Genomic DNA, 115,343 nt, shown 5'->3' with positions numbered 1-115,343 from the left:
AAGCCCAAACACTCGCAGCATCAGCTAAAGATCGCGCTGAAAATGTAATGATTGTTGATTTACTACGTAACGACTTAGGCAAAGTAGCAAAACCAGGCAGCGTTCATGTCCCTTCCCTTTTTGCTATTGAAAGCTTTCCGGCAGTGCATCATTTAGTAAGCACGGTCACCTCAGAACTTGATGAAGGTAAAACAGCGGTCGATCAGCTAAAAGCGGCTTTTCCGGGTGGCTCAATCACCGGTGCGCCAAAAATTAGAGCGATGGAAATAATTGAAGAACTAGAGCCGCATCGCCGCAGCATTTATTGTGGCTCAATTGGTTATTTAAGTGCGTGTGGAAATATGGACACCAGTATCACTATTCGCACCTTGGTGTGCCACAAAGCGCAAATTTACTGCTGGGCAGGCGGCGGAATAGTAGCTGATTCTAAAGTCGAATTGGAATATCAAGAAACTTACGATAAAGTAAATAAAATCCTCCCTTTATTAAAACAGTAGGTCGCTTTGAATAGTGAACACATTATGGCGCGGTTTCTGTTAAGTCCTACAGCTGCGCCAAACCAGTTAAAAGACACGCGTAAAAAACGCGCTAGCGCTGTTATGCTGCCAATTATTGATATAGATAACCATGCACATATTTTACTGTGTAAACGCCCTACTTATTTACACCATCACCCTGGGGAAATTTGTTTACCTGGAGGAAAGTTTGAAGTGAGCGATATAACTCTTCGCACCACAGCACTTCGCGAATTAAGAGAAGAGCTAAATATTACTCCGAGTAACGTAAACGTATTAGGCCACTTACCTGAGTATTCAACCTTAACGGGTTTTAGTATTAGCCCGTATGTGGGGTTACTTAGTAAAGATACCACCTGGAAAAATGACTACAATGAAGTACAAGCAAGTTTTTTGCTTTCTGTTACCGAGCTAAATAACGAAGCTAACTGGCAACCTTTGCCTTTTCAACGATTTGGAAAAACAGTTATTTTGCAAGGTTTTAAAACCCCACACGGTTTACTTTGGGGTGCGACTGCAAGCATTATAAAAAACTTTACAAAACAACTCGCCTTACCAGTTTAAATCTTCATTATTAGTAGTTACACAATCTTAATTCCACGTTATCATGCTCGACCGTTCAAAGAGCAGCTTAGTGCTGGTAAAACAAAGTAGAGACACACACATTATGATCAGTGCATTTGATATGTTTAGCATTGGTATTGGCCCTTCGTCATCACACACCGTTGGCCCAATGCGCGCATCACGCTTATTTGTTAATGACCTACAAGAACAACAATTATTAGCAAATGTTACCGATATTAAAGTAGAGCTTTACGGCTCACTTGGTCAAACAGGCGTTGGCCATGGTTCTGGGAAAGCAGTAATTTTAGGCTTAGCCGGTTACGATCCTGAAACAATAGATGCCGATTTAGTCGATGATATTTTGGCGACTATCGAAAATGACCAAGTTATTTATTTAAACAAGACACATAAAGCTAAGTTTCCAAAACAAGGTGCAATTGTTTTTCATCGTCGCAAAACGCTGCCTAAGCACTCTAATGCAATGGAAATTATCGCTTCAAACAACGGCGAAAAAGTTTACAGCAAAGTTTATTACTCTATCGGCGGTGGCTTTATTGTGACTGACGAAGAGTTTGAAAACGAAAAACAAGCAGCCCTTGATATTAGAGAAAAAAACCCAGCTCCTTTCCCTTTCAGTAGCGCAAAAGAGCTACTAGAAATGTGTAAAGAGTCAGGTTTGAGTGTATCTAGCTTGATGATGAAAAACGAAAAAACACTGCGCACTGAAGATGAAATAAAAGACACGTTGTTTCATATCTGGAAAGTAATGATGGCCTGTATTGAGCGTGGTATGCGTACAGAAGGTATTTTACCTGGCGGCTTAAAAGTAAAACGCCGTGCGCCCAGCTTATACTTAAAACTAAATATAGAGGTCAGTAACGATCCACTTCGTGCAATGGACTGGGTTGATTTATTTGCCCTTGCCGTAAACGAAGAAAATGCTGCCGGTGGCCGTGTAGTTACCGCACCAACTAATGGTGCTGCGGGTATTTTACCTGCTGTGCTTATGTACTATCACACATTTGTGAAAGAAGTAGACCGCGATATAGCCACGCGTTATTTATTAACGGCTGCTGCTATTGGTATTTTATATAAAAAGAATGCCTCTATATCGGGTGCTGAAGTGGGTTGCCAAGGTGAAGTTGGCGTTGCCTGCTCTATGGCTGCAGGCGCATTAACAGAAATTGTTGGTGGCAATGTTGTACAGGTAGAAAACGCAGCAGAAATTGGTATGGAGCATAATTTAGGCCTCACGTGCGACCCTGTTGGTGGCTTAGTACAAGTGCCGTGTATTGAACGAAATGCAATGGGCGCGATTAAAGCAATTAATGCCTCACGTTTAGCTATTCGTGGCAGTGGCGAGCAAAAGGTATCACTTGATAAAGTGATTAAAACCATGCTTGAAACCGGCAACGATATGAAAACCAAATACAAAGAAACCGCTCGCGGTGGATTAGCAGTTAATATTATCGAATGTTAATCAGCTCGCTATAAAAAGAAAAAGCTGCCTATTTTAAAATAGGCAGCTTTTTTATTGTTCGTGAAATGTAGCTCAGGTTAATTCAGAGCTATTTAACGGGTAACTCTATATCTGCAAATAACTTATCTACGTCATCTTGGTTACGTAACAAGCTTGCTCGCTCTACGCGCTCTTTAGTTAAGTGCGGGGCAAAACGTTCGATAAAATCATACATGTAAGTACGTAAAAAGCTGCCCTTTCTAAAGCCAATTTTAGTCGTACTTGCTTCAAACAAGTGACTAGCATCTATACACACTAAATCTGTATCGCTTAACTGATCAATAGCCATAGACGCAACAACGCCTACGCCGAGCCCTAGCCGTACATAGGTTTTAATAACATCTGCATCGGTTGCGGTAAATACAATGTGTGGTTCAAGACCATGAGCACTAAATGCCTTATCAAGTTCCGAACGACCCGTAAAACCAAATACATAAGTAATTAGAGGGTATTGAGCAATATCAGAAACAGTTAAATTATCTGCTTTTTTAGCAAGTGGGTGATCTTTAGCCACCACTATACTGCGATTCCAATGATAACAAGGCAACATAACTAAATCTGAATACAAATGCAGCGCTTCTGTAGCAATAGCAAAATCTGCATCACCACGTGCTGCAGCATCAGAGATTTGCTGAGGTGTGCCTTGATGCATATGCAGTGATACCGCAGGGTACTTTTTCATAAACCCTTGAATAACATTTGGTAAAGCATAACGAGCTTGGGTATGTGTAGTTGCTATATTTAGCTTACCCTGATCAGGTAACGTATGTTCATTAGCAACTGCTTTAATACCTTCTACTTTAGAGAGTATTTCGCGAGAAATATTAATAATATCTTCGCCAGCACCCGTTACATGCGTTAAATGCTTACCACTGCGGCCAAAAATTTGTACACCCAACTCATCTTCTAGCATGCGTACTTGTTTAGAAATTCCTGGCTGCGAGGTAAATAAACTCTCAGCAGTCGCTGAAACATTTAATTTATGATTTTGTACTTCTACTATGTATCTGAGTTGTTGTAATTTCATGGCTGCAAATTTTAACGTTATTATTCATATTATTTATAAAGGCAATACCACTTAAAACCAAGTGTTATTTACATAAAATAGTACTTTAAGGCTTTAGGTATGCAATTATCTGATTAGAGCTCAAGGCTAGCATAATAAATATGCTTGAGGTAGCGATGATTATTCAGCTTAAATTTATAAGCCCTTAGGCTTACTACCGTTTATAAAGGGCTGAACCTATCAATTTTTGGTATATTTTTAAGTTAATCGGCGCAAAGCTACCCTGTCAGCACATATTTAATGTAAGATTATAAAATTAGCTTATATATCCGAGAATTACACCATGATCGTTTCTATTATAATAGTGCTTATAGTTGCATTGATTGTGATTGCACTTTGGGTAAGTGCTGTACAACAACACAAAGAAAAACAAGAAGCAGAACGACGTAAAGAGCTTACAAAACAAAAAGCTATAATAGAAGAAACAGAAGAAGCGCTAATGAATAGTGCCAATATACCTCTTTCTGAAAATATAATCCGTGTATTGCAACGCCGTATTTACGAAGCATTAAATACGATGGTTACTAATTCGCCAACATCTAAAGCACTTAAAAGCCGCTTAGGTGAGGCTAAAACGCACCTCTCCAATGCAGTTTTAGACAACAGCAGTGAAGCCCTAGCGTTACCCAATAATGACAAACAACTTGTTGGCCTAATTCAAGGCATCAAAAAATTGCGCTCAATTTTACGCTCTGAACATAATAAAGGTCGTATTAATAGCCAAGTTTTTGTTTTAGAAGATAAACGCCTCGAAAAACTACAACTACGTATTAATATTGAAAGCCAAATAAAGCGTGGTTTGTCTGCCCGTTCAGCCAGTATGGTTGGCTCTGCAAGACAGTACTTTGAAAAAGCGCAAGCAACACTCAGTGCAGTCACCTATTCTGACGAATATGTAACAGCAAAACGCCTGGAAGTTGAAGGTTACTTAGAAGCCATAAGTGTAGAACTAAGAGCTTCTAACGCAAGCGCACTTAAAAAGAAAACAGAAGCTGAGCAAGATGATTTAGACATATTGTTTGCTCCGAAAAAGAAATGGTAGTTTTTTATAAAAGCATTAAAAAGCCTGCACAAATTAAATTTTTGCAGGCTTTTTTTATTTTTCGTTAGCCATTAAGACAAAAATGCAAACTTAAAAACAAACAAGGCTGTTAATATCCAAACACTAATACTGACTTGATCTTTTTTACCACACAATACTTTAACCGCGGTGTAAGATATAAAGCCAAGTGCAATACCGTGAGCAATCGAAAACGTTAATGGTGTCATTAGTAATACCACAGTAACAGGAATTGCATCGGTCATATCATCCCAATTTACAAACTTTAAATTTTGTAGCATCAGTACAGCTACGTACAAAATAGCACCTGCCGTAGCATAAGCCGGTACCATTTGGGCAAGTGGTGCAAAAAACATCATTAGTAAAAAGCAAATACCTACAACTACAGCCGTTAAACCAGTACGTCCGCCAACAGATACACCAGCAACCGATTCTATATAAGATGTAGTAGTCGATGTACCTAGCATTGCACCTGCGATAGTTGCTGAGCTGTCAGCACTTAATGCGCGTCCTAAACGAGGCATATTGCCCTTTTCATCCGCTAAACCCGCTTTTTGGGTTACAGCAACTAACGTACCTGAAGTATCAAAAAGATCGACAAATAAGAAGGCAAAAATAACACTCATCATTGATATATCAAAAGCGGCTGCAAAATCTAGCTGCATAAATGTAGGCATTATTGATGGTGGCATAGCTATAACACCGTGATATTCAACAAGCCCAAAACTTAGAGCAATACCGGTCACTAATAAAATACTAATAAGTACGCCACTTTTAAAATCGCGGTATAAAAGCGCTGCGATTACAAAGAAGCTTAATATAGCTAATAGCGGTCCAGGAGATGTAATGTCACCCAACTGCACCAATGTTGCAGGGCTTGAGACAATAATGCCTGCATTTTTAAGCGCAATTAATGCTAAAAAAGCACCTATACCCGTCGCGATAGCTCGCTTGAGCACAAGAGGTATGGCATTAATAATCCACTCTCTGACTTTAAATAAACTTAAAAATAAAAATATACAACCCGACATAAATACAGCCCCTAACGCGGCTTGCCAAGTATAACCCATGCCGAATACGACACCATAAGTAAAAAAAGCATTTAGTCCCATACCTGGTGCTAATGCTAATGGATAATTTGCCCACAAACCCATTATGAAACAGCCTATTGCAGCTGCTATACATGTTGCTGCAAATGCAGCCCCTTGATCCATCCCTGTTTCAGCAAGCATAGCCGGGTTTACAAATACAATGTATACCATAGTTATAAAGGTAGTTAGGCCAGCAACGCACTCGCGTTTAACTGTTGAATTATTTTCGCTCAGTTTAAATAAGGCTTCAAACATAATAAACTTGTGATAGTAAAAAGTGGCGGGATTTTAACATAAAAATTATCTTTTACAGGACATTTTACCTTGCTATATACTAAACTATTAAAGTAATTAAAATAATAAATTAACCAATATGCTTAAAACAACACCTTGCGAGCAAGACTTAGAGCAACAGCTAGATAATATTTTAGGTTTTGTGACTCAGCCTGAAAATACTTCTGTGCCTATTGATAATAAAAAAAATGAGCAAAATACTTTAAATAAAGCCCTATACTATTTAAAAAATAATCAAGCTCCATTGGCTGTAAAATGGATGCGCCTTGCTGCAATGGCCGGAAACCATAGAGCACAGTTTTATTTGGGCTTATTTTTTGTAAAAGGTGAAGGCGTGCCACAAAGTGTGTTTCATGCTGCAGCTTGGTTAAGCTTAGCAAGTAGTCAGGGATACGCCCCCGCCACTGCAGCGGTTACAGATATACGTAAGCATATTGAAACTAAGCGATTTAAAGATGCCCAATGTTATGCAGCAAGTTTGTACGAACAAATCCATCAACTCCAGTTTTCTCATATGATCCCTCGCACGAGTGAAAACACATAGACTAACTATGGAAAAAGTACTGTATACAGTGTTTGAAAGTACTGTATATGGTCGTAGCAATAGGCCTATACAGTATAAAACCCGAAAATTAAGACACTACTTAAAAATTTATTTTTAGAACACCTTCTCAAAAATAACCGCATAACAAGCTGATTAATAAAGAATTATAAATTAAAAAAATAAAAACAATGATCAAAGGCTGAATAACTGTACAAATAAATAGCATAAAAGGCTTGCACGAAAGCACTGTATAAACTACTGTATATAAATACTGTATAAAAACCCAGTGAGTGAAATTATGTTACAGACTATTACCGTAAGAACAGTTAAAAGTTACCAACAAGATGAGCAAAGCGATTGCGTAAATTTGATTCAGATTGAAGATGAAATTTCAGCGACCTTTGAGCTTTTAAAAGTATTACACCAATACAATAGCTCTAATGCTTGGACGTTACTAATTGCTCCAGATCATGTACCGAGTAAAGCTTTACTTGATTCATGCTCAATTGATACAAGTAAACTCTTAGTAATTAGGCAAAAACACCTAGTAAATTTAGAGTATGTATTAAATTCTGCATTACATAACGGGAATTTTGCAGCCGTAATTACCTGGACCGATATAGTTAATAACCAATTACTTACTAATCTATCGTTCGATTTGAGTAAAACGAATACAAAACTATACTGTTTTACTAAAAATGCTCAAACAACAGAGATACCACTCGCCCAACAAGCTTGTTAAACTAATGTTTTAGACTATGTATTATTATTATGACCTCACTCAATACCACATTATGTTTTTGCAGCAGTGGGTACGATTATGCCAATTGCTGCGAGCCGCTTCACTTATCTGTTAAGCAAGCTGACACTCCAGAACAACTTATGCGCTCACGATTTAGTGCCTATGTTATTAAAAATGCAAAATATGTTTATCAGACCTACGCTGAAGAAAAACAAGCGGAAAACCCTGTTAAAGAAATCAATGATTTTGCTAACAGTTGTCGGTTTATCAATCTTGATGTAATTAGTTCAAGCTATGATGAAGACATTGGCAATGTAGAATTTAAAGCCCAATATTTTTATCAAAACTTATTTTGTGAACTTCACGAAAAATCGCAGTTTATTAAAGAAAATTCCAAATGGCGTTATTTAGATGGTGCTATATACCCAGTTGAAGATATTAAAGTGGGCAGAAATGATGATTGCCCGTGCGGTAGTAATAAAAAATATAAAAAATGTCATAGCTTGTAATAATTTATTTGATTACCTATAAAGTGTGTTTAAGTATCACTAGCTTTATTAGCTAGCTCAGCTTAAAAGCACACTTTGTTACGCCCTTGCATTTTAGACTCATACATTTTTTCGTCTGCGATCTGTAACGTATTTTTATTACTTTCGTAAGGTTGTAATGTTGAACCGCCAATACTAATGGTAACAAAGCCGTACTCTGAATATTTATGAGGGATTTTTAAGTCGATTATATTTTTTTTGATTTTATCGGCAACGCAAATTGCACCTTCAGTGCTTGTATGAGGTAAAACAACTACAAATTCTTCGCCGCCATAACGCGCAACAAAATCAGTCGGCCTTTGTAAACTATTAGTAATGGTTTGTGCAACAAGGTTTAAGACCGTATCACCTTGTACATGTCCATAAAGATCGTTGTATTGCTTAAAGTAATCTATATCGATAAGTAGTAGTGCATAATCGACTTTTTCTCGTAAAGCACTTCGCTCCATTTTACTAAAGTGCGCATCAAAATAACGCCGATTAAACACTTTAGTTAAATCATCTAAAAATACTTTTTGATTGAGTAAGTCGTGCTGTATTTTTAACGTTATATGGGCACGAACTCTTCTAAATAATGTTTCTGTATTAATTGGCTTTTTAATAAAATCAACAGCTCCGGCTTCCCAGCACTCCCTCTCTTCGTTTTCAAAGGATGTAACAAAAATAACCGGGATATCTTGTGTTTCAGTATTATTTTTTAATTTTAAGCATGTTTCAATACCGCTCATTCCCCCCATATTAATATCGAGTAGAATTATGTCGGGTACCTCTGCATTACAAATTTCAATTGCCTCTTCACCACTTCCAGCTGTTGTTACATGAAAATGCTCTGATAATATTTTTTTCAATACTATGAGGCTCAATAGCTGATCGTCAACTACAAGCACTTTAGAGTTATTTAAGCTTAATTTTAATTGATGATCAGAGTAATTTATCGGCATGGTACAACTATTTTATTTTTTTAATTAAATACACCCTATATCACGATGTTTTGTTATGCAAATGCTAACAGGTAATAGAGCTAGTTAATTGCCAGTGAAAATGACTTATCGAAAATATTTAAGACATGAAAACAAAAAATGAGCCACTTGGGCTCACTTTTATAACTTAGAATACTTAATTAAATTAAGTATTATTCGTCATCATCTAAATCTAACTGTTGACGCTGAGCAGGTCGAGCTAAAATCTCTACATAGAAAGAGGTCAAACCTTGCTTTTCAATTTCGCCTATTTGGTTACTTAATTCAGCAACGTGCACAACTTGCGCATCTTCAGCTGTATTACCAAACTTACAGTCAAATGCCCAATAGTCAGCATCTTCAGGTAGCGTTTTATTACGCTCTCTTTTCAAATATTTTTTCACTTCGTGCTTTGCAGCATCAACCATACGAGGGTATTTGATTTTCTCGTGATTTAGCGTGAATGTTTTCTTCATTACGTTCCTAATTACCTTGGTTTAATGATAATGGCATTTCATGTCATACCATTTGACGCCATTATAGCAATTGCATTTAATTTTTGGATGCTTTTTTTTCATTAAATCAATTATTAGCAAATATATAAAGCAGACCCGTTATAAAGCATATATTAACTGATGATTATTACAATCATATATCACACCGCAATAAGATGAAGTGGTTGATGTATTGCATCATTATTAAGGCTGTCGTAAAAAGCAGCTGCATTTATAGGGGGATTCGCTAGTTGTGTTTGTTCGCTTTTAATTCTTCTTCTGACAGCAAGTTCACAGTTATCTATTATATGAAATGGAATATGCTTATCATCATTTCTAATCGCAAGCGGTTCAGGGTTTAAGCATTGTATTAGCTTGATGCTCGTCATGCCGCTACGCTCTCCTTCTTGAGATATTAATGCAGCATTGAATTGTCCAACCACCATATTATATTCATCAGGGGCTAAAAGTTGCTTTGGACCTGCGCCAAATTGCTTTCTTAATGCCTCTTCTTCTACAACTAAATTATTTATTTCAGTTTTTGGTAAATGAAATTGACTAAAATCGAGTGCGTCATGTGACAACATTGCTAATAATAGTGAAAATTCGCCACGACGATTTTCATGCACACTATTATTGAGTCTATTGTTTAACTGACTCTCTGTGATTAACAAATCATCTATTTGCATAGTCTTTAGTCGATTGTGGTAACTGATAGATATTTATCGGCTTTATTTCAATTTTCTTTAGCTTTTTTCTTTACTTAAATACGCAATTTGCTATTATCAGCGCCGTTGCATTGGAGGGGTTCCCGAGCGGCCAAAGGGATCAGACTGTAAATCTGACGGCTCAGCCTTCGCTGGTTCGAATCCAGCTCCCTCCACCACTTTTCTAACCGCTAAGTTAAGTGGGGCCAAATGCAATAAAATTAGTGTGGAGGGGTTCCCGAGCGGCCAAAGGGATCAGACTGTAAATCTGACGGCTCAGCCTTCGCTGGTTCGAATCCAGCTCCCTCCACCACTTCTCTACTATTCCTATATTCCTATATTCCTATATTCCTATATTCCTATATTCCTATATTCAGGTTAACTTCAAAATACCCACTGTAAACTCATACCGTTTTTCTTTAGCCATGTTGATGATGCTTTATAATTAGAAAAAAAACGCTCAACGTGCTGCCAAAAAGCTTTACTGTGGTTTAAGTGACGTAAATGCGCTAACTCATGGACAATCACATAATCAATAGCATGATAAGGCGCTCCGATTAAATGCAAATTAAATGTTAGCTCTCGCTTACTATTACAGCTCCCCCACTTTCTCTTATAAATAGCTACTTTTAGACTCGTAGGTAATTCTTCACCCATTTGTGCGCAGAAGTACGCTAAACGCATTTCTATATATGCAGTTAGTTGCTCTTTTAAATATTCTTCAAGAAGTTGCTGATATTTTTGCGAAGTATTTTTAACGCGCGAAGAGTGCGTAATAAGCAAGCTGTCGACACAGTTTAGTACTTCGGACTTAGTACCTTTCTTAAATTCTATGTTCACAATGCTATCAAAGATTAAAATTTGTTTGTCTTTGAGCGGGTTCTGTCTGCTATCAGCAATATTGTGCTGTTTAGTTAATTGAGCATTTACCCACACCTGCTTATCAAAAAGCCATTCTTGGATGTGTTTATTACTAACAAACTGAGGGGCATATACAGTCACCTTCTTGTTATGTACTTTAATGGCAACTGTTTTACGTTTTATACTTTTCTTTAACTGATATTCAAACACTTTCATACTCATTAATAATATTGCTACGAGAAAATTCACCAGCAATTAATAAAACCAAATAAAGTGTACTTTTCGCTTAGTTAAGCCAATTCATTATTTTTATTAAGGTTACTCGATAGAAACTAAAATATGACCATATAAATCTAACTTAGTCCTGTGACAGGCAATACATTAGAATAAAAAACACCAACTAAAAAACTAATCCCTGATAAATAAAAGAAAATGAAAAGTAATAAATTCGTTATTTTAATCACTTCACTGAATTAACAGTTTATTTATTAATTAATTAGATTAAACTTGATAAATAAAGATTATATTTTGAGCCATTATGTTATCAGCTTTTTTTATCACAGACCAAGATCCTAGCTTAATCATTAATGGCGTTTACGATCCTCTATTAGTTTCAATGTCATTGCTAATTGCTATTTTTGCAGCCTTTTTCACCATTCGACTTATAGATCTCGCAAAAGAAACTCAATTTCCTAGCTACCAACGTTTGGCAAATGTGACCGCTGCTACTGTTTTTTCAGCTGGTATTTGGAGTATGCACTTTATTGGTATGCTTGCCTTTTCACTGTGTACTAATATTGATTATGATCCAACAATTACTTTACTTTCTTTTATACCAGCATTTATAGCATGTCAGTACGCTGTATCAATGCTAGTAAATAGTAAAGGGAATCTAAAAGTATTGTCGATTTGCTCCGTGTTACTAGGAGCCGGTATTGGCACTATGCATTATAGCGGCATGGCTGCAATGGAGCTTGCTCCTTTACTTAGATATGATCCAATGATATTTGCGTTATCAATCATTGTCGCTGTAGCGCTGTCCTTTATAGCCCTTTACAGTCGCTTTAATCTTGAGCGTTTTTTACCCTCTTTATCACCTCTTCAAAATAACTCAATTAGCGCTGTTATTTTAGGGTGTGCTGTTGCTGGTATGCACTATATGGGTATGGCCGCTACGCGTTTTGTAGCTACATCGCCACTAATCTATGATGATGCTAATGCAACCGCAGGACTAACTTTTATCGCCATTGCAGTCGCCACAGCAACTATCGCGATTACAAGCGTGGTTGGTGTAATAAATGGTATGGTTCGCTATCGCATGTTACTTGAGGATAAGTCGGCAAAAGAATCCCGTCTAAATGCTATTTTAGGCACCGCTATAGATGGCATTGTTACCATTGACCACGCTGGTATTATTTTAAGTTTTAATGAAGCCGCAAGTAAAATTTTTGGCTGGCAAGAAAGCCAAGTTCAAGGAAAAAACGTAAAAATGCTGATGGACGATGACATTGCCAAGCATCACGACAAATACCTCTTAAACGCTCACAATGTTGATCTAGGTAAAATAATAGGCATAAACCGTGATGTATATGCAAAACACATGGACGGACATGTTTTTCCTATTCGCTTAGGTATAGGCGAAGTAAATCAGCCGGGCCATAACCCTTTATATGTTGGCTTTATTACCGACTTGACTGAACAACGCGCTTTGCAACAAAGTTTAGAAGAGAAAGAACAAAAATACCGCTCTCTTATCGATAACATGCCCGGAGTAGCGTTTAGATGCAAATTTGATGACAACTGGACGATGTTATTTATTAGTCCAAATATAAGTGAGCTTACAGGGTATAACCCAAATGAGTTTACAGAGCATTGTATCGAGTTTAATGACTTGGTCTTGAAAACAGACCAAAAACAAATAGTTGATGAAGTCTCTAAAGCTGTTGATGCAAAGTCTCAATATTCTATTGAATACCGAATTAGACACAGAAATGGCAAAATTTTGTGGCTGTTAGATAAAGGGAGTATCGACTTTGATGCTCAAGGCAACCCAAAGTGGATTGATGGCGTTTTAGTTGATATTACAGAACGCAAAGAATATGAAGAAAAACTAGAGCAGGCTAAATTTAAAGCTGAAGAAGCCGCTCATGCAAAGCAATCTTTTATGGCTAATATGAGCCATGAAATACGAACCCCAATGAATTCTATAATAGGTTTTAGCGATCTATTAATGGATACCCCACTTGATCAAGAACAACAAAAGCACTTGGTTACGGTAAATAATGCAGCTCGTTCATTGCTAAGATTGTTAAATGAAATTCTTGATTCTGCAAAACTAGAACGCGGTAAACTCACTATTGAGCCAGTCCACTTTAGCTTAAAAACAGTGATAGACAGTATTATTTCTACTTTTTGGCTAGAAGCTAAAAAGAAAGATTTAGAACTTAAACTTCATATTAAAGAATCAGTAAGTGCGACGTACTACGGCGACCCAGATCGACTCAGGCAAGTACTTACTAATTTAATTGGTAACGCTATTAAGTTTACCGAAAAAGGCTCTGTTACCGTAACCGTTGGCGTGACACACAATCAGCATCTGTTTTTTGAAGTACAAGATACCGGTATTGGCATTGCAAAAGATCGTATTCAAGCTGTATTTCAACCTTTTGAACAAGCCGATGGCACTACTACGCGCCGCTTTGGTGGTACAGGCCTTGGTACAACCATAAGTAAACAACTTGTAGAGCTTATGGGCGGAACAATAAACTTAGTAAGTGAACTAGGTAAAGGCACCTGCTTTTACTTTTCATTGCCGCTTACTTTAGGTGACGAAACTAAAATAGATCATTTTGATGGCCTACACACTCAATTACCCGCTCTTAGAGTGCTAGTCGTTGACGATATTGAGCAAAATACAGAACTGCTTTCTTTACTCCTGTCACGCGATCAACATGCAGTTACCAAGGCATCAAACGGACTTGAAGCGATTAAAATATTTGAAGAACAAGACTTTGACGTCATTTTAATGGATATCCATATGCCACTGTGTGATGGCATACAAGCAACACAAAAAATAAGAGCAATAGAAAACCAAAGACAAATTAAATACACGCCAATTATTGCGCTTACAGCCAGTGTATTACAGCAAGATAAACTCACGGCTAAAAAAGCAGGCATGAATGGCTTTGCAAATAAACCCATTGATATAAATCAGTTAAACCAAGAAATAGCACAAGTACTTGGCCTTGGTATTGCAAAAGAAATGGTTATATCGCAAAGCGATCCTAAAGCACAGCACATAGATTTTGAAAAAGGGCTCGCACTCTGGGGCTCTAAATGTAAGCAGCTTACCGAGATTACTAAATTTATTAGTGATAGTAATAAGCGGTTCGAGACACTCTTTAATGATAAATTATCAAATATAAAAGATGCCGATAGTCTCATTCACACACTCAAAGGTGTTGCTGGTAATTTAGGTCTAATAACATTAATGAAGTTATTAACGGATTTAGAGCAAAAGCAAAGTGATGCTAAAGTTATTAGTACTTTAGACGATATAAAAAGCGAGTTACTTGTCATCTCACAACTGCTGTCATCAAATACCTGCGATAAGCCAAGTAGTAACTCTGAAGGTAATAGTTCAGACACGCTATCAATCGATGAAGTTAAGTCATTGTGTGAAATACTTTATCAAGATGCACAAAATGCAGAATTAAATGATGAACTACTAGCAAAACTGCAACGCGGCACACCTTCTATTTATAAAAATGAAGTTGATGATATAGCCGAGGCCTTTGATGAATTTGATTTTGATAAAGCACACGTAATACTAGAAATCTTACTTGAAAAACTAACTAATTATGAGTATTAATTAATGGACTTTACGTCAGATAGACCACGAGTATTAATTGTTGACGATGAGCCTGCAAACCTAAAAGTAATGCGCGAAGTGTTAGGTAATCAATACAGAATGTCGTTTGCTAAATCGGGTGACGCTGCACTGGCATTACTTGAAAAAGAATTACCAAAGCTAATCTTGCTCGACATAATGATGCCAGATATGAATGGTTTTGAAGTCTGTCAAATAGTTAAAGCTAACCCTAAAACATCACATATACCCATTATATTTGTTACTGCGCTTGGCGATGAAAGCGATGAATATAAAGGTTTTGAGTTAGGTGCCGTAGATTATATTACTAAGCCAATAAGCCCCGCTATTGTAAGAGCAAGAGTTAAAACACACTTATCGCTGGTGCAGGCAGAGCAATTAAAACAAGCTCATGTAGATTTAGTACAACGCTTAGGCCGTGCTGCTGAATATAAAGATACCGATACTGGCGAGCATATAGTCCGTATGAGCCAATACAGTAAGGTATTAGCGTTAGCACTAGGTATGGATGAGCAACGAGCAGAATTACTACGCCAAGCTGCCCCAATGCACGATGTAGGAAAAATAGGTATCCCAGATGCCATTTTACTCAAGCCTGGAAAGTTAACTTCTGAAGAATTTGATCATATGAAACAGCACGCCATAATTGGCGCGAAAATATTAGCAAACTCCTCTTCACCATTATTACAACTCGCTCATACACTTGCTATTGAGCACCATGAAAAATGGAATGGCACAGGCTACCCTAATGGAATTAAAGGCGAAGATATATCAATTGAAGGTAGAATTGTAGCTATAGCTGACGTATTTGATGCACTTACTTCGAAACGTCCTTACAAAGAAGCTTGGAGTGTTGAAAAAACAATTCAACATATACAATCACAAGCCGGTGAACACTTTGACCCTAAATTAGTTGAATTATTTATAGAAAAAATTGACGATATTATTGCGATTAAAGAAGCGCACCAAGAACAACACTAAGCAATTAATGCCTAGTGTTCATTTAACCCGTACGTTTTTTACTAGCGTGCGACCCAAGCTTCACATCGTTATAAATACACTTAATATAGCTGTAGTCATGTGAGGTAATTTCATGGCTATTACCGCTTTCATCTTTAAAGTACATAGAAAACGTTACAGCATGATCCGCTAGCACTGCTTTTATGTTTAAACTCTCAAGATGATTTAGCCACTGTATAAATTGCTCCCCCGTGGCTAAAAATGCAATTCCTTTGCTGCGCCCTTCGCCTTCAAACAATGCTAGACGCGTTGTCGAACTAGCGTCTTCAAGGGTTAGAGGGCCTCGACCCTCCTCACCCCAAAATGCAAGTTCGGGCACTACACTAAAACCTAAAACACGTTCATACCACTTTACGGCATCCGATAAGTTATCAACGTTTAAATGACAATGATCAATCCCCGATAATTTAGGTATGTTTGTATTATTCACGTTACTCACCAATTTCTGACTTTAATTGCTCTAAAAACTCACGCATATATGTTGTACGTCTATTTGCCTCTGCTTTAGCTGATGGGGTATTCATACTATCGGCAATATGTAGTAATTTTATAAAAAAGTGATCAAGTGTGTATGTTTTATCATCAGCTTCGCGTTCAATACAAAAAGGGTCTTCTGGGTTATACAGTGACCGTCCGATTGAGCCGCCTACTTTCATACAGCGGCTCACGCCAATAGCGCCCAAAGCATCCATTCTGTCGGCATCTTGTACTATTTGTGCTTCAACTGTTTTAATTTTTATATTTGCGCTGAAGCTGTGTGCTGCAATAGCATGATGAATATCATCAAAAAGTGACTCGTCATAATTAATCGATTTTAAAAAACCCAATGCTTTATCTGCCGCCATAGACGAGGCTTTTGCGCGATCGGGGTGGTTTTTAGCGACTGCCACACAGTCGTGCATCCACGCTGCGGGTAATACTACCGATATGTTTGCCTGCTCTGCATTACATAGCTGTATTGCAACGCGTACCACCCGTTCTATGTGGGTAATATCATGAGCTACATCGGCACACACTAAAGAGGCTATAAATTCTCTACATCGTGAATTAAGTATTTCTAAATCGGGGCTTAAAACGGCGTCAGGCACTATTAGGTTCCAAAATCTAATGAATGGATGAATTATCCGTACTTTACCGTGCTTTATGCCAACCTTGCAAAACATTCGTTGTATGTTGCTCCTTGCTTGACTAAAATACAGCGCTTATTTATTACTACTGAGAAGCCTTATGTCATCTGCCGTTTACCTACAAGCTGGTCGCGATAAATCATTAAAAAGAAAACACCCTTGGTTATTTTCAAAAGCCATCAAAAAAATTAAAGGTAAACCTGGATTAGGCGACACAGTAACGATTCACGACAGCGAAGGTAAGTTTTTAGCAACTGCTGCGTATAGCCCTCACTCACAAATTCGTGCACGTGTTTGGAGCTTTGACGAAAAAGAAGTCATCGATCAACACTTTTTTGAACGCCGTTTACGTCGCTCATTAGAAGCCCGTAGCCAAGTTATTGAAGAAGGCGGATTAACAGGGTTCCGCTTATGTGCTGCTGAATCTGATTACTTACCAGGCGTTACAATCGATAAATTTGATAATGTATTAGTGTGCCAGCTATTAAGTGCCGGTGCCGAGCGCCATAAAGGAGAGATTGTAGGCGCGTTGATGTCTATTTTCCCCGGTTCTAGCATATATGAGCGCTCTGACGTAGATGTACGTACTAAAGAAGGCTTAGAGCCAATTAAAGGCGCTCTTTGGGGCAATGAACCAACACAGCCGGTACTTATTGAGGAAAACGGCTTAAAAATCGAAGTTGATATAATTGAAGGTCACAAAACAGGATTTTACTTAGATCAGCGTGACAGCCGCGCCGCACTTGAGCGTTTTTCAAAAGGCAAAACTGTACTTAACTGTTTTAGTTATACAGGTACGTTCTCGTTGTACGCCCTACGTGGTGGATGTGAGCATGTAACTAACGTAGATGTATCGCAACCGGCTTTAGATACAGCAAAACGTAATGTTGAGCACAACAACTTAGATTTAGATAAAGTAAGCTTTGTTAAGCAGGATGTATTTAAGTTACTACGTCAGTACCGCGACGAAGGCAGACAGTTCGATACCATCGTAATGGATCCACCAAAGTTTGCTGACAATAAAGCTCAGCTAACAGGTGCGTGCCGTGGTTATAAAGATATCAACATGATTGCTATGCAAATACTAAAGCCAGGTGGAACACTACTAACATTCTCATGCTCTGGTTTAATGGAACAAAACTTGTTTCAAAAAGTAGTCGCCGATGCAGCACTTGATGCAGGTAAAGATCTACTTATAATGGAGCGATTAAACCAGGCAGCCGATCACCCAATTGCTGGCAGCTACCCTGAAGGCTTTTACTTAAAAGGCTTAATCTGTAAGGTTTTTTAATATCTAATCATTGAGTTTAACTGGATTCGACTTAGTTAAACTGAATGATTTCAAGACCTGCGGTTACCGTGCCATCATCTTCTTTGCTGGCACGTATTACTTTTGCTGTTGCATTTAAAGGCGCAATACTTGGATGAGTCGAATCAATGTTCACCGTCAGTAAGGTATTAGGTTCAAGCAATTCATCTAAATGAATTGATAAGCCTGTTGCACTTAAATCCACGCACTCTGCGGCAAAATTTAAACCCGCTATTGGTTCTATCGTTGTTAAATTTGCAGGAGTGTTAATCTGCATGCGTCTAAAATTTCGCTTATCATCAGTAAACATATGTTACCTCTAAACAACCGTGTTAATTTTTCCCAACAAAGCACCCACTGAAAATGGCTTTACAACATACGCATTACAACCAGCATCAAACCCTGCTTGTTTTTCAGATGGGGACTCTAGGCCCGATACCATAACAACAGGAATATTTTTTGTTTCAGGTGTGTGCTTTAGCATTCGGCATGTATCATAACCATCAAGACCAGGCATACAAACATCAAGCAAAATTATATCTGGCGGACTTGCTATTGCTGATGCAAGGCAGCTTTGCCCTGAATCTGCGTAACTAACATCAAATTTCGACGCTAGTGCGGCTTTAAGCATTTCAAAATTAAAATACTCGTCATCTACCACTAAAAGTCGCTTTGTTTTATGTTCAATCGATGAGGACATAGCTATGTCGCTTCCTTTTCAAAACAAAAATAAATCCTTCTATTAAGGTACTAAGCTTAATAGAAAATGCAAGTTTTATTCTATCTCTTTTATCGCATTAAGAACCCGCTTGGCCGAAATTGGGTAAGGCGTGCCTAGTGTTTGAGCAAATAGCGACACTCTAAGCTCCTGTTGCATCCAAAAAATAGCGGTTACTTCTTGTGGTATAGGCAACCCTTTAGGCGTTTTATTAACTACTTTTTTATACTCTTGCGCAACTTTATCTAGCTCAAGTACGCATAACCTATCACGATTTGGATCCACAGGCAGCTTTTCTAAACGTTTTTGAATCGCTTTTAAATAACGAATTAAATCCGCTATTTTATCTGCGCCATGCGCGCTCACAAAACCTTTAAATATAAGCGACTCAAGCTGTGATTTTATATCGCCATGTGCAGTGATCATGGTTAAATCTACTCGCCCTTTCATTTTTTTATGAAGTGCGTGAGCAATACTTAATACTTGCTCAACTTGCGTTGCAATAGATACAACCGCATCACCGAGCTCACCACGTATTTGCTCTTTTACTATTTCAAATGCTTTTTCGTCGCGTATATCGCCGTGTTTCACTAATAAGCTATCAACGCCTGCGGCTATACAGTCATCAATTAAATCGGCTATTTTACCAAATGGGTTAAAGTACAAGCCCAGCTTTGCTTTATTCGGTAAATTTTGTTGTAAGTACTTAATTGGCGATGGCACATTTAATAGTACTAAACGGCGTAAACCTTGTTGATGTGCTTGCTGCGCTTTTGCTTCACTATCAAAAAGCTCCACTGCAGCAGCTGATTTTTTATCCACCAGCGCAGGGTATGCTTTTATTTCGTATTGACCTTGTTTTTTCACATAAGAAGCTGGTAACTCACCGAAGTCCCATTGTGTTAGATCTGACTTTTCAATGCCTTTATCGGCTACTTTAGACAGTGTTTCGGTGACTTCACCTTGCAGCTCTGCTTTGAGCTTGGCTAAATCAAGTCCTCGTGCAAGTAACTTATCGCTCTCATCACGTACTTCAAACTGTAATCGTAAATGCGGGGCTAATGCACTTAAGTCCCATGCCTCTGGATCAACCCTCACACCTGTCATTCTTAATAAACGCGTGGCTAAAGCATCAATTAAGCCACCTTGCATTGGCTCAATCGCTGCCAGCACTGCATCAGCATAGTTTGGTGCTGGCACAAAATTACGACGCAGCGATTTAGGCAATGACTTTATAAGCCCACTTATTAACTCATGCCTGAATGCAGGTATATGCCAGTCAAAACCACTTTCTTGGACTTGATTTAAAAGCGCTACCGGTATCTGTACCGCAACGCCATCAACTGCTTGGCCTGGGTCGAAATGATAAGCAAGCGGCAATATAATATTGTCTTGCTGCCATGTATCTGGGTAGTCAAACTCAGTGATATTACTTGCACCATGCTGCATTAGCTCTTCACGAGTCATGTGTAAGTAATACTTATTTTGTTGTTTTTGTGTTTTATACCATTTTAAAAATGCAGCACGGTTATTAATTTCTTTGGGTATTTTTTTATCGTAAAACTCAAATAACGTTTGCTCATCAACTAAAATATCACGACGACGTGACTTATTTTCCAGCACTTGAATATCTTCAATTAGCTCACGGTTAAATGCTAAAAAGCTCTCGTTTAAGCCCAGCTCTTGCTCAACTAATGCAGTGCGTACAAAAAGCTCTCGGCTCACTTTAGGGTCAATATTGCTATAAACACAGCGGCGTTTATTTACAACAAGTAAGCCGTATAAAGTTTGCTGCTCAAACGCGATTACCGCACCTGGTTTTTTCTCCCAGTGTGGCTCGGTGTAGCTACGTTTTACTAGATGCAGTGCTAGTGGCTCGACCCAATTAATGTCTATTTTTGCATTTGTACGGGCATATAACTTACTGGTTTCTACCAGCTCTGCCGACATAATCCATTTAGGGCTCTTTTTAAATAAACTTGAACCCGGAAAAATATGAAACTGGCTATTACGTGCGCCTTTGTATATTTGTTTCTCATCTTTAAAGCCAATATGGCTTAGCATTCCGCTTAATAACGCTTTATGCACTAACTCGGCATCAGCCGCTTGGCTGGTTGCTTTCATACCCATTTCGTTACATACAGTGCTAATTTGATAAACAATGTCTTGCCATTCACGAAGACGCATATAGGCTAAAAAGTCTTTTTGACACAGCTTTCTAAACTGGCCGTTGGTTAGCTCGCTTTGCTGCTCCTCTAGGTAATTCCATAAGTTTAAAAAAGCGATAAAATCTGAATCTGGGTCATCAAAGCGCCCATGCTTTTCATTTGCTGCGGCACGTTTTTCTTGTGGGCGTTCGCGCGGATCCTGAATCGACAGCGCCGCCACAATAATAATCACTTCGCGAAGTGCACCGAGTTTATGTGCTGTCAGCACCATTTTGGCTAAACGTGGATCAACCGGTAATCGACTAAGCTCTCTGCCCGATTGAGTTAAACTGGTTTTGCTATCGCGTTTAGCTGGTTTGACCGCTTGTAGCTCTTCAAGCAATGTTAGGCCATCATTAATATTACGGCTATCTGGCGCTTGCACAAACGGAAATTGCGCCATATCGCCAAGCCCTAACGCTAACATTTGCAAAATAACAGACGCTAGATTAGTACGCAGTATTTCTGGATCGGTAAACTCTGGGCGCGATAAAAAATCATCCTCAGAGTACAAACGAATACAAATACCGGCTTCAACGCGTCCACAACGGCCCATACGCTGATTAGCACTCGCTTGCGATATAGGCTCTATTGGCAGGCGCTGTACTTTTGTACGATAGCTGTAGCGACTTATACGCGCAGTACCTGGGTCTATTACATAACGAATACCCGGCACGGTGAGTGATGTTTCGGCTACGTTAGTCGATAAAATAATATGACGACGAGAATGCGGCGCAAATATACGGTTTTGCTCTGCGTTAGATAAACGCGAGTAAAGTGGCAATACATCGGTGTGTTTTAAATTACGCTTGCTAAGTGCATCTGCGGTATCCCGTATTTCACGCTCACCATTTAAAAATATGAGAATATCGCCAGGGCCTTCAGCGCACAGCTCATCAACGGCATCAAAAATACCTTGTAGCTGATCGCCCTCCGCTTCCATATCATCTTTATTAATATCAGTAATAGGGTTGTAGCGCACATCAACTGGGAAAGTACGACCCGATACTTCTATAATGGGCGCATCATTAAAGTGCTTTGAAAAGCGCTCCGGGTCGATGGTTGCCGAAGTAATAATAACTTTTAAATCAGGGCGTTTTGGAAGTAGGTTTTTTAAGTAACCTAAAATAAAGTCGATGTTTAAACTACGCTCATGCGCTTCATCTATAATGATGGTGTCGTATTGATTTAAAAAACGGTCTTGTTGTATTTCAGCAAGCAAAATACCGTCGGTCATTAATTTAATATACGTATTATTAGATACCTGGTCGCTAAAACGAATTTTAAAGCCAACTTGCTGACCAAGTTCACATTTCATTTCTTCAGCAATACGGTTAGCCACCGTACGCGCTGCTAATCGGCGTGGTTGCGTATGACCTATTAAACCATCAACCCCACGGCCAAGCTCTAAACACATTTTAGGTATTTGCGTTGTTTTACCTGAGCCCGTCTCACCGGCAATAATAACCACTTGGTTGTTTGCAATGGCGTCTTTAATTACATCCTTTTTTTGACTTACTGGCAATTGCTCAGGATAAGTCACTTTAGGAAGACCCGCTAAGCGTTTGTCACGTAATTCTTGGCTACGGGTTATATCAGCCGCTATTTTTTCAAGCGCGTTGGCATGCTTGTTTTCATCGGTTATTTTTTTTACGCCATGTAAGCGTTTTTTAAAAATAAATTGATCTTTTTTCAAGCACGTTTTTAGCTCGCCAAACAACTGACCTAGGTTAACCACCCGCATACCTTATAAAATTAATAATAGAGCATTAATTGTATCAAACTAAATGCTCAGGGTTAATCCTACAAAGCGCATATCTGCCCAGATATATGTACTTATGAGCTATTCGTCGTTAAATATACCTACATAGGTCGCTTGTGTGTTCGATTTACTCGCACGATACATACCCGAGGTATTAAACGGCAAGCTAATATTCCCCTTCGTATCAACAATAATTACACCACCCGTACCGCCAATCGGCGCAAGTACTTGGTTAATAACTTCATCGCCTGCTTGTGCAATGGTTTTATTTTGATATTTAACCCGCGCACAAATATCACTTGCTACGTTATAGCGAATAAAATACTCGCCATGCCCGGTTGCCGATACAGCACACGATTCGTTTTCAGCAAATGTTCCTGCACCAATTACCGGCGCATCACCCACACGGCCATAACGTTTTGCGGTCATACCGCCTGTTGATGTACCCGCTGCTAAATTACCGTTTTTATCAAGTGCCACGGCACCCACAGTGCCCATTTTATAGTTATTAGGTAATGCTTTGTGCGCTGCTTGATACTCTTTGCTAGTTGCTTTGGCCTTATCTAATTTTTGTTTTGCTTTTAAAAGCGCTTTATAACGAGGCTCTGTATCAAATAAGTTATTTTCGATAAGCTCAACGCCCTGCTCTTTAGCAAACTCCTCAGCGCCTTGCCCGCTAAGCATTACATGTACAGAGTTATCCATTACCAAGCGCGCTAACTTAATTGGGCTCTCAATATGCTTTACACCCGCAACTGCGCCTGCTTCACGGTTTCGACCATCCATTATGGATGCATCAAGCTCATGCCCGCCATCGTAAGTGTATACCGCCCCACGCCCTGCATTAAAATAAGGCGATTGCTCTAATACTGTAATGGCCGCTGTCACCGCATCTAAGCTTTCACCACCTTGTTGCAATACTTTATAACCTGTCTCTACAGCTTGCGTTAATTTAGCGCGGTACTGCTTTTCTTGAGCCGGTGTGAATCGTGCTTTTTCGATTGTCCCTGCCCCACCATGAATCGCAATGGCAAAAGGAGTCTCTGCAGCTAATGCACTATTGCTTAAAGCAACAAGGCTGCTCGCAAAAATGGCTAATAATGGTGTTTTCATAATGAGTTCTTTTATGGGAAAGTTGTAAACTAATGTGAATGGTTGCGGGCTTAATTTCAACTAAAGTGAGTTTAATGGCATAAAAAAAGCGCCTTAAAGCGCTTTTTTAAATTTTACGTGTTTGTAATTAAGCTTGTTTAGCTTTTAAACGCGCTAAACGTGCTACTTGATGCGTAGACGTTAAGAAAGAATAAATTGGTGCTAGGTAACCGCGTTTACGAAGCTCAAGGAAATCAGCATCGCTTAACTCGTTTAGCTTTTTCTCATCGATAAGGTAAATACCGTTGATGTCTTTTTTCTCGCCTTTAATGTCTACTGTTAGCGTTTGTGCAATTAGTAGCTCTTTATCAGCAAGGAATTTAGTGAACGCTTCAGTTACTTGAGAAAACTCAATGAAAGATACAAGCGCTTCTTTACGACGTTTTAAGTAATCTGTTTCTTCGCCGTTTTCAAATAATGCATTACCTTCGTCTTCACCAACAAGCGCACTTGCTTCGTCAATTACGATACCGTATTGATCTTGATCTGGGTGTTTAACTAAGCCCAGTGGGTAGCGAGTCGTTGCCATAGGTGCAAATGCTGCAGTCCATTTACCATCTTCTACAAAAAGGTTTTCGCCTGGCTCTAAGCCAAACATAGCAACAGCTTGAAAAGTGCCGCTTTCGTTATTTTTAACGAATGACATTGGAAACTCGTTTGCTACGCGTGCAAACTCATGTGCAACTACTGGCACTAAATGTTGAGTTTTCATGAATTCTACATTGATGCCGTTTTGAATTTTAGTGTTGGCATGTTTTTCGTTGTGTAAAGGCTGTACTTGTTGCTCCGCCATGTTACTGCTCCGTTTATTTTAATTTATATGTTTCATTGTTAATACCTTTAGGCTAATGCTTTTGAGCTAAAAAAGGAAGGGAAACTTTTATGACAACGACCATGAAAAAATAAAATTTAACTAAATCTGAACGTTGCTAAAAAACATACAGCTCAAACTCATAAATTTTGTGCAAAAACAACACACTTCATGGTTATTTTTAATACAAACTAAAGTTATGCATTAACATTGGTTAACAGTTCAGGGCTATTTTTTGAAGTGTTTAGACTTAAATTTGAACAAATAAAAAAAGCCGCTTATATAAGCGGCCTTTAAAAGTTAGATTAGTACCTAAATCAAGGTGCCCAATATACTTCAATATTTATACTTGGGTGGTTAAGTACAGCACGTAGTGGCATGTCATTAACATCGCCGCCCGCTTTTGCTTGCTTATAAACAGCGAGTTTTTCTTCACCGCTAATTAAAAGCTTAACCACTTTAGATTGCGCAATGGCATTTAACGTAAGCGTCATTCGCTCAGTAATACTACCCGTCACATCACTTTGTATCGCATTAATTGCACATACTGTTTGCGCAGTTGTTAAACCGTACTCTAAACCTTCCGCATGCGGGAATAACGACGCAGTATGGCCATCTGGGCCCATACCTAAAATAGTTACATCATATGGGCTTTTTAGCTCGCTATAAGCGGCTTCACACACTTCACTGCCTTGCAGCGCGGTTGCAGCATCATTTTTCATAGTTATGAAGTTTGCAGCACTACCATAGTTTTGTAATAACGTGCTTTTAATAAATGCTTCGTTACTTTTTTCATGGCTTGGCTCTACCCAGCGCTCATCAACCATAGCAACATCAACATGTTGCCAATCTAAATCAAGCGTTGATAAATGTTTATACGCAGGCGCAGGAGACGAGCCTCCCGATACCATTAATACAGCACGGCCATCATTTTTAATGCCATCACGTAGTGATTGCTCAAGCGTTGCAGAAAGCTCAGCTGTTAGCGCGTCTTTATCATCAAAAAACTTTTCAACTAGTGTTGCCATGCTTATACCTTATCGCCTGTGTTAAACCATACGTGGCTCTTTTCTGCCAATAGTTCATCAGCGTCATCCGGACCCCAGCTACCAGCACGATAAAGCGCAGGTTTGCCTTTGTCTTGCCAGCGGTCAATGATTGGATCAATCCATTTCCACGCTTGACGAACTTCATCACGGTGAATAAATAACGATGGATTATTTGCAGCAGCATCAAGCATTAAACGCTTGTACGCATCTGAGTGAAAACCGTTGCTGTAAGCTTGCGAAAGCTCAATGTTCATTGTTACCGGTTCAAGTTGCATTTGAAGATTATCAAGACGCTTAGACATAAGCGTTAATTGAATTGTTTCCTCTGGCTGCAAACGAATAACAAGACGATTTGGCTCGATGTTACCCACGTTATCTTCGTAAATATTGTGAGATACCTTTTTATATTCAACTACAATTTCAGCACAGCGTTTAGCCATACGTTTACCCGTACGAAGGTAAAATGGAACACCTGCCCAGCGCCAGTTATCAATATGCGCGCGAATAGCTACAAACGTTTCTGTTTTACTAGAACCTTCATTTAGCTCTTCTAAGTAACCCGGTACAATTTTACCGTTTAAGTCACCTGGTACATATTGACCACGCACAATATTTTCATCAACATCACCATCTACCAGCGGGCGAAGTGCTTCTAATACTTTTAGTTTTTCGTTACGAATACTGTTAGCGTTAAGCTTATTAGGCGACTCCATTGCAACTAAACAAAGTAGTTGTAATAAGTGGTTTTGAACCATGTCACGAAGTGCACCAGCTTTATCATAAAAACCCGCACGGCTTTCAAGGCCAACCGTTTCTGATAAGCTAATTTGAATGTTATCAATAGATTTAGCATCCCACATATTTTCAAACAATGAGTTTGAAAAACGCAGCGCCATTAAGTTTTGTACTGTTTCTTTACCTAAGTAATGGTCAATACGGAAAATTTGTTCTTCATTAAAAAACTCTGCAATTTTTCCATTAATTGCTTCAGCAGAAGCACCGCAATAACCAATTGGCTTTTCAACAACAACGCGTGATGTAGGTGTGATTAAACCTTTAGTCGATAATATTTCACAACATGTGCCATAAACAGCAGGCGGAAGCGATAAGTAAAACACGCGAGACTTAGTGCTTTCGTGCTCATCTAAAATGCCTTTTAGCACATCCCAGTTGTCGTCTGCTTCTGTAACATTACTTACCACTGGCACTAAAAAAGTAGAAAACGCTTTCCAATCTTTAGCGTTAAACTCACCTTTGCTTAAAAATTCTTGTAATGCTTTATGCGTTGTTTCTATGTATTCAGCACGTTTCGATTCTTCGCGCACTGTTGGTAGGATACGTGAGCCTTCAGGTAAGTTACCTTCTTGATATGCTCTGTACATTGCAGGTAGCAATTTGCGTAACGCAAGATCACCACCGCCCCCAAAAATTATAATATCAAAAGGATTAAGCATAGTTACTCTCTACGTTGTGATACCCAGTACATTTTATCAATGCGCGGGTATGCCTATTTATTGCTAGATTAGATGGCTTTTATAGCTGTATGTAAATAAAAGCCTGCTGAATTGTTCTGTATCGATGATTTATTATTATTGTTTATCATTGCACTTATTAAATGAGCCTTAGGGGCCCTGTATCTCCTCTCACAAAAATACAGACCCTAAGCACTCCAGCGCTACCCGTTCAAAGGTACTCGGTTTACTTACTTGCGTAAGCGAATTTTTTACTGCGTACGGTTTTGTTTGTAATACGCCATTAAGCCGTTTGTAGAACTATCATGAGCGTGTTTCACGCTATCATCAGTGAGTTCACTCTCAATTTTAGATGCTAAACCTTTACCCAGCTCTACACCCCATTGGTCAAACGAGCATATTTCTAAAATAATGCCTTGGCAAAATATCTTATGCTCATACAGTGCAATTAAACGGCCCACTGTTTTAGCATCTACTGTATCTAATAGCATAGACGTTGTAGGACGATTGCCTTGATGAATTTTATGATTTAATAACTCATCAATCTCTGCTTGCGATTTACCCTTAGCGGTTAAATCAGCTGTAACTTGCGCTGCATCTACACCACTCATCATCGCTTCTGTTTGAGCAAAGAAGTTTGATAATAAAATATCGTGATGCTTATCAACATTCACTTGTGGCTTAACTGATGCAATAAAATCTGCAGGTACAATTACATTACCTTGGTGTAAACACTGATAAAATGCGTGCTGGCCATTAATACCCGTCATGCCCCAAATAATTGGAACCGTAGTATAAGGTACCGTTTCGCCTGCAAAGTTAACGTGTTTACCGTTACTTTCCATTTCGCCTTGCTGTAAATACGCAGGCAACATATGCAGTGCTTGATCGTACGGTAATATAGCTTGCGCTGTATAGCCCAAAAAGCTCGTATTCCATACGCTAAGCAATGCCATAATTAATGGTATATTTTGCTCAAACGGCGCAGATTTAAAGTGCTCGTCTATTTCAAACGCACCTTCTAAAATTGCTTCAAAGGCGTCGTAGCCTAAATATAAAGCAATTGGTAAGCCTATCGCACTCCAAAGTGAAAAGCGACCACCAACCCAATCCCACATAGTGAATACGTTTTCGTCGCTGATACCAAAGGCTGCCGTTTTTTCTAAATTTGTACTTACTGCAACAAAATGCTTTGCAATTGTACTTTCATCTTTTGTTGTTTGTAAAAACCAGTCAACCGCCGTTTTTGCGTTTGTCATGGTTTCTGACGTAGTAAATGTTTTTGACGAAATAACAAATAATGTTGTTTCAGGGTCAATGGCTTTCAATATAGACGAAATTTGTACACCGTCAGCATTAGATACGTAGTGAACATTTAACGTATCATCAGCAAGTGCTTTTAATGCTTCAGTTGCCATTTGTGGACCAAGGTTAGAGCCTCCAACACCAATACTTACAACATCTTTTACCGTTTTGCCGGTATAGCCTAACCATTTACCGCTACGAACTTTTTCTACAAACACTTTAATTTTAGCTAATTCGTTGTCTACGGCTTGTGTCACGTTTTCGCCATCAACAATTAATGGGGTGTGAGCACGATTACGAAGTGCCGTATGCAAAACTGAGCGATCCTCGGTGATATTTATTTTTTCACCGCTAAACATTTTATCGCGCCACGATGCAATATCGCATTCTTTAGCAAGCGACATTAAGTTAGCAAAAACATCGTTATCAATAAGTTGCTTAGAATAGTCGAATAATACGCCTGGTACTTGAGTTGAAAACTGAGAAAAGCGCGTGTCATCTTGTGCAAATAACGTTTTTAGATGTGTTTGTTTCATCTTAGCTGCACTTTGTTCTAGTGCTTGCCAACTTGCTAGTTGCGTTCGGTTAGACATGGAAATATCCTCTATTTTTTTCAATCAATTGATTTAAAAATGTTTTTTATAAAAGCAAAACTCTTAAGACTACTTATTCACACTAAATTAAAGCGCAAATAGTATAACTAAAAATGCAAAAAAAGTGCTGTTTTTATAATTTTATGTGCAGATGATAACGCAATTTTTAGCTTTTGACACCGGTATCATAAAAATTTTATAAATTAATTTACCTGTAATTTTAAAGGCAGCGGCATAGCTTAATCAATCAAAATGAAATATTAATGAATTTTTATAAGCGCTGCTAATTACTTTTCATAGTTATTCACTAATTACTGTAATTGCTTGCCTTGCAAACAAATAAACCTTAAAAACAAAAAATCGGCTCTAAAGCCGATTTTGTACTAATTACAATCTTTGTTTAATTACTAAGCGCTAAACCGCCATTTAGGTTATAAACGGTTTTATATCCTAGTTGTATTAAGTTAGTTGCAGCAATTTTTGAGCGGTTACCACTACGGCATAATAAAATATATTTGTTATTTTTACTTAACTGCCCTTCAAACACCGCATTTGCCATTCTGCTAAGCGGTATATTTAATGTTTTTTCATCAAGTGTATTAAATAACTGAGCAACATTATTTGCTCCATGCTCATACGGCTCCCGAGTATCTATTAAATATACATCGCTGGTGTTTAACATTGCTTTAGCGTCATCAAAATTTAATTGCTGTGTATCAATCTCAGGCAATGCATTTACATAACCACACAATTGCGTGTTATTTACTTGCTTTGAAGCGTCGTACTGCTGCTTTTGTATTGTAAATTCATCAACTGAAATACTGCCGCTTACTAACGCATTGAGTAATGGCGTTTGGTTTTGTTGTACAGCCCAGTTCATGGCAAAGCATTGTTGGTAGTCGTGCCCTGAGCAAATAATACTGGTGCTATTTAGTTGCTCGCTTATTGCTAAAATAGAGCGTGCCATTGATTTTGCATCCCCACCTATAAGCGATGTATTGCCAAGCCCTGCAGGCAGTATTAAATCACCACAAAAACAGTAACGCGTTTCACCATTACTATTTTTTAATAAATAACTTACGCTATCTTTGCTGTGCCCAGGTGTCGCTACTTTTTCAAGCACGTCGTTTGCCAAGTTAATACTTGCTGTATTTAGCGGCCAACCAAGCGAATCAACCTCACCTTTTACAACACGCGATGCAAGAACGCTGGTTAGTAAATTAGTCGCTGACTCTCGCTCTTGATGTAGATGAGTATTAAGCACCGCTGATATAGTTAAGTTTTGTGTGTTCGCTATTTTTTCAAAACGCGGAATAAGCTCAATAATAGGGTCTATTATAACTGCGTGCTTATCATCGCTTACATAAAGCCAACTACATGCTCCTTGGTGCCTAAACTGAGTAAGGCCAAGTGCGCACACTTCTTGTGGTGGCGTAGTGCTATCAGATACAATTAAACAGTTAGCCTGTAGTATTGCTTTAAGAGCGCGAATACGCACACAAGCATCATCAATATCGTGTTGTGTTGCAGCAGGTCCAAACGATAACCTAATCGCATTTTCACTTTGCCACTTACTTGCACCCATTGCATCTAAAACAAAACTTGTAGATGCCCCCGTACTACAAGCCGAACCACCACTTACGCGAATGCCCGCAGCATCAAATAAATCAATCACTTCTTTGCTCGTTAAATCGTTAACAGCAAAGTTAAGTGTGGTTGGCACGCTATAAGCAAAATCATGATTAAATGTAATATCGCCAAAGGTATCTTTTATCGCGCTTTGTAACTGGATTCGGTAAGCGTTAAGTATGCTAATTGGTTTAAATGTATCGTCTGATTTATCAAGCAACATACTAAATAGCTTATTTAACCCTGCAATACCGGGTAGATTTTCGGTGCCAGAACGCATTCCACTTTCTTGACCGCCACCCGCTATAAAAGGTGTGTACGCACTGCCACTGCGAATATATAAAAAGCCAATACCTTTAGGTGCGTATAGCTTATGCCCCGAAAAAGGAGCGTAATCAATAGTTGTATTACTCAGTGCGAGCGCTTGTTTACCGAGTGCTTGAACGCAATCAACCATCCACGATACATTTTTGTTACGGCTACGAATTACCTGCTCTATAGCGGATAAATCTTGATATACGCCGGTTTCGTTATTAACGGCCATGGTGCAAATCATCAATGCGTTATCTATATGCTGTGCTATAAAATCTAAATCTAAAATACCGTTACTATCAACCGGAATAGCAAGCTCTTCGGCGTTAACGTCAAGTACGCTATTCCAGTGCTTGAGTGTATTTGGCACCGCTTTATGCTCAGTTGCACCATATAACAATACAGGGTTTTTAATAGGCTGATTTTTAGCATTAATTAATGTAGAAACCACCGCAGTTTGAATACCCTCCGTTGCACCAGAGGTAAATAGGATATCGCCATTAGTTGCGCCAATAACCGTGCGTGCCTTTTGGCGTGTTTGTTCTAATAAATGCTTGGCCTGAATACCTGTGATGTGCGGGCTTGAAGGATTACCAAAACATATTTGCATGGTATGAGAAACAACATCAGCAATACAAGGCAACACAGGGGTCGTTGCGTTTGCATCAAGGTAAACTTGTTTTACTGGCTCATCGTGCAATAAAAACTCAGACATTAAAAAACACACCTTATTACTAAAAAATATATCTTATTACCAATAGTACATAATTTTACAGGTAATGAGTAATAATCAATTAGCACTAGAGGTGCGTTTACTATGCTTTTTTAAACTAAAAGTCTGTTTACGCTTTTACTCAGCAGTTTCTTTACTTATCTCTTCATGAGTAGACGACCACGCTGTTATTAGTGCTTTTACAAGAGAGGCCAACGGGATGGCAAAAAATACGCCCCAAAATCCCCATAAACCACCAAAAAATAACACTGCAACAATTATAAACACAGGGTTTAAGTCAACAGCTTCTGAAAACAATAAAGGTACAAGTACGTTGCCATCAAGCGCCTGAATAATTCCGTAAATAATTAAGATGGTCCAAAACTGGGTTTCTAATCCAAATTGAAATAGCGCAACTGCCGCTACCGGAATCGTTACCAGTGCCGCACCAATAAATGGAATTAACACCGAAAAACCAACCAGTACACCAAGCAATGCAGCATAACGTAAATCCAAAACCGTAAATGCAATAAACGACACACCACCAACAATTAAAATTTCAAACACTTTACCGCGAATGTAGTTCATTATTTGTTGGTTCATTTCGTGCCATACTTGCAAAATTAAACGTCGTTGCTGAGGGATCAGCTTAGCGACACTACTCGTTAATTCTAGCTTGTCTTTAAGCATAAAAAATACCAGTAACGGCACAAGTACCAAATATATAAGCCAAGCAACAACATCTTTTAAAGACGTAAGTGAAAACGATAATACCGCTTGCCCAAACTCAATAATTTTAGCTTCTACTGTTGCAACAATAGCTTGTACTTGTTCTATATTAATTAAACTTGGGTATTGTTCAGGTAAAGCCATTAAATAAGACTTCCCCTGCTCTAGCATATGCGGTGTTTCTTGCACTAAGTTACTGGTTTGCTTCCAAAGCACTGGGCCAATGACTAAAATAAGGGTGAGCATAATGCTAATAAATATCAACATTACAATAATTGTTGCAGTAAAACGCCTTAATCCAACACGCTCTAAATGAACAACCGGCCAATCTAGTAAATAAGCGATAACCAGCGCAACGAGCACAGGAACAATTAACGCGCCAAAAAAGTAAAGTAAGGCAACTGATACCAATAATAAAAATAATAAGGTAGACGAATGAGGATCCGAGAACTTCCTTTCGTACCATGTTTTTACGTATTCAAACATGTAATGGCTCCACTAATAACAACCCACGTTGTTTATCAAAATTGTAACTATAAGCATTTTTTTGCAAAAACCGTTCAATGTCGTTCGCACTTTCACCTTTATTAAAACTAAAAGTGATGCGTTGTTTTGATGACTGTGCACTTCGAAGCGCAAGCTTAAACTGCACAAATTGCTGAGGACACTTAAACTCTTTTAAATCGCGCTCCACCATAACTACTTTATCCGTATAGTAAATGAATAATAAGTCGCATATTTACGGTCTACGTATCTATATGCTCAAACCGTTGTAACTTTTTGTTAAAACAATTCCTGCAATAGTTTATCCTTATAACATAACTAGCAGTAAGGATAAGTTAATGCCTGGCACGCATAATAAAGCGCAACTACCAAGTAATCCAACACTCAAAGAGATTAATTGGTTTAAAAAGCAGATTAATTGGGGCGAACTACCTCCTTTTTATCACCTTGTTGCCTCATCAATAAGCGAATCAGAAGGAATTTTAGATCATGGGTTCGACAATGCAGTTAAACAACTTTTAGATAAACGCAATTGGAACTTAGATTTACTAGAAGGCTATGAAGATAACCTAGGTGAAATACATACCAAACATAAGCCACGTATTGCGCTGCACCAAGTATTTACAGACAGAGGCTTTGAGTTATGGGCACAGCCTTATGCTAAAGATGTTATTGTTGATCAATACATAAAAAACAATCGCTTTATGGAATTTAGAGTGTGGGACCCACATTCAATGAAAAACTTGATCAGAATAAATCAGTTACATAAGTTTATTGGCTTTTATTTTGAACGAGGCGACAAAGCAGATAAAGCCATTATTTTACATGCTCACAAGGTAGTACATAAAATTATTACTTTTTTGCAGCGAGAATTGAACGTTGTAAAGCTTGATGGAGTCACAATAAAAGAACTATACCAATTGTGCGAAAAAGACAGCCGTGCAAGCAGTGACGAAATAGACATAGCCAAAATTGCAATTGGCGAACAAATTAACAAGGAATAAAATGCAGCTAAAATCAGCATTTATCACTTTATGCAGTGCTGCGCTTACGTTTAGCTTATTAATAAGCGAACCTTTAAAAGCGCAAACCAACTTTACGCTTCCTGATTTAGGAACTTCTGCATTACAAGCACTGCCACTCGAAAAAGAACAAGCCATTGGCGAAGTAATGATGATGCAAATACGAGGCTCATCACCAGTAATAAACGACCCAGTGCTTGATGAATACCTCACAACTATTGGTCGTAAACTCGTTGCTAATGCTAATGACGTGCGCTTTCCGTTTTCGTTTTTTTGGATAAACAACTCAGAAATAAACGCGTTTGCCTTTTATGGCGGACACGTTGGCGTGCACACAGGGTTAATAGCTCAAGCCGATAACGAGAGCCAGTTTGCCTCGGTACTTGGTCACGAAATTGCTCACGTAACACAGCGCCACTTAGCACGAAGAATACAGCAACAACAAGATAACAGCGCGCTGACGATTGCCGGTATGATTGCCGGAATATTAGCAACCGTTGTTGCACCAGATGCGGGTATTGCCATTATATCTGCCAGCCAAACACAATCTGCTTTTAGTCAGTTAACGCATAGTCGCTCAGCCGAGCAAGAAGCTGACCGCATAGGCATGCAAACGCTTAACAATGCAGGCTTTGATGCTCGTGCATCGAGCGAGTTTTTAACTAAACTTGCCGCGCAAATTCGTTATAAATATAAACCACCTGCGTTTTTACTTACTCACCCATTACCAGAGAGCCGAGTATCTGATGTACGTTTGCGTGCAGAGCAATTTCCTGTGCGTCATATGAGTGCCAGTCTTGAGTTTAATTTAGCTAAAAGCCGCGTGCTTGCGCGCTACGACAACAAGCCAGAAAACGCCGAAGACCTATTTAGAAAACGACTTCGCGAAAATAGCTACGATAACACCGCTTTAAAGTACGGTTTAGCTATTAGCTTACTGGATCAAAAAAAGCTTGATGAAGCAGCCCCAATATTAGACGAGCTTTTAAAAAACGATCCTAAAAACCTATTTTATATAGACACCCATACCGATTTACTCATCGCGCAAAAAAAGGCAGATGAAGCCGTAAAATTTTTAGCTGATTTAAATCAGTATCGCCCTAATAATCAGGTGATTACGCTCAACTATGCCAACGCAGCACTAGAAGCTGAGCAATATGAACTAGCCGAAAATATTTTGAAGAGTTTTTTACTCGAAAAGCCCGACCACAACTTAGGCAAACAACTCCTTGCTGATGCGTATAAAAAACAAGATAAATTAGCCTCTTATCACGAAGCGAACGCCGATGTATTAGCACAATACGGCGCTTATTTAAAAGCCGCAGACGAAGTACAAAAAGCACTTAACTTTGTAGAGCCTACCCAACTTGTAAAGCAACAACGTTTAAAAGCACTACTTACCCAGTATCGACTTTTACAAAAAGAGCTTGCAAGACTTTAAGTCTGCAAGCGCTTACCCTAAAATAGACGCAATTCACACTTTGGAATCATTTTATGTCTGTTACTATTTACCACAACCCACGTTGTTCTAAATCACGCGAAACGCTAGCGCTACTACAAAGTAAAGCGATAGAGCCAAGTGTTGTAGAGTATTTAAAAACCCCTCTTACTTATGATCAAATTTCAACACTTGTAATCCAACTTGGTTTTTCATCCGTACGTGAAATGATGCGCACAAAAGAAGATGACTACAAAGCGCTTAATTTGAAAGATGAAACAAATGAGGACGCACTTATTAACACTATGGTTAAATACCCAAAATTGATTGAGCGCCCTATCGTAGTTAATAACAATAAAGCAGCGATTGGTCGTCCACCAGAAAACGTACTAAGCGTTTTATAATGAGTGCAACCATAGTGGTGCTTTATCACTCAAGCCATGGCTCAGTTGAAGCAATGGCTCATGAGATAGCAGAGTCGATAGAGCAACAAGGTGCAACCGCCCTGCTGCGTACTTTTGTAGCTAAAAATGCGCACGATATCGTGATCACCAAAGATGATTTAATAAATTGCGATGGTTTAGCATTTGGTACACCAACTCGATTTGGCATGATGGCCTCTCAAGCAAAAAGCTTTTGGGAAACCACCAGCGACCTGTGGTTAAAAGGCCAATTAATCGATAAGCCAGCGTGTGTATTTTCGTCATCAAGTAGTATGCATGGTGGAAATGAAGCAACCTTACTTAACTTATCTTTGCCACTATTACACCACGGCATGATGCTTATGGGCGTGCCATACGATGTGCCCGAACTACTTGCAACACAAACCGGTGGAACACCATACGGTGCAACACACGTCGCTGGCAGCGCTAATAGTGCACAGCTAAGTAAAGACGAAATTAAAATATGCCAAAGCGTTGGTAAACGCCTTACTCACATTGCGAGAAAACTTAAATGAATACAGCTGACAGTCCAGCTAAAAAGCCGATTACGGTAAAATTTCAACGTGCAGCACTATTTGGCTATGTTGGTTTACTTATTCTGATCCCTTTGTGGATGTATTTTGTACCCCCTCTAGACGGTAATACTAGTTGGGTGTCATTGTTTTTTCCTATCATTCCTTTACTGCTGCCGCTAAGAGGCATAATTCAAGACAACACATACACCTATGCGTGGGCTAACTTTATTGTAATGCTTTATTTTATCCACGGTCTTACCATGCTGTGGGCTGCGCCAGATGAGTTAATTTGGGTGTTGTTAGAGCTGGTATTTGCATCATTTATGTTTATTGGCTGTACTTACTACGCAAGACATCGCGGACAAGAACAAGGTTTAAAAATCCGTAAGCTTAAAGAAGAGTTAGCTGAAGAAAAAGCAGCAAATGAGCACGGTAAATAAGGTTTAAACATAAACGCTATATACAAAAAAACGCGCTTAAATTACTTTAAGCGCGTTTTTTATTAACTGTTTAAAAGTGACTAAACTAAATCGCTCAAGGCAGCTAGCACCACAATACTCGCCAATCCTATTTGAGCAATTAAGCTAATAAACGAAAAGCCCCTAAGCACAAATAAACCCCAAGGGTGTTTAATATGTGGATATAGCGCACAGCGTTTTAAAGTGGTCGCAAAGAAAAAACAAATCACTGCAGTCATAGTTAAACCCAGCGTCAGCTCACTTTTAATAGAGAGTGTTTCATCAAAAAAGAAGAACAACTGCAAAGGCAACAATATAGTAACGATAGCGTGCAGCACATGTACTTTTTTAATACGATCGAACTGCCCTTCCGGCGAAAGCTCTTTAATACCAAAGTCACGCTCTAAACATTTAACCAAGTTATTAGCTTTAATACTAACCGCTAAACGGTAACAACTTAAACCTTCTTTATTGCGCGCTCTAAAGTTATAGCCCGCTTTAATAAGCAGCACCATTAACGATTCATTTTTAGCAAATACAGCGTAATGAAGTGCTGTGTTACCTAAATTATCAACCGCTTTTTTGTCTTGCTTTGCAAGTAGCGTTTCAACCACATTTACAAAGCCTTTTTCGGCGGCCCACATAAAGGCTGTTTTATTATTTTCATCAGCAAGCACACCAGTAGCGCCTTGCTCAATAAAGCGCATAGCCATTGTTTGCTTAGCTGTTTTTTTACGTAAATGAGTAAGCAAAGCTTTTTCTAAAAGAACAACAGAGTCAACATCAGGAGAAACCTGCGTAAGCAACGTAAAGTAGTCTTTACCCGCTGCTACTTTTTCGCTGGCAAGCTCACAAAGAGTATCCAAGTCAGCAATAGACTCTGGAATAAACGCACTTAGGCGCTCTCTAAAATCAACTTCTTTCCATAGAGCTAATGTGTCCTTTGCCGAGAGTTTACTTTTATTATTTAACGCATGCTCAATTAAGGTGAAGTAGCGTTTACTAAAAAATAAATCAACTAAAGACAGTGGCGTATCTATGGTATTTTGTGCAGCCACACTTGCGTATTTTTCAAGGCGCTGGCATAGCATAAGCACTAAGCTTTCAGGGGTGTATTCATTATCGTAGTAATGGCTTTTAACCGCACTAATGTACGCTTGTGCGTCTTCGTCATATTCAGAGATATGTTGAAAATAACATTCTTCAAATGGCTCCAGCGGGGTTAGCCATGCCAAATAATAAATAGGTGGCAGCACGGTGGTGCATACACCATCGTCTTCATTTGTAGAACGACAAGCAGGCCAAGCTTCCAAAGCATCTAAAATAAAGGCACCGTTTTGTTCTACCAGTCCTTTAATAAGTAATGGGTATTCCTTTGGCCAAATCAGTACATTTTCCATTAAAACAACACAACTCCAGTGTGGCTTGGGGGTGGTAAGTTATATCAGTTTTAAGCTGACACCACGCTTAATCAAAGTGCCGATATTCTAGCACACCTTTGTTTTGCTGCTAGCGCAAAATTACGCAATAACAACAATCCTTTAGGATTATATCAATTCGCTTAATTAAGTGATTTATTTTGAGGTAGAAAACCGTGTGATAGCAAGGCAAAAATTTTGTTATTTAGTTGTTCTAAATGATTAAGTATTACTGCGGATTGGTATTGTCCTTCGCAAAAATATAAAAACGGCCAAGTACATAAGTAGTTGGCCGTTTTTGAGGTTGGAGTTGGGCTTAATCAGAGCCAGACAAATAGTCTATTTACTTTTAAGCTCGCTAATAACTTGCTCTAAACCCACATCAGAAATACGTTGAATAATCTCTTTTTGTTTAGCGCTTAATAGTGAAATGCCTTCAGCAACTATATCGTATACTTTCCACTCATTATTTTTACCTAAACGAAGCTTAAAGCTTAAGTCGATAGTAGGCGCATTTGGTTCAATAATTTGCGTATTAACTGTTGCGTACTCAGAGTCACTTTTTGCGTTATTACGCTCAAATACTACTTTTTGACCTGTGTACTTCATTAGTGCACCAGCGTATGTGCCTGTTAAGTAGTGCTCTACTGCATCTATAAACTGCACTGCTTGTTCGCGCTCTATGCCTTTAATGTGTTTACCTAATAATTTAAACGACACAAACTTAACATCAATATGTGGCATTAAACGTTTTTCAACAATGGCAGCCATCGCTTCTTTGCTGGCTGTCCCTTTTGAGTTTACTTGACCAATATCTGCAAATAACTTGTCAGCTACCGACTCAAGTAACTGATCTGGTGATTGCTGAGCTTGTGCAAATAACGAACTGCTAAAAAAAGCAGTGGCTAAAACGAATAGTTTAAAGAGTTTCATAATTGTATATGTCTGTGTGATTAAGATGGCTGTAATTTACGCGAACCATACGCAATAAAAAAGGCACAAATAAGCAACTTATTAATGCCCAAACGGCACCAATAGAATAACTGAAATAAATTCAACCAGTTAGAAACCTCCATTAACAGCTCATATACAACCGGCATTTTGTCCTCATTGTAATTGTTAATAGGTCGCCCTTATCATTTAGTTATCAACTTAAATCAAACAAGCATTTGGCACCTATGAAAACGTCACTGAAAACACTTATTATCTCTTTTGTATTAGTAGTTTCACTTTTTGGCAAACTTGCTTTTGCTCAATCGAGCCACGGTTATGCCGTTGACCTTCTCAAAGGCGAAGGTAACGTAAACGGCGTTAAGCTTGCGTATCAGTATCATGCACCTAGCATGCAAAATATAATTGGTGATGCACGCTTTTACTTTGAAACCAGCGTAAACATGTGGGAATACCGCCACGGCGATGAAACACAATCAAACCTAGTACTTGCTATGTCACCTGTGCTGCAATTTCCTGCCTTTAGTTTTAACAACACCCCATTTTATGTAGAAGCAGGTATTGGTATATCACTGATTGATGAAACGCAGTTTGCCGGTAAAAACATAAGTACTCACTACCAATTTGAAGACCGCATAGGGCTTGTAGCCGATTTTGGCCACACCAATGTTGCCCTTCGCGTTATTCACTATTCAAACGCTGGCTTTAAAGAGCCAAACCCTGGGCTTAACTTTTTAACGCTTTCGGTAGCGAGACGTTTTTAACGTTATTGATTGTGTTTAAAGTTATTGATTGTATTTTGAGTAATTTAATTGCTGTTATAGCGCAAAGCGGTCACACTTAAACGTACTAAAGATTAGGTGATACTGCGATGCAAATTTGGCATATTGTAATTATTGTCGCTGTTGTTTTTGCCATTATCATTGGTAATATTGCGCTGATTAGACTCTCTGCAAAACAGGAGTTTATAAAACCCAACGCCAATATAAAAAATACAACAGACACAAAAAAGCCCTGATCAATCAGGGCTTTTTCAATAATACCAATTCGCTTAATTATATTTTCGTTAATTTAGCCTACGAGCCAATGCGCCATTAGCGCAATAACAGGTAAAGTAATTAGCGTTCGCAAAATAAATATAATAAACAACTCTAAAATGTTTACCGGTATTTTACTGCCAAGTAAAAGTGCACCCACCTCAGACATATAAATAAGCTGAGTTACACTCATTGCCGCAATAATAAAGCGCGTTACATCACTTTCAATAGTCCCTGCTGCTAATATTGACGGAATAAACATATCAGCAAAACCAACCATAATAGTCTGCGACGCTGCGGCTGCTTCGGGTACTTGTAATAACTCTAAAAATGGCACAAACGGCATACCTAAATACTGAAATATAGGTGTATGCTCAGCAATGATCAGTGCAAATGTACCTACCGCCATAACCACAGGCAATACACCAAACACCATATCAAGCGCATTATGTACGCCCTCTTTTATAGTGCCTTTAACACCCGTTGAGTTATCAGCTTTTGCTAATGCAACATCTAACGAATGCCCAAATAAAGTTTTATGACCCGGAATTGTTTCAGCGTCTCTATCTGGCTCAGTACCATCAATCAGTAAGTCTTTTTTAAAGCGCAATGGCGGTAATCGCGGCACAATAATAGCGGCAACAATACCAGCTAAACATACCGTCGCGTAAAACGGTGCAAATAGGTATTCAAGTTTAACTTGCCCAAGCACCACTAAACTAAATGTAATTGAAACCGCCGAAAACGTAGTACCAATAATAGCCGCTTCACGTTGTGTATAGTGCTTTTGATCGTACTGCCTTGCAGTCATTAAAATACCCACACTGCCATCACCTAACCACGACGCAGTACAGTCAACCGCGCTTCTACCTGGTACACCAAATACAGGACGCATTACTTTAGTCATTAACGTACCAGCAAGCTCTAGTAGACCAAAGTTAATTAGTAGCGGCAGTAATAAGCCCGCTAAAATAAATACCGAAAACAACACTGGCAATAAGTCATTTAATACCAGCGCGCCAGTATTGGCCGAGGTAATCATCTCGCTGCCTAGGCTTAAGTACGTCATTAAACCAAACGCCATACCAAATAAGCGCACCACCAGCCATGTCCAGCTCACATCAAATAAATGCTTTAACAAAGGTGAGTTACATATAGCGGCGGGTTTAAACACTTTAGTAATTACAGAAATAAMCCCTGTAATACAAATAATGAGGGTAATAATTGCTTGAGCAGAGCCAAGCATCATTGCTTGAACCGCTTTTGCCATAACGGCAATAGGAATGGTCATCCCTTGCGAAGTACTTATGGGTGTCATAAATAAAAACACACCAATTAACGAAGGAACCAAAAAAGTAAACCAAGTGCGCCACGTATAGTGTGAACGTTCAGGTAGCTGAGACATGTTGTTTAACCTATAAAAACCACAAAAAGAGCATAGCGCTCTTTTTGTGGTAAAACTTATTATTATTTAAATTTTAATGCCGCGCTGAATGAGTGCTGCTTCTAATGCTTGTTGTAAACCATTCATAGTACCTGGCTCAAGCGTTTCGCCTTTATCATCCATCCACGTTAAGCTAGTACCGCCTTCTTTAGTTTTACTTACTAAAATTTGATATTGGCCTTCATCAATAGGTAATTGAGCTACGTCATCACCCCAAATTGAATCCCAAACGCTTGTTTCTGGTTTAGTGTAATCTGCAGTAATTAAGCCCGTATCTGGGTTAATTTCAACAATAGAGAACGACAAGCGCTCTAAAAACCCAGAGAAACGGTCAAACACAGCTTCGTAAGATTGCTCAGTTACAAGTGCTGCATTACCTTTATTATCAAAGCCCATTTCAAGAGAAATAATACCTTGGCGTTTACGCATATCAACTTCAAGTTGACGGTAACGGTAATCAAATTCGCTCACTACTTGGTTAAGCGCACGTACTTCTAGCTGCTGCTTGAGTAAGTCTGTTAGCGTTTTATCACCTTTAAAATCAATCAGCTCCACACGTAAAGACGCAGTGCGTTGATGAGACTTTTCTTCAATAGTGAATCTAAACTTTTCTAAATCATCGTTAACTTCATCGCCCCACCACCAAAAACTTTCTTCGGTTTTAATGATTGAGTACCAATCAGTTTCAATAATACCAAGTAGTTTATCTTCTTTAGTAGTTGCCGCATTATTATCAGCTAGGACAGATTTAATCGTATCCCAAAGAAACTCATCTAAATCAGCAATGCCATCGTTTTTATCAAAATAAATACGCGCTTGTTTATCTGTCTCTTCTACCCAACTGCCTTTAGCAATTGTTAATACTTGTGCCGGTGGGCGGTAATTTGTAGCTTCAGGATTATTGTCGTATTGACCTACATCCATTTTATAAACTGGGTCTTGAGCTGGTTGAGATAACGACGCTGGTGCTTTTACAGGCTCATGCGTACGATAATTACGCTCGTCATGTGCCTTATTAATAAATACACTACACCCTGATAAACTTACCAATACACTTACTGCAAGTGCTTTTGGGATCCAATACTGCACAGATATTTCTCCTTAGCATACCCTTTAATTGTTTTAACAAATATATGAGTGGGTAATGCCGATTTGGTTCAGTGTAAAATCAATATTAACTTTACATTTATTATTTGGCTGCCTAAATGCAATAAAGTTCAGCACTTCAACTTAGCAATAAAACTAAGCGCAAATAAGCAAATTTTAGCTATGGTACTTTCCCGTGCCAGTAAAAACAAGAAACACCGCATTTTAAAAGCGCTTAATTAACGCGTGCTGTAGTTTAGAGCCCTTTTTGTGTTAAACTTCGCCGCCGTGCAACTTCTTGTGTGTATTTTTGGTGTTGCCAACTCGGTTGATATAATCCAAGTAACAAGGTATTTGAACTCATGACTGCATTTTCAAATCATCAAATTGTTTTAACAGCGATTGGCGAAGACAGACCCGGTATAGTAAGTGAACTAACCCAATTGGTTAGCGATTGCCACTGCAACATTATTGACAGCCGTATTGCTATTTTAGGCTGCGAATTTACCTTCATAATGCTACTTAGCGGCGACATGTCGGCAATAAGCCGCATAGAGCACGTACTGCCTACTAAAGCCATGGAACTTGGCCTGCTAACCATGATGAAGCGTACCGCGAGTCATACTCCTGAGGAGTTTTGTGCAGGTTACACACTAGAATATACAGGCATAGACACCCCAGGCACATTGAGCAAAGTAACGCGCTTTTTTGCCGACAATAATATTAGTATTTGCTCACTTAAGTCAGACACTTATTCCCAAGAAGACAACATTAAAATGCGTTGTGAACTTGAATTCAACATACCTGTTGATGTAGATATAGATCAATTTAAAATTAGTTTTGAGAGCCTTTCTCACACACTAAACGTAGATTATATTTTTAAACGAATTCGTTAAGGATGCTAAACATGAACACAATTAGTCCATTACAAGCTGGCGATACTGCACCCGCTTTTAGCCTACAAAACCAAAACGACGAAACAGTAACATTAAGCGAGCTGTTAAAAGAGCAACAAGTGCTTGTGTACTTTTACCCTAAAGCGTCAACGCCGGGCTGTACTGTACAAGCCGAAAACCTACGCGATGAGCAAGCACAGCTTGCTAAATTTAACACCCGCGTTGTAGGTATTAGCCCAGATCCAATTAAGCGCCTTAAAAACTTTGAAACTAAAAAAGAGCTTAATTTTGACCTATTAGCCGATGAAGACCACGCCATTGCTGAAGCATTTGGTGTATGGGGCTACAAAAAGTTTATGGGTAAAGAGTACGATGGTATTCACCGCTTGACGTTTTTAGTAGGCCAAGACGGTAAAATAAAACACCTATTTAATAAGTTTAAAACTAAAGATCACCATCAAGTAGTGTTGGACTATTTAGCTGCAGAATAAGTTTGTGGCAGAATAAGCTAGCGGCACAGTAAGTTAGCTACCAGCTATTAAGTATATACAGAAAAGCGTTGCTCAAGGGCAACGCTTTTTTATGCCTATACATTTTCGCTATGTAAAAACTTAATTAGTAATTGAGTAAATAATTTGTTAAAACTGACAAAGCACTTATTATTAGCACCTTGCCAATTGGATATTTAAACCTTGAATAAAAGCCTAAAATTTAAACTTTATTTAACTGCCTTAATCATCTGTATTATCGGTTTTAATTTTTCAGAGCCAAGTATGCAATTTTACTCAAACCCGTTTTATATCGGTAGTTTCGTTTTTGCCATTGCGCTTATAATCTCTGCAATTAATTACGCCTGCCCTGCCTGTAAGAAAAACCAAGTAATGCGCTCTATTTCTAGTTATAAGCTTCCCAATGATTATTGTTATAGCTGTGGGAAAGAAATTGATGAGAAAAGTTATTAAATAGACAGAGTTATTTCTGGAGAGTCTGGTATTCGGGTTATTTATAAAGCCACTTGATATATATTAAGTTGTTGTCGTGTATTACCAACCGATACAAAGTTTGGAATAGTACCAACTAAACTTGCACCTGATTTTAAAGCAATTTTAATGCTAGCTGCATTTTGTTCTAAGCATCTAAACTCAATTACTTTAGCGCTTGTATTTTTGAGTATGATTGGCACTCTCGTAATTACTTGACTGATAATACTATTTCCTTGTGCCTCACTACTTAACCAGTAACCAAGCTCCGCTACATCCAACTCAGGGCAAATAGACTTAACTGCAAAAATACCACTCAGATTATCTTTATAATAAATTTTAAACCACCGTGAACCATTAAGCCCGCTGTTTACTCTGTCGAGTATGTACTTTTTAGCTGATTCAATATTGCTTACCCCTTCTACCCAGGGCAAAAATTTACCTAAACTTGCCCGACTTAAATTAACAGCCTTTAGAATGTCCGCAGCATCGCTTTCCACTAAAGGAGCTAGTTTAATATTTTCTGCAATTTGGATATGCAAGTGCTCTTCCTTGTGAGTATTGATTTTATAATTATAAGTTTACAACTAAAGATCGCTATTAAATAGCCCCAAACTTATTTAACGGCTGAATAGCCTTTGAGCTATTAAAAAGATATAGAAAGGCATTACTCTAGAGCAACGCTTTTATGTTACTCACTCAAACTTTGATTAAGTAAAAGCATGATCAAGGTATGAATATGCAGTCGATAGTTTTGATGTATGAAGTCAAGATTTGACCCTAGGGCAGTCTTTAGGTAAGTTTGTATGATCATAACCAGCCCTTGGTGTTTTGGTTTATTTTGAATATAGTAGTCTAAAAATAAACTCCAGTGGGCCTGATATGGAAACGACTAATAGGGTTTTAAAGTGGCTTAGTGAGTGCTTTAAAGTAGAAGAAGACAAAGCTCTGCACGAGAACAAACTATTCTGGATGGTAGTTCTCATCCCTTTATTTTTCATCATCTGGATTTCTTGGATTTTGACCACGGACTTAATAACAAAAAGTCTTTACAACCCTCATATTAGTGCAGAGTCATTAGCTGGGTTTGTAAGTTACTACGCTTTCCCTATTGCGTTATTAACTGTTCCGCTAACATTGGCGGTGATGATAAATAGATTTCATTCCTCAAAGCAAAAAGCGAAAAGTAATCGATTGGTTGAACAGAACAACACAGCTAATAATTTTTTTAATCATTACAAATATTTCAAAGATCATTGTATAGGTTTAGAAAATAGGTTTTCATGGGTAAATTTACGAATAACCGCTGAACTTTTGTATAAAAAGCTATTTCCAATATCATCGGTGAGTAATTTTACGACTGAATTAGATAAAGTATTTGTTGAGAGCGTATTTGATTATTATGAAAATATGATTTTAGATTATCAAAATCATATTAAAATTAATGGTATAAAAACTATTGCTCAAACACACAATCAAGGCGAAATATACGAGGAAACTGTTGAATGTCATTTTTTAAGTGAGCCATATGAACTTGATTTCGATTTATGTGGTATCAGCTTTGTTAAGAGCTTAAAAGTCGAAGAAGACTTTAAGGGTACTCTATATTTAACTTTTGAAATAATTGGAGGATTATTCTGCTTTAGTGGAGTATCTAATTTTGACGAAATTAATGGCTATTATTATAATAAATTTAATATTATGATTGATAAAAACATATAATCATATCTCTATCTTAAATTAATACGTAACTCCTTTCCCAACAATCTACATTTATACTAACTCATAAGCCAAGTGCCAATTAATTATTTTTGGTACTTGGGAATCAGAGGGATTAAATCTTGATTTCACACATCATAATTAATTAGCTGTTTATATTCGCCGAAACTCAAATAAGTTACTGTGTCGGATGGCGCTTCGCTTATCCGACCTACGTATTTAAATATTATGAAAGGTTATTAGAAAATTGTGCGGGAGTGGAGATTTGTTGGGTTTAGCTTCGCTCTACCCAACATACGTAATATAACCTTAAGCGGGCTTTAACTAATTCCTAAATACTTATGTACTTGTATTGATAGGCGCCAATTTTTGGCAATACAGGTGTCGATTGCAAGTTTGGTTGCTGATACTTTTTGGCTAATTGGCTGTAAATAAACAAGCTTAGGATTAACGCCTGTTTTAGCAAATAATTCTTCTAACTCTTCAACATGCTTTTGCATGGCAACGGGGTGTTTAATTTCGTTGGCGCGCTTCATTGCGCTGGTAAGAGGACTATAGGGGTCAGAGGACTATAGGGGTCAGAGGACTATAGGGGTCAAATCTTGACTTCATACATCATAATTAATTAGCTGTTTATATTAGCCGAAACTCAAATAAGTTACTGTGTCGGATGGCGCTTCGATTATCCGACCTGTGTATTTAAATATTATAGAGAGTTGTTATAAAACGGTGTGGAAGTAGAGGTTCGTTGGGTTTAGCTTCGCTCTACCCAACATACGTACTATAACTTTAAGCGGGCTTTAACTAATTCCCAAATACTTATGTACTTGTATTGATAAGCGCCAGTTTTTGGCAATACAGGTGTCGATTGCTAATTTTGTTGCTGATACTTTTTGGCTAATTGGCTGTAAATAAACAAGCTTAGGATTAACGCCTGTTTTAGCAAATAATTCTTCTAGCTCTTCTACGTGCTTTTGCATGGCAACGGGGTGTTTAATTTCGTTGGCACGCTTCATAGCGCTGGTAAGTACTTCATAACCGCCGCGCATATTGATTTTTGGCGATACCGTTACCCATGTTTGCTCTGGTGCGAGTATTTCAAACGTGCCGCTGGTTTCTATTTGTGTGCTAAAACCGTGTTCGTGTAATAAATTACATACTGGATTTAAATCAAACATGCATGGCTCGCCGCCAGTAATTACTACGTGCTTTGCGGTATAACCACGTGATTGAAACAAAGCTAAAATTTGCTCTGCACTGGCGTTAGCCCAATGATCTGAGTCGGCTTTTTTTTCTACGGTTTCATCCAGCGATACTTTATATACATTATCAACATCCCACGTTTGCTTAGTGTCGCACCAAGAGCAACCTACTGGGCAGCCTTGCAGACGTAAAAAAATTGAGGGTGTGCCAGTAAAGCTAGCTTCACCTTGAATGGTTTCAAACACTTCATTAATTTTGTACAAAAGAGATCTCACTTACTACCTAGCAGCCAAATTGCTACTATTAAAAAACCAAAAAGCGCTGTGCAAAAATTGTTATTTAAGCTGCGGCCGTGTAGTATATCGCGCCCTGATATAAACCTCTATTAAAACTAAGAGCAAAACAGATATGACGCAAAAAGTAGTTGTTATTTATTCCGGCGGTATGGACTCATTTACCGTATTAAATAAAGCCCTGCAACAAGGCCATGATGTATATGCCCTTTCATTTGACTATGGTCAGCGTCATGTAAAAGAGCTTAAAGTAGCGGCAAGTGTGTGTGAAAAATTAAACGTTCCACATAAAATTGTTGATATTTCGGCGATTAACCAACTTATTGGTGGCTCATCACTTACTGATGATATTGACGTACCTGAAGGCCATTACGAAGAAGAAAGCATGAAAAGTACGATTGTACCTAATCGTAATATGATTTTGCTCTCGCTTGCTGTTGGTTACGCGGTATCACTTAAAGCTAGCCAAGTTTATTACGGCGCTCATTCTGGGGATCATGCTATTTACCCTGACTGCCGTCCTGAATTTGTGCAAAAAATGGATGATGTGTGTCGTATTGCTAACTACGACGCGGTAGAAATTTTTAGCCCGTATTTAAATAATACTAAAATTGGTATTTTAACCGACGGTATTGAAATGGGTTTAGATTACAGCCAAACGTGGACCTGTTATAACGGCCGTGAAAAGGCCTGTGGTAAATGTGGCGCGTGCCAAGAACGCCTTGAAGCATTTGCACTAAATAACATTACAGACCCGTTAGAATACGAATAAGCCGCAATTAATTAGTAATACAATTGCTGAAAACAAAAAAAGGCTATCATCGATAGCCTTTTTTGTTTCTCAGGTTTTAAGTCAATGGTATTGATTACAGCCAGCGCTTTACGCGCGCTTTATAGGCGGTAAACTCTTCGCCAAATAATTTAGTGAGCGCACGCTCCTCGGGTATTATTTGAAAAAATGTTAAATAGGCAATAAACCCGATAATACATAAAAGCGCCCACAAGGAACTTAACCAAACACCCCACCCTGCTAAAATAAATGCAAAACCCACATACATTGGGTTACGCGAAATTTTATAAATGCCGCTCGTAATAAGTTTTGACGCTTGCTCTGGTTTATTAGGGTTTACTGTGGTGTTTGCTATTTTAAAGCTCGCTACCCCCGCAATACAAAAAATACACCCAATAATGACCAAACTTGCTGCTAAGTAGGTAATAAAGGCGGTGAAATCAATAACACTGTAATGCGCAATAAGCGCCATTATGCCTGCAAAAAAAAGCACAACGATAACCGGTGGAATTTTATTATTTAACATGGCAACTCACTGTATTGACTAATTATGTTTATTATATGGTGGCTATGCAGCCATTAAACAATATCTAAAGTGTATAAATGATGAACACGCTCAAAGCTGAACTTATACCAACCTGCATAAATCTTTGATCAATTTAACGAATTAAATTGCACTATAACGTCGTTAAAAATTTTTTATTTAGAACACTAGATACAAAAACTTTTGCCTAGTTCTAGCGTAATTTTCTTAACGTTAAATAGACCCCGTATATAAGCAGATTGGTATTAAATAAAGTATACAAATTAAGTTACAATTGTCAGCTTTATCAAAAGCACTTAAAGGTTATACTTTAGCCATAAACGAATAATAAAAAGAGAAGGAATGAGGTTATGTCTGGAACTACGATGATTGTACTTATTGTGCTAATTTCGGTTGGCTCAGGAGTAGTTTACGATATGTATAAAAAGCATCTTGAGTTTAAGCATAAAATGCAAAGCAACAACAGCGATGCCCATAAACAATTAGCTGAAACAAACGCGCAAGTGCTTGCATTAAAAGAGCGAGTACAAACACTTGAGGCTATTGTTACTGATTCAAGCTTTAACGTTAAAGATGAAATTAATAAACTTTAAGTTGTTATAGGTAATTTGGATATAAATGTGCATTTTCTGGCTGCTCAATGCCGTGAGCAGCTAAAAACCCACCAATAGCTTGCCCGCAGCCCTGTGGTGCTCGCCCACTGTCTATCTCAAAGTTTAACTGATTAGCATGTTGCTTACCCATAGAGCAAAGCCCTACGGTGCTTGGCGAGCGCATAGCGATACTTAAGTTACCTATTTGTTCAACTGCAACGTGCTTACTAAAGCGGGCAAAACCTTTGTATTTAAACTGCTCGTTTACGTAGTCATTACTTGTGGCCACCAATGCCGCAATTAAGCCGTGTAAAAAACTATTAGCGGATGAGTCTGCTGTTAAAAACGCGATTGTTTTTTTATTAAACTCGCTAAGCTGGCAATCCTCACACAACAGCTCAACAGTATATAAATGTTGCTCGGCTACTTGCTGCTGGCTCTTAAGCTCAATACTTTTTCCTGCAAATACAATACGTTTAAGCACTTTATCAACGTTACTTGTAACCGTTTCGCTTTTAACAAGTTCAGGGTTTTGCGCCATTACAGGTAAATCGTGATGGTTATTAAATGGCGTGCTTGTTGCACCACTTTGCATTAACTGAAAAAGCTCTCTTACTTCATGTTCACGCGCTACTTTTAACGCTAAAAATGCAGTTTGAATAAGTTCTGAAGTAGGTAAGTTTTCCTCTACAATCCAGCGTCTGCCAAATAATAGTTTTTTAGCTTTGGCTTCATTAGTAGATGCGCTTTTTTGGTAGTTATCAGGGCTCAGCACTGCTACTTGCAAATAGATTTCTTCACCTTTTTGTGCAGCGAGCACTCTAAAGTGAGCCGAAAACTCAATACTCTCAAGTACTTCGTTTACACTTTGAAGCGTGTGCTTGTAACGTAAAAAATGCTGTGGCACCACCCAGCTACTATTAGCTAATTGCACAAGGGGTGCATAAGAAATAGGTTGCTCGTAACTGTGTTGCCATTTTTGCTCATTACTAAGCAAATGATTAATGTGACTCTTGTTATCTGACATAAATAAACCAAATAAACTCGCGTTGTGCGATATAAACTATGAACACATTACGTCGTCAATGTCGTAATTAGATCACATGTACGCCCTACTTTTGGGCTTTTTTAACTATCGATGAGTTCTTGATAGTCTGTTATAACTTTTTGATAGTATGGCTTATCTTTATTGAGCATTTTATTATAATGATTTATGAGTTGTCGTTGGTACATAGCGTGCTCTGTACTAGCAAAGTCCCACATTTTGTTGCCTGTATGGCTAATTTCATTATTAGTATTAAAGCTCACTTCAATCACTTCATAAAAACGTTTGTTGTCGTAAACTATTTGTTCACTTATAAGCCCTAAACCGAGTTGTTTTAAACCCACTCGCAACTTATAAGTGTGATGCACTGGGCATAAAATAAACCGAACATTATTTAAATGTTCCACTGCGTTATTAGCAATAATTTGTTGTACTAAACTTAACAACAGCTCACCACCAACACCCGCTATTACAACTACTTGGCTTTTACTTAGAGCAATTTCAATTTTGCCTACATCCTGACATAAGACCTGCCACTGCGGATTTTTATCACAGGTTTTTTGTAATTTATTAATAGATGATAATTGCGCTTCTAAGTCGTTCATTAAAGTGGCGACTATATCTACAAAAATAACCTGGTTTGCAGCTGCGCGTTTTAATAGCGCCATGCCTAAATAACCATGGTCACAACAACAATCCCAAATAATATCGTGACGCTGCGAAATTAATGTATCAATGGCAGTTAGGCGTTTACTGAGCTTCATTTAAGCAGGTATTTGTGACGCTTTATAGACAAGCGCTTTTAAACTTTTGTCCTTGTCTACTTCAATAAAACGCTCGGTGGGGGCTAGGCGCTGTACAAATTCAATTGCGCCTTGGGTGTGCTCGTTTATTAATGCTTTAAACGCCTCTTCGCTAAGCTCTGGACTATTAGCACACAATAATAATTGTGTGCTATCGCAAAGTAGCTCTGGCAACCTGCGCAGCACTTTTTGATAATCTTTAGTTAATATAAAGCTGCCTTTTTGAAAGCTTGGCGGATCAACTATTATTAAATCAAACGGGGCTGCTTTTTTTAGTTTTCCAAACGATTTTAAAATATCATGAGGTAAAAAACTTACGCCGCGCTCAAAGCCGTTTAGTTGATGGTTTTGCTTGCCGACTTTAAGTACACCTTTGCTCATATCCATGTTCATCACATGATCTGCCCCACCTTGCATGGCTGCAAGCGAAAACCCACATGTATACGAAAACAAATTAAGCACTTTGCCATGCTTGCTATTAGCCATTACAAATTCACGGCCGCTGCGCATATCGGGAAATATTCCGGTATTTTGACGGCTCTGTAAATCAACCAAAAAACGAATGCCGTTTTCGGTTACAACATGTGGGTTAGGTAATTGCCCATAAACCACGGTATTTTGGCTTTGCACGCCAGCGCGTTGCTGATACACAAGTGAAGTAATAAGCTCAGGCTGATTTTGTTGCGCCCATTGCCACACAACATTAGTGAGCTCGCTTAGTGTTTGCTCGTCAATTTCGTCGTACGAAACCAAAAATAAACTTGGCGGGTAAAAGTCTAAATTAATATGACTTAATGCTTCGACGCTGTGGCCTCGGCCATGAAAAACACGACATAGTTCATTTTTTAAAATTGGCGCGTCTTCAAGCGCAGTAATAAGAGGTGTAAAGTTTGCTGTCATTTTTAATTAATCAACTGTTGTTGTAGTTCATGTATTTCATCGCGAACAGAGCCCGCCTTTTCAAATTCTAGGTCGCTGGCGTATGCATGCATTTTGGTTTCAAGCTGCTTAATTTGCACGGCAATTTCTTTCGCACTAAGTACCTTTTTAGACTCTTTACGAATAAGTTTAAGGTTGTCTTTAGGGGCCGCTTCTTCGCCTACATCCATTACATCAAGTATTTTTTTAGCCAGAGCATGAGGCTCTATGCCGTGCTCAACGTTGTATGCATGCTGAATTTCGCGCCTGCGTGCTGTTTCGTCCATGGCTTTTGCCATTGATTTTGTAATTCTGTCGCCATATAAAATAGCGCGGCCATCTAAGTGACGCGCAGCACGGCCAATGGTTTGTATCAGCGAGCGAGCTGAGCGTAAAAAGCCCTCTTTGTCAGCATCAAGTATGGCAACAAGTGCCACCTCTGGCATATCAAGGCCTTCTCGCAGTAAGTTAATGCCCACTAACACGTCAAACACTCCAGCTCGTAAGTCACGAATTATTTCTACGCGCTCAACGGTGTCTATGTCTGAGTGAAGGTAACGTACTTTTACGTTATGCTCGCTTAGGTAGTCTGTCAAATCCTCAGACATACGTTTAGTAAGTGTAGTTACCAGAACGCGTTCGCCTTTCTCCACACTTTTGTATATTTCTGAGAGTAAATCATCAACCTGATCGCCCACAGGACGTACTTCTATAAGTGGGTCGAGCAGCCCTGTTGGGCGAATTACTTGCTCTGCTACTTCGCCTGCGCTGCGCTCAAGTTCAAAGTCGCCAGGCGTTGCCGATACATAAATAGTTTGTGGTGCTATAGCTTCAAATTCTTCAAAACGCAGTGGCCTATTATCCATTGCTGAGGGCATTCTAAAACCGTACTCAACAAGGTTTTCTTTACGGCTTCTGTCGCCTTTATACATTGCGCCAATTTGCGATACGGTTACATGCGATTCATCAATAATCATTAATGCGTCGTCAGGTAGGTAATCAAGTAGTGTTGGCGGCGGATCGCCTGGCGTACGCCCAGATAAATAGCGGCTGTAGTTTTCTATACCCGAGCAATAACCAAGCTCGGTCATCATTTCAATATCGTATTGCGTACGCTGTGCTACACGTTGCTCTTCTACTAGCTTATTTGCACTGAGTAACTGTGCGCGTCGCTCTTTTAGTTCTTCTTTTATTTTTTCGATGGCGCCAAGTATTTTTTCACGCGGGGTCACGTAGTGTGTTTTTGGGTAAATAGTGGCGCGTACTATGTGTTTTTCAATTGCACCTGTAAGGGGGTCAAAAATACTTAGGCGTTCTATTTCGTCATCAAACATTTCTACGCGTACAGCAAATGTATCTGATTCAGCGGGGAATATATCAACGACTTCACCGCGCACGCGATACGTACCACGGCTAAAATCTATATCATTACGAGTATACTGAATCTCTGCAAGGCGGCGGAGCATATCGCGTTGGTCTACTTTTTCGCCCACCTTTAAAAGAAGCATCATTTTCATGTATGACTGCGGGTCGCCCAAGCCATAAATAGCCGAAACCGAGGCAACAATAATAGTATCGCGTCGTTCAAGCAGTGCTTTAGTTGCACTTAAACGCATTTGTTCTATGTGCTCATTTATTGAGGCATCTTTTTCAATAAACGTGTCACTTGATACAACATAAGCTTCTGGTTGGTAGTAATCGTAATACGATACAAAATACTCAACAGCATTATTAGGAAAAAACTCTTTCATTTCTCCGTACAGCTGCGCAGCGAGTGTTTTGTTATGTGCCATTATTATTGTTGGGCGATTTAAATCGCTAATAATATTGGCCATAGTAAAGGTTTTACCAGTACCCGTAGCGCCTAATAGTGTTTGATGCGCAAGCCCTGCTTCTAAACCTTCTTCAAGTTGTTTAATAGCCGTAGGTTGGTCCCCTGCGGGCTTAAACTGTGATACTAGTTGAAAATGATCGCTCAATTGTCGCACTCCTGTAACGATTCGCCGCTTAGCGTTTCTAGCTCTTTCATAAACCATTTATACGCCACTATTGCTGTAAATAAATTACCTAATGCAGCGCCAATAAATAACCCTAATAATCCGGCTATTTCGTTGCCGATATAAGCAAATGGTACATAAAATATAAATAAACGAATGACACTTAATACCAACGCATTCATTGGCTTGTGTAATGCATTAAACGATGAGTTTGATAATATGATCACCCCTTGTAAGCCATAACTTAGCGGGATGGTATAAATAAAGAGCTTAATAACATCTATTACGGCTTGTTCTTTGCCAAACAATTGACTTATAACACCTGAAAATACAATTAGTAATACGTAAATGGCAAACTGCCATATCATCACAAACTTTAGTGTGCCTGTGTACGCTTCTTTAACGCGGCACAGTTTACCTGCCCCAAAGTTTTGACTTACAAAAGGCGGTAATGTCATAGATAGCGCAAGGACTAATATGCTCGCGATAGATTCTATACGGCTACCTACTCCAAATGCAGCTACGGCCTCTGGTCCGTGGTGTGCAACCATAGCGGTCATTACTGCCATTGCAACGGGTGTTAGCATGTTCGCACCTGCAGCAGGTAAGCCTATTTTTAAAATTTTACGAATAGCGCCAGTTACAGTTTGCTTGCCCGCTTTTAGACTCAACAAACGTTTTTTAACCACTAATATATATAAAATAATAACCACAGCGACCGACCATGCAACAACACTTGCTATGGCTGCACCTTGAATTCCTAACGCTGGTACTGGCCCAAAGCCAAATATCAGTATTGGGTCAAGTACGGCGTTTATCAGCCCGGCTCCGCCCATTACTATACTTGGCGTTTTGGTATCACCGCTGGCACGCAGTACCGAGTTACCAATCATTGGGGTTATTAAAAATACGCTACCAATAAACCATACATTCATGTATTCGTGTATTAACGGCAATACTTGTGCGCCCGCTCCTAGCAAAGTAAATATGGGGTCAATCAGAAAATATCCAACAGATGACAACACAATAACCAAAACCACGCCAACCATTAAAGAAATACTGGCATCAAAACGTGCTTCATCAATTTTATTACTACCGAGCGCTTTCGCTATTACTGCTGATGTACCGATCCCCAACCCTATTGCTAAGCTGATAACGGTAAAAGTAACCGGAAATGTGAAGCTTACGGCAGCTAGTGGTTCGGTACCAAGTAAGCTTATAAAAAAGGTGTCTACAATATTGAACATCATTAGTGTGATCATGCCGAATATCATCGGGATGGTCATCGTCTTTAATGTAGGCAAAATGGGATCGTTTAGTAAATCTGGGCGAGTCTGAGATTTTGAAATTACGCGCATGAAATAAATAGGCCTCTTTTACTGAGCGAATCATTTTAAAGCATCAAGGCAGTTCAAGCCACGGATTTATCACTACAATTGATGTAATTACGGAAGTAAATATTCTAAAAAATAGTAAAACTCCGTTTTCGCATCTTTTTGTTAAAATAGAGCCTAAACACTCCAAAAAACAATTAAAACACATTTTTATAACTATTATTACAAACACTCTGTGTTATATGGTGCTTTTTTACACAAAGGCATGACTTGATTTATCGTTACGAAAAAATTCACTCATCGAGTTACACCCTTTAGCCATAAAAACATAACTTACTGTTTTTTAATAAATTAAAAATAATGATTTAAAAGCTTGAAATCGTTGTAGCGCCCTAGGCCATTGGTGCCAATGATGTTCTTAAAGTTTCATAAACAGAGTTATCCACAGAAACCGTGGATAACTCATTCAAAGCCGCATTTATAAAGGCTTTGAGAGGCTCGCAATTTTCGATGAGGTCCAACCAATTAATCATTTGCTAATTGTGGCATTTTTATAAACTCACACTAAAAATCGTAGCTCACCGGTTTTTCTTCTTAACATAGTTGCACGTTGGTAAACAAAAAACGTTTAAGACAAAGTTAAGTTATTGATTGTTCTATTTTTGAACGCAGAAAATAAATACCCTATTTATAAATAATGATTAGATCACAATCAAGGGTAAAAAATACTTCTGTGAGTATTCACAAAAGTATTTTTTTAGAAAATTAAAGCAAAAAAGTAAATAAATGCGAAGAATACCCACCAGGAAAAAATGAGTTTTTATGTTTTTGGGCTGATTTTTAATCACAAGTGACTTTAATAGCGTCTTTAATTTAACTAATTTAAAGACTCAACAATAATAAAAGTCACATTGGTGTTCTTAAATTCTCATAAAAATAACTTTAATAGAGCTACAAAACACGCAGATCGAACACAAAAACAACGAATAAACCTCTTTTTTCAATTTATGACTTTTATATGTTGACACTTTGCGGCTCCATCATTAATATTTCGCCCCGTTGAAAGGCAAGACGCTTCCCCCTTAGCTCAGTTGGTTAGAGCGACGGACTGTTAATCCGCAGGTCCCCCGTTCGAGTCGGGGAGGGGGAGCCAAGTTTTTCAACCATAAACGATTCCCCCTTAGCTCAGTTGGTTAGAGCGACGGACTGTTAATCCGCAGGTCCCCCGTTCGAGTCGGGGAGGGGGAGCCAAGTTTATGTATATGATGTAGTTCCCCCTTAGCTCAGTTGGTTAGAGCGACGGACTGTTAATCCGCAGGTCCCCCGTTCGAGTCGGGGAGGGGGAGCCAAATCATCATCATAATATCACTACTTTAGTTCCCCCTTAGCTCAGTTGGTTAGAGCGACGGACTGTTAATCCGCAGGTCCCCCGTTCGAGTCGGGGAGGGGGAGCCAATTCTAAGAATTTCATAGACATCTCAAGCTAATTCCACTACTCTTCCTTATATAACTAAAGCATTAGTTTATTCCTTGATGCGCTGTACTTAGTTTATTAATCAAGGACTTGATTCCTTCCCTTTTGAATTATTAAAAGACTGAAAACATGGCTGGATTTAAAAAACTTATTTTTATACAAATTATCTCTTGGTTATTGTGTGTGGCAGCAGGAAGCTACTTCATATCTATAAACTTTGATACTGCGGTGAGTGATGCGCAAAAAAGTGCGCAAACTACTGTTACTAAGTATATTAATGACCTTTCTTTAGACGATATTTCTGCTCAAAATCTAAAACAATCAATTGCAGATGGTAAAACGTTTACAAGCTTTACTCTAAGAGACTACCAAGGGGCTGAAATATTTAGCGTTAACCCCCCTACCCAATTACCAATGTTTGCTGATTTTGTACTATCAAAATTGAACTCTGTACGTCCTCAATTTGCTGTAAACGATGCAGCAGATATAAAAGTTGAATTTGTACTTAACATTGCGCATTTAGCTACTCAGCTGCAAACATCCCTTTTTATCGTTATTTTAATTTCTGCTATTTTGGTTATTATTCCAATAATCCTAATGCAATCTATTTTTTACCGTTTGAACAAAAACATAAGTACGACGGTAGCTGACATTATCGATATTTATATCAACCAAAACCAAGTTGATAATGATTTAGAAACAGCATTAGATGGCACTCGATTAAAAAAACTAGGTAAAGATTTAGTTCCTAGCTTTAACCGTTTATCTCACTTTTTGAAAAGTAAAAACGAAGATATACAAAGTGCAGCTATGACTATTAAGCATGAAGCGTATAAAGATGTAATTACTTCGCTTGGCAACCGTAATATGTTTGTTGAGTACTACGAAAAAAATATTGAAAACAGTGAACAAAGTACATTTGGCTCTTTGGCTATGGTTCGTTGTAGCGAGCTGCAAGCAATAAATCAAAGCCGTGGTTATCAAAAAGGTGACGAATACGTTAAAGGCGTTGCCGATATTATCAAGCACATAAGCGGCACTTACACGGGTAGCCAAGTGTTTAGATTAAACAGCTCTGACTTTGCTGTAGTACTGCCCAACACTCCATTGAAAGAAGCAGAGCGCTTTGGTGAAAACCTGCAATCGCGCTTCACACAGTACCAACAAAACCAAGAGTTAAGTTCGGTAGCTAATACAGGTATTGTAGGTTACGAAAAAGGTAAGCCGTTAGGCGAACTACTTTCTGTTGTTGATAACGCGATGAGTATGGCGCAATCAAAACAAGTAAACGCATGGCACGTACAACGTGAAACTGATTTAGTTAATAATGTGAGTGCAGGTTTTGGTAATCAAAACTGGCGTAAGGTTATTAACGAAGTAATTGAATCTAAGCGTGTACATTTAGTTATGCAAAACATTATGCCGCTTGGTAAAAGTATTAAAGCCTATGCTGAAATACAAGTGCGATTTAAAACAGAAGACAATCAAGTACTCCCTACGGCCTCTTTTTTAGCTATGGCTGAAAAGCTTGATATGGCAATAGAAATTGACCGCCTGATAATCGACTCTTCCCTTGAAAAAGTGAAAAGCCGTAATTTATCTGAAAAGTTTTTTGGTTTAAACGTTACAGCCTCAAGTGCGCACAACGATCAGTTTGTTATTTGGCTAGAACGCCGCTTGTTAAAAGACACGCATATTGCATCAAAGCTTATTTTTGAAGTAAGTGAATTTGGCTTACAACAAAATATTAAAGCCAGTAAGCGCTTTATTGATATGGTGCACCGCGTAGGCGCCCGCGTAACTGTTGAACGTTTTGGTGTTGGTTTAACCTCATTTAAGTTTTTCCGCGATTTAAAACCTGATTTTATTAAAATGGATGCAAGTTACACTCGCGGCCTTGAAGACGATAAAAACAATCAGTACTTTATGCGCTTAATGGTTGATTTAGCCCACCGTATTGGTGTTAGCGTATTTGCTGAAGGCGTTGAGAGCCAAGAAGAAAAGCACATTATAGAAACTTTATGTTTAGATGGTGTGCAAGGTTATTACATAGAAAAACCTAAAGACATCTAATCAGGTTTTCAATTAATACAAAAAAGAGCATTCGTTGCTCTTTTTTTGTTTCTACTATTTTATCCTTACATCAAGATCACATTAATTTTACAGCCTTGTGATCAATATGTTTGTCCTGACGTTTATTTAACTGATAACAGCTCGCAAATGTTGTTTATCGGGGCAGAAAAAAGGATAATACGCAGGACTTTAATAGCGTGAGGCACACATGACAGAATATGTCTTGTTATTGATTGGAACCGTTCTGGTCAATAACTTTGTATTAGTACAATTTTTAGGCTTATGTCCGTTTATGGGCGTATCAGGTAAGCTTGATACAGCGATTGGTATGTCTTTGGCAACCACGTTTGTGCTTACGCTTGCCTCTGTAACTAGCTATTTAGTTAATCAATATATTTTAATCCCTCTGGATATCGAATTTTTGCGTACCATGAGCTTTATTTTAGTAATTGCTGTTGTAGTGCAATTTACCGAAATGGTTGTGCGTAAAACCAGCCCTACCCTATATCGCTTACTTGGCATATTTTTACCGCTGATCACCACTAACTGTGCGGTATTAGGTGTGGCTTTATTAAATATCAAAGAAGATCATTCGTTTTTACAATCTGCAGTATATGGTTTTGGTGCTGCTGTTGGTTTTTCTTTAGTGCTTGTATTGTTTGCAGCACTACGCGAACGCTTAGCTGCTGCTGACGTTCCTACGCCTTTTAAAGGCGCCTCCATTGCAATGATCACCGCAGGCTTAATGTCGATGGCGTTTATGGGTTTTACTGGATTAGTGAAGTTTTAATATGACCTTGTTTTATGCCTTGATAGCGATTGGTTCGCTAGCACTCGTTTTTGGACTTATTTTAGGGTTTGCAGCAATTCGCTTTCGTGTTGAAGGCAACCCTATTGTTGAACAAATTGATACTATTTTGCCACAAACACAATGCGGACAATGTGGCTACCCTGGTTGTCGCCCTTACGCCGAAGCCATAGCTAATGGCGATGAAATAAATAAATGTCCACCGGGCGGCGAATCAACCATGAAAAAGCTTGCCGGCTTAATGGGTGTTGATGAAAAACCACTTGCTGGCGGCGAGCAAGCAGAACCTATAAAAACAGTGGCTTATATTCGCGAAGACGAATGTATTGGTTGTACCAAATGCATTCAAGCCTGCCCAGTTGACGCTATTTTAGGCGCAACCCGTCAAATGCATACTGTATTAATTGATGAATGCACTGGCTGTGATTTATGTGTTGAGCCTTGCCCTGTAGATTGCATTGATATGCTACCTGTAGCCGAAACTAAACAAAACTGGAAATGGCAGCTAGACGCTATTCCTGTTACACAAATAGATTAGAGGTTTGAGTGGACAAGTTACTTGAACAAATAAAAAAAGGCACCGTGTGGGCATTTCCTGGCGGCATACACCCACCACAACAAAAATCACTCTCCAATAGTGCGAGTATCACTCGCCTACCTTTGCCCGATAAACTCATTGTTGCGCTTAAGCAACACATAGGTGCAAACGGTAGGTTACTTGTAGAAAAAGGCCAACACGTATTAAAAGGCCAACCACTAACAGCGCCTGCTGCTAACTGGTCGATACCTGTGCATGCGCCAAGCTCTGGTGTGGTTACTGATATTGCACCTATGCCATCAGCACATCCATCGGCCCTGCCTGAACTAAGTGTTATTATTGAACCAGACGGCAAAGACGAGTGGGTAGCACTTAATAAAAATAAAAACCCTGCTGAGCTTAGTCATGACGAGCTGATAAATATTATTCATCAAGCCGGTATTAGCGGTATGGGTGGTGCTGGTTTTCCTACTTATGTAAAAGCAGATACCAAGCAACCTATTGAATTTTTGATTGTAAATGCTGTTGAGTGCGAACCTTATATTACTGCCGATGACGTTTTAATGCGCGAACACGCTAAAGAAGTTATCCAAGGCATTGAAATAATGCAGCAACTTTTAAACCCAACACTGTGCATTGTGGGTATAGAGGACAACAAGCCTGAAGCTATTGCAGCAATGAAGCAAGCAGCTGAGCATAACTCAAAAATTATTATTCAAACGGTGCCAACTATTTATCCATCTGGCGGTGAAAAGCAATTAATTAAATTACTTACTAACCGTGAAGTTCCTAGCATTGGTATTCCTGCCGATATTGGTATTTTAGTGCATAACACGGGTACTTTGTTTGCCGTACAACAGGCCGTTTATGAAGGCAAACCGCTAATTGAGCGTATAGTTACAGTAACAGGTAACACTATTCATAAGCCTGGAAATGTATGGGCACTACTTGGCACTGAAATAAAGCATTTACTTGATTGCCAAGGTTTCTCGCCTGTACCGCAGCAAAGTGTTGTGATGGGCGGCCCAATGATGGGCTTTACGCTACCCACAGTACGTATTGGCATAGTTAAAACAACTAACTGTATTTTAGCGCCTGATCATAAAGAGCTTGCGGAGCCCGGCCCCGAAAAAGCCTGTATACGTTGTAGCGCCTGTGCCGATGCCTGCCCTGCTTCTTTATTACCACAACAACTACAATGGTTTGCTAAATCAAAAGAGTACGACAAACTACAAGAACACAATTTATTTGACTGTATTGAATGTGGTGCCTGTGCATATGTGTGCCCAAGTGAAATCCCTCTTGTGCAGTACTACCGTATAGCCAAAGTTGAAATTAAAGAACAACAAGCTRAAAAAATTAAAGCCGACAGAGCAAAAGAGCGTTTTGATGCTCGAAAAGAACGTTTAGAGCGTGAGCAAGAAGAACGCCAAAACCGCCATAAACGTAAACCTGCGGCTAAATCTGCTGACGAAAAACAAAAAGTAGCTGAGGCACTAGCTCGTGTTAAAAATAAATCAGATAACGGCGATGAAAAATCAGCTGTTGCTGCCGCTATTGCACGCGCTAAAGCTAAAAAGCAACAAGACGAAGCACTAGAGCCAGACAACAGCGAAGTAGCAAAAGAGCGAGCACTACGTAAAGAACAAGCGCGTAAATATAAAGAACAAAAATCGCAAACAGATGAATCGGCCGAAACTGCGCCCGTTGATGATAAAAAATCAGCAGTTGCTGCAGCCATTGCTCGCGCTAAAGCCAAAAAGGCAGCACAAGCAAGTGAAGAGCCACAAAACGATGCCCTTGTTAATGACAAAAAAGCAGCTGTAGCGGCAGCCATTGCACGCGCTAAAGCTAAAAAAGCGGCACAAGCAAGTGAAGCTGTTGGGCAACCCGTGAGTGAAGAGCCACAAAGCGATGCCCCTGTTGATGATAAAAAAGCAGCGGTAGCGGCGGCTATTGCTCGTGCTAAAGCTAAAAAAGCAGCTAAAGCACTAGAAGATGCTGAGCAACCCGTGAGTGAAGCGCCACAAAGTGATGCCCCAGTTGATGATAAAAAGGCAGCGGTAGCGGCGGCCATAGCTCGCGCTAAAGCTAAAAAAGCGGCTAAAGCACTAGAAGATGCTGAGCAAACCGTGAGTGAAGAGCCACAAACTGATGCCCCTGTTGATGATAAAAAGACAGCGGTAGCGGCGGCCATAGCTCGTGCTAAAGCTAAAAAAGCAGCTAAAGCATTAGAAGATACCGAACAAACTCAGACCCAAGAGCTACAAGTTGATAGCGCAGCACCTAAAAGTGCAGAAAGTAACACCGATGACTCATTCAATTCTACTGAAGCAGATAAACCTAAATCAGCCGACGATAAGAAAAAAGCCGCCGTGGCTGCTGCAATTGCGAGAGCAAAAGCTAAAAAGTTACAAAAAGAAGGAAATAATCAGTCATGAAATTAACCATGGCCAGTTCACCGCATAATCACAGCCACAAATCGTTAACGCGATTAATGCTTAGCGTTATTGCTGCGTGTATTCCTGGGCTAATTGCTCAAGTTTTCTTTTTTGGTACAGGTGTGCTTATTCAACTAGTACTAGCGCTTGTTGCTGTAAGCATATTCGAAGCAGCAATAATGCTAATACGAAAGCGTCCTGTTTGGCCTGCATTAAGTGATGGCAGTGCGTGGCTTACTGCAGTACTGTTGGCATTGAGTATCCCTCCACTTGCCCCTTGGTGGATAATCGTGATTGGCTGTTTATTTTCTATTGTTATAGTCAAACAGCTTTATGGCGGCCTCGGGTTTAACTTATTCAATCCAGCAATGGCGGCTTATGTACTGCTTTTAGTTTCGTTTCCGGTACAAATGACCGCATGGTTGCCTATTACCGATTTAATAAATACGCCAATAGGCTTTGCTGATCAGTTAAGGTTAATATTTACCGATTTTACGGCCTCTGGGTTTAGCCTTGATCAAGTGCGTGCAGGGGTTGATGGCCTAACAATGGCAACACCGCTGGATACTGTTAAGACAGACATAGCACACGGTTTAACCGTTACCGAAAGCATGCAAAAGCCAATATTTAACGAATGGGCTGGCCTTGGTTGGATGTGGGTTAACTTAGGCTTTTTAGCCGGTGGTTTGTACTTATTAAAAGCAAAAATAATTAACTGGCATATTCCTGTTAGTTTTATCGCAAGTTTAGCTGTATGTAGTGCTATTGGTTATATCGCATCACCTGGTACAGAGCCGGGCACCCTATTTCACTTATTAAGTGGTGCCACTATGATGGGTGCCTTTTTCATAGCAACCGATCCGGTATCTGCAGCAACAACTAACAAAGGGCGCTTAATTTATGGCGCGCTAATTGGTTTACTAATTTATTTAATTCGTACCTTTGGTGGTTTTCCTGATGCTATCGCATTTAGCGTATTACTGATTAATATTGCAGTGCCGCTAATAGACTACTACACACAGCCGCGTACTTATGGCCATGGAGCAGTAAAATGATCATTTCGTCAATGGCTAAAAATGGTGCTATTTTAACTGCGTTTGCGTTAGCAACGACGGGCTTAGTTTCCTCTATCAATGCGCTTACTGCCGATAAAATTGCAGAGCAAGAACAACTGCAACTCACTGCGCAGTTACAAGAAGTGCTCGACCCAAAATCGTACGACAATCAATTATCACAAGATTGCGTAATTATTACTGACGAAAAACTAGGCCCACACGCAAATCAAGTAATTTACCGTGCTCGTAAAAACAATAAACCAGTCGCTGTTGTTATTAGGCATGTTACGCCAAACGGCTACAGTGGCGATATTAACTTATTAACAGCGGTATTGAGCGATGGCACTATTGCTGGCGTCCGTACGACTAAACACGAAGAAACCCCTGGTTTAGGTGACAAAGTCGAAGTTAAAAAATCACTTTGGATCACAACATTTAAAAGCTTAACGGTTGAAGGCGAAGAAGACGCTCGCTGGGCTGTTAAAAAAGATGGCGGCCAATTTGATCAATTTACAGGCGCGACCATAACGCCACGTGCTGTTGTGGGCTCTGTTAAAAATGCCGTATTGTTCGCACAAACTAATTTTGATGATATTTTTGCAGCACCTAATGCCGAATGTGTAGAGGTAACTAAATGAGTGAGTTAAAAACATTATACAAAGAAGGCGTATGGGTAAATAACCCTGCCCTTGTACAGCTTTTAGGTTTATGTCCACTACTTGCGGTTACCTCAACTGTAACAAATGCCTTAGGCTTAGGTTTAGCAACCTTACTCGTACTAATAGGCTCTAATGTTACCGTATCAATTGTGCGTAACTGGGTGCCAAAAGATATTCGTATACCTGTATTTGTAATGATCATCGCGGGCTTTGTAACAATAGTTCAATTACTTATGAACGCTTATACCTTTGATTTATATCAATCATTGGGAATTTTTATTCCGTTGATTGTAACTAACTGCGCCATTATTGGCCGAGCCGAAGCATACGCCTCTAAAAATCCTGTTCATTTATCAGCGTTTGACGGCTTAATGATGGGCTTAGGCTTTATGATTGTGCTCGTTGTTTTAGGCGCAATGCGTGAATTAATTGGCCAAGGTACGCTGTTTGACGGAGCCGACTTATTACTTGGCCCATGGGCACAGAGCTTGCGCATAGAAGTATTTAATTTTGATAACCAATTTTTACTGGCAATTTTACCACCGGGTGCCTTTTTAGGGCTTGGGCTGCTTATTGCTGCAAAAAACGTAATTGACGCACAAATAAAATCAAAACAAGTTGCACCGCCAGAGGCTGAAAAAGGCCCTCGAGCACGTGTTACTAGCTTAACTTAAGGGGAAAACGTATTAGAGCAACAATTAGCACTAATACGTTTTAAGTTGCATGAATAAAGAAAAACGTCACCAAATACTGTCGCGCCTGCGCGACGATAATCCACATCCAGTTACAGAGCTTGAATATTCAAGCCCATTTGAGTTACTCGTAGCAGTAACTCTTTCAGCACAAGCAACCGATGTAGGCGTTAATAAAGCCACTCGAAAGTTGTTCCCTGTTGCTAATACACCACAAGCCATTTTAGACTTAGGTCACGACACACTGCGTGATTATATAAAAACCATTGGCTTATTTAATTCTAAAGCTGCCAACGTGTACAAAATGTGCCAAATTTTGGTGGATGAACACAACAGCATCGTGCCAGAAAATCGTGAAGCCCTAGAAGCCCTACCTGGCGTTGGCCGTAAAACCGCTAATGTTGTACTCAACACAGCCTTTGGCTGGCCTGTAATAGCCGTAGATACACATATATTTCGTGTATCTAATCGTACAAAGCTTGCTATGGGTAAAGATGTTGTCGCTGTAGAACAAAAACTTGAAAAAGTAGTACCAAAAGAATTTAAAGTAGACGTTCACCATTGGCTAATACTACACGGGCGCTATACCTGTGTAGCGCGTAAACCTAAATGTGGCAGCTGTATTATTGAAGACTTGTGTGAGTTTAAAGATAAAACTGATTAGCCCCAAAAGCGGCGCAAGTAGTCGCGAGTTTATCTCGCGCAAAACCCAAAAACGCGGCACAAAGCCGCGCCTACAAATACAACACCAAAATATTTCTCGACTTTCATCTTTTTCCCCAACTCACTAGAACGTGTAAGACTGACAGGTGAAAATTTTCAAAGTATTAATTTCACAAGTCCCACTCCTTTAGTTATGCTGTTGAGCATTATAAAATTATATTGCGAAACCCTCTATGCTACCTCTACTTCGTATCTTGATAATTGAACAAGACTCAACCACTTTACAAGGGCTTTCAACTAATCTGTCAAAGACTATTCCTAACTTTGAGCGAGACGATATTCATATCGATATTATTGAATGCCTTGAGCTTAAACGCGCGTTGGGACATGTAGAGGAAGATGGTGATATTCAAGCTGTGGTTCTAAGCTGGGATATGCAAAACAAAGTCGGTGAGCGAATGTATAGCCGCTTTATCGAGGATTTAAAGGCAATTCGTCTTGAGTTACCGGTTTATGTTATTGGCGACGACACTAAAGGGCTGGAAATCGTTAACGAGTCAGAAGAAATCGAATCATTCTTTTTTAAAGATGAAGTAATTTCTGACCCTGAAGCAATTTTAGGTTATATGATCAACGATTTTGACGACCGTTCGGAAACACCATTTTGGACGGCGTATCGTCGTTACGTCGGTGAAGCAAACGACTCTTGGCATACACCGGGTCATAGCGGGGGTTCTAGCTTTAGAAACTCACCTTACATCAAAGATTTTTATCAGTTTTACGGCCGCAATGTATTTGTTGGTGACCTGTCGGTTTCGGTAGACTCGCTAGGCTCATTATCAGACAGCACCAATACCATTGGTCGCGCACAAGAATCAGCAGCGGCGACATTTGAAGTTAAGCACACCTACTTTGTTACAAATGGTTCATCTACTTCAAATAAAATCATTTTGCAGACACTGCTGCGCAAGGGCGATAAAGTAATTGTCGACCGTAATTGCCATAAATCAGTACACTATGGCATCTTGCAATCAGCCAGTTACCCCATTTATTTGGCGAGTATCTTAAATCCAAAATATGGCATTTTCGCGCCACCGTCGTTGGCCGACATCAAGTTAGCAATTGAAAACAATACTGATGCCAAATTACTAGTGCTTACCGGTTGTACTTACGATGGCCTACTTAGCGACCTGAAACAAGTCGTCGATTATGCTCATCAATATGGTATTAAGGTATTTATAGATGAAGCCTGGTTTGCATACTCTTTGTTTCATCCTAGCTTTCGTCATTATTCTGCAATACATGCAGGGGCTGACTACATTACCCATTCTGCGCATAAAGTGGTATCGGCATTTTCTCAAGCGTCTTATATTCATATTAACGATCCCGATTTTGATGCCGATTTTTTTCGAGATATTTACAGTATCTACGCGAGTACATCCCCCAAATATCAGCTTATTGCATCGCTTGACGTGTGCCAAAAGCAATTAGAGATGGAAGGCTATAAGCTGCTCAATGCGCTGCTCAATCATGTTGAAGAGTTTAAACAACAGATGGCCTCGCTTAAGCAAATTAAAGTGTTAGCTAAGCAAGACTTTATGGAAATATTCCCGCACTTTAGTGGTGATAACATGGGTCACGATCCATTAAAGATCCTTATTGATATTAGTGAGCTACCTTACTCATTAAAAGATATTCATAAATATCTATTGGATGAGATTGGCCTAGAGATAGAAAAATACACACACAGCACCATTTTGGTTTTACTGACGCTTGGTGGCACGCGTTCAAAGATCATTCGTTTGTACAATGCGTTGAAAAAGCTAGACAGCGGTAAGGTAAAACTGTCGAAATCGACACGTAGAGCCCGCTTACCTGAAAATTTACCAGCCATAGACTTGGCGTGTATTCCAAGTGATGCCTTTTATGGCGACCGCGAATCTGTGCCTATCAGTAAAAGCAACAACCGCATCTGCGCCGGTTTAGTTACTCCATATCCACCAGGTATCCCACTTTTAGTACCGGGCCAGCATATCACTGAAGATCATATCGAATATTTGCAAGAGTTGGCGAGCCAGGGACTGACGATTCAAGGCAGTTTCGATGGTGAAATTTATGTTCTTAAGGGTAAGGTTAATAAGTAAAGTATTCACTTAATACTATCTCAATAATGATAACTGGCGGTAGTATCGCAAGATATTGCCGCTGTATTACAGCTTCATTAAATCGACTAATCAAGTAACCCCCTGTTAAATTAAATATTCACTTTCATTTTAATGTCCCTAATTGTCTTAGGGTGGTCAACTAAATTTGGGCATGGATAAATGTATAGAGGTCGTTGAGCAAAAGCTTGATACCAAAAGCATTTAATAAATATGCATCATTGGCTAATACTACACTGACGCTATATCTGATTGACACGTAAAACAAAGTATGGAAATTGTATTATCGAAGATTTTGTAAGCTTAAAGATAGAACTGATTAAGCGTCATTTGAAAACTCGATAATATGCCACTTCACATAAATGTGTTTTAAATAAAAATAGAGATGGAGTGAAAAATTGTTTGGAGTCAGTGGTTTTATATGCAAAAAGAAGACTGGCTCTTAAAATAAAAACGCCTAATAAATTATTTCAGACGTTTTTATTCAATTATTTCCCCTATACTCAGACAGGGTAATAGAAATTAAGCAGGTAGTTTTTCTAGCCATACTTTCAACCAAGGCTCGGTTACTGGCCATGGTTCAAAATCTTCACATGCATCTATTTCTAGGCGGTTGCCCACAGGCTTTGCTTGTAAATCGCGTAGTAACTCGTCAAAGCTACGCCCTGCGCCACAAAATGTATCGCCGTAACATCTGTCACCCATTGCAATTACACCAAACGGTTTATCGGTAAGCATTGGGAAAGTGCTATTCATTGCATAGTACAATCCGGCCAAATTACTCGGTACATCACCTTGGCCTGTTGTGGAGGTAACAATTAAAATATGCGATGCATTTTTTATATCATCAAGTGATGCTTCAGTAATTACTGTAGCAGTATGACCCGCTTGCTCTATTGTGGTTGCAACTTCATCGCTTAAACGCTCTGCACCCCCACTAACGCTGCCTACAAAAATACTAATATGTGCCATTAATAATCCTTTTCTTGCTCTGGCCAACCTAGCTGCTTACATATTTCAAGCATGTCTTCACCTAGTGGCGCTTTAATTGTTATTGATTCATTACTATAAGGGTGCACAAAACTAAGCTCTGTTGCAAATAACATTAAGCGTCTTAGCTCAAAATGATCCCTAAAAAATTGATTATGCTGGTTATCACCGTGATTTACATCACCAATGATAGGCAGTGATAAGTGTTTTAAGTGTCTGCGAATTTGATGCTTGCGCCCTGTTTTTGGAAAACACTCAACCAACGAGTAACGCACTGTTGGGTACTTACCTATAGGAATAGGCAATGCAACTTGGTGCAAGCAATTAAACTGAGTTTGCGCTTCTTGCGGTGCTTTGTCTTGATCTGCAAACTTATCTGCTATTTTATCAAGTTCTTCTTTAAGCGGTTTATCTAGAAATACTGACTCTGGTGCAAAGCCGCGTACTAAGGCCAAATAGCGCTTAGCAATAGTACCTTCAATAAATAGCTGGTTCATATCACGAGCTGCTTCTGAGCTCAATGCAAACAGTAATACGCCCGACGTAGGTCTATCGAGCCTATGTACTGGAAATACATGTTGCCCTAGCTGATCGCGCAACATTTGCATAGCAAACTGGGTTTCGTGTTTATCTAAAAACGAGCGATGCACTAATAAGCCTGAAGGCTTATTTATAGCCACATAGTTTTCATCTTGATACAAAATAGTCAGCTCGCCATATTCAATAGGCACCGGACGCTCACTCATTTGGTTCTCCTAAAAAGGTATCAAGGGCTGTTAGTAATTCAATAATTTCATCGCTTCCGGCTTTATTAATAAGTGTCATTTGCGCCATAGGGGCAATAGCAAAGTTACGCGGCAGTGGTTGCCTATGTGTTATTAATTGCTGTATTTTTTCAATAAATACAAACTGTAGCCACTGCTCAAATGCCATTGTATCGTGACAAAAAGGAGTATTTGAAAGCAGTGCATCAGCGTCTATTGGCTCACTTTGCCAAAGCGCGTGTTTTTGTAAAAGTGCCGTTAGCTGCACTAAATAAGTTTGGGTTTGCTGGTACATAACCACCCTCTTTTATATATGTAATGCAATTATACCCTGTTCCCTCATAGGCGGCTATGGCGTATAATTAATGTAATTTTGCAGTAAAAACAGTTGAGAAAACAATGAGTGATCAAATAGCTACATTAGGTCAGCTTTTAGATGGTGCGGGTACTCAGTGGCGTGCTTTTGATATTGGCAGGCACATTACTAAGCTTGATAAAAAACAATTTTTAGCTATTGAACAAGCTCAAGTGCCTTACCCTTATCCACTTGCTGGTCATGCATGGCTCGCTATCCAATTTTGGGATACTAAAGCCAGTAAAGAACCGTATGTATGGTTTTTAAAGTTTCCACTTGATGAGCAAAGCATGCTGGTAAGTGCTAGTCGCGATCACTTTGCTGATATGGTTATTCAAGCGCTAGGCACTGAAATTACAGGTAAGCAAGCCGATGGAAAGCTTGATAATAATCCTTATGTTTTTACACCAAACGCAAATAAATTAGCAGCATTTAATGCCCAAGTAAAAGTACTATTAAAACAACCTGCGTCGCAGTATTACGAGCACGCACAGCTATACTTTAGCGGTAAAATTGGTTTTGATAATTGGCAAAGTGTTGCACTGCAGGGTATTGCCGATTTTGCACTACGCTTAGAGAGCGATACAAACTTAAGTAACCTGCAAAAAGCATGGGCGCATTTACCTATTGAAGTGCTACAACCACTCAGTGCCATGCTTGAACACGTTGAAATACCAACATCAATGAGTGAGTTACTTGTTGATTACACGCAGGGTGCAATTAGCAACAACGATACAGTGGCTATAACCGCAGCACTAAGATCAGTTTCAAAAGGTCAAGCTCAAGGGTTATGCGCTCAATTAGTCGATACTGTACTAAGCTCACCAGTGAGGCACGACTCTGACGTGTTATTAACAATAGCTGGGCGTTGCTTTAAGCAATTAGAAAACCCTGAACGCTTACATGTATTTATGGATAATTGCGCGCACCATCAAAAAATTGATGAGTTGTTTCCAAGTATTTTTGCCGACTTAGTTGCAATACCGACTATTCGCCCGCATTTATTAGGCTTATTACGTAAAGAAAATCGTAGCGAAACCCTCGCGCGTGCAATTGGAAGGTTATTCTCTTAAATGGCAAGTTTATGGACGTTCATACTTATTGGTAGTGTAATTTACTTATTTTGGCTTAACCGAAAGGTTGCTGAAGCGGCGAACGTTCATGCTAAACGTCAAAGTGAGCAATTGCAGGTGCAGTTGATGAGTGTTGCATGCACAAAACGCCGCTTTGGTTTTTTAAAGAACGGCAAGCCAGGCATCAAAAGTGAATTTATATTTGAGTTTTCAAGCGATGGTGAAAATGCTTATCAAGGTGTGTTAATTATGGAAAATGAGTTTTTGAAAAGTGTGGTTGTCCCACCGCATAAAATATAAGACTTAATATACTTTAAGAGAGTGTGTGTCTTAAATTAATAAATTTAATTCAACACAAAAAACTAAGGCGTAACTAAAGTTACGCCCCAATTGGACTGCATCCTGCTAGATATCCATTATCTTAAATCCGTATTATCATCCCCTGAACGAGTAAACAACCTTGTTTACCCTCACATTGCATCTTGCAATATCCATAGCCACCTTGGCAAACCCACGAAATCTATCGTTTGGCTACGTCCCGTAGCATCATCCCTGTTAATCCTTTAAAGTAGCTCCTGCCACTTTTGCATCCTGCAATGTCCACTTGCCATCTTGGCCGTCCTGCGTAAACTAACGCTCCTGCTACTTCCTGTAGCGTCATCCGTGATTATCCTAAAGTAACTCCTAGTTACTAAGTGCTTCATGCACTTCCTTATTCTTCCTTGTATCCGTTTTAGCTTGTCCTTTATGCCTCCTGCTGGCGCCTGCTATGTTGCCTATTCCGTATCCTTGGCAGTAACTCAATCATTGAGCTATGTCGTCTTGACAAAGAGAAGTTTAAAGCAATCAGGGGGGAGAAATAGGACTTAACACTAAATAAATAAACGTCACAAAAATGAAAAGATAAAATAAACACTTAAGAACAACAACTTAGAACAAAAAAGACTACTTATTAGTAGCCTTTAAGTGACAATGCTCACGATGATGTAAGATATATCTCACGGTCTTATGTCCGTTTGGGCGCATTGGCTTACATAAAAGTTTTAAATAGTTGGCTCAAGTATTGATTTAAACAGTAACTCGCCCTCTACTTGGTTAAAAGTAAGCTGTTTAAATGCTTCAAAATTTTCAGTTTTAAAAAATTCAATGTGCTCCTTACGGGTTACAAATACAGCCATCCCTGTTGACTCAGCGTTACATTTAACTAAGTCATCAAGCCCGCGTAGCAAGTAACGACCAAAGCCTTGCCCATGAAAATGCGGATCTACGGCAATAAAAGCTAAAAAGTAATAATTGCCCTTTTGTTTAAGGGCATCTCTAATTGTTTGTTCTTTATCTATTAATTGATTTGTTTGTAAGTAGCCAGCACTCAGCATTAATTTTAAACGCCAGTGCCAATAACGCTGCGCTTGTAATTGGCTATTGGATTCAAATACACACGCTACTGCTTTTAATTTATCGTTGCGGTATAAACCAATTAGTGGCTGTTTTTCTTGCCAAAAACTACTGAGCTCTTCGCGAATTAATGATCGTAATTTTTTTTCATATACTGATTTATTTTCGTCATTGTAGCTAAGCATGTTTTGTAATACAGGATCGTCATGATAAGCCTGATAAATTAGGCTCGCTGCAGTGCTAATATCTTCTGCGGCTAAATACTGTACGCTGAACGTATCAGCTGGTGTGGTTACACTCATTGTATTTCCTCTATTATTTTAGCTATAGGCTGTTTAACTTTATACCTAACTATATACCCAAAATTATTAACCGTAAATTCAGCGAGAGTTTAACTAGCAGGAGGTACAGTTAAGTACTAGTATGAATTTTCATTCATTTAAAGGAGCAATATCATGGATACGACAAAACACGACATTAACACACTTTTTGCACAGCTTGGATTACCAAATAGTGATGAGCAAATAGATGCATTTATTGCCTCACATGAATTAAAAGACACAACATTACTCCAAGAAGCTTCTTTTTGGGATGAGGCACAACAGCACTTTTTAGCTGAATCCCTTGCACAAGACGGAGATTGGAGCGAAGTAATTGACGAGTTAGATGTACGCATTCGTCAAAGTAAGTAATTTTATTTAATGTACCCTCCCTTATTTATTGCTAACATAGCATCTGCGCAGCATTTATATGCTGCGTATTTATTTTATTAAAGAGTTATATATCTAATGAATTCAGTTGTATTTGATGCAATCAAAGCCCTTCTTGATGAAGGCAAAACCCCTACTGTAGCACTAACTAAAAGCCGTTTGGCGCAACCGGTTCCAATGCCGATGATTATTGCAGCAGTAAGCCAATATAAAAACAATCCTGATTCAATTAATAACTTCATGAGAAACCCACAGCAGGCAGATAATACTGAGCTTAAAACAAGTCAATTAGATAGAATTGAGCAAAAACTCGATAAACTTCTTGCACTGCTAGAACAAAAATAATTTGAGACTATAAATGTTCGTTGTTGATTTAACTTTTGATTGCTACCAAGACACCACCCTAGAACAAGCCGAACAAGCAATAAATCGCTTAGTAAATGCACTGCGTTTTAATGGTCAAATAATGGGGGAAGAATTTCCAACCGTTTTAAAAGATGGATTTTTTATTACCCGCGTAATGTGCCCGACCGAAGATGCAATGCACCCGCTAAATAACAGCCCGTTTGTTAAGCACAGTATCGAAAAGTTACATAGTGCTGGACTACTTGCGCCAAAAGTAAAAGTGATCGGACAAGATATTCACTCCAACGGGGCTGATTGCTGTAAAGAACCATCAAGTTATATTTTATACACAACCTATGTGCATACGTGCAGCCCGCTTTATTGTGGTGATGACTTTTTGCCTGTGCCGCTATTTCGTATTCCGGCAATTGCGAATGGTGACTATAAAACGCTTATAAAATGGCAAGAAGATTGGCAAGCCTGCGATCAAATTCAAATTAATGGCGCAACCCGTTGTGAATTTCCGGCGCTTGAAGAAATATCGAGTACCCAAAGCGACCTATATAGACGCGGAAAAGACATAACAAAGCGAATTAGTTTTTTAACTAAAAAGCCAACCTATTATTATTTATACCGTGTAGGCGGCGTAGATAAAGCGTCTGAACTTGAACGAAAATGCCCTAGCTGTAATGGCGATTGGAAATTACCTGAATCGTGGTTTGGGTTATTCGACTTTAGGTGTGAGCCGTGTGGCTTGGTGTCTAATATATCGTGGGATTTTCAGTAACCACTTCAATAAGCGCTTAAAATCAGCTTAGTGATAACGCTAAGCTGATTTTTAAATGCGTTTTAAACCTCTAACGCCTTTAAAAAAGCATTTATGTTAGGTGCAAGTACATGGTGTGTTTTTTTGCCTACGTGCTCTAAGCATACTTCGCCAGTGTGCACCAATACACTCACTAGCAAATCATCTTGCTCTGTTAAACCAATAAACACTGTTTCTGGCTGCTTGAGCTTGCGTTTCATTAACACGTGGCCCGTGATATTTTGCTGTAGCAAATTAAAGTCTTCTTCATTCCATGCTTGTAGTAATTCAACCTGATGCCCATCAATACTTGCTAAAATACTTCCACCGTACATATGTCCGTATAGCTCGCTAAGCTCTTTTGGAAACTCAAGCTCTAGTGCACTGGCTAAATCATTAAGCGAACCTGCAGGTTGCTGACGCGCCCCCTGCCATTGAATATTTCCTTGCTCGTCAACCTCACCAACTTCACATGGGCTTGGCCATTGCTCGTCGTGCGCAATAAGTGGGTACTTTGCGGTGTTTTTAAGGGTGTTTTCGCTAAATTTTTGATGGAGTTGTTCTATAAGCAATGCAACAGACATACTGTGAAACTCAATTAAATTAGATATAATGTCCCTATTGTAACTATTTAAGAGCAAACATGACAGATTACAGCAATTCTCCAGACCTTAAAGGTAGCGTATTAGGCCAATCTACTGAGTATGTAGATGTGTACACGCCAAGCTTGCTTTTCCCTATTGCGCGCAAACTAAATCGTGATGCTTTAAATATTGACGAAGCAGAGCTTCCATTTAAAGGCCAAGACATTTGGACAGGTTACGAGCTTTCATGGCTAAACAATAAAGGTAAACCGCAAGTTGCCGTAGCTTTATTTACCTTTGAATGCCAAAGCAGCCATATTATTGAGTCAAAGTCGTTTAAACTTTATTTAAATAGCTTTAACCAAACCCGATTTGAAAGCATTGATGTAGTAAAACAGCATTTAATTGATGATTTATCAAACGCGGTTAACAGCCCTGTCAAAGTGACTTTATACAATCCTGATGATTACAATTGCTTACCGTGTACGGCGCTGCCAGGTGAATGTATTGATGACTTAGATATTGAAATTAATAATTACGACATTGATGCTAATTCACTTAAAGCAAAAAGTGATAACGTAGTAACAGAAACGCTCTATAGCCACTTACTTAAATCGAACTGTTTAATTACCTCCCAGCCTGACTGGGCAAGTGTAATTATACGATACACAGGCGAGCAAATATGTCGTGAGTCGTTATTGCGTTACTTAATTTCGTTCAGAACACATAACGAATTTCATGAGCAGTGTGTTGAGCGTATTTATAGTGATTTAACAACACAACTTAATATTAAAGAGTTAGAGGTTTACGCGCGTTATACTCGTCGCGGCGGGCTTGATATAAACCCGTATCGCTCTACGCATTATAACGATACGCCATTTGCAGTTAAAATTAATCGTCAGTAGGTTATTTTAAACTGGAATATAAGTATTGAAAAAGGAGCCTAGGCTCCTTTTTAATATTGGTTTGCGCTAATCGATACGCTTTGTCGGTATAGGCATCGCGCATACATCCACATAATTGTAAGACTGCACAAACCAAGGTTCGTTACGGTTTTTACGAGCACTGATTAAGTTTTTAAACACAGGTGAGTTTGTTTTCATCACTTTAAATATACTTTTATCGCTTTGTATATCGCCAAGCACTTGTATATTTGTAATTGGGTTAAATGCTTTACCTTCAGTTGGTGTACGCGCTAAACGGTTAAAATGCTCTATACCTTCTAGCACTCGACCAAACACCGTAATGTTTTTATCAAGGTAGCGCGGGCCTTGCCCTATCGTTACAAAAAACTCCGTACTCGCACTATTTATATAGTTATCGCGCGCCATGGCAAACACGCCACTACAATGCACTTGCCATGTTTGCGTATGGGCTGAGTTTTGAGCAACTGCAAAGCCGTTTAAAAAGCCAGTAACTGGTGCATATCCGTCGCCATTTAGCTCAGTAATTAAAAGTGGTTTGTTTGTTGTTAAATAAAACTCAGCAGGGACTGTTTTATCTGCCGTTTTAATTAACTTTTTACCCGAGCTGTCCCCGCCTTGCGCTACAAAACCTTCAACAAACCGATAAACGCTAGTATTTTTATAAAACCCTTCTCGCGCTAACTTTTTAATATTTTGAACGTGCTTTGGGGCAAGTTGTTCATTAAGCTCAATATACGCATCGCCCGTTGGCAGTGTTATCTTTAAAATATTTTGAGCGTTCACGACTCGCCAATCATTATCTGTTGCACTCGCAATTACCTCACTCGCGCTCAATACAGGTAGCTCTTGATTAGCAACACCATTACCTAGTTGTTGAGCACAACCACTCAATAAAACACTAAGCAAAGCCGGCAATATAATTTTTTTCATCGCTTATATCCTTATAATTATTATAGTTTTGGTTATTCCCAATCAAACTTATATAGCACATCAACATTTTGATATAGGCCGCTCGTTATTTCTATGTATAACTGTGAAAGTAACTGATAACGCACAGCCACCTCACTGAGCGAATCAAATACACCCACGCTATATTTAACTTGCAAACTGGGTGCTACGTAACCTGATATTTCTACTTTGGTGCTATCACCACTACCTGATGAGCTTAAACTTACATCTGACAACCCAAAGGTTTCACCTACCTTAGAAACAACCCCTTCGCTGCGGCTAACACCTTGAGAGAGTAATAACTGTGTAAGCATAGCATCGCTTGACGAACTTTCTCCATCACCTAAAGGCTGGCCATTAAGTAAATATGCAAGTGCTTGTGCTTGATCCATCGCAGGCTCAGAAAATATTTTAAGCGTTGGTTGTTCAACATTACCCGTAAGCGTAACCCCTGCAATGACACCATTTGCAGTCGTATCGGGGTTACGTATTGCTTTAATATTTAAAAATGGTTGTTCAATTGAACCGCTAAAACCTACTTGCCCGGTGCTGATTATTAAATCTTGCCCAAAGGCTAAGTAAGTACCTTCAATTAAGTTAAGCTCACCTGTGGCTATAATTGGTGCACCTTGACTCATTTTTATCGCTAAATCACCCGCAACTTTTGATTCCAAGCCAAACGATTCTACTTTTACATCGTTTTTAACAATCACTTTTAAATCTATGTCGTAATCAAATGGAACTGTTTCTGTGGCCTCTGTTTTTTGATCAACAATAATTTCATCATCGCTAACTTGCACTGCGCCCTCAGGAAGCTCTTCAATCATTATACGACCGTAAGGCACAACTACCTCACCAGCAAGCTTGAGTGCGTTATTAGCCAAGCCTATTTTTAAATCCGGCGATACTTTAAAAGTAACCCCTTGCTGCGCGCGTACATAAAACTGCTCGCCAACTACCGCCACATTTACAGCAGGTTGCGCACCTTGCCAATCAACGTCACCGGTGAGATTTATTTTACCGCCCTGGTTGTCGTTTAAGTTGCCTTTTATTGTGGCCGTTGTTTTATCAAACAATACGTTTATATTTGATTTTTGCAGCGCTATAGGTAATTGCTCGCCCTCTAAACTAATATCGCTAACATTAAGCTCGCCATTTAATAAAGGGTCTTTTAACGTACCGGCTAACGCGACTTTTCCGCTAATATCACCTTTTAACTGTTCGAGAGTTTCAAGAAAAGGTTGTAAGTCTGAAAGCAGTATTTTTTCAATATTAACGGTACCATTAAGCGCTTGCGTATTTTGTATGTCATCAATATTAATTTGTGTATTAATTTTGCCTAATACACTTGATTCTAAATTAGCTTCAAGCTTGCCAATTTGAGAGTCCGAAAACGCACTAATCGTCAATGTTTCGATTAGTAATTTAAAACGATCTTCTTCCGAGGTGAGCACCGCTTCTAAGTCGCTAGCATCGATATTTGCGCGTAATGTTTTAAGCGCACCGCTTTGCCAATTAAGTGCAACATCGCCAGCTATATTACCGCGAGTACGAATGCTACGAGGTAAAAAATGCTTAAGCTCCTCAAGCGCTAATTTGCTTAGTTTAGCATTTAGCTGACCGAGTTCTTTTGTTTGAGCTAGCGTGTCTATACATAATTCACTTTGCTCAGATGCCCAACAATGCGCGCTTACATTAAAGTCGCTAGTTTGAGTGTTAAACATAATGGCGATATTTTTAGTGTTGCTAAAACTAAGCTTTTTATCGCTAAGCGTTACATTACTAAGCTCGCCATTCCAGGTGGCATTATTAATTTTGCCATTAACTTCAAGCTCTATACTGCCTTGCTCGGCATCTACAGATGCCGTAAGTTGGTGATCTGTTTTATCGCCGCTGGCATCAACTTTAACACTATTAATTTGTTGGTCGGCCACCAGCGCCGAACCAACACTTACCGATACATCGGTTTGCCAATCGGCAGCGGTATCTAACTGCCCTTTTACTGATAATTTGTTAATGTTTATTTCATCAAAAATAAAGCGATCGAGTATTAACGCTAAATCAACAGAGGGCGTTAATCGCTCGCCTCTCACTTTTAAATTTGCGTTGCCGTCGGCAGTAAATGGAATATTAGCTTTTTCATCACTTTTTAGTGTTACTTTGCCATCAACCTGCCAAGTGTCATCAACTTGCCCGCTTAGTGCTAATTTATTGGTGCCGCTACTTAAATAAAAGCTATCAATATTAGCTTTTAACGTGTTGTCTAGCTTAAAGTTTGAGGCAAATTCTAATGGCACGTCGTTAAGTAATCCGCTTAACTTTGTATTATTCATTTGTAGCTGCCACTTATCGTCAGCTGCATTGAACGAGCCTTTAAACTGTCCTGAAATATCACTGGTAACGGCATCAGTTAAGCACTGCGCTTTTAAGTTAGCAAGCGTGCCATTAAAGTTAGCCTGTATGCCTTTTTGCCAATCAACATTGGCTTTTATAGTTGCACTGCTTTCGTTCGCTTTAATGCTTAGCGCTTGTAAAGTTGCTTTGGTGAGACTGCCTTTTAATTGGGTATTTAAGTCAACAGCCGGGTACGCGCCTAATTGGCTATTCCCCTGCAAGCTAAGCTGATAGTCGTCAGTATTACCTTGTGCGTTAAGACTTACATTTCGCACTTTAAGCTCATTACTTTGTGCATCAATAAGCCACTGCTTAATTTTGCCATTTAACTCAAACGGATAGTTTTTTTGCTTTAAATTTGCCGTTGCCGTTAAACTAAGTGGATATTGCCCCTGCGTTTCTAAATTTAGGTTTAGGTTTGATAAGTCGCCATCTAGCTCCAAGTTAGCTTGATGTTCATCACTTTGTAAAACCACACTCCCTTTTAAAGGTAATTCTCCTGCAAGCTCAGCGTTAAGATGCGTATTAAGGTGCCACTGCTCATACTTTGCTGAGAATGACTCTAAATTAATAACCTCATCTTCTACACTTAATTGCAGTGAGATGTTTTCAATAACATGCTGCGCTTCGTCTTGTTCTATCGTAACTTTAGCTATTTCAAAGTCTTCAACAACTAAATCAAGTGGCGAAGTAAATTCTATACTAGGCAATGCAGGTAGCTGTGTTAAAGGCGCTTGAGTATTTTGCGCCGTTTGTGTTTTCGCATCTTGTTCTTGCTCTTTTAAAGCAACAAGTATGGTGGGAATATTCAGGCTTTTAACCGTCAGCTTTGAACCCTCTGCTTTTGCTGAGAGTTTAAAATTATTAACGCTTACGTTTGCACTTGGGTGCTCTAAAGTAAATTTATTTATCGCAATGTTTTTTACAGCAATATTAAAAGGTAAGCTAATTTTTTCAAGCGGCTCTGCCGCGGCTTCTTCTTGTGACTCTGCGGTTTTTGGTAATATTAAATTTATAGATTTAGCACTTAAGTTATCTATACAAATTCCATCGCACTGCCACCAAAACAAATCAATTTTCAATTGTTGTGCATTAAAATCCAATCCGTTGTTAGTGAAGCGCACATTGAAGGCATCATTATAAATAAAGCGGCCATCTTTAATTTCAATATGTAGCCCATCTACCGCTTTGTTTGCACTATAAGCAATAAATTGATTACCGGGTGCGGTAAATAACAAACAAAATAGTGCAACAACTAACGTGACAAAAGTAGCACTTACGGCGGCTATTATCTTTTTTAATACTGACATTAAATTTCTGGCCCTATGGTAATACTTAAACGTGTGCTTTTACTTTCTTTTGTTAATCCCCAAGCGTGGTCTATGCGCACTGGGCCAACGGGTGTTAAATAGCGAAAACCAAAACCAGCGCCTACTTCAAAATCATCAGAAAAATCATTAGTCGCAGTACCACCATCAACAAACAAAGCTGCGCGCCAATTTTTAGCAAACTGGTAGTTATATTCCATCGTGCCCGATAGTAAATACTTACCACCTATTAGCTCGCCATCATCGTTCTCGGGCGAAATTGATTGGTACGCAAAACCACGAACACTTTGATCGCCACCTGCGTAAAAACGCAGTGAGTAAGGTACGTTTTCAATATCATCAACAAGCATTGCTCCCACATTCGCTTTTAAAAACACCAAGTGGCGGTCAAAATAAGTGCGTAGCCATGCATGTTGCATTTGCACCCTAATTAAATTAGTACTCGAAAGCACATCATCTAAACCAAACTCAGCAGATATAAGCCACTGCTCTCCCCAGTATGGAGTCGTGCCGCCTTTTGATTTTTTGCGGGCGTAGCTAATACCCGGCATTAACATTTCGGTACTTTCTTCTGGCTCGTCACCGATGCGGTAGGTTTCTTGGTCGCGGCGTAAAAATGCAGTACGCACCCATTTATTTTCGGTTAACCATTGGCGCTGAACTTGCCCTGTTAATATTTCACTGTAAGTGTCGTTTGTGAGTTCATCTTCTAATTTATAACCGACAGAGAATCGCCATAAATCATCATTAGGATCATCAACCGGTATTGTATAAGCCATGGAAATATCTTGCTGCTTTTGCGCCACATTTAAATTAGTTTCGAGGTAATGGCCGTCTTCTGTGATCCACGGTTTACTCCATTTAAAACGCACCTTGGGCCCTAGGTCAGTACTAAAACCGCCACCAATTTCATAGCTATTAGCTGGCTTGGGTAATACATCTACCTTAATTGGTACTTGGCTGTTTTTACGCGCTGCAATGTCAGCATAAACACGCACGCTTGCGAAATAAGGGGTGCTTGATAAATCCAAATTATAGTCAGCGATATGTGTTGATTTATAAGGTTGACCTTGAGTAAAAGGAGCAAGTGAGCGTATATATTTTTCAGCAGGCGTATTACTGGCAATTTGTATATCGCCAAACTGATACCTAATTCCGGTATCAATTATGAAAGTAATAACAGCACTATTTTTTTTAAGCGACACTTCTAATTTGCGCGCTGGCCACTTAGCATCAAAATAACCAAGCTCTAGCAACATAGATTCTATTTTTTTATGGGCAGAGTCATATTTACCATGATTTAAAACATCACCTTGCTTTAAGTGATTGCTTTTAATCAATGCCTGTAATTGGGTATCGCTTTGACCATCACCGTTTAGCGTTATATTAATTGCTTCTATGCGAGTTGCAGGCCCCCGTTCAACTTTAACAATTAACTCGCTATCGTCTTTATCATAAATAACCTCGACGGTCGGGCTATAATAACCAAGTGCTTTAATGCTATTTTGTACTTGTTTTTGAGCATAACGGCGAAGTGTACGGGTTGGCTTCTCGCCAATTAACTGCTTGAGGTAAAGAGCTACGTTATTTTCTAAATCGCCACTTAACCCTTCAATTTCGTAATCTTCTATGACTTTTTCTGCCGCATAGCTATTTGTCGCAATTAAAGCGCACACAACACACATGCAACGTAAAAACTTAATAAACAAGTAAATATCCTTACTTTTAATATCTTACAAAAAATGTTTAATTACCCGCATATTAGCATAGCCATAATGAGCAACACATTAACTTAATAAAAATCTAACGCGTAAATTTAACTTTGAATAAATATCAGCATAATTAAAATTAGTACGCGTTAAGACAATATTTTAGTTACAATAGTGCCTACGAATAAAAAATTAATTTTAAATGAGTTTTTAATGCAATTCCCTGATGATGAAAACGGCCAACTTTTAGCCGAAATAGCCGCTGCTGGCATTGATTTAAATAAAATGCACCAAGTCGATTTTTTTATTTTATTTGAAAAAGAAGCCGATGCTGAAAAATTTGCTAAAGAAATAGTATCTGATGCATTAGTTCAAAATGCGGAGCTTGAAAAATGCAAAGACACTGGCGTTTGGGAAGTAATCACTCAAGTACAAATGGTGCCAGAACACACTCTTCTAGGCCAAGCAGAGCAATACATTGAAAGCATTGCTAATAGCTTTAATGGCTACGGCGATGGCTGGGGATTAATGGACGATGAAGAAGAAGCTTAATTATCTTTCGTTTAAAATGTCCTGTCAGTTAAGCTTAGCGGCTTAACTGATTTGCCTTCCTAAAGTTGCCTTTATAGTCAAATAGCTTATCAGCCACTTTCCAACCATACTTTTTGCTTTTTCGTGCAATAACAAAATCCGGTGGTACTAATTCAAATTGTGCGCTTACTACTTGCGCTGCAGTTTTAAAATTAATAGGTGTTTGCCCAAGCCCCATACGTTGACCAAATTGCTTATTAAATATAGATTTCCCGCCTTTATTTGCGAGGTTATATACTTCATCGCAACTTGCACCATCTTCATCAAAATACGTTATTTTAATAAGTTCATCTTTAATTTGAGTTACCGATAACCCACTACATCGAAGCACAAGTGCGTCTTTTAAGTTTAATGCATTACGTAACTTATCATCAGGATCGGCCATTACCGCGCCGCAATCATGGCATTGTCGTGCAGCAATATCATTTTGGGCACCGCACTGCTCACACTCTTTAAACCTAAAACGATAATCGCACTGCTCTTTATGACCACTATCATCTTCTAACAGCCCTTTACAGCGTCTGCCAAAGTGCTCTATTACTTTGCCAGTGGAGTCTGTTTTACCCCAAAATATATTCGCAAACCCACAACCTGGGCAAAGTACCTGCACAGGTTCATTATCACTATCGCCTTTTTTATCACCTACTTCTGGGTGAAATAAATTAAAACCATTGCCAGCATAATCTATTACTAAGCAATCCGTTTTCGATTCAGATAACCTTAAACCTCGCCCCACAATCTGTTGATATAAACTAACTGATTCTGTAGGTCTTAAAATAGCTATAAAGTCGACATGTGGCGCATCAAAGCCGGTTGTTAGTACCGATATATTAACTAAATACTTTAATTGCTTAGCTTTAAATTGCTTAATGATTTTATCGCGCTCAGTGTTTGGCGTATCACCTGTTATAAGTGCACTTTGATGAGCTGGTAGGTAGCTTAATATTTCCTGAGCATGCATTACCGTGGCGGCAAAAACCATAACACCTTCACGCTCTTCACTGTATTGAATTACTTGTTGTAATATAGCTTTCGTTGCGCGCTCACTGTTTTTTAAAAGCGCATTCATGTCATCAGTCGTATATTGGCCAAATGCATTGCTATCTAGAGACGAAAAATCATAATGGCTAATTGCTGCATCAACTTCGTTAGGTGGCGTTAAATAATTATGTTTGATCATATACCTGAGCGGCAATTCAAAAATACAACTTTTAAACGGGCTTTCTTTTGTCCCTTTAACAAAGCCATGATAATGATGATGATATATCCACCCCATTCCTAACCGATAAGGTGTTGCTGTTAAACCCAATACTTTTAAGTGAGGGTTATACTCTTTTAAACTGTTTATTACTTTACCGTACTGACTTTTTTTATCCCCATTTACCCTGTGGCATTCATCAATGATAAGTAACGAATAATGCTCATTTAATTTATTTAAATTACGGGAAAGTGATTGCACACTGGCAAAGGTTACTTGATGGTTTAATGATTTTTCTTTTAAGCCTGCTGAAAATATACTCACCTCTAAACCAAAACTTTTATATTTTTGCGAATTCTGCTCTACCAGCTCTTTTACATGAGCAAGCACTAATATTTTTTGTTTAGCTATACGCGCAAGTTCAGCAATAACCAAGCTCTTACCTGCGCCGGTTGGTAGTACAATAACGGCAGGATCATTACTCTTTCTAAAGTGTAAAACGGTGCGTTCTACGGCTTCTTGCTGGTAAGGTCTTAGTTTATAGCTCATGGGGAAACAAATAGATTTTAATAAGGGGATTTTAGCAAACAATGGCTAGGAGTTTTAAACTTTAATTTTATTTAAATAGGAATTTGATGGAAATAAACCCTATAAAAATTATTTATAGGGTTTATTTTTTAAGAAATAAGTTAACTCATTAATTAAAATTCAACGCTTAGGTTAGCGAAGAAACGTCTACCTACAGCATCATAAATCGCTTCATCTCCACCGCTAGCTGAAATATAAGCTGGCGGTAATTTATCCATAAGGTTACGAATACCAAAACCTACACGCGTGTTATCAAATACATGATAGGTTGCAGAAATATCATGCGTTATGATTGAACCTACATAACCTGGTTTAAGATCTTCTTCAATATCGCCTTCTGGAGATAGATCAAACCTAGCAGAACGGTCTATATAACGTGAAGTCCAGTTAACAACTAAATCATTGTACTTATAAACTGCAGAGAACCTAGCTTGCCACTCTGGATCACCCACTTCACCATTTTCTACATTTACTTTATCTGGACGACTTTGAAATTCGAAATCTTCAAGCTCAATAAGATGATTTACGAAAAGATTAAGTTTTAAGTCCCCTTCTAAAGAATAATCAGCCAAATTCATGTTGTAATCAAAATCAGCCTCAATACCACGAGTAGTTGTCGCTGCGGCGTTTAAGTAACCAGAGCGAACCAAAGTAACATCGTTTGTTGTTGGATCACGGTCTATCTGAGAACAAAATGACTGGTCTGGTCCACCAGCAGCATCAACACAGTTATCTGCAATACTTTGTGTTGCAATGAACGAGATTGCATCTTCTATTTCAATATCATAGTAATCAACTGTAACAGAGAAATTTTCAAAGAAGCTTGGAGTCCATACAACACCCGCCGTAAGTGAAGTTGATGTTTCTGACTCTAAGTCTGGATTACCACCACTAATAACGTCTACGCTAACGTTATCATTTGCTTGGAAATCAGCTGGAATACCTAGTGCAGCACAGTTAGAAGCACGATTTGGGTTATCATCAATATTGTCTGCATCACAAGGATCAGCAACACGACCAAAGCCAGGTGACTGTGGATCAAATGCTTCTGTAATATTTGGTGCTCTCACTGCTTGACCATATGTACCACGTATACGAACGTCATCGATTGGGCGATATAAAAGACCTACTTTCCAAGCATCAGCATTGCCGGCATGAGAGTAATCAGCTGTTCTATAAGCAGCGTCAAGACTAAGCTCTTTTGCAAAGTCGACATCGGTTAACAAAGGTAAGTTTACTTCAATAAACCCTTCTGTTACATCAAACTCACCATATGCATCCGGAGTGGCGGCACTTGTTAAAAAGCCTGCCTTAGTAAACTCATCTGTTATACTTTCAGAAGTTTCTTCTCTGTACTCAAAACCTGCTGCAAAACCAACTGCACCGCCTTGTAGCTCAAAAAATTCACCTGTATCAAAAGTTACACTACCACCAATAAATTCTTGTGTGATTTTATCTGTACGAGTAACGTCCGCTGAGACATAATCTTTTGCCGCATCGGATGCTTGACCGAAACCAAATGCATTGTATGGCGTACAAGCACTAGGGTTTACACCTGCAGGGTCTGTATAACCCTCTCCTTGCAAACTTTCAACCTGACTTCTACATGCAACTTCACCGGTAGCAGGGTCTATTACAGCGTCAAGTGCAGCTGTTAAGTTACTAGGAATAAGATCGTTAAGTGTTTTACGGCGGTTATCGGTTTGACCATAAACATAATAAAAATCATAGTCAAAATCCGTTTCGCTTAAAGTAAACAACCCTTTAAATCCTGTAACAATTCGGAATAATTCACGTTTGTTATCTGCGCTTCGATTTCCAAGCTCGCCAAAGAATTTAGCCATAGAGATATTGCTAGTGCCTTCATCTAGTAATTGCTGGCGTAGGTCTCTGTCTAAATAAGGATTATCTTCAACATTTATATTAATGTTGCCAAATCGGAAAGAAGGTTGAAATTGCTGTTCAATGTCAGAACGAATAAACTTAAAATCGCTATAAAATGCGTGATCATCTGTAATATTAAAGTTTAGGGTAGAACCAATTGTAATTTTTTCTAGCTCAGGTAATAAATTCTCATATTCTTGGGTATTCGCACAGAATTCACAACCATCAGGAAAATTACCAAAAGCAAAACTACCACTAGCCTCTCTAGCAGGCATAAGCTCAGCAATACCCATATCATTAAATGTATAGATACTTCCATCCGCTCCAAATGGATTGATAACACCATTATCACTAATTCTCTCTGACAATACATTTGGAACTGTTATACGGTCTGGAATACCGTCATTTTCACCTGTGTCTAATGGATTATCAACTGTGCCATAGGCATTAGCTTGACGTAAATCAGTACCTAGAACCTGTCTAACTCTATCTTTACCAGCAAAGAATGTAATATTACCTTTGCCACCAGCAATTTCAGTACCGGCAACAATACTAAAGCTATGGTTTTGTGTTCCTACACCTTCTGTTGAATTACCAACGGATGCATTGAATTGAAGACCATCAAAACTCTCTTTTAAAATAACATTCACAACACCTGAAACAGCGTCTGAACCATAGATAGCAGAAGCACCACCTGTAATGATTTCAATTCTCTCAATCAAGGCTGAAGGAATTGCATTTAAATCTACTTGTGACGAACCTGGTGCTCCAGCTACATGGCGCTTACCATTAACAAGAACCAATGTTCTTGCTGCTCCTAAACGCCTTAAATCTGCAGAGCTTACGCCAGCAGCTTCGTTACTATCATTATTTCCAACTAATGTGTCGGTAGAACCAATTGCAGGCAACTCCGCTAAGATGCTTCCTAAATCAGGAGTACCTGCTTTTGCAATATCTTCTGCTGAAATAGTAACAATTGGAGCAGGTTGAGAAAGACTGGCTTTACTTATGCGTGAACCAGTTACTTGAATACGTTCTACTTTTTCAGCTTCTTCATCAGCAGCCATTGTATTTACAGAAAAAACGGCTGTTGATGCTGCACCAAAAGCAATCGCTAAGCGAACCGCCTTTGAGATTTTATTGTTTAACATTTGATTCTCCCTAGAACACTATTTTATTGTTTTGTTTTTTACAACGAGAGCTACTTTTTCTATGTAGCACCCGCTTCTTTTTGAATAATAATCCTATTTCGACCATCAGGTCAACAAACCTTAAACATATAAAACAACTTCTGTTTACAAGCATTTACATTTGATTTATTTCCTATGTTTTTAATACTCAAAAAGTAAATAATAAGCACTTCATTCATTGCCTTAAATTTATTTTGAGTTAGAGCTATACACAGACTATAAAAGTCTAGCCAAATTTAGTTGGCCACTCATTACAGTACTTTTATTTGCGCCAGGAGGGAGGTGATTCTAACAGCCGTTTTACTTGTCGTTCTGAATTGTAAAGCAATGCGTTCTACGGCTTTTTGCTGGTAAGGTCTAAGTTTATAGCTCATGGGGAAAAATAGATTTTAATAAAGGGATTTGAGCAAATTACTGCTATGACATTTAGACTTAATTATATTTTATTGAGGGGTAAATAAAAAAGAGAAGCCGAGGCTTCTCTTATATTTAGCTTTAAGCTAAAAACTTTTCAAGCTCAACACCTTCAAACGCTTTAGGACGACGGCCACGGCCTGTCCATTCTATAGTTTCACCATTAAGTTCCATACGGTATTTAGGCTTAACTTTAGTACGCTTGTCAGATGCTCCATCTTGTAAATCTTCTAGCGTAAGTCCTTTTTCTTTTAAAAGATCCAAAACTTCCTGTTTCGCTTTTTGCTGCTGGGTATATTTTGAAATTGCATCATTGATAAGCTGTTGAGCTTTTTCAAGCTCTGTTAATGATGCTGTTTTAATAAAAGATCGGACTTCTTTCATTTATATCTCGCTAAATTATATGATTGGACTTATTTAAATATTCTTTTTAAGTATAAGGGTATTTTTCAAAAATAACTACGGCACATAATTTATTAAAGTATATAAAATTTATTCATAAAAAAACCGCGATTAAAATCGCGGTTTTTATCATTCTTATATAAATAACAATTAGAATTTAGTAGTAAAACTCAATTGGAAGTAACGACCAGTTACGTCATAAGCTTCACCAACAGTGTTTATACCTGATGCTCCACTTACTGAACTTTGGTTTGCTACAGGAGGTTGCTTATCGAAAACATTTCTAACTGATAAAGTAACATCTGTTCCATCTGTGATGTTATAAGTGCCTGATAGGTCATGATAAATAACAGTCGGGAAACGATTAAACTTATCTAGCGGAGCGCCCGTTGAGAAGTTTTGATTTCCTTCAATATTACTATCATTTGAGCTAGCCCAGTACTTCATGCGCCATGATACTGCAAAGTCATCAACTGCATAGCCTAAATTTAAATTTGCACGATTAGTAGGAGTTAATACCTCACCTCTGTAATCAATCTCTTCACCAGATTCAATTGATGTTTCAACATACTCATACAAATGATTCCATATCAAGTCAGCTGATAATTGCCCGTAAGCAAATTCTTGCTTATAACTTAACTCTATATCTAAACCTTTTGTGCTTAAATCATTTTCATTACTTGTACCAGAACTAACTTCTGTCAAAGCACCTCTTGTATCACGTATTGCCCCACCACATGTAGCATCGAAGTCAGATGGATCAACACCGTAGCATCGGTTCAATACAGTTGTTCTACCAGTGGTAGCAATAGCGTCATCTACAGCTATATCATAGTAGTCAAGCGTTAATGAGAACTCATCCGTTACTTGCCAAATAGCGCCAACACTAAATGAATCAGATGTTTCTTCTTTTACCTCTTCATTGCCACCAATATAACCACCAGTGCTCTGACGTTCAATAGTTGTTAAATTGAATGCGCCTTCACTAGCAACTCTATTAGCTACTGAAGCGATAGAAAGACAGTTAGCCGCTACATTACCTGTTGATGATGCAGTGATTGCATCACAAGGATCTGCAACACCTGCAAATGTTTCGCCTCTACCACCGAATAAGTCAGCAATATTTGGAGTTCTAATAGCTCTCGCTGCTGATGCTCTTAATTTTACTGTATCTGTAGGAGAGTATTGCACACCTGCATTCCATGTTGTTTGTCCACCAACAATTTCATGATCTGAATAGCGCGCGGCTAAATCTAGTTCAACATTTTCTAAAACTGGTAAAACAGTCTCAACAAAAACATCGTTAGTGTAGAAGCTACCATTGGTAGGATCAGATTTGTTTGTACTTGAAGCACCAGTTTGCGCTAAATCACCTGGAGAGTATGAACCTTTTTCAAGACGATGTTCTGCACCAACAGCTAGCCCAACCATACCACCTTCTAACTCAATTGGTAATTCACCAGAAAGGGTTGTTGAAAATATAAATTGCTCAACTTGACCTTGAGATTTTGCAGGTGATCTTACATATGCAACGGCTTCATCAGACAAAGTTCCTGCACCGAACAAATCTAAAGGCACACACCCTTGAAGTACTGCTAAATCATTAGAACATTGAACGTTACCTTCTGCATTAGTATATACATCTAATGCATTTGCAGCACGTTCAACATTTATTTGACCACCATTTTCTTGGCGCTGGTCAGTTTTACCCCATGATATATATGAGTTTAAAAGCCAGTTATCATTAATTTCCCAATCTATACCTGTCGCAATACGAATAGTATCGCGCTCTAAATCTGTTGAGCGAGCACCAAACTCAACCATGCGGCGAACTAACGTTGGAATATTATCATCCATTGTCAAATCAGGATTATCAGACATTAAATTTTGACGTAAAAGATCTGGAACTAGAGGGCTTCCCAGCTTAATACCACCAACGCCACCACGTGAAGGTAGATATACATCATCCGTAGTAAAAGGAGTAGGTTCAATAGTCGAGTTGTATGTTTTAGATGAATTCCAGTTTACTTCAGTGAAAGAGTGAACACTATCTGAAATATCTTGTTTAAAGTTAACTGCTGCGTATTTACGCTCAAGCGGAGTCACTAACTGTCTGTAAGAAGCACGATTGAATGAATTCTCATCACCAACATATGGTGTACCATCTGCATTATATGAGCCTACACGGCCTTGAGGTGGGTATGAAGAGTTTTGAACACCTACATATTCACCACCTTCATCGTTCAAAAATATAGCTTGGTCATATTTAGAGAAATTACGGTCAGATGATTTAAGGCCTTTATCGTCATCATATCCAGCCGCAATTGTAACACTACCTGAATCCCATGTATTACCAGCCGTAAGGTTTAAAGAGTATTTTTCACGATCGGATTCATCTGAAATACCTGTTTGAGCATTAACCTCAACACCTTCAAAGTCGCTGCGTGTTATGATGTTCACAACACCTGCAACAGCATCTGAACCATAAACTGCTGAAGAAGCACTTTTAAGAATATCAATTCTCTCAATCATTGATGCTGGAATTGCGTTTAAATCAACTGCGTAACCACTTGAAGGTGAAACACCTGATACAAAGCGACGACCGTTAACTAATACTAATGTTCTTGAAGAACCTAAATTACGTAGCGACGTAGTATTTAAGCCCACACCCGTAGTACCAAATGCACTATTTGATTGGTTTGAGCCAGCAATAGTAACCGGTGACTGATTCAATACATCGGCTACATTCAATGCGCCCATTTGAATGATATCGCTTCGGCCAATTGATGTAATTGGTACAGTTGTTTCAATATCAGTTCGCTTTATGCGTGAACCAGTAACTTGAATACGCTCTACTTTTTCAGCGCCTTCATCAGCAGCTATTGTACTTGCAGAAAAAACAGCTGTAGATGCTGCACCAAAAGCAATCGCTAAGCGAACAGCTTTTGAAACTTGATTATTTAACATTGGATTCTCCCTAGAATACTATTTTAATTATTTTACTTTTTACTTACTTGGTCTGTAATTAATCACAGTACCTATTTCGATTTGAATAGTAGTCCCAACCCAACCAAAAGGTCAACACTTGGATAACTAAAAAAACGCATTTATTTACAACGAGTTAAAGCAACATAAAATAAACATAATGCATCAAACACACTAATGCATATTTTGCACCAATTGCTTTTTTTTGGAATTAACATTTAGAAAAATAGCTTTGCAATTTTCTTACAGCAAAAGAGTTACAAAAGTAAATGTGTATCTTTTAGAGTGGGGCAAGGTTTGAATCGGGGGAAGTTAAATTTAAAAAGTAAACATCACACTTAAAATTCACGATAGCTAGAAGTATAAAAATTCATATTAGTGTCAGATTTAAAAACACCTATTAAAGCAATGTGTTATGTCCCGCCCTAAAATACGTTGACGGTTTTAATTGAAGGCCAGTAGCCTTTGCTCCTGGTCTTTTTTATGCACTTGGTTTGGTGTTTTCATGCCTAAACTCAAATGCGGCCTCATTTCATTGTATATTAATATTGATTCTTCGACGAGTTCACGTAGCTCTTCTAGATTTTGACATTTATAGAGTAAGAATTCCTGCTTCAATATGCCGTTAATACGCTCCGCCAGTGCATTTTGATAGCAGTCATAGCCATCGGTCATTGATGGAACAATGCCACTTTCATTAAGCTTTACTTGATATACCTGCGAGCAATACTGTAATCCTCTATCTGAATGATGAATCGTACTACATTGATACTGACGGTTATTGATGGTCATATCTAATGCCTTAACAACATCTGTCGCCTTCATTTCATCACTGAGTTCATATCCCATAATTTTGCGACTATATGCATCAGTTACTAGCGATAGATAGTGAACACCTTGCGCGGATTGAACGTAGGTTATATCACTTACAAAAACCTCTTCTGGTCGCGATGGTTGCACATCTTTTAGCAAGTTAGGGTGCTTTTTCATCCAATGTTTACTAAAGTGTAACTACGCTTAGGTTTAACCAATAAACGTTCATTTTTTCAAGTAACTAAAAAAGCGTCTCGACCTAAACTTATGCCTCGCTTTATGAATTTGGGTTTAAGTAAAAAGTATAATTTTCTTCCACCTAAACGCGGCATAAAACGTCGTATTTCCAATACCATCGCTTTAACTGGTGTGAGTTCAACCGCACGCAATTTAGCCCTGCTCTCTCGTTGACATATTGGTTGTCTCGTTATACCAAGCAGCATGCAAGCACGTTCTAAGCTAACTATTTTTTGCTTTTGAAGGCTTCTTACTCCTTGGTAATATACTTTTTTCGAAGGCTTGTCCCATGCTCAGCGTCAAGAATATTAACCACTTCATTGAGTAACAGGTTACGTAAATGCTCATCTTCAAGCTCTCGTTCGAGGCGTTTGATTTTTTGAGCGGGACTTTCTTTGGCTTTAGGTGATGTAGGCATAGTTATCTTAGGTGATTGAGTCCAATCCATCCTACCGTGTTTTCTTAACCAAGTAAGTACGGTTGAACGACCTTGTATGCCATAAATTTTTTGGGCTTGTTTATAAGTCATATCGCCTTTTTCTACAGCGTCGACAACGTGTAATTTAAAGCCTAATGAATAATCTCGTTGTGTTCTTTTGAACGGTGTATTACTTGAGTTGGTCATAATAAATCCTAAATGTGTAAACACATTTAGGACGGGACACTTAAAACAAAAAAGGCCCGTAGTCACGTGACTATGGGCCTTTTAATTAAATTTCTAATATTAGAATTTCAAGTTAAAGCTTACATGAACAAAACGACCTAAACTGTCATAAAAACCTGCAATCGTATTTGCATTTGAAGATACTGTACCACCAACTAATGGTGGCTCTTTATCAAAGATATTATTCATACCACCAGTAAAGCTTAAATGCTCGTTATATGAATAGCTACCAGAAACATCAATAAAGTTATATGCTTCTATACCGCCATCTTCAATTAGTAATGAATCTGTAGCACCTTCATAATCTACAGTTCCGTAATAGCGCCATTTAACACCAACACGCCAATCATCACGTAAGTAATTTACATTAGCTGTGTGACGCCATTTTGGAGAAGCAAAACAGTCTGTACTAACTACACCAGCACAGTCATACGCTAAATCAGCATCACCTAAAATTGGCTCAACTTCTTTTTGAATACTGTAGAAGCCATTAATATCGAAGTTTAATGCACCTTGCTCTAGGTCCATCTTGTAACCCGCTGTAAAGTCAACGCCTTCCCATGTTTGTGCGCCAATGTTGTCACTTAAGTTTGTAACAAAGCCAGTTTGCCCTAACCATAAGCTGCCAGATGGACTACGAGACACACTGTCACAGAAGAATGCGTCGCCTGTTTTAGCACAGTTATCAACAATACGTTCTGCGCCTACAGTGCCAACTACTTTTTCAATTTCAATTTTGAAGTAATCAATTGAGAAATTAAAGTTATCGAAAGGGTTGGCAACTAAACCAATTGTAATTGTATCGCCTTCTTCTGGCTCAAGTTCCGGGTTACCGCCTGCAAATTGATTATATTGGCTAGCTGGTGATGAACTTATATTTCCATATTGTGAAGCACTTACACCAGTATTAGCACACTGGCTTTGTGATAATACTGGCGTATCACCAGCACAAGAATCAACACCACTCCACAAACTAATGCTTTGCGCAGAGAACAATTCACCAATATTTGGTGCGCGCACAACTTTTGCGTAACTTGCTCTTAGTTTATATGCATCTGCAATCGTGTAATCTGTACCAATTGAGTATGTTGTATCTGAACCAGTTGTTGAGTAATCTGACCAGCGTGCAGCGGCTGATACATTTAACTCGTCAAGTACAGGAATTTGTAATTCACCATAAACTTCATTTACATCAATAGCACCGTACAAACTTGGAGATGGACCACCTTGACCTAATAGTTGACCTTCTTCGTATACAGTATCTGAAATACGTTCATAATCTTGCTCACGACGTTCAAAACCGAATACTGCAGCGATAGGAGCTGATGCAGAAGGTAGACTCCAATCAAATTCACCGGTAACGTAACCACTGTAAATAATCTGTGTTACTAAACCGGTTTGTGTTCCAACACCAGCTAACTGTGCAGCTTGCTCAGCTGTTACACCGTCTAATTCAAACACGTTATATAATAAACAATCATCTGCTTCGTCACATTCAGTGCCAACAGCACCCACGCGCGGAGCAATTTTTGGAGCTAATAAGTCATTTTTATAAACTGAACTTGACGTTGTTGCAGAGTAGTTATAACTAACATCATAAGACCAGCTATCGTTAATTTCACCTTCCATACCCGTTAAAATGCGGTATGACGTGTGCTCTAGGTTATCCGCTCGTGGACCGCCTTCAACATTACGTTTACCAATATAGGCAACAAATTGATCATCGCCGTTTTGGTTAAATAAAGTCTGAAGCTGTTGTTTTTGAATATCAGATAGTAAAGGATTGTTGTAATCAAACAAAATTTCTTCATTGAAGAAAGTACCAGACTCAGCTATTTGACCTGCTGTTCTGTTGTGCATGAATGAAAACTCTAAGTATGGCCTAAAGTGCTCATTGATTTCATAATCAATAAACGTACCAAACGTAAAGCGCTCATTCGGACGTAAAAAATGGTTAACTGGAGCAAAGTTGTAACGGGTACCATCATCCTCAAGAAAACCTTGACCATTTGGATTTAAGTTACCAAAAAAGTTCTGTTCGTAATCAACTACACCATCTACAACTGGGTAAATATCAAAATTTGGATTTGGTGCTGTAGCAGAGCCACCACATGATTTGCCATCATCAGACAAAGCACATGATGAATAGTCACGAGTACCTTGTACTAACTCATTTTGACGGTTGTAAGTAACATAACCTACCGCATGACCTTTACCGCCGTCAAATCCACCACCGATAGTAAAATCGATACTGTAAGCTTTACCATCAATACCAGTGTTACCAGTATCGTAGTCGAAGCCTCTATCATCCATTAACCCTTGCATGTATTTATTATCATTGTTGTGTTGATAGCCTGAGCTGCCCACATTTAATGAAATACCATCAAACTCATCATCCATAACAAAGTTAACAACACCAGCAACGGCATCTGCACCGTATACTGCAGCTGCGCCACCTGTTAGTACATCAACGCGTTTAATTAAAGAGGCTGGAATTTGGTTGATATCTGCAACTTGCGAAGTAATACTACCCGCTTGCATTCTACGACCATTAATTAGCACAAGTGTTCTGTTTGAGCCTAAACCACGTAAATCTACAGTTGCAGTACCTGTTGCGCCATTTGCTAAAAATGAATTTTCCGCCGCTTCAATTTGCGGAAGTTGGTTTAGTACATCTTCAACACGAGTAAAACCACTTAATTTAATTTCTTCTGCAGTCATTACTGTTACTGGGCTAGATGTTTCTAAGTCAGTTCTTTTAATACGAGAACCTGTAACTTGAATTCGTTCAACTTTCTCAATACCGTCTTCTGCAGCAATTGAGCTTGAAGAAAATACAGCTGTTGAGGCTGCGCTAAAAGCAAGTGCGATACGCACCGCTTTAGCTACTTGATTATTTAACATTTGATTCTCCCTGGTGTCACTACTTAATAGTAGCAATCATTATTTATTTTATCGTTACAGCTTTTTAACAGTAACTAAAACAAATAATAAACAAAAAATACCAAAAAGCCAACAAAAGTTAACGTAATTTTGCAGAAAAGAATAAGTAACGCAATAAAAAGGAAGAGTAGGAAGATTTAGAAGATAAAAACACCGCAACGCCTCTGTTTTGGGTACTATTAAAAAAGCTCATCCTGAGAATTTAACCCAAAATAAACATTGCAGTTCGAAATAAGATCGATCATTTCAATTAACGGTATAATTTGCTTTTCTAAATAAATTGCATAGTCATAGCTATGAAGGCCTTGATACAGCTCAACTCCGCCAGTTGTGTAAACGAATGTAACAAATTCACCTCTATTAACTGTAAATTCGCTATTTTTTTTCTGATGTTTCTTAACTGCCTGAATATGAGGAGGGATATTCTTTTTATAATCGATTAAGTTTTGACCTAATCTCTTTTTAAAAATGAGTAAATGATCAAAATCACCTTGGTATAACTTTGTTGTATAGTCTTTAACAAGGTCATTTATATTTAAATTTCCATCGAAAAGACAAGTAAATAGATCGAACTGGAATTTTTGGGCAAGTTTAGTCCAATCACTTCTTACTGTTTCTAATCCTTTAAATACTAGTTTTGATTCGTTTGGTTTAATTAATTTACCTACGTAGCGCTTTTTAGAGCCAACTAGCTTTCCCCTTATGGTTGGCAAAAAGAAAGGGCTATAAAGAGATTCAAATTCTATTTCTAAATGACTTGTTAAGTTGTGCGTTTGTTTAATCTCGTTAATCCAATCTGCAGTTATCTTTTTAGCTAAAAACGCACCAATTTCATTACACTCATCTGGTGTTAAATCATTATCCAACTTAATAAACGTAGAATCGGTATCACCATAAATAACGCTATAGCCAAGCTCTTCTATCCATTTTTTAGTTTGTAGCATTATTTCGTGCCCTCTTAACGTAATAGAGCTCGATAACCTAGGATCGTAAAACCTGCACCCTTTTGAGCCTAAAACACCATACAAACTATTCATTATTATTTTAATTGCTTGAGAAAGCATTTGATCTTGATTGTCTTTGGCGAGCTGCCTTTGGGATGCTAAGCTTTTAACAAGCAAAGGTAAGTGATGCTTGTCTCGTGAGAATAGGGCTTCATTAAAACCCTGCACACTTTGGTTTGGATTTTTTAAACCTTCTATCAGTCCGAGTGGATCAATGTAGAAAGTTTGCATAATACTGGGGTACAAGCTTTTAAAATCTAAAACAATGACATTTTTATAAAGCCCAGGAATAGACTCCATTACATAACCGCCTGGGCTTTCAAATGTAAGTCCATGATCGCCCATATTAGGGGCAACATAACCGCTGCGATGCAGTAATGGTAAATACATATTAATAAAAGCTGCGACAGAGCCGCCCTTTTTTTCAAGCTCTAATCCTGTGAGCTTTGTTCTTATAATAGAAAAGTCGAGTAGCTTTAATTTATCAAAAATTTTATTTACCAAAATACAATCTTGTCGATTATATTTTGCTAAAGAAAGCTTATCTTCATTAAATTGCCTAATAATTTCCTGCAGACTATTAGCCGTGTCGATTAATTTGGACTCACCCAACACTTGATTTGAAACATTAGCTAAAGAAAAACTCTCAAAGCTATATGTACCATTTTTTAAAGTGTCTATTCCATCAACCACACATCGCCCGGGGATTGATACTCGAGTAAAGTGCCCTTTGCGAACATATAAAGGCTGATTTCCTCTACCCAGTAATAACTTAATGCCTAGTGCTTCAGCTCTTTCATGAATAACAGCAAAGTCGAACTCAATTACGTTCCAGCCAATTATTACATCAGGATCGCTAAGCTTAATAAAATGCTCTACCCCCTTTAACAGCTCAGCCTCATCTACACACCAAATAATATCAAACTCGAGGTTTTCAGCCTCTCTATCTGGCTCGCCAATCATTAAAACACAGTCTAAATTACAACCCACAAGTCCAACAGAAAACAAGACTCCACTTTCGTTACATTCAATGTCTAAAGAGAGCTTATTAAGGGTTGGGGAATATTCTTCATTCGCTTTTAATTTAGCGTCGGTTATTAATGTATAGCCATCTTGTTTAAATACATTACCCGTTATCCACGCTCCACCTTTTATAAAGCGCTCCATTAAATAGCGCTCTATTGGTCGAATATCTTCTTCAAATAATACAACGCCACGTTGCTTTAAAGCTTTAGCAGCAGAATAAAAGTGTTTGAGTGATTTGAAGTAACAGGCCGACATACCTTCTTGCTGAAAGTTTTTTAGCTCAAGACTTTTAATATTAAAGTTAAGTGATTCAGCTACTAATATTTCATTCGCTATTTCAGCATCTTTGCTTTTGATAAAAAACAGTGCATTTTCGTTAGCCGACACCGTTTTTATAGGTCCTTTATCACTACAAAACCACGCTTCGTAACATATGCCGTTTGCAGTATCATAAGCATGTGAGGAAACAATAAAACCGGCTGTTAGGTACACTATTACTAAACCTTATACATATATATGTAAGTTCTTACTTAATTTAAAATGCTTTAAAGCTATACATTCAAGCAAAATAAATACTCAGAGACTTTATTTTGCTAAATTAATCTCATCACTTCTTGTAGTTACACTCTTATAACTCTAAAATCCATAGCACTGTAATTATATACATACTTTAGGTAAATCATCCCATGCTTTCTGACTCACTAAAAAAAACAATTAGGCAAGTACACCAGCATGTGGCTAGTAACCTAAAAGATTATCGCCCTCGTAGCAGTCAAAACTACCTTGTAGCCGAAATAGCAAAAACGCTTGCTGGCGAATACCATAAAAAGCAGCGTATTTGCGTAATTGAAGCAGGCACCGGTACAGGTAAGTCTCTTGCTTATTGTTTAGGCGCACTGCCTCTTGCCTTAGCACAAAAAAAGAAGCTAGTTATTTCTACCGCAACCGTTGCACTGCAAGAACAATTAATAGCAAAAGAACTGCCATTTTTTAAAAAGCATTCAGGCCTCGACTTTAAATTTGATTTAGTAAAAGGTCGCCATCGTTATATTTGTGCCCACAAATTACATAATGCTGTAAACGGCGATAGCCAAACACAAATGGACTTTATGCCAACGCTTACTTCACCATTGAGCGCAATGGAAATCAAATGTTTAAATGAGTTATATAACGCTTACGTAAATAAAAAATGGCAAGGCGATAGAGACAGCTGGGCTGATACAATCCCCGACAGAGTATGGAATTTAATAGCCTGTGACAAACATTCATGCCAGCGCCAAATGAAAGCACACCAAACGTGTCCATTTCAGCTTGCTCGTAACCAGCTTATGCAAATGGATGTACTGGTAATTAATCACTCTTTATTACTTGCTGATTTAGATTTAGGTGGCGGTAAAATTTTGCCCGAGCCCGACAACACCATTTATGTAATTGATGAAGCGCATCATTTAGCGCACATCACACGCGACTTTTCATCAGCTGCTGCCACAATTAAAGGCACGATAGAATGGCTTGATAAGCTCACCAAGTTGAGCGGGAAAATGGCGAAGGTTTTAGTGGGGCAAAGAGCTATTGGGCAAAACTTTAAACTTTGCGACAGCATTAATGACGCGAATAAAGATTTAAAAGTAGTTCGCGATATTCTTGATAATGCCGACTTTGAATACTCAAAAGACGATACTTATCGCTTTGAACACGGTGAAATTCCACAATCGCTGCACAGTAAAGCTAAAGACATAAGCGAAGCCACGCAAGATGCGCTGCGCTGTTTAAACAAAATGCACGACACCCTTACCCAAGATGTAAGTGATGGCGACATAAAACCTTACGTTGCCGACCCAATACTAGGCGAAAGCGGGCAATATATAAACCGGTTAGAGCAACTAAACAAACTATGGTTTAGTTACGCAAAAAAAGGCGAAGGTGCTCCTCATGCACGGTGGATAAAACGCCTTGAATACAAAAGCCATCACGACCACTTATTAAGCGATTGCCCTATTGAAGTCGGTTATTACCTAAAAGATAAATTATGGCGCGAATGCGCGGGCGCTGTTTTGTGCTCTGCTACATTAAGTGCACTGGGCTCGTTTGATCACTTTGCTTACGAAACAGGGCTTGCTAAAGAAGAAGGCGTTAAATTTATTAAAGTACCTTCTCCTTTTGATTACCCCAAACAAGCGACTTTACGTATTCCGGTATCTAAGGTAGAACCAACCGACAAAGACTTTAGTGATCACTTAGCTAAAACTTTACCAGAGTACTTAAATGATAAAAAAGCGAATCTTGTACTATTCGCTTCTTACTGGCAAATGGACCATGTAACAAAGTTTCTTAGAACAAAAGGTTTTAACTTATTAGTACAAGGTGAGATGTCGCGAGAAGCGTTGCTTAAATTACACACTAAGAATGTAGACGAAGGCAAAGGCAGTATTTTATTTGGAACACAAAGCCTTTCGGAAGGTCTTGATTTACCTGGTAAATATTTAGAGAACTTAATAATTACTAAAATTCCGTTTGCTGTACCTACTTCGCCAATAGAAGAAGCGCAAGCAGAATTTGTACAAAGCAAAGGCGGTAACCCGTTTTTAACGATTACCGTGCCAGACGCCGCAAAGAAATTGGTACAAAGCTGTGGTAGACTGCTGCGAAAAGAGAGTGATGAAGGCTGTATTACTATTCTCGATAGGCGCTTAGTTACTAAGCGATACGGTAAAGCCATGCTCGACACCCTACCACCTTTTAAAAGACAAATAGATTATTAATGTTTGAACTCGCACTCGATCCAACAACCTGGGCTGTTTTATGTGCTGTTGCACTTGCCGCAGGTTTTATAGACGCTATCGCCGGTGGCGGTGGCATGTTAACTGTACCCGCTTTATTAACTGCTGGCTTACCTCCACATTTAACATTAGGCACTAACAAACTAGCAGCTAGCTTTGGCTCGTTAACGGCAAGCTATACATACTATAAAAAGAACTTATTTAGTCCTAAGTTTTGGGCAGCCTCTATTATTGCTACCGCAATCGGTGCATTGATAGGTACTGTTATTGTTGATCATTTAAGCATCGATTTTTTAAACAAACTACTCCCGATTATTATTATTTTAGTTGCTGGCTATAGCTTATTTGGTAATTTAAGTACTACCGAAGGCGATGAACTACCTAAACTAAACAAAGCGATGAAAATAAAACAATGGCTACAAGGTTTAGCATTAGGTTTTTTTGATGGTTTAGCAGGCCCAGGTACGGGTACTTTCTGGACTGCTTCTAATGGCATGCTTTACAAAATGAATCTGCTACTCAACTGTGGCCTAGCGCGTTCAATGAACTTTGTGTCTAATTTTATATCGCTTATCACCTTTGTTGCACTCGGCCATGTAAACTTTTTACTTGGCATAACAATGGGCTTTTTTATTATGCTAGGCGCATGGTTTGGGGCGCATTCAGCAATACGTTTTGGTAGCAAATTTATTCGCCCAGTATTTAATACTATGGTTATACTTTTAGCATTAAAACTAATTTACGAGGCTTACTTTTAATATGCACTCAATGGCTTTAGATAAACTACGTCAACAAGTTGCAACGCTAAAACAACAAGCTGAGCAATTTGATAAAGCTAAACTTTTTTCTAAAAATCGTTATATGCAAGCACAACCTAGCTTGTTTGACCGCGCAGTTTTTAGTACCAAAAGCATGAACCTAGTCGATTACGTAATAGAAATAGAAGACGAAGTTTCGAGGTTACCGCCAAGCGAGCATCGCCATGCTTATACCTACGCGCTTGAGCGTATTGCAGCTCAAATACAAGCTGTATTCAATGTTATTAAATCAACACCTATTTGGGTTAAAGAAAACAAAAGCCATTATAAACCACGCCCTAAGCAAACAGTTTATAAGCAAGCTGTGCAAAAAGTAATGCAGTCATCCCATGAGCTTTATGACGAATTAAAACAAAACCATGAGTTTGAACGCCGTTTAGTACTTATGATTGAAGAGCGAAAAATGCAAATGGATAAAGCGTCGCCTGCTAAAGCACAAAAGCTTAACCTTGAAATATTAAGCACACACGCTCGATTAGGCCGCTGCAGAAAAGCAATTTCTGCCACCGAAGATAAAATTCAACAAGTAGAAAAACAACAACTGCGTTAAGGCGCACTTTACTATGCAGCTTTATTATCACCCATTGTATTCAGACCTTATACTGCCAGAACGTCATCGCTTTCCTATTCAAAAGTATCAGTTACTTAAAACCGAAATAGAAAGCCTCGGTATTTTGGCAAGTGCCTTTAAAGAATCTAAAAAAGCAACCGCATCTCAACTTGCGCTATGTCATAACCAGCATTATATAGATGACTTTTTAAATGGGACTCTAGGTGATAAAGCAATTAAAAAGATGGGATTCCCCTATTCGCAACAACTTGTAGAGCGTACTCTTTTATCAATTGGTGGGAGTATTCAAGCAGCTGAAACGGCTTTTAGTCACGATCTAACCTTTAACTTGAGCGGTGGTTATCATCATGCCTATAGCGATTTTGGCAGCGGTTTTTGTATTTTTAACGATCTAGCTATTGCAGCAGCACATTTAATAAATACAGAGCAAGCTGATACTGTTTTAATTTTTGATTGCGACGTACACCAAGGCGATGGCACAGCACAAATCACTCAAAATCATGACCAAATTATTACCTGCTCAATTCATTGTGAACAAAATTTTCCTCGTAATAAGCAAGAGTCTACTTATGATTTTGCATTGCCCGCTAAAACAACCGACACTGAGTACCTCGCTACATTAGAGCAAGCACTCGATTTTTGCGTGCGCATTCATAACCCCGATATTATTTTGTATAATGCAGGTGCTGATATTTACACAAAAGACGAGTTAGGCTTGTTTGATGTATCGCTCAATGGTGTATATAAACGCGACTTTTTTACTCTCAACTTTTGTAAGCAACACCAAATCCCACTAATGTGCGCTTTAGGTGGCGGTTATCAGCGTAATTTGAGTTCACTAATTAATGTTCATAAACAACTATTTAAAGCTGCTATCGATTTATAGCAAGCCATAGTATAGACTCAGTTAAACGGATTATTTTAAAGCGGTGGGAATATGCGATTACACGAAGACATACACAACTATTACGAAAAGATTGTAGTCGAGGAAGTTATCAAACTTAAACTTGATGAAAAATATGATGAAGATGTAATGGCTGACTTTTGTTGTACGGTACTAAATCAGCTCCCGCCACGATATATTCGCTACGATGTAGATATGGCATTTTATTTACCGCAATCAGAACGCATACATATGGAACAACGCGTACAAACAGCAATAAATGTTGCCATTAGCCAAATATCAAAAAAGAAAGAGTTAAATGACAAGTCCACTTGATCAAGCCCCTACACATATTAAACTTGCAGTAGATTTAATTATGATACTAGAGCAACACGATGTTGCTCCAGAAGAGGTACTTAAAGCACTAGAAATAGTTAAAAGCGACTTTGAAAAGAAGCAAACTGAAAGTTAGTTTTATTAAACCAACTCAATTGGATAAGTTGTTACTGTCCCTTCGTATTTCTCACAATCAACTTACATTTTGTGCTTTCAAACCCGATGCTGTGTAATAAGGCAACTATTTAATCAAATTGCTACTGTTGCTTTAAGAACCTGCAGCTACTGAGAACTTTTTCATTCTTATCCTTAATTTATTATTTTTATATGCCGGTTCCGAATATGGCTTACACTTTTTATAAACCCTGTTATTCTAAAAGCCAATCAGAATAATTAAAATACTATCATGACCTTAGCAAGCTTACTGCGATTATTTTTTCTGGCCGGTATTTGGGGCGCTTCTTTTTTATTTATGCGAATGGCCGCCAATAGTTTAGGGCCTGCGGTATTAATTGAGTTTCGAGTAGGCTTTGCCGCACTCACCCTCTTTATTGTGGCGTTGTACTTAAAACGCCACTTAGCCTTTACTGAACACAAAAAACACTTTTTTATTATAGGCGCGTTTAATTCAGCTTTGCCGTTTTTATTTTTTGCTTACGCAGCCCAAACTATCAGCGCATCCACACTCTCAATTTTAAATTCTACAACACCAATATGGGGTGTTGTCGTTGGAATTTTATGGACAAAAACAAAGCCCACAAAAAGTATGGTGCTTGGTTTACTGCTGGGTTTGATAGGTGTTGCAATACTTGTTGGGCAAAATCATTTTGTATTAAATAGCCAATCAATTTTGGCCATAGTAGCGGCATTAAGCGCATCACTTTGCTATGCCATTGCATCGCATTACACTAAAAACGCGCCTAAACTGGCCCCATTTGATAACGCCCATGGCTCAATGTGGGCGTCGAGTTTTATGGTATTACCTCTTATCTTATTTATACCAATACGTGAAGTTCCAACCACCAACGTTATGCTAGGTGTATTAGTACTAGGCGTAGTATGTACTGCGCTTGCATATATATTATTTTTTAAACTTATTGACGATATAGGCCCAACTTCAGCACTCACTGTCACCTTTTTAATTCCATTATTTGGTATATTTTGGGGGCATTTATTTTTAGATGAGAAAATAGGGCCAAATACATTACTAGGCGCACTATTTGTAATTGTAGGCACAATGCTAGTTACTGGTTTTTTACCACGAAAAAGGCACTTAGCTAAAACAAGCTAAGTGCCTTAAATTACATATGGTATTAAAGTTTAAATAAATTGCGGATCTTTTGGCGAATCATTCCTGCGAGTGATATACACAATACAATCATTTTTCGCTTCATTACTAAACGCTCGGCTATGCTCAATAGGAACTGAAAATGTATCTCCTTGAGTAAGCGTTATTACTTCATCGCCTAAATCAATGGTTAAGCTACCTTGATGAACAAAAATAACCTCTTCTTCAAAACGAATGTGTTTTGCTATTTGTGCATTTGGTTGGAGTTTTAACGCTGATATATTAAATCCATGTGGCCAATTTAGTTGTGTTTGAATAGGCGTATCGGCATTTAAATTACCAACTAGCGGTGCTTCGTAAACACCTTCGAACTGACTTAGGTAAGAGTGCTTGTTCCAATTAAAATCACTTGCTCTGACCACTGTTTGCGCAAGCTCTTCGTCTGTTATTATTCGATGCTGCGCTATTTGTTCGTTGCTAGTAACAGCCATTGGGTTAACCCCATCAGGAGCTTTTTCATTGAGCGTTGTATCTACTAAACTGCCATTTTCAAGTAAAATAAGACCAAACTCTTTTGCCATATCAAATACTTGTGGAGCCCAAAGTACTCTACCCGGATCGTCACTGCCAAGCACTGCATATAAGTAGCCAATACCATTACCTACATTTTCAAATCCCCTAAAAATATCTAAAGGAATCGAAATAATATCACCTTCGTTTAAAATTACCTTAGCGTCTTTACCGTCTACACCGGTATAAAATGCCCATGTGCCACTGTGTACAACAAATATTTCTTCGGTTAAGTGGCTATGCTGCGAATTTAAGCACCCAGCAGGTTGGCGAGCGCCACCAATATTAAACCCATGAGGTATAGAAATATGCACATGCTGGTTAGGGTTTTCTGCAACACCTGGACCTATAATAGTAAAATTTTCTTTTTGATCACTACCAGGCGAACGCGTATCAATAAAGGCATTCTTACACGGAATTAAATCATCGTATCGTACTAAGCGTTCTGCAAATAAACTCATTATTCTCTCCTAAATTAATTACTGAGCGGTCCAGCCGCCATCAATTTTTATACTTGTTCCTGTGATCATTGCAGACAACTCACTAAGCAAAAATACACAAGCATTTGCAACATCATCCGTTTGGGCAATTTTTTTCATTGGGATCATGTCATAAACAAACTTTTTGAAGTCGGGATTTTCAAGCATTGGCTTTGTCATTGGCGTTTCAACAAACGTAGGGGCAACCGTATTTACACGTACATTTTGTGTTGCTAGTTCAACAGAAAGTGCCTTGGTGAGCCCTTCTACCGCATGCTTACTCATGCAATACAAAGTACGATTAGGTGAGCCTACAAAACCCATTTGAGATGACATGTTAACTACAGCACCGGCACCAGAGTTAATTAAGGCTGGTAATGCTGCTTGGCTTATTCGATAAACACTACGGATATTCATCGAAATTACATCATCAATATTGTCATCTGTTTGCTCAAGCATTGGCGCAACACGGTTAATACCTGCGTTGTTAAGTAAACCGTCTAACTTAGTAAGTCCACGTAAACGCTCATAAAAAGCATCACTGTTTATATCAAGCGGCCAGATTTCTATTTGCGAAGGAGCATATTGCTTGAGCTGCTCCAAATCGTGTTTTGTACGCGCCACAGCAATTATATTTGCACCCGCATCTACACACTTTTGTACGCACGATTTACCAATGCCTTTACCCGCACCCGTTATCAAAATGGTTTTACCAAGTAAAAGAATTTTATCAAATCCCATTTGTTCACCTAAATTCTATATTGCATTCGAAGTCATTATTAATTAGAGTAGCCACAGATGCAAGACATTATTTAACCAGTTCGTCTCATCAACAGTGTATAAAACAACTAGTCACTAAGGATATAAACAATGATAAAGCATTTAAAAAAAGGTCAGCCAGTTGACTCAAAACAAAAACAAAATCAATCAGTAAGAGATATTGTAGAAAATATTTTAGCGCGTGTTGAATCTGAAGGTGATGCAGCAATTCGTGAATATTCTGAAAAATTCGACAAATGGACTCCGGAGTCTTTCAGGCTATCTAGTGATGAAATTAATGCGTGTTATGCACAACTTGATGATCAATTAATCGAAGATATTAAATGGGCGCAAAGCCAAGTCCGCAATTTTGCTCAAATTCAACGTGACTCAATGAAAGACGTTGAAGTAGAAACACTACCTGGCGTTACGCTTGGCCATAAACACATAGCAATGGAGAGCGTAGGTTGTTACGTACCAGGTGGGAAATATCCACTACTAGCCTCTGCACACATGAGTGTATTAACGGCTAAAGTAGCCGGTGTTAAACGTGTTATCGCCATGGCTCCACCTTTTAATGGCAAGCCATCACCAGAAATTGTGGTTGCAATGGATATGGCAGGCGCAGATGAAATTTACTGCCTCGGTGGTGTACAAGCCGTTGCTGCAATGGCTATTGGAACGCAAACTATTGCTCCAGTAGATATGATTGTAGGCCCGGGTAACGCCTTTGTAGCCGAGGCTAAACGACAGTTATTTGGCCGAGTTGGTATCGATTTATTTGCAGGCCCTACCGAAACACTCGTTATTGCTGATGACAGTGTAGATGGCGAACTATGTGCAGCCGACCTATTAGGCCAAGCAGAGCACGGTCCTACGTCTCCCGCTATTTTACTGACTAACTCTGAGCAATTAGCTATTGATACAATGGCTGAAGTAGAGAGACAACTTACCATATTACCTACTGCTGATATTGCAAGTGTGGCATGGAAGGATCATGGTGAAGTTATTGTATGTGATACCTATGAGGAGATGATCGAAGTTGCTAACGATCTTGCATTTGAACATGTACAAATTATGACTCGCAATACCGACTACTTCAAAGAAAACATGCAAAACTTTGGAGCCTTGTTTTTAGGTCCGCAAACTAACGTTTCTTATGGCGATAAATGTATTGGTACAAACCATACACTACCCACAGGTAAAGCAGCGCGTTATACTGGTGGGCTATGGGTAGGAAAATTCATAAAAACATGTACTTTCCAACGAGTAACAGAAGAAGCCTCGGTTGTTGTTGGTGAGTATTGTTCACGTTTATGTGCTGCAGAAGGGTTCGCTGGCCACAAAGAACAAGCAGACATACGAGTAAGACGATATAGGAAATAAATCATTGTCAAAGCAAAAACGAGTCACCTCATATGATGTAGCCCGCGAAGCGGGTGTATCACAATCGGCGGTATCGCGTGTATTTAGACCCGGATTTAGCGTGTCTAAAAAAACCCGCGAAAAGGTAGTCGCAACAGCCAATGAAATGGGCTATCGCCCTAATGCCATTGCTCGTATGTTGATCACTAAACAGTCTGGTATGGTTGCGGTTATTTTATCATCGCGAGCAAACTTGAACTACCCTGAGGTACTCTCTGAGCTTAACAAAGAGCTAGCACTTAACAATAAACGAGTGCTGCTCTTTACTCTTGATGACGCAGACGAATTAGATGAATTACTCGAAAACATTTGGACCTTTCAGGTTGATGGCGTAATTGCTCTAGCGGCTCACTTTGATAGTAAAAGCCTAGATTTATTTGCTAAACACAGCACACCTATTGTGCTTTATAACCGTAATGTGCCTGAATCGAATGCAAACACAGTTTGCTGTAATCACGATAAAGGCATTAAACAGCTAATTGATTTATTACACCAATCTAACCATAAGTCGTATTTAATTATTGCCGGCCCAGATGACTCCGATGTAGCCAACGAGCGCCGTGAAATAGCTCAAAATTATTTACACACTTTAGGTATCCAAAATACGCCTGTTATTTATGGTGATTATGGCTATAAATCAGCACGAAGTGCATTAGAAGATTGGTTAAAAACAAACACCCTACCCGATGCTATTATTTGCAGTAACGATGTAATGGCCATTGGCGTAATTGATGAAATCAAACAAAACTTAAACTTAAGCGTACCCGACGATGTGTCGGTGGTAGGGTTTGATGGTATTAGTGCTGCGTCTTGGTACAACTATCAAATAACCACAATACAACAACCTATGAAACAGCTAACTAAAGCTGCTGTAGACATACTTATGGAACGTATTGAAAACCCTCAAGCCGCTGCTGAAGCACGAGTTTTTACCGGTTCATTAATTACTGGGAACTCTATTAAAACACGCTAAATTAAGGAGTTTTTGTGGCCAAAAATCCTGTTTATATTTTACCTGGTACTATGTGTAACCACCGTATGTTTGAAGCGCAAATAATTGCCCTTCAAAATGCGGGTTATACCCCTCATGTTATTCCCTTTACTGAACAAACAAGCATTGCACAAATGGCTGAGCTTACTGAAACTATAGCCCTCAAGCCTGCCCCTTTTATAGGTTTTTCAATGGGTGGCATTGTTGCCCTTGCACTTTTAAAATCAAACCCTGAGCTTATACAGTCGCTGTGTTTAATATCAAGTAATAGCCTAGCCGACAAACTCGAACGCCCGGCTATTAGGCAAAAACAAATTGAGCAAGCACACGCTACAGGCGTAGAAAGCGTACTTAAGCACGACTTTTTACCGCATTATTTCCACCAGCCAAATATAAAGCACAGTGAACTTGCATTAAAAATGGCAAATGAGCTTGGTTTTAACGCTTTTAGTGCACAATTAAATGCCCTTGCAACACGCGAAGACACCCTAAACGTTATTAAGCAAACCAATAAAAAATTACTATTTGTTGGTGGTGAACGTGACGTTTTATGTCCAAGTACTATTCAAAAAACAATGCATAACGCTTGCCCTAATAGTGATCTTATTTTATTAGGCAATTGTGGGCATTTCGTCCCGCTTGAAAGAAGTAACACCCTAAACGCACTACTCTTAGATTGGTTGGAGTCTATTAAATGAATTTAAAACAAAAGTTAAATGCTCAACAATTGCTATTAGGCACATTTATAAAAAGTACTCATTATCATAATACCGAAGTACTTTCTCACACTAATCTCGATGTTTTGTGTTTAGATGCAGAGCATGCTCCGTTTGATCGCGGCCATTTAGATAGTTGCATTATGGCAGCGCGTACTAAAAATATGCCGACCCTTATTCGCGTAAGTAATACCGATCACGCCACTATACTTAGCAATTTAGATATCGGTGCCGATGGTTTAGTGCTACCTCACATTAAAACGCCAGAGCAAGCAAAAGCGATTATTAAAAACTGCTTTTATGGCAACAACGGTAGAGGTTACGCAGGTTCAAGCCGCTTTGCAGGCTATACCACACATGCATTAACCGATAACTTAGCAGCCAACAAATCATCTACCTGCATTATTGCTCAAATAGAGGATGCCGATGCGCTTGAGAACATCGATGAATTGTGCCAAATAGACGAAATTGACTGTATTTTTATAGGCCGAATGGACTTAACTATTTCCCTCGGTGAAACCAACCCGAGCGCTCCTATTGTTATTGATGCAGTTACTAAAATAGCTAACGCAGCGGCAAAATATAATAAATGCTGTGGCATGTTTGTTGGTAATTTAAGTGAGCTAAGTCATTGGCAATCGTTAGGCGTAAGCTTTTATTTATTAAGCTCTGATCATAGCTTTTTACTAAGTGGTGCTAAGCAATTACGTGCAGACTTTGAATCAGCTACAAGTGAATCAAAAATATGAGTATCCATAACAAAAATAAAGAGTTAATTAAAAACTTTAGAAATGCACTCTATAACTTTGATATTAATTTGCTCAAAAAAGAAGTCACTAACTTATTTACTGATGATGCATTAATACAACTTTGCTACCCGTTTGAAACACTCGCAAATCCTAATGCACTTATTGAGCAAGCCTATTTACCCCTTAGCAAAGCATTTGTTGGCCTTGAACGTCGCGATACCATTGTAATAGCAGGTAGCTCTATAAACGACTCGGGTTGGGTTGGCTGCTGTGGATACTATACCGGCTCATTCGAAAAACCATGGCTAGGCATTCCACCCACAGGGCATCAAGTGAGTATGCGTTTTCATGAGTTTTACCGGATTAAAAATAATAAAGTGGTTGAAGTACAAGCTATTTGGGATATTCCCGAAGTAATGATGCAAGCAAACGTCTGGCCACTGTCTCCGAGCTTAGGCAAAGAGTGGCATGTACCAGGGCCTGCCACACAAGATGGGTTAATCACCCGTCCTTATAATAACGAACAAGCTGCGCAAAGTTTAAAGCTTGTGGGCGATATGTGTGAGCATCTTGGATTTTATGCAGAAGGTGGCATTAAAGCCATGAAACTGGAGCACTTTTGGCATCCTCATTGTAGCTGGTATGGGCCAAGCACAATAGGCACTGCACGCGGTGTAAAGGGCTTTAGAAACTGGCATCAAATCCCCTTTTTAAATGCCCTACCCAACCGGGTTGGCGATGCAAGTAAAGGCTATTTATTTGCTGATGAAAACTACGTAGGGTTTACTGCATGGCCTGGTATGAGCATGACTATTAGTAACGATGGTTGGCTAGGTATTGCGCCCGCAAATCAGCAAATAACCATGCGTAGTCTCGACTTTTGGCGAGCTGAGAATAACTTAATTCGCGAAAACTGGGTGCTGATAGATATGCTTGATGTGTACAATCAAATTGGAGTTGATGTATTGGCTCGTATGAAAGAACTAACTAAAGCGCGCTATTTAAACTTTGCTCCATAGTCTCTTTTATAACGGTTATATAAGAAAAGCTCTGTAAAACAGAGCTTTTTATCACTTGAAAAAATTAAGTACTCGGATTAGCAATACTTTGTGTGCGTTTTAAAATATCTAAGCCTTGTTGTTTTAACCAATACGGTAAGTCAATAATTACCCAGTTTTCAACTAGCTTATCACCTTCACGATGATATACATCAACCACGCGCATATCAGCAGGAGTATTAGCTCCAGGTAAGCCTAAAAAGCCACCAATGGCGGTATTTGTTAAGTTTGGCCAACCAAAAAAGCATGCATATTCATCCTCAGCAAACCGGCAAATATGGCCATTAAATACTTTACCCGTTAACCCTTCTCTAAACGGATACATATGTTGTTGCTGATAACGCTCAATTGTATATGTAGCACCAATACCCGCAGGGCCATACCAAACCATGTTTTCATCCCATGTTTTTGCAAGCACTTCAGGTGGGCAGGTATTTATACCGCTTTGATTAAGCGCGGTTAGGTTATCAATCATCTGATTAACCAAGCTCATTGTGCGCGTACTTTGCTCATCGCTCCCTTCACCTAAACGAACTCCATCGTGGGTACGTGGCCCTGGATAAGTAAAATATTGCCCGGTAGAGAGCGGTAATGGGTTTAAACCTACTTGTAGCATCACCCCAATAATATCGACAAAAAAACCAGTTTGAATAATTTTACCGTCTTTAACACAGTTAAATTCAGCGTAGCGAATTGTCGCCAATTTATGAGAAGGCGCAATACCTAACCAGTCACGATCAAAAAGGCCCATAAAGTGGCCCATACTCATTACCCACTCGCCGCCATCAGCTTCGCTTTGCCCTGCAATAAAAATATCTTCACGGCGCTGAAGTGCTTTAAAAGAATAAAATAAAGGCTGCCAAACATGCTCAATTACATCATAGGCATTATTTAATTCATTAAACGGATGCACACCTTTAAAGCTGTAATTATCTGCCAAGTATTCTTTAAATACAGCATTTAAATCATTACCTTGTGTTTTTTCTAATGCAGCATGAAACTGACGAACCAACTGCTTATTATTAATTATTTCTGCCATGATGTTCCCTTGTTGTTTGCGCAATCAAATTAACACTCTTAAACCGCAAATAAATACGCATTGCTAAAATGTATTCTATTTAAAGAGTAATTAAAAGCTTGTAAATACTAAGTTATAAATCGATTTAAAATAATACTAATGACAATTGACTTCGAAGTCAAAGTGATTCATGATGATTCAAAATAAAAAGTATAAATAGGCTAATTAGCCCGTAATACCTAATCTAACAGGATTAATTATGAATGATTTTGGATTATTGAATTGGAGTATTCTCATCGGGTACATTATTGCTAACCTCATACTTGGGTTTGTAATAAGTAAAAAGGTGAGCAGTGCTAATGACTTTTATATTGGCCGAAAAAATACACCTTGGTGGGCTATTGGTATATCGGTAGTGGCAACCTATGTTAGTGCGCTTACATTTTTAGGTGCGCCAGCGTGGTCATACAAAGAGGGTTTATCGGTTATTGCCATACACTTAAACTACCCACTCGTTATTGTGGCTGTTGTGTGTTTGTTTTTTCCGTTTTTTTACAATGCAGGTGTCGCCTCAATATACGAATACCAAGAGCGTCGTTTTGGTAAAAAAGCGCGGATTTTAATCTCCACAATTTGGCTTATTTCACAAACAATGGGCTCAGCCGCGGTACTCTATGCAACCTCTCTAGTACTTGCCTTTATTGTTGATATAAACGTTATAACCGCCATATTTTTGGTCACTATAATCGCACTAATATATACCATGCTAGGAGGTATAACCGCCGTAATATGGACCGATGTTATTCAATCAGCAATATTATTTATTGGTGCCGGCATTATTATGTATGCACTTATTACCTCGATGGATGGCTCGTTTAGCTCAACACTTACTGAGTTAAAAGCACAAGGTAAGTTAGACCCTCTTAATTTCTCGTTCGACTTCACTAAAGTAACCACCGTTTGGTCTGGCGTGCTAGCTATGTCGCTTTATCACATCACTGTTTACGGTACTAACCAAATGATGGTGCAACGTACACTTGCTGCTAAAAACATTGGTGATGCTAAAAAGTCATATCTATTAATGGGCTTTATTGCATTCTTTATTTACCTGTTTTTTATATTTATGGGCGTGTTGTTTTACAGCTACTACGGCGGCCGTACATTTGAAAACGATAACTTAATTATTTTACAGTTTGCAGCCGACTATGGTCTACCAGGATTAATGGGAATAATAGCGGCAGCCGTTATGGCCGCTTCTATGTCGAGCCTTGATTCAGCGCTTAATTCGCTTTCAACAATTAGTACTATCGACTTTTATAAAAAGTATTTTGCACCGGATAAAAACGACGCACATTACTTAGGTGCAACACGCTTATTTACCCTTGGCTGGGCAATTATCATCATTGTACCCGCCATTATGTATCACCTTTACAGCGAAGGCTCAATTTTAGAAATACTCACCAAGGTAGGCTCATATTTTGTAGGTGCTCAATTAGGTATGTTTGCTCTAGGATTTTTCTCTAAGCACACCACTGAAAAAGGCCTCTTAATTGGCACATTAGTATCGTTTGTAACTGTTGCAGTATGTGCCCTCTACACCGACATAGCGTGGCCTTGGTACTGTGCAATTGGTGCCATAACGTGTGTTGTATTTAGTATTGTTTTGAGTATCGCTTTTGATGGTTTTCAAGAGGAATACAACGAGTACACCATTAAAGGTCAGTTAAGAGCATTTAAAGAACAAAATCGTCCAGAAAAAGAAAACGGCTGGTACTTAATTCCGGGTAAGTTTGACTCAATAAACTACTGGTTACTTGGCTTTTTTGTAGTGAGCTTCGCGTCTCTCATGTTATTTGAACATTTTGTATAAGGTGAAATAAA

General features: G+C 38.8%; 100 protein-coding genes, 6 tRNA genes and 2 pseudogenes (2 of these 108 only partly in view). 58 read left to right on the top strand and 50 right to left on the bottom strand.

What is annotated here, in order from left to right:
- The 3 genes from pabB to EU510_RS01585 all read left to right on the top strand — a co-directional run.
- On the top strand, nucleotides 1-497 hold the final stretch of the coding sequence (gene pabB, locus EU510_RS01595) for an aminodeoxychorismate synthase component I (protein WP_149591971.1). 862 nt of this gene lie to the left of the window's left edge; only the last 497 of its 1,359 coding nucleotides appear in the window; the start codon falls outside the window, past its left edge; the stop codon is at nucleotides 495-497.
- A 6-nt stretch (nucleotides 498-503) separates the two neighbouring features.
- The gene (locus tag EU510_RS01590) at nucleotides 504-1,079 is read left to right on the top strand and encodes an NUDIX hydrolase (RefSeq protein ID WP_149591970.1); all 576 of its coding nucleotides are present in this window, start codon (nucleotides 504-506) and stop codon (nucleotides 1,077-1,079) included.
- A 103-nt stretch (nucleotides 1,080-1,182) separates the two neighbouring features.
- The gene (locus tag EU510_RS01585) at nucleotides 1,183-2,559 is read left to right on the top strand and encodes an L-serine ammonia-lyase (RefSeq protein ID WP_149592674.1); all 1,377 of its coding nucleotides are present in this window, start codon (nucleotides 1,183-1,185) and stop codon (nucleotides 2,557-2,559) included.
- 88 nt (nucleotides 2,560-2,647) lie between these two features.
- Here the strand turns inward: EU510_RS01585 and cysB are convergent, their stop codons facing one another.
- Entirely contained in the window at nucleotides 2,648-3,625 is a 978-nt protein-coding gene (gene cysB / locus EU510_RS01580; RefSeq protein WP_149591969.1) for an HTH-type transcriptional regulator CysB, read from the bottom strand.
- 322 nt (nucleotides 3,626-3,947) lie between these two features.
- Here cysB and EU510_RS01575 point away from each other — a divergent pair, with 322 nt between their 5' ends.
- Nucleotides 3,948-4,706: a hypothetical protein gene (locus tag EU510_RS01575; RefSeq protein WP_149591968.1), complete on the top strand. Its 759-nt coding sequence runs from the start codon at nucleotides 3,948-3,950 to the stop codon at nucleotides 4,704-4,706.
- A 71-nt stretch (nucleotides 4,707-4,777) separates the two neighbouring features.
- On the opposite strand, the gene EU510_RS01570 is transcribed toward EU510_RS01575, so the two are convergent.
- On the bottom strand, nucleotides 4,778-6,070 hold the full coding sequence (locus tag EU510_RS01570; RefSeq protein ID WP_149591967.1) for an NCS2 family permease: 1,293 nt from the start codon (nucleotides 6,068-6,070) through the stop codon (nucleotides 4,778-4,780).
- Nucleotides 6,071-6,188: 118 nt separating this feature from the next.
- On the opposite strand from EU510_RS01570, the gene EU510_RS01565 reads away from it, so the two are divergent.
- From EU510_RS01565 to EU510_RS01555, 3 genes are all read left to right on the top strand, one after another.
- Nucleotides 6,189-6,653 carry a tetratricopeptide repeat protein gene (locus EU510_RS01565; protein WP_149591966.1) on the top strand — a complete coding sequence of 155 codons (465 nt, stop codon included), beginning with the start codon at nucleotides 6,189-6,191 and terminating at the stop codon, nucleotides 6,651-6,653.
- A gap of 298 nt (nucleotides 6,654-6,951) precedes the next feature.
- Nucleotides 6,952-7,395 (top strand): SulA-like leucine-rich domain-containing protein, encoded by a 444-nt coding sequence (locus EU510_RS01560; RefSeq protein WP_149591965.1) that lies wholly within the window; start codon nucleotides 6,952-6,954, stop codon nucleotides 7,393-7,395.
- A 29-nt stretch (nucleotides 7,396-7,424) separates the two neighbouring features.
- The gene (locus tag EU510_RS01555) at nucleotides 7,425-7,904 is read left to right on the top strand and encodes a YchJ family protein (RefSeq protein ID WP_149591964.1); all 480 of its coding nucleotides are present in this window, start codon (nucleotides 7,425-7,427) and stop codon (nucleotides 7,902-7,904) included.
- Between the two features lie 62 nt (nucleotides 7,905-7,966).
- On the opposite strand, the gene EU510_RS01550 is transcribed toward EU510_RS01555, so the two are convergent.
- The 3 genes from EU510_RS01550 to EU510_RS01540 form a co-directional block, all read right to left on the bottom strand.
- Nucleotides 7,967-8,884 carry a diguanylate cyclase gene (locus EU510_RS01550; RefSeq protein WP_149591963.1) on the bottom strand — a complete coding sequence of 306 codons (918 nt, stop codon included), beginning with the start codon at nucleotides 8,882-8,884 and terminating at the stop codon, nucleotides 7,967-7,969.
- Between the two features lie 191 nt (nucleotides 8,885-9,075).
- Complete coding sequence (locus EU510_RS01545) at nucleotides 9,076-9,378, bottom strand: DUF6172 family protein (protein ID WP_002961433.1); 303 nt, start codon at nucleotides 9,376-9,378, stop codon at nucleotides 9,076-9,078.
- Between the two features lie 179 nt (nucleotides 9,379-9,557).
- Complete coding sequence (locus EU510_RS01540) at nucleotides 9,558-10,085, bottom strand: VC2046/SO_2500 family protein (protein WP_149591962.1); 528 nt, start codon at nucleotides 10,083-10,085, stop codon at nucleotides 9,558-9,560.
- Between the two features lie 112 nt (nucleotides 10,086-10,197).
- Here EU510_RS01540 and EU510_RS01535 point away from each other — a divergent pair.
- Together EU510_RS01535 and EU510_RS01530 are read left to right on the top strand one after the other, a co-directional pair.
- Nucleotides 10,198-10,282, top strand: a tRNA-Tyr gene (locus EU510_RS01535).
- 49 nt (nucleotides 10,283-10,331) lie between these two features.
- Nucleotides 10,332-10,416 (top strand) — tRNA-Tyr (locus EU510_RS01530).
- A 71-nt stretch (nucleotides 10,417-10,487) separates the two neighbouring features.
- On the opposite strand, the gene EU510_RS01525 is transcribed toward EU510_RS01530, so the two are convergent.
- Nucleotides 10,488-11,186 (bottom strand): M48 family metallopeptidase, encoded by a 699-nt coding sequence (locus EU510_RS01525; protein WP_149591961.1) that lies wholly within the window; start codon nucleotides 11,184-11,186, stop codon nucleotides 10,488-10,490.
- 316 nt (nucleotides 11,187-11,502) lie between these two features.
- Here EU510_RS01525 and EU510_RS01520 point away from each other — a divergent pair, with 316 nt between their 5' ends.
- Together EU510_RS01520 and EU510_RS01515 are read left to right on the top strand one after the other, a co-directional pair.
- Nucleotides 11,503-14,835, top strand: a complete 3,333-nt coding sequence (locus tag EU510_RS01520; RefSeq protein WP_149591960.1) for an MHYT domain-containing protein — start codon at nucleotides 11,503-11,505, stop codon at nucleotides 14,833-14,835.
- A 3-nt stretch (nucleotides 14,836-14,838) separates the two neighbouring features.
- Complete coding sequence (locus EU510_RS01515) at nucleotides 14,839-15,834, top strand: two-component system response regulator (RefSeq protein WP_149591959.1); 996 nt, start codon at nucleotides 14,839-14,841, stop codon at nucleotides 15,832-15,834.
- A gap of 22 nt (nucleotides 15,835-15,856) precedes the next feature.
- Here EU510_RS01515 and EU510_RS01510 read toward each other — a convergent pair whose 3' ends face one another.
- Nucleotides 15,857-16,303 (bottom strand): VOC family protein, encoded by a 447-nt coding sequence (locus EU510_RS01510; RefSeq protein ID WP_149591958.1) that lies wholly within the window; start codon nucleotides 16,301-16,303, stop codon nucleotides 15,857-15,859.
- A gap of 1 nt (nucleotide 16,304) precedes the next feature.
- Nucleotides 16,305-17,036 (bottom strand): HD domain-containing protein, encoded by a 732-nt coding sequence (locus EU510_RS01505; RefSeq protein WP_410477395.1) that lies wholly within the window; start codon nucleotides 17,034-17,036, stop codon nucleotides 16,305-16,307.
- A gap of 64 nt (nucleotides 17,037-17,100) precedes the next feature.
- Between EU510_RS01505 and EU510_RS01500 the strand changes: the two genes are divergently transcribed.
- Entirely contained in the window at nucleotides 17,101-18,291 is a 1,191-nt protein-coding gene (locus tag EU510_RS01500; RefSeq protein WP_149591956.1) for a class I SAM-dependent methyltransferase, read from the top strand.
- Nucleotides 18,292-18,322: 31 nt separating this feature from the next.
- On the opposite strand, the gene EU510_RS01495 is transcribed toward EU510_RS01500, so the two are convergent.
- The 11 genes from EU510_RS01495 to EU510_RS19960 form a co-directional block, all read right to left on the bottom strand.
- Complete coding sequence (locus EU510_RS01495) at nucleotides 18,323-18,619, bottom strand: PilZ domain-containing protein (protein ID WP_149591955.1); 297 nt, start codon at nucleotides 18,617-18,619, stop codon at nucleotides 18,323-18,325.
- Between the two features lie 9 nt (nucleotides 18,620-18,628).
- The gene (locus EU510_RS01490; RefSeq protein WP_149591954.1) at nucleotides 18,629-19,009 is read right to left on the bottom strand and encodes a PleD family two-component system response regulator; all 381 of its coding nucleotides are present in this window, start codon (nucleotides 19,007-19,009) and stop codon (nucleotides 18,629-18,631) included.
- A gap of 75 nt (nucleotides 19,010-19,084) precedes the next feature.
- Nucleotides 19,085-22,972 carry an ATP-dependent RNA helicase HrpA gene (gene hrpA, locus EU510_RS01485; RefSeq protein ID WP_188085386.1) on the bottom strand — a complete coding sequence of 1,296 codons (3,888 nt, stop codon included), beginning with the start codon at nucleotides 22,970-22,972 and terminating at the stop codon, nucleotides 19,085-19,087.
- A 105-nt stretch (nucleotides 22,973-23,077) separates the two neighbouring features.
- Nucleotides 23,078-24,109: an isoaspartyl peptidase/L-asparaginase family protein gene (locus EU510_RS01480; RefSeq protein WP_149591952.1), complete on the bottom strand. Its 1,032-nt coding sequence runs from the start codon at nucleotides 24,107-24,109 to the stop codon at nucleotides 23,078-23,080.
- Between the two features lie 127 nt (nucleotides 24,110-24,236).
- Nucleotides 24,237-24,941, bottom strand: coding sequence for a SapC family protein (locus EU510_RS01475; RefSeq protein WP_149591951.1), 705 nt, complete (start codon nucleotides 24,939-24,941; stop codon nucleotides 24,237-24,239).
- A gap of 335 nt (nucleotides 24,942-25,276) precedes the next feature.
- Complete coding sequence (gene pgl, locus EU510_RS01470; RefSeq protein ID WP_149591950.1) at nucleotides 25,277-25,987, bottom strand: 6-phosphogluconolactonase; 711 nt, start codon at nucleotides 25,985-25,987, stop codon at nucleotides 25,277-25,279.
- Between the two features lie 2 nt (nucleotides 25,988-25,989).
- Nucleotides 25,990-27,462 (bottom strand): glucose-6-phosphate dehydrogenase, encoded by a 1,473-nt coding sequence (gene zwf, locus EU510_RS01465; RefSeq protein ID WP_149591949.1) that lies wholly within the window; start codon nucleotides 27,460-27,462, stop codon nucleotides 25,990-25,992.
- Between the two features lie 269 nt (nucleotides 27,463-27,731).
- A complete protein-coding gene (gene pgi, locus EU510_RS01460; RefSeq protein WP_149591948.1) occupies nucleotides 27,732-29,378 on the bottom strand; it encodes a glucose-6-phosphate isomerase in 1,647 nt (548 codons plus the stop codon).
- 400 nt (nucleotides 29,379-29,778) lie between these two features.
- Entirely contained in the window at nucleotides 29,779-32,034 is a 2,256-nt protein-coding gene (locus EU510_RS01455) for an aminotransferase class V-fold PLP-dependent enzyme (protein WP_149591947.1), read from the bottom strand.
- Between the two features lie 135 nt (nucleotides 32,035-32,169).
- Nucleotides 32,170-33,246 carry an AI-2E family transporter gene (locus EU510_RS01450; protein WP_149591946.1) on the bottom strand — a complete coding sequence of 359 codons (1,077 nt, stop codon included), beginning with the start codon at nucleotides 33,244-33,246 and terminating at the stop codon, nucleotides 32,170-32,172.
- A complete protein-coding gene (locus EU510_RS19960; protein WP_149591945.1) occupies nucleotides 33,239-33,457 on the bottom strand; it encodes a hypothetical protein in 219 nt (72 codons plus the stop codon). Before EU510_RS19960 ends, EU510_RS01450 begins: the two co-directional genes overlap by 8 nt.
- Before the next feature lie 145 nt (nucleotides 33,458-33,602).
- On the opposite strand from EU510_RS19960, the gene EU510_RS01440 reads away from it, so the two are divergent.
- From EU510_RS01440 to EU510_RS01420, 5 genes are read left to right on the top strand one after another with little or no spacing between them, the layout of a single operon-like run.
- Nucleotides 33,603-34,268, top strand: a complete 666-nt coding sequence (locus EU510_RS01440; RefSeq protein ID WP_149591944.1) for a hypothetical protein — start codon at nucleotides 33,603-33,605, stop codon at nucleotides 34,266-34,268.
- Between the two features lies 1 nt (nucleotide 34,269).
- The gene (locus EU510_RS01435) at nucleotides 34,270-35,727 is read left to right on the top strand and encodes a M48 family metalloprotease (protein WP_149591943.1); all 1,458 of its coding nucleotides are present in this window, start codon (nucleotides 34,270-34,272) and stop codon (nucleotides 35,725-35,727) included.
- 53 nt (nucleotides 35,728-35,780) lie between these two features.
- The gene (arsC, locus tag EU510_RS01430) at nucleotides 35,781-36,128 is read left to right on the top strand and encodes an arsenate reductase (glutaredoxin) (RefSeq protein ID WP_149591942.1); all 348 of its coding nucleotides are present in this window, start codon (nucleotides 35,781-35,783) and stop codon (nucleotides 36,126-36,128) included.
- Nucleotides 36,128-36,682, top strand: a complete 555-nt coding sequence (wrbA, locus tag EU510_RS01425; RefSeq protein ID WP_149591941.1) for an NAD(P)H:quinone oxidoreductase — start codon at nucleotides 36,128-36,130, stop codon at nucleotides 36,680-36,682. The genes arsC and wrbA overlap by 1 nt, the downstream gene beginning before the upstream one ends.
- Nucleotides 36,679-37,122: a DUF2069 domain-containing protein gene (locus tag EU510_RS01420; RefSeq protein ID WP_149591940.1), complete on the top strand. Its 444-nt coding sequence runs from the start codon at nucleotides 36,679-36,681 to the stop codon at nucleotides 37,120-37,122. Before wrbA ends, EU510_RS01420 begins: the two co-directional genes overlap by 4 nt.
- An 80-nt stretch (nucleotides 37,123-37,202) precedes the next feature.
- On the opposite strand, the gene EU510_RS01415 is transcribed toward EU510_RS01420, so the two are convergent.
- Nucleotides 37,203-38,540 (bottom strand): ankyrin repeat domain-containing protein, encoded by a 1,338-nt coding sequence (locus tag EU510_RS01415; protein WP_149591939.1) that lies wholly within the window; start codon nucleotides 38,538-38,540, stop codon nucleotides 37,203-37,205.
- 357 nt (nucleotides 38,541-38,897) lie between these two features.
- A complete protein-coding gene (locus EU510_RS01410; protein ID WP_024606588.1) occupies nucleotides 38,898-39,491 on the bottom strand; it encodes a phospholipid-binding protein MlaC in 594 nt (197 codons plus the stop codon).
- 245 nt (nucleotides 39,492-39,736) lie between these two features.
- Between EU510_RS01410 and EU510_RS01405 the strand changes: the two genes are divergently transcribed.
- A complete protein-coding gene (locus EU510_RS01405) occupies nucleotides 39,737-40,273 on the top strand; it encodes an acyloxyacyl hydrolase (RefSeq protein ID WP_149591938.1) in 537 nt (178 codons plus the stop codon).
- A gap of 107 nt (nucleotides 40,274-40,380) precedes the next feature.
- Entirely contained in the window at nucleotides 40,381-40,527 is a 147-nt protein-coding gene (locus EU510_RS01400) for a DUF2897 family protein (protein WP_149591937.1), read from the top strand.
- Between the two features lie 53 nt (nucleotides 40,528-40,580).
- Here EU510_RS01400 and EU510_RS01395 read toward each other — a convergent pair whose 3' ends face one another.
- Both EU510_RS01395 and bamC read right to left on the bottom strand, forming a co-directional pair.
- Nucleotides 40,581-41,951 (bottom strand): YjiH family protein, encoded by a 1,371-nt coding sequence (locus tag EU510_RS01395; RefSeq protein ID WP_149591936.1) that lies wholly within the window; start codon nucleotides 41,949-41,951, stop codon nucleotides 40,581-40,583.
- 66 nt (nucleotides 41,952-42,017) lie between these two features.
- Nucleotides 42,018-43,079 (bottom strand): outer membrane protein assembly factor BamC, encoded by a 1,062-nt coding sequence (bamC, locus tag EU510_RS01390; protein ID WP_149591935.1) that lies wholly within the window; start codon nucleotides 43,077-43,079, stop codon nucleotides 42,018-42,020.
- 359 nt (nucleotides 43,080-43,438) lie between these two features.
- Between bamC and EU510_RS01380 the strand changes: the two genes are divergently transcribed.
- On the top strand, nucleotides 43,439-43,972 hold the full coding sequence (locus tag EU510_RS01380) for a glycine cleavage system protein R (protein ID WP_149591933.1): 534 nt from the start codon (nucleotides 43,439-43,441) through the stop codon (nucleotides 43,970-43,972).
- 11 nt (nucleotides 43,973-43,983) lie between these two features.
- Nucleotides 43,984-44,463 carry a thioredoxin-dependent thiol peroxidase gene (bcp, locus tag EU510_RS01375; protein ID WP_149591932.1) on the top strand — a complete coding sequence of 160 codons (480 nt, stop codon included), beginning with the start codon at nucleotides 43,984-43,986 and terminating at the stop codon, nucleotides 44,461-44,463.
- A gap of 512 nt (nucleotides 44,464-44,975) precedes the next feature.
- Here bcp and EU510_RS01365 read toward each other — a convergent pair.
- Entirely contained in the window at nucleotides 44,976-45,494 is a 519-nt protein-coding gene (locus tag EU510_RS01365) for a GNAT family N-acetyltransferase (RefSeq protein WP_149591930.1), read from the bottom strand.
- 340 nt (nucleotides 45,495-45,834) lie between these two features.
- Between EU510_RS01365 and EU510_RS01360 the strand changes: the two genes are divergently transcribed.
- Nucleotides 45,835-46,674, top strand: coding sequence for a hypothetical protein (locus tag EU510_RS01360; RefSeq protein WP_149591929.1), 840 nt, complete (start codon nucleotides 45,835-45,837; stop codon nucleotides 46,672-46,674).
- A gap of 317 nt (nucleotides 46,675-46,991) precedes the next feature.
- Here the strand turns inward: EU510_RS01360 and EU510_RS01355 are convergent.
- A pseudogene (locus tag EU510_RS01355) lies at nucleotides 46,992-47,228 on the bottom strand (7-carboxy-7-deazaguanine synthase QueE); the annotation flags it as partial.
- A 243-nt stretch (nucleotides 47,229-47,471) separates the two neighbouring features.
- Nucleotides 47,472-48,137: a 7-carboxy-7-deazaguanine synthase QueE gene (gene queE, locus EU510_RS01350; RefSeq protein WP_024591014.1), complete on the bottom strand. Its 666-nt coding sequence runs from the start codon at nucleotides 48,135-48,137 to the stop codon at nucleotides 47,472-47,474.
- 145 nt (nucleotides 48,138-48,282) lie between these two features.
- Here queE and queC point away from each other — a divergent pair, with 145 nt between their 5' ends.
- The gene (gene queC / locus EU510_RS01345) at nucleotides 48,283-48,939 is read left to right on the top strand and encodes a 7-cyano-7-deazaguanine synthase QueC (RefSeq protein WP_002960416.1); all 657 of its coding nucleotides are present in this window, start codon (nucleotides 48,283-48,285) and stop codon (nucleotides 48,937-48,939) included.
- A 94-nt stretch (nucleotides 48,940-49,033) separates the two neighbouring features.
- Here the strand turns inward: queC and EU510_RS01340 are convergent, their stop codons facing one another.
- Nucleotides 49,034-49,483, bottom strand: coding sequence for a methyltransferase family protein (locus EU510_RS01340; RefSeq protein ID WP_149591928.1), 450 nt, complete (start codon nucleotides 49,481-49,483; stop codon nucleotides 49,034-49,036).
- Nucleotides 49,484-49,851: 368 nt separating this feature from the next.
- Here EU510_RS01340 and EU510_RS01335 point away from each other — a divergent pair, with 368 nt between their 5' ends.
- On the top strand, nucleotides 49,852-50,094 hold the full coding sequence (locus tag EU510_RS01335; protein WP_149591927.1) for a hypothetical protein: 243 nt from the start codon (nucleotides 49,852-49,854) through the stop codon (nucleotides 50,092-50,094).
- A gap of 4 nt (nucleotides 50,095-50,098) precedes the next feature.
- Here the strand turns inward: EU510_RS01335 and EU510_RS01330 are convergent, their stop codons facing one another.
- The 5 genes from EU510_RS01330 to EU510_RS01310 form a co-directional block, all read right to left on the bottom strand.
- Complete coding sequence (locus tag EU510_RS01330) at nucleotides 50,099-51,121, bottom strand: hypothetical protein (RefSeq protein WP_149591926.1); 1,023 nt, start codon at nucleotides 51,119-51,121, stop codon at nucleotides 50,099-50,101.
- Nucleotides 51,122-51,222: 101 nt separating this feature from the next.
- A complete protein-coding gene (locus EU510_RS01325; protein ID WP_149591925.1) occupies nucleotides 51,223-51,903 on the bottom strand; it encodes a tRNA (adenine(22)-N(1))-methyltransferase TrmK in 681 nt (226 codons plus the stop codon).
- Nucleotides 51,904-52,842 carry a class I SAM-dependent methyltransferase gene (locus EU510_RS01320; RefSeq protein ID WP_149591924.1) on the bottom strand — a complete coding sequence of 313 codons (939 nt, stop codon included), beginning with the start codon at nucleotides 52,840-52,842 and terminating at the stop codon, nucleotides 51,904-51,906. It abuts the gene before it with no gap.
- Between the two features lie 2 nt (nucleotides 52,843-52,844).
- Nucleotides 52,845-54,839: an excinuclease ABC subunit UvrB gene (uvrB, locus tag EU510_RS01315; protein WP_149591923.1), complete on the bottom strand. Its 1,995-nt coding sequence runs from the start codon at nucleotides 54,837-54,839 to the stop codon at nucleotides 52,845-52,847.
- Nucleotides 54,836-56,215, bottom strand: a complete 1,380-nt coding sequence (locus EU510_RS01310) for an MATE family efflux transporter (RefSeq protein WP_149591922.1) — start codon at nucleotides 56,213-56,215, stop codon at nucleotides 54,836-54,838. Before EU510_RS01310 ends, uvrB begins: the two co-directional genes overlap by 4 nt.
- A gap of 1,052 nt (nucleotides 56,216-57,267) precedes the next feature.
- Here EU510_RS01310 and EU510_RS01305 point away from each other — a divergent pair.
- From EU510_RS01305 to EU510_RS01245, 13 genes are all read left to right on the top strand, one after another.
- Nucleotides 57,268-57,344, top strand: a tRNA-Asn gene (locus EU510_RS01305).
- Nucleotides 57,345-57,365: 21 nt separating this feature from the next.
- A tRNA-Asn gene (locus tag EU510_RS01300) sits at nucleotides 57,366-57,442 on the top strand.
- A gap of 21 nt (nucleotides 57,443-57,463) precedes the next feature.
- A tRNA-Asn gene (locus tag EU510_RS01295) sits at nucleotides 57,464-57,540 on the top strand.
- A gap of 29 nt (nucleotides 57,541-57,569) precedes the next feature.
- A tRNA-Asn gene (locus EU510_RS01290) sits at nucleotides 57,570-57,646 on the top strand.
- Between the two features lie 148 nt (nucleotides 57,647-57,794).
- A complete protein-coding gene (locus EU510_RS01285) occupies nucleotides 57,795-59,738 on the top strand; it encodes an EAL domain-containing protein (protein WP_149591921.1) in 1,944 nt (647 codons plus the stop codon).
- 208 nt (nucleotides 59,739-59,946) lie between these two features.
- Nucleotides 59,947-60,528, top strand: a complete 582-nt coding sequence (gene rsxA, locus EU510_RS01280) for an electron transport complex subunit RsxA (protein WP_008134172.1) — start codon at nucleotides 59,947-59,949, stop codon at nucleotides 60,526-60,528.
- A gap of 1 nt (nucleotide 60,529) precedes the next feature.
- A complete protein-coding gene (gene rsxB, locus EU510_RS01275) occupies nucleotides 60,530-61,084 on the top strand; it encodes an electron transport complex subunit RsxB (RefSeq protein WP_002960333.1) in 555 nt (184 codons plus the stop codon).
- A gap of 8 nt (nucleotides 61,085-61,092) precedes the next feature.
- Nucleotides 61,093-63,525 carry an electron transport complex subunit RsxC gene (rsxC, locus tag EU510_RS01270; RefSeq protein ID WP_149591920.1) on the top strand — a complete coding sequence of 811 codons (2,433 nt, stop codon included), beginning with the start codon at nucleotides 61,093-61,095 and terminating at the stop codon, nucleotides 63,523-63,525.
- Nucleotides 63,522-64,580: an electron transport complex subunit RsxD gene (rsxD, locus tag EU510_RS01265; RefSeq protein WP_149591919.1), complete on the top strand. Its 1,059-nt coding sequence runs from the start codon at nucleotides 63,522-63,524 to the stop codon at nucleotides 64,578-64,580. Before rsxC ends, rsxD begins: the two co-directional genes overlap by 4 nt.
- The gene (gene rsxG, locus EU510_RS01260) at nucleotides 64,577-65,218 is read left to right on the top strand and encodes an electron transport complex subunit RsxG (protein ID WP_149591918.1); all 642 of its coding nucleotides are present in this window, start codon (nucleotides 64,577-64,579) and stop codon (nucleotides 65,216-65,218) included. The genes rsxD and rsxG overlap by 4 nt, the downstream gene beginning before the upstream one ends.
- On the top strand, nucleotides 65,215-65,913 hold the full coding sequence (locus EU510_RS01255) for an electron transport complex subunit E (protein ID WP_149591917.1): 699 nt from the start codon (nucleotides 65,215-65,217) through the stop codon (nucleotides 65,911-65,913). Before rsxG ends, EU510_RS01255 begins: the two co-directional genes overlap by 4 nt.
- Before the next feature lie 49 nt (nucleotides 65,914-65,962).
- On the top strand, nucleotides 65,963-66,595 hold the full coding sequence (gene nth, locus EU510_RS01250; protein ID WP_149591916.1) for an endonuclease III: 633 nt from the start codon (nucleotides 65,963-65,965) through the stop codon (nucleotides 66,593-66,595).
- Nucleotides 66,596-66,827: 232 nt separating this feature from the next.
- Nucleotides 66,828-68,738, top strand: coding sequence for an aminotransferase class I/II-fold pyridoxal phosphate-dependent enzyme (locus EU510_RS01245; RefSeq protein ID WP_149591915.1), 1,911 nt, complete (start codon nucleotides 66,828-66,830; stop codon nucleotides 68,736-68,738).
- A 540-nt stretch (nucleotides 68,739-69,278) separates the two neighbouring features.
- Here the strand turns inward: EU510_RS01245 and EU510_RS01240 are convergent.
- Genes EU510_RS01240 through EU510_RS01230 form a run of 3 tightly spaced genes read right to left on the bottom strand, consistent with a single transcriptional unit; the run spans nucleotide 69,279 to nucleotide 70,805 of the window.
- Nucleotides 69,279-69,728 (bottom strand): flavodoxin, encoded by a 450-nt coding sequence (locus EU510_RS01240; protein WP_149591914.1) that lies wholly within the window; start codon nucleotides 69,726-69,728, stop codon nucleotides 69,279-69,281.
- Nucleotides 69,728-70,492 (bottom strand): tRNA pseudouridine(65) synthase TruC, encoded by a 765-nt coding sequence (gene truC, locus EU510_RS01235; protein ID WP_149591913.1) that lies wholly within the window; start codon nucleotides 70,490-70,492, stop codon nucleotides 69,728-69,730. The genes EU510_RS01240 and truC overlap by 1 nt, the downstream gene beginning before the upstream one ends.
- On the bottom strand, nucleotides 70,485-70,805 hold the full coding sequence (locus EU510_RS01230) for a YqcC family protein (RefSeq protein WP_149591912.1): 321 nt from the start codon (nucleotides 70,803-70,805) through the stop codon (nucleotides 70,485-70,487). Before EU510_RS01230 ends, truC begins: the two co-directional genes overlap by 8 nt.
- Nucleotides 70,806-70,909: 104 nt before the next feature.
- On the opposite strand from EU510_RS01230, the gene EU510_RS01225 reads away from it, so the two are divergent.
- The gene (locus tag EU510_RS01225; RefSeq protein WP_149591911.1) at nucleotides 70,910-71,938 is read left to right on the top strand and encodes a DUF3549 family protein; all 1,029 of its coding nucleotides are present in this window, start codon (nucleotides 70,910-70,912) and stop codon (nucleotides 71,936-71,938) included.
- Nucleotides 71,939-72,238 carry a DUF3301 domain-containing protein gene (locus EU510_RS01220; protein WP_002963032.1) on the top strand — a complete coding sequence of 100 codons (300 nt, stop codon included), beginning with the start codon at nucleotides 71,939-71,941 and terminating at the stop codon, nucleotides 72,236-72,238.
- A gap of 743 nt (nucleotides 72,239-72,981) precedes the next feature.
- Here EU510_RS01220 and EU510_RS01215 read toward each other — a convergent pair.
- Complete coding sequence (locus EU510_RS01215; protein WP_149591910.1) at nucleotides 72,982-73,635, bottom strand: GNAT family N-acetyltransferase; 654 nt, start codon at nucleotides 73,633-73,635, stop codon at nucleotides 72,982-72,984.
- Nucleotides 73,636-73,788: 153 nt separating this feature from the next.
- Here EU510_RS01215 and EU510_RS01210 point away from each other — a divergent pair, with 153 nt between their 5' ends.
- The 3 genes from EU510_RS01210 to EU510_RS01200 all read left to right on the top strand — a co-directional run bounded on the left by EU510_RS01210 (nucleotide 73,789) and on the right by EU510_RS01200 (nucleotide 75,175).
- The gene (locus EU510_RS01210) at nucleotides 73,789-74,025 is read left to right on the top strand and encodes a DUF2789 domain-containing protein (protein WP_149591909.1); all 237 of its coding nucleotides are present in this window, start codon (nucleotides 73,789-73,791) and stop codon (nucleotides 74,023-74,025) included.
- Between the two features lie 96 nt (nucleotides 74,026-74,121).
- Nucleotides 74,122-74,388 (top strand): hypothetical protein, encoded by a 267-nt coding sequence (locus tag EU510_RS01205; RefSeq protein ID WP_149591908.1) that lies wholly within the window; start codon nucleotides 74,122-74,124, stop codon nucleotides 74,386-74,388.
- Nucleotides 74,389-74,401: 13 nt separating this feature from the next.
- Complete coding sequence (locus EU510_RS01200) at nucleotides 74,402-75,175, top strand: Zn-ribbon-containing protein (RefSeq protein ID WP_149591907.1); 774 nt, start codon at nucleotides 74,402-74,404, stop codon at nucleotides 75,173-75,175.
- Between the two features lie 62 nt (nucleotides 75,176-75,237).
- Here EU510_RS01200 and syd read toward each other — a convergent pair whose 3' ends face one another.
- On the bottom strand, nucleotides 75,238-75,777 hold the full coding sequence (syd, locus tag EU510_RS01195) for a SecY-interacting protein (protein WP_149591906.1): 540 nt from the start codon (nucleotides 75,775-75,777) through the stop codon (nucleotides 75,238-75,240).
- A gap of 59 nt (nucleotides 75,778-75,836) precedes the next feature.
- Between syd and queF the strand changes: the two genes are divergently transcribed.
- Nucleotides 75,837-76,682 (top strand): NADPH-dependent 7-cyano-7-deazaguanine reductase QueF, encoded by an 846-nt coding sequence (queF, locus tag EU510_RS01190; RefSeq protein WP_024590784.1) that lies wholly within the window; start codon nucleotides 75,837-75,839, stop codon nucleotides 76,680-76,682.
- 66 nt (nucleotides 76,683-76,748) lie between these two features.
- Here the strand turns inward: queF and EU510_RS01185 are convergent, their stop codons facing one another.
- Genes EU510_RS01185 through EU510_RS01175 form a run of 3 tightly spaced genes read right to left on the bottom strand, consistent with a single transcriptional unit; the run spans nucleotide 76,749 to nucleotide 83,082 of the window.
- Nucleotides 76,749-77,633, bottom strand: a complete 885-nt coding sequence (locus EU510_RS01185) for a peptidylprolyl isomerase (RefSeq protein WP_149591905.1) — start codon at nucleotides 77,631-77,633, stop codon at nucleotides 76,749-76,751.
- Between the two features lie 32 nt (nucleotides 77,634-77,665).
- Complete coding sequence (locus tag EU510_RS01180) at nucleotides 77,666-81,355, bottom strand: translocation/assembly module TamB domain-containing protein (RefSeq protein WP_149591904.1); 3,690 nt, start codon at nucleotides 81,353-81,355, stop codon at nucleotides 77,666-77,668.
- The gene (locus EU510_RS01175; RefSeq protein WP_149591903.1) at nucleotides 81,355-83,082 is read right to left on the bottom strand and encodes an autotransporter assembly complex protein TamA; all 1,728 of its coding nucleotides are present in this window, start codon (nucleotides 83,080-83,082) and stop codon (nucleotides 81,355-81,357) included. Before EU510_RS01175 ends, EU510_RS01180 begins: the two co-directional genes overlap by 1 nt.
- A 213-nt stretch (nucleotides 83,083-83,295) precedes the next feature.
- Between EU510_RS01175 and EU510_RS01170 the strand changes: the two genes are divergently transcribed.
- Nucleotides 83,296-83,634 carry a ribonuclease E inhibitor RraB gene (locus tag EU510_RS01170; RefSeq protein ID WP_149591902.1) on the top strand — a complete coding sequence of 113 codons (339 nt, stop codon included), beginning with the start codon at nucleotides 83,296-83,298 and terminating at the stop codon, nucleotides 83,632-83,634.
- Nucleotides 83,635-83,668: 34 nt separating this feature from the next.
- On the opposite strand, the gene EU510_RS01165 is transcribed toward EU510_RS01170, so the two are convergent.
- The 7 genes and pseudogenes from EU510_RS01165 to EU510_RS01135 all read right to left on the bottom strand — a co-directional run bounded on the left by EU510_RS01165 (nucleotide 83,669) and on the right by EU510_RS01135 (nucleotide 99,513).
- Entirely contained in the window at nucleotides 83,669-85,420 is a 1,752-nt protein-coding gene (locus EU510_RS01165; RefSeq protein ID WP_149591901.1) for a DEAD/DEAH box helicase, read from the bottom strand.
- A gap of 152 nt (nucleotides 85,421-85,572) precedes the next feature.
- Complete coding sequence (locus EU510_RS01160) at nucleotides 85,573-88,494, bottom strand: TonB-dependent receptor domain-containing protein (protein ID WP_149591900.1); 2,922 nt, start codon at nucleotides 88,492-88,494, stop codon at nucleotides 85,573-85,575.
- Nucleotides 88,495-89,028: 534 nt separating this feature from the next.
- Nucleotides 89,029-89,331, bottom strand: a complete 303-nt coding sequence (locus tag EU510_RS01155; RefSeq protein WP_002958250.1) for an H-NS family nucleoid-associated regulatory protein — start codon at nucleotides 89,329-89,331, stop codon at nucleotides 89,029-89,031.
- 168 nt (nucleotides 89,332-89,499) lie between these two features.
- On the bottom strand, nucleotides 89,500-92,316 hold the full coding sequence (locus EU510_RS01150; RefSeq protein WP_149591899.1) for a TonB-dependent receptor plug domain-containing protein: 2,817 nt from the start codon (nucleotides 92,314-92,316) through the stop codon (nucleotides 89,500-89,502).
- A 462-nt stretch (nucleotides 92,317-92,778) separates the two neighbouring features.
- Nucleotides 92,779-94,009, bottom strand: a pseudogene (locus EU510_RS01145) (IS3 family transposase).
- A 99-nt stretch (nucleotides 94,010-94,108) separates the two neighbouring features.
- Complete coding sequence (locus tag EU510_RS01140) at nucleotides 94,109-96,952, bottom strand: TonB-dependent receptor domain-containing protein (RefSeq protein WP_149591898.1); 2,844 nt, start codon at nucleotides 96,950-96,952, stop codon at nucleotides 94,109-94,111.
- 218 nt (nucleotides 96,953-97,170) lie between these two features.
- Nucleotides 97,171-99,513 carry a DNA polymerase II gene (locus EU510_RS01135; RefSeq protein ID WP_149591897.1) on the bottom strand — a complete coding sequence of 781 codons (2,343 nt, stop codon included), beginning with the start codon at nucleotides 99,511-99,513 and terminating at the stop codon, nucleotides 97,171-97,173.
- A gap of 194 nt (nucleotides 99,514-99,707) precedes the next feature.
- On the opposite strand from EU510_RS01135, the gene dinG reads away from it, so the two are divergent.
- From dinG to EU510_RS01100, 7 genes are all read left to right on the top strand, one after another.
- Nucleotides 99,708-101,783, top strand: coding sequence for an ATP-dependent DNA helicase DinG (gene dinG / locus EU510_RS01130; protein WP_149591896.1), 2,076 nt, complete (start codon nucleotides 99,708-99,710; stop codon nucleotides 101,781-101,783).
- Nucleotides 101,783-102,559, top strand: a complete 777-nt coding sequence (locus EU510_RS01125) for a sulfite exporter TauE/SafE family protein (RefSeq protein WP_002958254.1) — start codon at nucleotides 101,783-101,785, stop codon at nucleotides 102,557-102,559. Before dinG ends, EU510_RS01125 begins: the two co-directional genes overlap by 1 nt.
- A 1-nt stretch (nucleotide 102,560) precedes the next feature.
- Nucleotides 102,561-103,169 (top strand): primosomal replication protein, encoded by a 609-nt coding sequence (locus tag EU510_RS01120; protein ID WP_149591895.1) that lies wholly within the window; start codon nucleotides 102,561-102,563, stop codon nucleotides 103,167-103,169.
- A 13-nt stretch (nucleotides 103,170-103,182) separates the two neighbouring features.
- Entirely contained in the window at nucleotides 103,183-104,076 is an 894-nt protein-coding gene (locus tag EU510_RS01115) for a histone deacetylase (RefSeq protein WP_149591894.1), read from the top strand.
- Nucleotides 104,077-104,127: 51 nt separating this feature from the next.
- Nucleotides 104,128-104,409 (top strand): late competence development ComFB family protein, encoded by a 282-nt coding sequence (locus EU510_RS01110; RefSeq protein WP_002958257.1) that lies wholly within the window; start codon nucleotides 104,128-104,130, stop codon nucleotides 104,407-104,409.
- Entirely contained in the window at nucleotides 104,393-104,545 is a 153-nt protein-coding gene (locus EU510_RS01105; protein WP_149591893.1) for a YbaM family protein, read from the top strand. Before EU510_RS01110 ends, EU510_RS01105 begins: the two co-directional genes overlap by 17 nt.
- A gap of 270 nt (nucleotides 104,546-104,815) precedes the next feature.
- On the top strand, nucleotides 104,816-105,700 hold the full coding sequence (locus tag EU510_RS01100) for a DMT family transporter (RefSeq protein ID WP_149591892.1): 885 nt from the start codon (nucleotides 104,816-104,818) through the stop codon (nucleotides 105,698-105,700).
- Between the two features lie 29 nt (nucleotides 105,701-105,729).
- On the opposite strand, the gene EU510_RS01095 is transcribed toward EU510_RS01100, so the two are convergent.
- Together EU510_RS01095 and EU510_RS01090 are read right to left on the bottom strand one after the other, a co-directional pair.
- Nucleotides 105,730-106,728 carry a cupin domain-containing protein gene (locus EU510_RS01095; RefSeq protein WP_149591891.1) on the bottom strand — a complete coding sequence of 333 codons (999 nt, stop codon included), beginning with the start codon at nucleotides 106,726-106,728 and terminating at the stop codon, nucleotides 105,730-105,732.
- An 18-nt stretch (nucleotides 106,729-106,746) separates the two neighbouring features.
- Nucleotides 106,747-107,487, bottom strand: a complete 741-nt coding sequence (locus tag EU510_RS01090) for an SDR family NAD(P)-dependent oxidoreductase (protein ID WP_149591890.1) — start codon at nucleotides 107,485-107,487, stop codon at nucleotides 106,747-106,749.
- Between the two features lie 129 nt (nucleotides 107,488-107,616).
- On the opposite strand from EU510_RS01090, the gene hisD reads away from it, so the two are divergent.
- From hisD to EU510_RS01065, 5 genes are read left to right on the top strand one after another with little or no spacing between them, the layout of a single operon-like run.
- Nucleotides 107,617-108,891, top strand: a complete 1,275-nt coding sequence (hisD, locus tag EU510_RS01085) for a histidinol dehydrogenase (RefSeq protein ID WP_149591889.1) — start codon at nucleotides 107,617-107,619, stop codon at nucleotides 108,889-108,891.
- Between the two features lie 4 nt (nucleotides 108,892-108,895).
- Nucleotides 108,896-109,903: a LacI family DNA-binding transcriptional regulator gene (locus tag EU510_RS01080; protein WP_149591888.1), complete on the top strand. Its 1,008-nt coding sequence runs from the start codon at nucleotides 108,896-108,898 to the stop codon at nucleotides 109,901-109,903.
- Nucleotides 109,904-109,917: 14 nt separating this feature from the next.
- Nucleotides 109,918-110,619: an alpha/beta fold hydrolase gene (locus EU510_RS01075; protein WP_149591887.1), complete on the top strand. Its 702-nt coding sequence runs from the start codon at nucleotides 109,918-109,920 to the stop codon at nucleotides 110,617-110,619.
- Nucleotides 110,616-111,386, top strand: a complete 771-nt coding sequence (locus EU510_RS01070) for an HpcH/HpaI aldolase family protein (RefSeq protein WP_149591886.1) — start codon at nucleotides 110,616-110,618, stop codon at nucleotides 111,384-111,386. Before EU510_RS01075 ends, EU510_RS01070 begins: the two co-directional genes overlap by 4 nt.
- On the top strand, nucleotides 111,383-112,405 hold the full coding sequence (locus EU510_RS01065) for an ester cyclase (protein ID WP_149591885.1): 1,023 nt from the start codon (nucleotides 111,383-111,385) through the stop codon (nucleotides 112,403-112,405). The genes EU510_RS01070 and EU510_RS01065 overlap by 4 nt, the downstream gene beginning before the upstream one ends.
- Before the next feature lie 64 nt (nucleotides 112,406-112,469).
- Here EU510_RS01065 and EU510_RS01060 read toward each other — a convergent pair whose 3' ends face one another.
- Nucleotides 112,470-113,483 carry an ester cyclase gene (locus EU510_RS01060; RefSeq protein ID WP_149591884.1) on the bottom strand — a complete coding sequence of 338 codons (1,014 nt, stop codon included), beginning with the start codon at nucleotides 113,481-113,483 and terminating at the stop codon, nucleotides 112,470-112,472.
- 238 nt (nucleotides 113,484-113,721) lie between these two features.
- Between EU510_RS01060 and EU510_RS01055 the strand changes: the two genes are divergently transcribed.
- Nucleotides 113,722-115,332 carry a sodium:solute symporter family transporter gene (locus EU510_RS01055; protein ID WP_149591883.1) on the top strand — a complete coding sequence of 537 codons (1,611 nt, stop codon included), beginning with the start codon at nucleotides 113,722-113,724 and terminating at the stop codon, nucleotides 115,330-115,332.
- 10 nt (nucleotides 115,333-115,342) lie between these two features.
- Nucleotide 115,343, top strand: partial view of an ester cyclase gene (locus EU510_RS01050; RefSeq protein ID WP_149591882.1) — a 1-nt sliver only. It continues 962 nt past the right edge of the window; a 1-nt sliver of its 963-nt coding sequence is all that appears in the window; its start codon straddles the right edge of the window (only 1 of its three bases is visible, at nucleotide 115,343); the stop codon falls past the right edge of the window.

The organism is Pseudoalteromonas sp. FUC4 (genome assembly GCF_008370255.1).
In the GTDB taxonomy this organism is placed as follows: Bacteria; Pseudomonadota; Gammaproteobacteria; order Enterobacterales; family Alteromonadaceae; genus Pseudoalteromonas.
Note: the sequence above shows the minus strand (reverse complement) of the source record. Positions and strands in the feature narration are given on the sequence as shown.

Excerpts from the sequence above, each read along its gene's own strand:
- EU510_RS01585 (WP_149592674.1), top strand. The coding sequence starts at position 1,183 with ATGATCAGTGCATTTGATATGTTTAGCATTGGTATTGGCCCTTCGTCA.
- cysB (WP_149591969.1), bottom strand. The coding sequence starts at position 3,625 with ATGAAATTACAACAACTCAGATACATAGTAGAAGTACAAAATCATAAA.
- EU510_RS01575 (WP_149591968.1), top strand. The coding sequence starts at position 3,948 with ATGATCGTTTCTATTATAATAGTGCTTATAGTTGCATTGATTGTGATT.
- EU510_RS01570 (WP_149591967.1), bottom strand. The coding sequence starts at position 6,070 with ATGTTTGAAGCCTTATTTAAACTGAGCGAAAATAATTCAACAGTTAAA.
- EU510_RS01565 (WP_149591966.1), top strand. The coding sequence starts at position 6,189 with ATGCTTAAAACAACACCTTGCGAGCAAGACTTAGAGCAACAGCTAGAT.
- EU510_RS01560 (WP_149591965.1), top strand. The coding sequence starts at position 6,952 with ATGTTACAGACTATTACCGTAAGAACAGTTAAAAGTTACCAACAAGAT.
- EU510_RS01555 (WP_149591964.1), top strand. The coding sequence starts at position 7,425 with ATGACCTCACTCAATACCACATTATGTTTTTGCAGCAGTGGGTACGAT.
- EU510_RS01550 (WP_149591963.1), bottom strand. The coding sequence starts at position 8,884 with ATGCCGATAAATTACTCTGATCATCAATTAAAATTAAGCTTAAATAAC.
- EU510_RS01545 (WP_002961433.1), bottom strand. The coding sequence starts at position 9,378 with ATGAAGAAAACATTCACGCTAAATCACGAGAAAATCAAATACCCTCGT.
- EU510_RS01540 (WP_149591962.1), bottom strand. The coding sequence starts at position 10,085 with ATGCAAATAGATGATTTGTTAATCACAGAGAGTCAGTTAAACAATAGA.
- EU510_RS01525 (WP_149591961.1), bottom strand. The coding sequence starts at position 11,186 with ATGAGTATGAAAGTGTTTGAATATCAGTTAAAGAAAAGTATAAAACGT.
- EU510_RS01520 (WP_149591960.1), top strand. The coding sequence starts at position 11,503 with ATGTTATCAGCTTTTTTTATCACAGACCAAGATCCTAGCTTAATCATT.
- EU510_RS01515 (WP_149591959.1), top strand. The coding sequence starts at position 14,839 with ATGGACTTTACGTCAGATAGACCACGAGTATTAATTGTTGACGATGAG.
- EU510_RS01505 (WP_410477395.1), bottom strand. The coding sequence starts at position 17,036 with ATGTTTTGCAAGGTTGGCATAAAGCACGGTAAAGTACGGATAATTCAT.
- EU510_RS01500 (WP_149591956.1), top strand. The coding sequence starts at position 17,101 with ATGTCATCTGCCGTTTACCTACAAGCTGGTCGCGATAAATCATTAAAA.
- EU510_RS01495 (WP_149591955.1), bottom strand. The coding sequence starts at position 18,619 with ATGTTTACTGATGATAAGCGAAATTTTAGACGCATGCAGATTAACACT.
- EU510_RS01490 (WP_149591954.1), bottom strand. The coding sequence starts at position 19,009 with ATGTCCTCATCGATTGAACATAAAACAAAGCGACTTTTAGTGGTAGAT.
- EU510_RS01480 (WP_149591952.1), bottom strand. The coding sequence starts at position 24,109 with ATGAAAACACCATTATTAGCCATTTTTGCGAGCAGCCTTGTTGCTTTA.
- EU510_RS01475 (WP_149591951.1), bottom strand. The coding sequence starts at position 24,941 with ATGGCGGAGCAACAAGTACAGCCTTTACACAACGAAAAACATGCCAAC.
- pgl (WP_149591950.1), bottom strand. The coding sequence starts at position 25,987 with ATGGCAACACTAGTTGAAAAGTTTTTTGATGATAAAGACGCGCTAACA.
- zwf (WP_149591949.1), bottom strand. The coding sequence starts at position 27,462 with ATGCTTAATCCTTTTGATATTATAATTTTTGGGGGCGGTGGTGATCTT.
- pgi (WP_149591948.1), bottom strand. The coding sequence starts at position 29,378 with ATGTCTAACCGAACGCAACTAGCAAGTTGGCAAGCACTAGAACAAAGT.
- EU510_RS01455 (WP_149591947.1), bottom strand. The coding sequence starts at position 32,034 with ATGTCTGAGTTTTTATTGCACGATGAGCCAGTAAAACAAGTTTACCTT.
- EU510_RS01450 (WP_149591946.1), bottom strand. The coding sequence starts at position 33,246 with ATGTTTGAATACGTAAAAACATGGTACGAAAGGAAGTTCTCGGATCCT.
- EU510_RS19960 (WP_149591945.1), bottom strand. The coding sequence starts at position 33,457 with ATGGTGGAGCGCGATTTAAAAGAGTTTAAGTGTCCTCAGCAATTTGTG.
- EU510_RS01440 (WP_149591944.1), top strand. The coding sequence starts at position 33,603 with ATGCCTGGCACGCATAATAAAGCGCAACTACCAAGTAATCCAACACTC.
- EU510_RS01435 (WP_149591943.1), top strand. The coding sequence starts at position 34,270 with ATGCAGCTAAAATCAGCATTTATCACTTTATGCAGTGCTGCGCTTACG.
- arsC (WP_149591942.1), top strand. The coding sequence starts at position 35,781 with ATGTCTGTTACTATTTACCACAACCCACGTTGTTCTAAATCACGCGAA.
- wrbA (WP_149591941.1), top strand. The coding sequence starts at position 36,128 with ATGAGTGCAACCATAGTGGTGCTTTATCACTCAAGCCATGGCTCAGTT.
- EU510_RS01420 (WP_149591940.1), top strand. The coding sequence starts at position 36,679 with ATGAATACAGCTGACAGTCCAGCTAAAAAGCCGATTACGGTAAAATTT.
- EU510_RS01415 (WP_149591939.1), bottom strand. The coding sequence starts at position 38,540 with ATGGAAAATGTACTGATTTGGCCAAAGGAATACCCATTACTTATTAAA.
- EU510_RS01410 (WP_024606588.1), bottom strand. The coding sequence starts at position 39,491 with ATGAAACTCTTTAAACTATTCGTTTTAGCCACTGCTTTTTTTAGCAGT.
- EU510_RS01405 (WP_149591938.1), top strand. The coding sequence starts at position 39,737 with ATGAAAACGTCACTGAAAACACTTATTATCTCTTTTGTATTAGTAGTT.
- EU510_RS01400 (WP_149591937.1), top strand. The coding sequence starts at position 40,381 with ATGCAAATTTGGCATATTGTAATTATTGTCGCTGTTGTTTTTGCCATT.
- EU510_RS01380 (WP_149591933.1), top strand. The coding sequence starts at position 43,439 with ATGACTGCATTTTCAAATCATCAAATTGTTTTAACAGCGATTGGCGAA.
- bcp (WP_149591932.1), top strand. The coding sequence starts at position 43,984 with ATGAACACAATTAGTCCATTACAAGCTGGCGATACTGCACCCGCTTTT.
- EU510_RS01360 (WP_149591929.1), top strand. The coding sequence starts at position 45,835 with ATGGAAACGACTAATAGGGTTTTAAAGTGGCTTAGTGAGTGCTTTAAA.
- queC (WP_002960416.1), top strand. The coding sequence starts at position 48,283 with ATGACGCAAAAAGTAGTTGTTATTTATTCCGGCGGTATGGACTCATTT.
- EU510_RS01340 (WP_149591928.1), bottom strand. The coding sequence starts at position 49,483 with ATGTTAAATAATAAAATTCCACCGGTTATCGTTGTGCTTTTTTTTGCA.
- EU510_RS01335 (WP_149591927.1), top strand. The coding sequence starts at position 49,852 with ATGTCTGGAACTACGATGATTGTACTTATTGTGCTAATTTCGGTTGGC.
- EU510_RS01330 (WP_149591926.1), bottom strand. The coding sequence starts at position 51,121 with ATGTCAGATAACAAGAGTCACATTAATCATTTGCTTAGTAATGAGCAA.
- EU510_RS01325 (WP_149591925.1), bottom strand. The coding sequence starts at position 51,903 with ATGAAGCTCAGTAAACGCCTAACTGCCATTGATACATTAATTTCGCAG.
- EU510_RS01320 (WP_149591924.1), bottom strand. The coding sequence starts at position 52,842 with ATGACAGCAAACTTTACACCTCTTATTACTGCGCTTGAAGACGCGCCA.
- EU510_RS01310 (WP_149591922.1), bottom strand. The coding sequence starts at position 56,215 with ATGCGCGTAATTTCAAAATCTCAGACTCGCCCAGATTTACTAAACGAT.
- EU510_RS01285 (WP_149591921.1), top strand. The coding sequence starts at position 57,795 with ATGGCTGGATTTAAAAAACTTATTTTTATACAAATTATCTCTTGGTTA.
- rsxA (WP_008134172.1), top strand. The coding sequence starts at position 59,947 with ATGACAGAATATGTCTTGTTATTGATTGGAACCGTTCTGGTCAATAAC.
- rsxB (WP_002960333.1), top strand. The coding sequence starts at position 60,530 with ATGACCTTGTTTTATGCCTTGATAGCGATTGGTTCGCTAGCACTCGTT.
- rsxD (WP_149591919.1), top strand. The coding sequence starts at position 63,522 with ATGAAATTAACCATGGCCAGTTCACCGCATAATCACAGCCACAAATCG.
- rsxG (WP_149591918.1), top strand. The coding sequence starts at position 64,577 with ATGATCATTTCGTCAATGGCTAAAAATGGTGCTATTTTAACTGCGTTT.
- EU510_RS01255 (WP_149591917.1), top strand. The coding sequence starts at position 65,215 with ATGAGTGAGTTAAAAACATTATACAAAGAAGGCGTATGGGTAAATAAC.
- nth (WP_149591916.1), top strand. The coding sequence starts at position 65,963 with ATGAATAAAGAAAAACGTCACCAAATACTGTCGCGCCTGCGCGACGAT.
- EU510_RS01245 (WP_149591915.1), top strand. The coding sequence starts at position 66,828 with ATGCTACCTCTACTTCGTATCTTGATAATTGAACAAGACTCAACCACT.
- EU510_RS01240 (WP_149591914.1), bottom strand. The coding sequence starts at position 69,728 with ATGGCACATATTAGTATTTTTGTAGGCAGCGTTAGTGGGGGTGCAGAG.
- truC (WP_149591913.1), bottom strand. The coding sequence starts at position 70,492 with ATGAGTGAGCGTCCGGTGCCTATTGAATATGGCGAGCTGACTATTTTG.
- EU510_RS01230 (WP_149591912.1), bottom strand. The coding sequence starts at position 70,805 with ATGTACCAGCAAACCCAAACTTATTTAGTGCAGCTAACGGCACTTTTA.
- EU510_RS01225 (WP_149591911.1), top strand. The coding sequence starts at position 70,910 with ATGAGTGATCAAATAGCTACATTAGGTCAGCTTTTAGATGGTGCGGGT.
- EU510_RS01220 (WP_002963032.1), top strand. The coding sequence starts at position 71,939 with ATGGCAAGTTTATGGACGTTCATACTTATTGGTAGTGTAATTTACTTA.
- EU510_RS01215 (WP_149591910.1), bottom strand. The coding sequence starts at position 73,635 with ATGAGTGTAACCACACCAGCTGATACGTTCAGCGTACAGTATTTAGCC.
- EU510_RS01210 (WP_149591909.1), top strand. The coding sequence starts at position 73,789 with ATGGATACGACAAAACACGACATTAACACACTTTTTGCACAGCTTGGA.
- EU510_RS01205 (WP_149591908.1), top strand. The coding sequence starts at position 74,122 with ATGAATTCAGTTGTATTTGATGCAATCAAAGCCCTTCTTGATGAAGGC.
- EU510_RS01200 (WP_149591907.1), top strand. The coding sequence starts at position 74,402 with ATGTTCGTTGTTGATTTAACTTTTGATTGCTACCAAGACACCACCCTA.
- syd (WP_149591906.1), bottom strand. The coding sequence starts at position 75,777 with ATGTCTGTTGCATTGCTTATAGAACAACTCCATCAAAAATTTAGCGAA.
- queF (WP_024590784.1), top strand. The coding sequence starts at position 75,837 with ATGACAGATTACAGCAATTCTCCAGACCTTAAAGGTAGCGTATTAGGC.
- EU510_RS01185 (WP_149591905.1), bottom strand. The coding sequence starts at position 77,633 with ATGAAAAAAATTATATTGCCGGCTTTGCTTAGTGTTTTATTGAGTGGT.
- EU510_RS01180 (WP_149591904.1), bottom strand. The coding sequence starts at position 81,355 with ATGTCAGTATTAAAAAAGATAATAGCCGCCGTAAGTGCTACTTTTGTC.
- EU510_RS01170 (WP_149591902.1), top strand. The coding sequence starts at position 83,296 with ATGCAATTCCCTGATGATGAAAACGGCCAACTTTTAGCCGAAATAGCC.
- EU510_RS01165 (WP_149591901.1), bottom strand. The coding sequence starts at position 85,420 with ATGAGCTATAAACTAAGACCTTACCAGCAAGAAGCCGTAGAACGCACC.
- EU510_RS01160 (WP_149591900.1), bottom strand. The coding sequence starts at position 88,494 with ATGTTAAACAATAAAATCTCAAAGGCGGTTCGCTTAGCGATTGCTTTT.
- EU510_RS01155 (WP_002958250.1), bottom strand. The coding sequence starts at position 89,331 with ATGAAAGAAGTCCGATCTTTTATTAAAACAGCATCATTAACAGAGCTT.
- EU510_RS01150 (WP_149591899.1), bottom strand. The coding sequence starts at position 92,316 with ATGTTAAATAATCAAGTTTCAAAAGCTGTTCGCTTAGCGATTGCTTTT.
- EU510_RS01140 (WP_149591898.1), bottom strand. The coding sequence starts at position 96,952 with ATGTTAAATAATCAAGTAGCTAAAGCGGTGCGTATCGCACTTGCTTTT.
- dinG (WP_149591896.1), top strand. The coding sequence starts at position 99,708 with ATGCTTTCTGACTCACTAAAAAAAACAATTAGGCAAGTACACCAGCAT.
- EU510_RS01125 (WP_002958254.1), top strand. The coding sequence starts at position 101,783 with ATGTTTGAACTCGCACTCGATCCAACAACCTGGGCTGTTTTATGTGCT.
- EU510_RS01120 (WP_149591895.1), top strand. The coding sequence starts at position 102,561 with ATGCACTCAATGGCTTTAGATAAACTACGTCAACAAGTTGCAACGCTA.
- EU510_RS01115 (WP_149591894.1), top strand. The coding sequence starts at position 103,183 with ATGCAGCTTTATTATCACCCATTGTATTCAGACCTTATACTGCCAGAA.
- EU510_RS01110 (WP_002958257.1), top strand. The coding sequence starts at position 104,128 with ATGCGATTACACGAAGACATACACAACTATTACGAAAAGATTGTAGTC.
- EU510_RS01105 (WP_149591893.1), top strand. The coding sequence starts at position 104,393 with ATGACAAGTCCACTTGATCAAGCCCCTACACATATTAAACTTGCAGTA.
- EU510_RS01100 (WP_149591892.1), top strand. The coding sequence starts at position 104,816 with ATGACCTTAGCAAGCTTACTGCGATTATTTTTTCTGGCCGGTATTTGG.
- EU510_RS01095 (WP_149591891.1), bottom strand. The coding sequence starts at position 106,728 with ATGAGTTTATTTGCAGAACGCTTAGTACGATACGATGATTTAATTCCG.
- EU510_RS01090 (WP_149591890.1), bottom strand. The coding sequence starts at position 107,487 with ATGGGATTTGATAAAATTCTTTTACTTGGTAAAACCATTTTGATAACG.
- hisD (WP_149591889.1), top strand. The coding sequence starts at position 107,617 with ATGATAAAGCATTTAAAAAAAGGTCAGCCAGTTGACTCAAAACAAAAA.
- EU510_RS01070 (WP_149591886.1), top strand. The coding sequence starts at position 110,616 with ATGAATTTAAAACAAAAGTTAAATGCTCAACAATTGCTATTAGGCACA.
- EU510_RS01065 (WP_149591885.1), top strand. The coding sequence starts at position 111,383 with ATGAGTATCCATAACAAAAATAAAGAGTTAATTAAAAACTTTAGAAAT.
- EU510_RS01060 (WP_149591884.1), bottom strand. The coding sequence starts at position 113,483 with ATGGCAGAAATAATTAATAATAAGCAGTTGGTTCGTCAGTTTCATGCT.
- EU510_RS01055 (WP_149591883.1), top strand. The coding sequence starts at position 113,722 with ATGAATGATTTTGGATTATTGAATTGGAGTATTCTCATCGGGTACATT.